The organism is Paenibacillus castaneae, from assembly GCF_002884445.1.
Classification (GTDB): Bacteria; Bacillota; Bacilli; order Paenibacillales; family Paenibacillaceae; genus Pristimantibacillus; species Pristimantibacillus castaneae.
The window spans coordinates 4,017,823-4,133,165 of sequence record NZ_KZ614144.1 but is presented as its reverse complement, the minus strand read 5'-3'; the positions used below and the strand labels follow the sequence as shown (position 1 = coordinate 4,133,165).

Sequence of the window (115,343 nt, the reverse complement as noted above, 5' to 3'; positions counted from 1 at the left end):
TCGCCCGCATGCAGTTTGAGAAGGATATGTCGGCGTTTAGCGGCGGACAGAAGAAGAAGGTTCTGATCGCGAGAAGCCTATGCGAGGAGGCTCATCTGCATATTTGGGACGAACCGCTCAACTTTGTCGACGTGATTTCCCGGATGCAGATTGAAGAGCTGCTGCTTGAGTACGCGCCGACCATTGTGTTCGTGGAGCATGATCGGGGATTTCACGACCGTGTCGCCACGAAAACGATTGAACTCGGTGGGGTTTAGATTTAAGCAAAGTGACTTGGAGTTAAACATGATTTCAACGGCAGAAAGCTTTACAAACAACTTTTTATGAAAAGGGGGAGGTTGAACTCCCTCGATATGAATCAGTTTACTCACTCAGACTCATGCAGGAATAAAGGTGAGAAATGCATAATCTAATTTGTTCCATATTATGCACGTCTCCAAGTCACCCTTAGCGATTTTCACTACCATGTCTCAACGGGTCTATGCCCTTTCATTCCTTCGTCACATCTAATTAAGGGGTGGTTAATAACGAACCAAATAGGCATCGAGCGATATTCAACCGCTATGTCGGCATACAGCTAATGAGGCAAACCGTCTGCGCGCTCAAGCATATTGGAGTGCATAAGACAGCGAAGATGCCGCATGCAGCCCGGAAAGAGTTTCCAATACGAATACATCTTGCATTGCATTCGGGATCAGCGGTCGCGCCTTTGCCTCTCTGCGGAGTTAGCTTTTTTAATACACGCTCAAGTTTAGTAAATAGTCGTTTAAGGGCAAGTTGGAGCGATTTATCGATGCTGATCTTTAATGTTGTGCCGTCTTTGAATCTTATTTTTTTTGTACGCGTGCAAGAGCATCCACATTGACAGCCGCTTTCAAGTCTAACTGGAACGATTGCTTTCTTATTAATGAATCCTCTAGCAGTGATATTGCTGTTCTTATCTTGGAGAATGATGTTGGCACTGGAGACGCCGTTCACTTGTTTGCCAAAGGAAGCAGTGAGTCTGCTGCTTGTGCGATTCAGAGATTGTATTTTTAATGTTACTAAGTTACATGCATTCTGCGTGATGTTTAGGAAGATGTCGGAGACACCTCTACTGGCGTTTAAAATCAATTCGATGTTCGCGCTTAAGATGCCTTCTTGCTTGGATTTTATGCTTGCTGTTGCAAAAAGGGTGGTCGTTCCGTTGACTGTGCGTAGCAGTCCGGGCATAACTATCACTCCCTCAATTCGATTGGTGTGTACTCTCACAACATATATGGAACCAAAAGAATTTGTGTGGATGAATAACTAGAAAGCCCGAGCCACTAATAGCAATAGTATCAGACGTCCCAATAAGTAAAATAGCAATTCTAGTGAAATTTATCGCAAATTGTGAAGTGATTGTATATGGAACTAAAAGGTTGAATTCTTATTCTAGCTGTATATGTGGATATATAGTATACAGATAAGGAAGATGCCTTAGAATACTTCAATAATCTAATTGGTAGAACGAAAAACCATACTCCTAAGCTTAAAGTCCAGGGTATGGTTTTTTTGTGCCTTTATACTTAACGAGGATAAATAAAAAAGTACAGATGATAACAAAAGAGTGAAGACAAAAAACAATAATTTACGATCAAGAGATGATATATTTACCTCTGTAAGCACTTACAATCCTAGTGAAGAGGGGGGCCTAGTTCCACCCTGTAGTGTGGCTGTCAAATGGATTACAGTAGACTACACAAGTAGTCACAAGGAGGTAAAGAAAAAAGATGCTAAAAAGAGGGAAAAGGATTTTATCTGTTTCATTATGTTTTGCTTTATGTGTTTCAACACTATTAGTAGGACCGGCTCCTCAAAGAAGTTATGCAGCTGAGTCTGAACCGCAGGCATTGCCGATTTATATGGATTCTGAGCACTATTCCTTTGAGGAAAGAGCCGCAGACATGATTTCAAAGATGTCTATTACACAGAAGGCATCTCAAATGAACGGAAGCGCATCGCCTTCAATCACCCTTTCCGATGGTAAAGTCATTCCTTCATATGGCTGGTGGAATGAGGCATTGCATGGTGTATCGCGATACCAGCTTAATGCATCTGGTAACGCGACAACGATCAATAATGCTACCTCATATCCAATTGGGCTTTCCATGGGAAGTTCATGGGATCCAGCGCTTATGCACAAAGTAGCAACGAGCATTAGTGATGAAGCTCGTGAAACAGCTCCTGATAGTGATCGAATGTTAACCTTTTACTCACCAACTATCAATCTAGCTCGTGACACGCGTTGGGGACGTACGGATGAAACATTCTCGGAAGATCCCTTGTTAACAGCTGAAATTGCTGGGCAGTTTGTAAATGGTCTGGAAGGTAAGAGGATGGACGGTAGCCTAATTGATCCCAAAGGTTACTTAAAGTCTGTAAGTACCATAAAGCATTATACGGCGAATAACTCTGAAGTAAACCGTCTGAATGGTAGCTCTGATATAACAGGTCGTGAGCTCAGAGAATTCTTTACGAAACCTTATAGAGAGATTATTAAGAATGCGGATGTTTCCTCTATTATGAGCTCTTATAATAGTGTTAATGGTACACCGGTTACATTAGACCGAACTATAATGGAAACATTGCTTCGTCAAACTTTTGGATTCTCCGGTTTTGTAACAACGGACTGCGATAGTATAGCTATGGCTGTGTCGCCATCCAGACAGAACTATATGTATCCCGGAACGTCCAGGGCAATGACTTCGCAAGAAGGATACGCATGGGCTGCAATGTTTGGTGTGGATCTAGTATGTAATGCAGGCTATAGCGGCTCTAGCTACGGCGCTCAGCTTCCTGGTGCAGCAGCAGCTAAACTCCCTACTCCTTCAGGAATATTCACAGAGAATGCAATAGATGTAGATTTACTTAATCTGTACACTGCTCGAATGAAACTGGGCGAGTTTGATGATACAGTTAGAAACGCTGCAGGCGTCATTCAATCATCGACAAATAAAGTTTCTTGGTATGATGATGCAATTGCTAGAAGAAAAAATTTAGGAAGTGGAAGTTTATGGACGTATAATTCAGGTACCGGCGGCGACGGTAAGAACATGACTCAAGAAAGATCAGATGTTGCTCGTGAAGCAGCAGCAGGATCCTTGATCTTGTTAAGAAACAATGCAGTCGCATCAAACGGAAACAAAGCAGTGCTTCCAATCAATGTACCTTCAACTGGTGAGTTTAAAGTTGTCGTATATGGTCTCAATGCTAACTTCAATACAACGAATAACAGCTTTTTCTTAGGTGGTTATTCTTCTGGTTCAGGCGCTAGCGGTATCGCCAAAATGGTAAACCCTTATAACGGTATCAAAGCGGAAATTCAAAAGATCAATCCCAATGCTGTGGTAGACTGGAAAAAAGGCTTCACCAATACTGGCACAACCTATGCAGGTATGACGACACTAGATAATGCGGCGATTGATCTTGCTTCAGGTTATGATTTAGCTATTGTTGCTCTAGGCACAGAACAAGCAACTGCTGCTGAGGATAGTGATAGAGGCAGTAATACAAACCCGAATAACACATTACCAGGAGCGCAACTGGCGCTGGCGAATGCTGTTGCTGCGAAAAATCCGAAAACGGTTACAGTTATTGAAAGTACTAGCCCAGACGACCTATCAACTTTATCTGCAGATGTTCCTGCATTGCTATGGAGTGGATACAACGGTCAAGTTAAGGGCTTGGGACTAGCAGATGTTTTGTTAGGTAAATATAACCCGAGTGGACGTACATCAACCCTATGGTTTAAGAATGACCAATTCCCTAGCATAAGAAGCTATAGAATTACACCTGGCCCTGACACCTATAAAACAGGCAATAATGCAAGCGCAACCACAACTGTTACTACCCCTGGTCGCACATATATGTATTATGATGGATCAAAGGGAGCTCCTCTCTACAGCTTTGGATATGGATTGAGTTATTCAAATTTCACATACTCCAATATGAAAGTGACAGGTTTAGGCGCAGGAGATACTATTGATGCTAACGGTACGATCAATGTTTCTATGAATGTCACGAATACTAGCGATAGAGACGGAAATGATATTGTAGAGCTTTATGCTTCAACACCAGACTCTACCCAAACAGGTGTTAATCAACGTCCTATTAAACGCCTTATTGGATTCCAGAAAGTAATGGTAAATGCAGGACAAACAGTTCCAGTTACCCTAACCGTTAAAGTGCCAGACTTGCATTTTTACGATGAAGCAGCAGGCAAATGGGTTGTGGATACAGGAAGATACAATTTGCAGTTCAGCACATCAAGTGCAGATGCAGATATTAAACTTAACAAAGATATTTTTGTTACAGGCTCATTAGCTCCTAAGTTAAGCGTTGTAACAGCAAAACCTCGTCAGGACAGTGATGTGGCATTAGATATCCCAACTCGGGTATTCTTTGACAAAGGAAAGACTGTACTTCCACAAGTCACGGTTGCAATGAATGATGATACGCTATATGGATATATTGCAAAGGGTTCCAGCAAAACTATGCCAGCTGGAATGACCGTAACATATAGCAGCAATAGGCCGAGTGTGGTCTCAGTAGCTGGCGATCAAATCACTACTGTTAAATCTGGCGTCGCAACGATTACTGCAACCGTTAGTTATGCAGGAGAACAGCGTTCAACTGACTTTATAGTCTATGTTAATCCTTCTGTTAGCCTTAATGACCTCAAGGTTGGAGGGATTACAGTTAGCGGTTTTGATCCTTCCGTATATCAGTATAATGTAGCAGTTCCTTACGATCAGGGTGCAGTTCCAGTTGTAGCGGCTACTTCTTCTAGCGCCGATAGCCGTGTAACAATCGTGCAAGCTAGTGGTATTCCTGGAACAGCAACGATTACGGTAACCGATTCAACATTCAATAGGGTATATACTGTTAACTTTGGTCGGCCACCGGTAAGTGCTGAATTTAAAGGAGCAACATCTTTAGATAGTCACTACTCCATACTGCGACAAGATTCTGATTATTCTTTTGGCACGAATGATGGGGTGACTATTAGTACAAAACAAGCAGCAGTAAATGCAGTTCAGAACTTAGTTATGCAGCCAGCGATGGGTGATTTCGTATCCCAAACTGCTATGAATTTTGCAGCTACGCCTACAGCTAACAATCAGCAAGGCGGGTTGATCTATTATCAAGATGACTCCAATTACGTAAAGCTTGTTTATGAACGTCCTACGGGAACCACGAACCGAATCGCATTGTATAGTGTCGTCAATGGGACAGCGACCGTAGTTACGGGCAACACCAATTCAGCAGGTAACACAAAAATGTATTTACGTCTGATTAAGAACAATAAGGCGATTTCAGCGCAATGGTCCGCTGACGGTGTCACTTGGACTAACTATTCTGGAACAGCTACAGTGAATTTCACATCACCGCAATTAGGTCTTATAGCAACAAATGGTACTGTAAGCGCGGCTGCACTCAATGTATCGTTTGAATACTTGAGAGTTGGAAGCGTTGATGCATTAAATCCTGCAGCGGATAAGATCCAAAAGGGTGGAGTAGATATTCCAGGGTTTGATCCACGTATTACAACCTATGATGTAGTTGTACCAAGGGATGCATTGCCTGGAGATTACGATTACTCCGTAGAGTGTGGAGCAGGTTTAACGTGTGTCGTGAATCAAGCAACAACCATTCCAGGCAATACTACTGCTGTTGTAACTGGTCCTTTCGGTTCAACAACATATACCTTTAAGCTTAATTATCAGGCTGAAAGCTTCAACTTTGTTAATACAACATCTGAGAATTTGTCGAACTTCTGGACAATTCTTAATCCAGATGCTGCTAATTACTCACTAGTACAAGGTAAGGGACTACGTCTTCCTACATTAGCGGGGGATGTCTATCAAACAAATACCGCATGGAATAACGTATTTACAGCCCCTGCTGGTGGTGATTGGGATATTGTTACTAAGGTCCACTATCCTGTAGCTCCATCTGCAACCTATCAACAATTTATGTTCTTAGCTTGGCAGGATGAGGACAACTATATTAAAATCGACGCCGAGAGAGGTTCAAGTGGCATTGTTGTCCAAACTGGACGTGAGGTCAATAAGGTATTCACTTCATCTGCAACAAGTTCTGTTAATGCCAATGCAGATGGTACTTTAACCGTTTATCTAAGAATGGTTAAATCCGGAAATGATTATCAGGGCTCATATTCGTTGGATGGTATTACTTATAAGAACGTAGGTACAGCAATTAATTTAAGTCTTAACAATATCAAAATGGGACTATTCGCTACGAAAAACTCAACTACTGGCGGAGTAATAGACACCTATGCAGAATATGTTCAGGTACTGAATACAAATGATGCATTACCGGTCACTCCAACTCAAATGAAGATTAATGCTGCAACCAAAGTTTCTGAATATGTTGGAACACTATTACCCGGGACTGTACAATTTAATGAAGGATCAAACACTGTACAACTCGCTAATAGCATAACTCCAACGTATACTATCAGTTACGCTTCAAATGATGACAGTATCCTCTCTGCAACAGGTCTTATTACTCAACCTGTCTATACGAGGGAAATCACTTATACGTATACGATTTCTGATGGAACTAACAATGTAGTAAGTACGCCAATTCACTTAAGCATACCTGGATCGGAAGGATCAGCACCTCAAGTTGATGCAAAGGCCAGCATTAGCGGCCCTTCATCACCAGTGGTCGTGGGTCAGGCGGTTAACCTTCCAGTTGGCGTTACTGGATTGACTCATAATTTTAATATGCTAAGTGTGGAGTTAAAGTACGATCCGGCTATGATTGAGTTTGCTACTTCACTGAATAATGGTGTCAACGTCCTGGATGCAGGTTCAGTTACTTCTTCACGGACTGGACTCCAAGTTATTGAGACAGCTGTGAAACCGGAAACTGGAGAAATCCTGATTCTTATGGGAATCACCGGAACATTCTTAACAGGTGACGGCGAACTGTTTGTTCTTCACGGCAAAGCTAAGGCGGATGCCGCTGCAGGAACTACAAATGTTGCTATAACCAAGCAGGAAATGGTCGGTGACGACAGCCATTATTCATTGCTCGACACATCTCTGGCTACGGTAGGCATACAAGTTGTGCAGGCAGATAAGACGACATTGATTGCTTCAATTGCAGCCGCTCATGCACTTCTTAATGCAGCAGTTGAAGGAAATCTAGAGGGTCAATATCCTGTCGGTTCCAAAGCAATCTTACAAGCTGCAATTGATAGTGCATCAGTAGTGGTGCAAAATGGAGCAGCAACACCAACTGAAGTTGCTAATGCAATTGTTGCATTGGATAATGCAGTTACAAGCTTCAGTGGTTCGATTATCCATATCAATAAGGCAGCATTGAACACAGCAATTACAGATGCTCAGCAAGCATTGAGCTCTGCAGTAGAAGGATCAGCGCCGGGTCAATATCCAGCAGGTACGAAGGCTGCACTTCAAGCTGCGATTGAGGCTGCAATTATTGTTCGTGATCGTACAACGGCAACGCAATCTGATGTGGACTTAGCAGTATCGACATTAACGACAGCAGTGAGCACATTCATAGCTAGCGTGAATCCAACGACTACACCTTCGGTTGAATTGGGAGCATTAAATCAAGCGATTGCTACTGCTCAAGCTAAGGTTTCAAAAGCAACAGCGGGCAACAAAATCGGTCAATATCCAGCAACTGCAATCGCGAGCCTTCAAGCAGCCATTGTAGCAGCGAACGACGTTAAGAAAAACAGTGGAGCCTCACAATCGATGGTTGATGCAGCGGTAGTAACATTGAATGATGCTACATCAACATTCGCTTCGAAGCTTGTGACTCTTGTACCTGGAGAGACATCCATTACGATCCAGGATCTGTCGATTATTGCTAAATATTACGGTGTTAAGAAAGATCAACCTGGTTGGGATAAGGTAGAGAAAGCTGATTTGTTCGATAATCATGAGATTACAATTCTCGAATTAGCAGCAGTAGCACGTATGATTGTAGGGAATTGGTTACAGCAATAAACAATTGATGAAAGTGGAATGAAGAGGGGAGGCGCTTCGGCGCCTTTCTCCTCAGATAATGAAGGGATGAATCGTATGATGAAACGTAAGCTGCTAATGCTATTGTCGATCGTCATCCTGGTAATTGGAGTGTCACAGGGGACTGTTATGGCTAAAGAGGAAAATGCCACATTCGAATTAAAGCTTAGTCATTCGGATAAGGATGTTAAGCTGTCTATTATGGGTCACGGGCTTAAGGATATGTACGCTTATGATTTTGAGTTGTCATATGATGAGAATATACTTTCATTTAATAAGGTGGAAACTTCGATTAAAGGTTTTTCGGTAAACCCTATCCTTAGCGCAAATACGATCCGGATTGCTCATACGAAGATAGGAGAGGTCAGTGGTGAGAAGGGGGACGTGGAGCTGTCCGCGATAACCTTTAAACGTATCGGATCTGGGACAACTCCTATTAAGCTTAGCAATATTAAGCTCGTTGATTCTAAGCTGGACATGGTCACATTAGAGCCTAAAGTAACGGCAATGGTCAATGATAATCTCAATTTGTTGACTTTCAAAGATGTTAAGGGACATTGGGCAGAAGCTTCGATCTATGAAGCTGTAAGGCTGGGCTTCGTGACCGGCTATGCAGATGCAACCTTCAAGCCGAATCTTGAAATTACAAGGGCAGAATTTGCAGCGATGATCGTTCGAGCTTTGCAGATTAAGACAAGTGATGGTAAAGGTCTGACATTTAAAGACAGTAAAGAGATTCCTGTATGGGCTAGAACTTATGTACAAACAGCGGTTGAAGCAAAGCTGATTACCGGCTACACGGATAATACATTCGGTGCGAACAAATTAATTACTCGCTCAGAAATGTCAGCAATAATTGTACGTGCACTTGCTAAAGAAACAAGCTCCAATATTAAATTACAGTTCTCTGATGTTGATAAGATACCAGCATGGGCCATCCCATCTGTGAAGACAGCAGTGGAGTTAGGCATTATGAAAGGAAATACACAGAATCAATTTGCTCCAAATGCACCAGCAACCCGTGCAGAGGCAGTTACGGTTATTCTTAGAATGCTTAAAGTGTAAAATAAAGAACACATTTCTGCAGAGGCAATTAGTCTGTAGAATGTGTTCTTTTCTTCAATTACCAATGCCTTGCACCGAAAGTATTATAAAGCAACAACAACTCTTCATATGGTAGCACCGCTATTGTTACCAATGAATTACTAATGATTTTTTAATAGGGTCTAATATAGAATAGGGCTTGATTATAAAACTTACATCAAGAGGGGATCGTACATTAATCATGCTAAAGAGTGAGAAGTCGTTTGTATCGACTTTGTTATTATGCCTATTTCTAGGTGAATTCGGTGTACATCGTTTCTACGTTGGCAAGATTGGGACAGGTATTCTTCAGCTGATTACGTTGGGCGGCTTAGGTGTCTGGGCGCTTATCGATTTGGTGGTCATTATCGTAAGCAAGTTTAAAGATAAGCAAGGGTTGCCAATTAAGCCATAGTAAGCGTGATTCAGAATTCAGAAGTCCACGGTAAACAACCGTGGTCCTTTTTTTGTTTAAAAACGGTTTTCCATCGAGCTAATATTAAACGTAATTATTCTTTTTCCTGTTTTGGGAAAAAAGGCAGCACTGACCCGTAAGAACGGAGGTCGGTGCTGCCTTTTTTTTCTAGATTGTTACGCTGAATCCCGCGGAATCAAAGCAGCGGTAAGCTGAATCTTTTCACTTGGTGATCCATGGCGTTCGATACGGCGTTGAAGCGATTCGATAGCGCGGTGTCCTAACTCCTCCTTACAAAGGTTGACTGTTGTCAACCGCGGAGATGCTAATGCGGCCGCTTCCACGTTATCGATGCCCGCTATGCGGCACTGATCTGGAATAGACCATCCCATCTGTTGCAGCTTTCGCATCCAATGGATCGCAATGTCGTCATTGGCGCCGATCCAAGCATCCGGCAGATCCTCCGGGGAAAGACGGGAAAGTCGCTCCACAGCGGCATCTTGCCATCCGCCTTCTTCATAAGGGAGCTCCCACTCGAACAGCTTCGTTCCCTTGGAACCATAACGTTCTATAGCAAGCCGAACACCGATACGTCGTTCGGCAAAGCTGGCGGATCGGCCATTATCACCAAGAAATACGATGGTCCTGCATTGCCGGTTCAGAATATGGCGTGTGATGGTGATTCCCGCTTCGATATTGGCGTGATTCACTGAATCGCAACCGAGCATCGGCTCGTTGTGATCGACAAGCACTAGCGGCTTGCCCGTACGAGCCATCCGCTGCAGTGCATCATAAGGATATGAACCCATTACAATCAGGCCAAGACAATTGCTCCAATCCAAATGCGGCGCTATTGCTTCCTGTGGAGATTGTGCGGTGTCAGTAGAAGATGAGAAAGTTTGGGATACAATGACGTGATGCCATCCCCTTTCATTGCATCCTGAGATCAAGCCGGCCAAAACCCGCTGCCAGTAGTAAGGGTCGCCGCGATTGGATTGATTGATAAAGATCAGTACAAAGGAAGAAGCAGAGCCGGCGGCAGTTGGGGCTGTATCATACTCCTGTCGCGGAAGCTCATAACCGAGCTTTCGAGCGAGTTCTAAGACTCGTTCACGCGTCGTTTGGCTTACGCCGGATTTCCCGCTGAGTGCTCGAGAAACGGCGTACTTTGATAAACCGAGTTGATCGGCAATCATTTGAATCGAAATTTTCCGGGGCATATAGATCTCCTTGACGATAAGTATGAAAGGATTTAGACTGAAGATGACATAACGTTATCATACTATATCATAACGAAAATAACAATCGTGAATATCCGAAGGCATCTATGAAAAATGATGGCCTGTCTAAGCAAACCATGTAAGGAGAATAGGCGAAATGAACGATGAGTAGGAGGAGCTATGTCATATGGAACAATTTAAACTGCCGAAGGTAAGCATCCCTCGAATGGAGCTTCCGGAAGTGATAAAGCAAGTGCTAGGCGAGGCGGAGGAAAAGCTAGCTCACCGTCCCAAGCTGTTACGCCAGTTTCAGAACTGTTTTCCGAATACGCTCGAAACGACAACGAAGCTGATGGACGATGGCACGACCTTCGTCATTACGGGGGATATTCCCGCAATGTGGCTTCGCGATTCGGTCGAGCAAATCATTCATTACGTACCGTTCGCGAAGGATGATGCGGGGCTGCAGCGAATTATTTCGGGGTTGATCAAGCGGCACTCCATGTATATCAGTCTCGATCCTTATGCGAACGCCTTTAACGAGACGGCCAACGACTGGCATTGGGACGCAAATGATGAAACCGAGATGACCCCTTGGGTTTGGGAACGTAAGTTTGAGTTGGATTCGCTTTGCTTCACTATTCGTCTGGCCTATACATATTGGAAAGAAACCGGCCTAACCGATATATTCGATGAGCAGTTCAAACAGATGCTGCGCGCCATTGTCGGAGTATGGAAAACGGAACAGCGCCATTTCGAGAAATCGAAATACCGATTTATGCGATACAACTGCCCGGCTATAGATACGCTGCGCAATGATGGATTCGGTATGCCCGTCAATTACACGGGAATGGTATGGTCGGGCTTCCGTCCGAGCGACGATGCTTGCGACCTGCATTTCAATATTCCAGCCAACATGTTTGCCGCTGTGTCACTCTCCCAAATGCAGGAAATGGCGAAATGGATGTACCGCGATGAAGCATTTGTTCAGGAAATGAAGCTTCTGGAGGAAGACATTCGCCACGGCATCCAGCTTTATGGGGTGTACAACCATCCAACCTTCGGGAAAATTTATGCTTATGAGACGGACGGCTTCGGTAACCACTGTCTCATGGATGACGCGGGTACACCAAGTTTACTATCGATCCCGTATATCGGTTACACGGACGTCAATGATCAAATCTACCAAAACACGCGCCGTTTTATTTTAAGCAAAGAGAATCCGTTCTATTTTGAAGGGAAAGCTGCGAAAGGGATCGGCAGCCCTCATACCCCGCCGGGATTCATCTGGCATATGGCGTTATCCATGCAAGGCATAACTGCCGTGACAGATGAGGAAATGCGGGAGATGATCGATGTATTGGAAGCGACCGATGCCGATACCGGTTTTATGCATGAGGGCTTCCATGCCGATGATCCGAAACGGTTTACGCGTCCTTGGTTTGCATGGTCGAACAGTCTCTTTGCGCAGCTTATTTACCACGCAATGGTGAAGGGGATTTTGTAACTATCAAATTTGAAATGGGTGGGGTGGAAGCAATGAAAGTTGGTCTTAGCACTTATAGTTTGTTAAACGCTTTGAAGTCCGGGGAAATGACAGTCCTGGATGTTATCCAATGGATCGCTGACAACGGCGGTGAGCATATGGAGATGGTTCCTTACGGTTATACGGTCGAAGACAATCATGACTTGGCGGATGCAATCCGCGAAGAAGCTAGATTGGCAGGTATTGAATTGTCCAACTACTCCATGCCTGCTAACTTCGTACAGGAAACTGAGGAAGCCTTCGAAGAAGAAATGGCCCGCGTCAAGAGACATGTCGATATCGTGCACCGGATGGGCGTAAAGCATATGCGCCATGACGTAACGGCCTTTACTCTGCCGAAGGAACAGATGACCATCGCGTGGTTTGAGGAAAGCTTGCCGCTGATCGTCAAAGGCAGTCAGATCATTGCCGATTACGCCGCGCAGTTCGGAATTACGACCACGATCGAGAACCACGGCTTCAGCGTTCAGGCGAGCGACCGCGTCCAACGAGTTCTTCAGGCGGTAGACCGCCCGAACTTCAAGACGACGCTAGATATCGGCAACTTCATGTGTGTAGATGAAAACCCGATTATCGGAGTAATGAAAAACTTGCCATATGCGTCACTCGTCCACTTCAAGGATTTCTATTTCCGCCCGTACGATGAAGATCCCGGCGATGGGGTATGGTTCACCACAACGCATGGAAATTTCCTGCGCGGAGCGATTATTGGGCATGGGGACATTCCGATCAGAAAAATCGTGAAGTTGGTTAAGCAATCCGGATACGACGGCAATATTACTGTCGAGTTCGAAGGCATGGAGGAATGCAGAGCCGCTTCCAGAATAGCCATGGACAATTTACGCCGATTCTGGCAGGAGGCTTAAAGGAAAATTTCTGCTTGCTTGTTTATTACAAACGATCACCTGAAAGTGAGGCTGTTTACATTGGGTAGGAGACTAAATATTAACGATAATTGGCGTTTTCAAAGAGAGTTGAACAGCACACTTGCAGGAGCGCAGCAGCCCGGTTTTGATGACTCAACATGGCGGCAGATAAATCTGCCGCACGACTGGAGCATCGAATTGGATTTCAACCCGGAATCCCCATCTACTCATGAAGGAGGCTATTTGGACGGCGGTGTTGGATGGTACCGTAAGGCGTTTACCTTACCTTCAACGTTGGAGAATAAGCGAATTTCAATAGACTTTGATGGTGTGTATATGAACAGTACTACCTATTTGAATGGTCAGGCGCTCGGTACATATCCTTACGGCTATAATGCTTTTACTTATGACATTACCGGCAAGGTTTACACGGATGGCAGAGAAAACGTGCTCGCGGTCAAGGTGAACAACACCCAACCGAGCAGCCGTTGGTACTCTGGCAGCGGTATATACAGAAACGTATATCTCACTGTAAAGAATGCCATTCATGTAGAGAGATACGGTACTTTTGTGACATCACCTACTTTGGAAACCGATATTAAGGCTAATAGAGCGGGCGTAAACATGAAGACGAAGGTTAAAAATGTATCAGGCGAGCCGTCGAAAATTACGGTTAAGTCGCTGATTTATGATGCTGATGGGGCTGTCGTTGGGTCCGCAGTATCGGAAGAACAAACCATAGTAACGGGCAAGTCTGCCATTTTTGAGGATCATACCGTTATTTCAAATCCAAAGCTGTGGAGTACTGACATCGCTTATAGATATAAGCTAGTGACAGAGGTAATGGCAGGCGGCCAGTTGATGGATACCTATGAAACAGCCTTTGGCCTTCGATATTTTGGATTTGATCCCAATGATGGATTTTCGTTGAATGGGCGATCTATGAAGCTTCATGGGGTTTGCATGCATCATGATCTAGGGGCATTGGGAGCAGCTACGAACGCTAGTGCCGTTGAACGGCAAATGAGAATCATGAAAGCTATGGGTGTAAACGCAGTTCGGGTAACGCATAATCCCGCATCCCCGGAGCTGATCGAGGCCTGCAATAGCTTGGGATTGCTCGTTGTGGAGGAGGCATTTGACACTTGGAATCAGTCCAAAAAGACTTATGACTTTGGCTCATTCTTTTCCACATGGGCGGAACATGATATTAAGGAAATGGTAAACAAACATAAAAACGAGCCCTCGATCATCATGTGGTCGATTGGAAATGAAATTTATGATACAACTAGCCCCAGCGGAGTCGAAACGGTCCGTCATTTAGTGAAATGGGTAAAAGAAATCGACACAACGAGACCGACCACCATTGGAGAGGATAAAACAAGAGGTGATAAGGTGAATGTCACGTCTCTTGATGAAAATATTGAAGCAATATTCAATGAAGTAGATGTAGTAGGTCTTAACTATTCCGAAAATAATTATTCCGGATACCATCAACGAAATCCTAACTGGAAATTATACGGTTCTGAAACCTCATCGGCGACGCGTTCCAGGGGTGTATATACCCATCCCTATGACTATAATCAGAGTACGATTTATGCTGATCATCAGCAATCCTCGTATGATAATGACTATGTAAGCTGGGGAAGAACGGCTGAGGATGCATGGAAATGGGATAGGGATTCAAAACATATCGCAGGACAGTTTATATGGACAGGGTTTGATTATATAGGCGAGCCTACGCCTTACTATCATTCATTCCCATCGAAGAGCTCCTATTTCGGTGCAGTAGATACTGCTGGATTTCCAAAGGATATATTTTATTATTATCAAAGCCAATGGAGTAAGAAACCGATGGTACACATCCTTCCCCACTGGAATTGGAAGGCTGGAGACTCCATCCGGGTGTTGGTATACACGAATGCTCAGAAGGTAGAGCTGCTGCTGAATGGCAAGTCTTTGGGAGAGCAAAGATTTGATACCAAAACAACCTCGTGGGGTGCTTCTTATAAAGAAACCGCGGATGGCAAGACCTATCTCGAATGGTCGATTCTCTTTATGGAGGGCACATTAGAGGCAGTGGCAAGGGACGAGAATGACCATATTATCTGTAGGGATAAGGTGGAGACCGCAGGAGCCCCGGCAGCTGTAAGACTTACTGCCGACAGGAAGGTGATTGCGTCAGACGGAAGAGACTTATCCTTTATTACGGCGGACATCGTAGACAGTGCCGGTAGAATCGTGCCTACAGCCAACAATCTTATTCATTTCTGCGCTGAGGGTAACGGCGAGCTGGTAGGTGTTGATAATGGCAACGCCGCAAGTATCGAGAGATACAAGGACAACAAGCGTATGGCTTTCAACGGTAAAGCGTTAGCTATTATACAATCCAACAAACAATCGGGCGAGATCATCGTAAACGCAACCTCTACAGAACTTATTAGCGATTCCATTAACCTAGCAACACGGCCATCTACTGAGCGTAGACTGGTATCAGCCAACCTCGTCGTTAATTACACGAATCTTGTAGAGGGCGACATTATAGATCTTGAACTCACCGGAACGCTCGAAACTGGTGAATGTATTGAGTTGTCTAGTTTTGAGCCTTCGTACACGATGGATGGCAGCATCATAACGATTAAAAATAAAAAGTTGTATGCTATTAACGAAGGGCAGGTAAAGGTAACAGCGACAGTGATGTACGAGGGTGTTACTGTAACATCATCAGTGCTTAGTCTAAATATTCTAAAGAATACAGTAGAGAGGCATATTGTGAGCATTGACCCGATAATCCTGATCGTGTATAAAGGCGCAGAACCAAAACTTCCAGCAACTGTAACAGCAAATTATAACATCGGAATCCCTGTTGACCGTTCTGTAACTTGGGAGAAGGTTGATCCTGCCCTTTGGAATCAACTTGGCGAGTTCATCGTGATGGGTGCTGTCAAGGAGACAACGGTTGAAGCTATGGCAAGGGTGTTCGTCAAAGGCGCAGTAGCCGTTGAAAATATTAATATGGCTGTATTGAAAAATCGATTGCCTAAATTACCACAAACTTTAACGGTATATTACAATGACGGAACAGAGGAAGATAAGTCAGTCAGCTGGGGAAATATTTCCGCTGAAAGTGTGAGCAGAGTAACCGAATTTGACGTGAAAGGACTGCTTGCGGGAATTGAACTCAATGCAAAGGCGAGCATCAGGGTGACCGATGAAATAGGCCTGATGCACAACATAAGCAGGGCCAAGAACGGCTATGATTATCCTAAAGCAGAAGCATCCTATACAAGCAGAAAACCAGGCTCCAAAGACTCCATCACGGCCATTAATGACGATGTAATATCTTATGGGGACGATCCGCATAACCGTTGGACAAATTGGCAAAGCGAACCCCGCTCTGGCGATTGGGTTTCCATCACTTTTGGTGATTTTGAGCCTAAGGAATATGACGTAGACAACTTGGAGGTTCATTGGTTTGAGGACAACGAGTCATCTTCTCCTGCTTCTTTTAAAATACAATATATGTATAACGATGCTTGGGTTGATGTGGCCAACATGCAAAGTCTTTCCGAATTCCCTATATTGCATCAAGCCAATTACTATTCGTTTGACCGGGTAAAAACTTCGGCATTGAGGATAGATATGCTCGCCAAACCAGGTAAGAGCTTAGCCATTACCGAGATCAAAATATATGACAAGCAGCCCAAGGCTAGCAGCGAACCGAAGGTTAGGGATATTCTATTAGACGGCGAAAGCATAATTAACGACTTTGTTCATACAGGCAGCAGCTATGAATGCAGCGTAACTATTAGCAGTGCTTCTACTATCCCGCAAATTACCGGAATCAGTGAGGACAATACGAGTATTACGGTGATCCGGGCGGTCACACCATCCAAAGCAACGTTGATCGCCAAATCGGAAGACGGTAAGAAGACAACCGTATACAATGTTACATTTGATCTGAATCCTAACGGCAAGATGTAGTGACGTAGGTCTGCTAGAATGAAATGAAAGCTCATATCCGCCGCGGATATGAGCTGATGCTGCCAAAATGACGATACGTAGAATAAATAAATAAATAAATAAAGCCGGAATTAGAGTGAACAACGATGGCAATCATGCAGTAATCATGCAGTATGATGCGAATTCAGGCTGCGGTGCAGCTATACAACTGCTCGTTGAATAGATGGAGTTATTGGATAAATCGGGTAACTTTTCGCAAAAAATGTATTGACACCTCGTTTGAAAGCGGTTAAATTTGGATGAATAGGGAATTTGTTTTTCTATTAGTTAACTGGTAGGACCATACTATCAAAGTTGCAATATCCTAGTTTGGAATAATAGTAAGTTGTTTAGTTGTTCTCATAGTGGTAGGACCATACTATGATTCTTGTTTTTGAGTATATGTGATTGCCCTTATTTCAAAATGAAAAGTACAACTTATGAAAAGAGATGAGTATGAGATGACTTATGATTTGGACAAGTTTAAAGGTGTATTTGTAGCCATGTATTCAGCATACGACGATTCAGGAGAAGTTGATCAGGACAAAGTAAAAAACCTAGCGCGATATTATGTCGAATCTGGTATTAAGGGTTTATATGTGGGTGGAAGTTCTGGAGAGGGAATTCTTCAAACGGTTGAAGAAAGGAAAAAGGTATTAGAAGCAGTGATGGAAGAGGTTGGCCAAGAACTGACGATTATTGTACATGTTGGTGCTAATTCTACAAGAGAAAGTGTGGAATTAGCCATCCATGCAGAAAAGTGTGGCGCTGATGCCATTTCAGCAGTTCCTGCCATTTACTATCGGTTATCTGAGAAAGCTGTTGAAAATCATTGGCAACAGATGATAAATAGTTCGTCTTTACCGTTTATTATCTATAACATTCCGCAAACAACAGGGTTTAATCTAACGCAAACTTTATTCAAAAAAATGGCCGCCCAAGAAAAAGTGATTGGAATAAAAATGTCCGGTGAAAGTGTATTTGAACTCCAACAATTTAAAGCAAATGCTGGAAAACAATTTTTAGTCTATAACGGGCCGGACGAGCAATACCTAGGTGGAAGAATTATGGGGGCAGATGGAGGAATTGGTGGTACATATGGTGTTATGCCGGAATTATTCTGCCAGTTGGAAGCGTTTTATCAGCAAGGCGCAATTAAAGAAGCTCAGCAGCTGCAAGATAAAATAAATGCTATTATTACGAAACTATTAAGTTTTCCGTCCTTGTATGGTGCATGTAAAGCTATTTTAAGCATGAGGGGTATTGAAACAGGAGCACCACGATTGCCGCTATTGCCAGTCGGAGAAGAGCATATCGTAGATTTGAGAAATCTTAACGAAGAAATTGAGAGTTCAATAAAGAGTTACGCTTAATGATATTGAATCTCCAACTTCATAAGTGATAAGGAAGTGAAAAAAATGGTAACAGAAGCTATGACAGTAAAAGAGACCACAATAGAAATAAAAGCTCCTAAGAAGCCAATCTGGCAACAAATGAAAAAAATGAAATTACTTTATGTAATGCTCTTGCTTCCTGCGGTTATGTTATTTATTTTTAACTACCTCCCCATGTATGGAGTTCTAATAGCGTTCAAAAATTTTTCGCCCGGCCTCGGTATTTGGGGCAGTCCATGGAATAATTTTGAACACTTTACTAGGCTGTTCGAGGATTTCATGTTTATCAGGGCGTTAAAGAATACGTTAATTATTAGTCTATTAAAAATAGTGATTGCATTTCCTGCACCGATTATTTTTGCATTATTGCTAAATGAAATCCGAAATCAAAAATTTTTGAAAGTCACACAATCAATCTCATACTTACCTCACTTCATGTCATGGATTATTCTATCAGCTATGATTATAGAAGTATTTTCACCGCAAAGAGGTATTGTAAACTTCATTATCACTGCTTTTCACGGAAATCCGATAAACTTTTTATCCAGTAAAGTCTTTTTTATACCTGTGCTGATCATAACGGATATATGGAAGGAAATAGGATACGGAGCTATTATTTACTTGGCATCGATTGCTTCCGTTGACCCTTCTCAATATGAAGCAGCAGAAATGGACGGCGCAGGCAGATTTAAAAAGATGATTCATATTACACTACCATCTATTATGCCGATGGTGATCATCTTGTTCATTCTTCGATTAGGTGGAGTCTTGAATGCAGGTTTTGACCAAATCTTGAACTTGTATAATCCGCTCGTCTATGAAGTAGCAGATATTATTGATACTTATGTGTATCGCAGTGGTTTGGAACAATTCCAATTTGACTACGCCACCGCAGTTGGTTTATTTAAAAACATCATTGGAATTATCTTCATATTGGGTGCCAATGCCATCATCCGCAGAAAAAGTGAGCATGGGATCTGGTAGAAAGGGGGAAAAGTATGGTTGGAAGAAAAAGGTTTTCGTTCGTTGAGTGCTTTTTAATGATCGGGTTTATCATTTTCTCGATTCTTGTTCTGTATCCCTTCTGGCAAACGCTTGTTTTATCCTTTTCAGATCCAAACCAAGCTTCTAGCCTAGGACCGAATCTTTGGCCTGAAAAATGGATACCGGATGCCTATCAATTTGTGTTCGGTTATGGGGATATTATGAAAGCGTATGCAAATACGATTGCCCGTACTTTATCAGGAACATTTTTAATTATTGTGTTTACCATGTTGGCAGCATATCCCCTTTCAAAAAAGGATTTGCCATACCGCAATACAATTACAATCTTTTTCTTGATTGCAATGTTTTTCTCCGGTGGAATTATTCCAGATTACTTATTAGTTAAAAATTTGGGGTTATTGGATACAAGATGGGCTTTGATTTTACCAACAGCAGTCAATGTTTTCTATATCATTATTATGAGAAACTACTTCATGACCATTGATAAAGGTATCGAAGAATCCGCATTCATGGATGGAGCAAACTATTTTACGATTCTAATAAAAATCATCTTGCCTTTATCAAAGCCGGTTATCGCAACCATTGCTTTATGGGCAGCAGTGTTCCACTGGAATGAATGGTTCCATGCATTGGTTTATATTCAAGATGACTCAAAAACAGTTCTGCAAATGATAGTAAGAGATATGCTAACTGCTATGGATTTGTCTCAATCTGCCAACGCAGCTGCGATTGGAGGTGGGGGAGGCTCAAGTGAGAATCTGATGTTAAGTAATGTGCGTGCTGCAACTGTTATGATTTCGATTGGACCGATTGTTTTGGTATATCCATTTGTACAAAAATATTTTATCAAAGGTATTATGATTGGATCACTTAAAGGATAATCGAGGAGGAGAAATATGAAAAAAGTGAAACGCTATTTTCTAGGGGCATTCATGTCAGCAGCATTAGTTATAGCTGGATGCAGCTCAAATGCCGGCAATAAGACTGAGGGACCAGTGGATATCTCGAAACTGTCAGAAGTCGGGGATTTCTCGGAAAACCTTACGTTGAACCTCTCTGGATCCATAACCAAAGGTAAGGCTGAAGATGGAAGTTATGTTCAAAAGCGTTTGGAAGAGCAATTCAACGTAAAAATAGTGAACACAAAAGTGGATACTTGGAATAAAGACCAAGTTAACTTAATGGTAGCCTCTGGTGACTTGCCTGATACATTTGCTTTCACAGCAGGTGGGCAAACACCACAGCAATTACATGAGTCTGGCTTAACTAGAACAATTCCGAAAGAAATGCTTGAAAAGTATGCACCGCGTTATATGAAAATGTTATCAGAGAATCCTCCGGGTCCAATTATGAACCTGAAAAAAGGAACAGATGATCAGTATTTGCAATTATTAGGACAATATGCGCATGTTGATGGGCTGCCTTGGGGTCCAACGCTCCGTCTTGATTGGTTAGAGAATTTGGGGATGAAGCCATCAGGAGAAATGAAACAAGTAGGACCAAGCGGCGGCCGTGAAAAGATTTACTTTACTGAAGCAGCTTATACATTGGAAGAATTGGAAGAAATATTGAAGGCGTTTACTTTCGGCGATCCAGATGGCAATGGTAAAGATGATACGTACGGCATTTTACCAGCTAATAATAATCTGAACTGGGCAGCTTCTCTAATGGGTGCTTTCGGATTAGCCAAGGGCTATAACTTGCTCGAAAATGATAAATTAGTTACTACAGAAATCTCACAAAAATATAAAGAGTTTTTGAAATTAATGGCAAAGTGGTATGACATGGGCCTTATTGACCCTGAGTTTACAACATTGGATGAGAAAATGGGCTGGGAAAAATATAAACAGGGGAAAATCGGATATTATATAGCACAGCCTGCTTATATCGCTATGGATGACTGGGCTAAAGGGAGAGCCCCGCAAAACATTGTGGAAAATCCTAATTCTAAAGCAAAGGTTCTAGCAACTGCTCCGGAAATAGGGAAAGATGGCCAACAAGGGGTAGGAGCTTACCTGCCTGTTACGAATTTGGCTGATGCTTTCTATATCTCGAAAAATGTAACAGATAAACAATTGGCTAGGATTTTGCAAATTTTTGATTATATTAACTTTGATGATGAAGCAAGATGGACATTATATGGAGAAGTTGGCGTACATTCCGATTGGGAAGGCGAGCCTGAAAATTCTGCACTTAAAGTGCGTCCGGAATTTGCCGAACAAGAAGGAAATTCAGGATTCTGGGCATACAACTTCCGTACTTATAGTAAAGAAAGAGTCAAATGGTTTACTTCTGCATATACACTGAAATTAAAAGATGAATTTTATGCTCGTAATGATATTAAAGAAAAAATGTTAATTCGTCCGTTTAAATGGGATATTTTAAATGAAACAAATCTAATAGAGGTTTCAAAACGTTATAGTGGGCAACTGAATACGATTGTGGATGAGTTTAGAATGAAAGCAATTGTTGGAGAAATAGATATTGATAAAGAATGGGATAAATATGTTGAAAACTGGATGAAGAATGGTGGTAAAGAGACACTTGAAGAGTTAGAAAAAGCACCTGAAGTGACTGGTCTATTAAATAATAAATAATGCAAGGAAGGCTGCTCTGAAGTGCATATTACTTTAGGGCAATCCTTTCAATAACAACCCCAAAAAAGGAGGAATTAAAAATAAAATCGATTACTTTGAATTCACAAACATTACTAGGAGCCATTTCTCTCGAAAAAAACGATGAATATATTAAACCTTGGAGAATCTTTTATGAAGACAGAGATTTTTTTACTCCGGATATTCTGAACGGCCACGCAGAAATTCCAGCAGGGGTTAGAATTGTATTTGAAACTACTTCACCAACAATAACGGTGGAATTCGCTCCATCTCAAGCTGAATTAGAGTTTGATATTGAAATAGACCAGCATTTACTTAAAACCGTAATTGTTCATCCAGGCGATTCATCGTTCACGATGAATAACCTCTCAGAAAAGAACAAAAAAATTGAAATTTATTTATCTCAACAAGAACGGGTCTCCTTAAAAAATGTATATATTGACGACCATGCAGACTGGGGCATTCATACATCAACGAGAAAAAAATGGCTTACATACGGAAGCTCCATTACGCAATGCCATGCAGCTGAAAGCCCTTCGCAAACATGGCCGGCCATTACTGCTAAAGAATTGGATTTAGATTTAATTTGCCTTGGCTTCAGTGGACAATGCCAATTTGAGCCGATGATCGCACGGACAATTAGGGATACACCTGTAGACTTCATTTCATTAAGTGCAGGAATAAATACTTACGGTTGGAATTGCTATAACCATCGAACATTCCAAGCTATCATTATTGGATTTATTAAAATTATTCGCGAAAAACAGCCAACCGTTCCAATTGTATTGTGTTCATCAATTTATGGGACCTTTAGAGAGGAAACACCTAATCTTGTTGGATTTACTCTTATCGAAATGAGAAAACAAGTGAAAGAAGTTGTCGATATATTCAATAAAAGTGGTGATAATCAAATTTTCTATGTGGATGGATTAGAAATACTGAGTGCAGAACATGAACACTTACTCCCAGATGGGCTGCATCCTGATGCTGAAGGATACAAACTGATGGGGAGAAATTTTGCGGATGCATTTAAACCTTATAAAGGAGTTAATTAAACATGCCGAATATTGAAACGCAAGCCGTTTTTTATCCGAATTTAGCGGGTTCAAGAGCCTATCGAATTCCATCGATGATTACAACAAGCAAAGGAACAGTGATAGCAGGGATTGATGCAAGGATTGTAGACCAGACGGACAATCCTAACCAGATCGATGCTACAATCAGGCGAAGCGAAGATCATGGAAAAACGTGGGGACCCGTTCAAAAGCTTGTTGCTTTTGCCGGGGAAGGCTTAGATGGTGCAGCAGCTATTGATACATCGCTTTTGGAAGACGAAGAAACAGGTACTATTTTTATGCTTTATATGCATACACCTGGCGGAATTGGTCTTTGGGCAAGTGAGTCTGGTATTGGTTTTGATTCAGATGGCCGCAGGAAGTTATTTGATCAAGAAGGTAATATGTATTTACTTTCCGAAGATGGAGAAGTTTCTGATTCTGAAGGTAATGGGACTCATTATACCGTTGATAAGAATGGGTATGTATTCAAAGGCGAAGAAGCCAAAGGAAACATTTATTATAAAAAAGGCAGCGATCCAAATGAGAGTCTGCTAGAAGCCAGAACGTCATTTTTGCAAATCATTCAAAGTGAAGATGATGGACTTACCTGGTCCAAGCCAAGAGAATTAAACCTTATGGTTAAAGAGGAATGGATGCGCTTTATTGGATCCGGACCCGGCTGCGGAATTCAATTAAAGCATAGTGAAAAAGCAGGTCGCTTACTATTTCCGCTTTATTTTTCGAATGAAGCAGGCCATTTATCCTGTGCTTGCATGTATAGTGACGATCACGGAGCTACTTGGCAGCGTGGAGAATCTCCGAACGACGGAAGAGAATTGGACGGTGAAGTTCTGTCTGCGAAGACCATCTCTGAAGGCAAGCAGTATTTGACAGAATCACAGGTCATTGAATTGCCGACAGGTGAATTGAAATATTATTTGAGAAATCACTATGGACTTCAAAGAACAGCTGTTACAACGAGCACAGATGGCGGGGAAACATGGGGTGAAGTTACGTTTGATATGGCACTAGTGGATCCAATTTGCCAATCAAGTGTCGTACTTTATCCTGATCAAGGAGATGGGAAGGTACGAGTCTTATTCTCAAATCCGGATGATGAGAAAACAAGGATAAAGGGAACTGTGCGCCTCAGTGAGGATGGCGGAAATACTTGGCCATACAGCAAAGTGATTGAAGACGGATATTATGGTTATTCCTGCTTAACCGTTCTTAAAAATGGTGACATTGGTGTTCTTTATGAACGGGTATATGATTACTCTGATTGGAATAATATGGATATTCAATTCGGAGCGTTTACATTAGATTGGTTGAAATCATGAGGGAGCAGAATATGACAGACACCGACATCATCGATTCGCTAAAGGGAAAACTTATCGTTTCATGTCAAGCGTTAGAAGATGAGCCGCTTTATGATCCTTATATCATGGCGAAAATGGCTTTTGCTGCGAAGGAGGGAGGGGCTTCTGCAATTAGAGCGAACTCGGTACAGCAAATACAAGCGATCAAGAAGGAAGTCGATCTTCCGATTATAGGAATTATCAAAAGAGACTTTCCCGACTCCGATGTTTACATTACGCCAACCCTCGAGGAGATCACTGCGCTGTCTGAATCCGGAGTTGATATCATCGCCATGGATTTTACGAACAGGATCAGGCCATACGGAGTAGAGCTTCCGAATTTTATACAAGATATTAAAAAACATTATCCCAAACAATTAATTATGGCGGATATATCAACCTTTGAAGAGGGAGTCATGGCTGAAAAACTAGGTGCAGATCTTGTATCGACTACACTATCCGGCTATACGCCTTATAGCCAGCAAAGCGATGACACTGATTTGGAACTTATTCGAAATTTGAAAGAGGTCTTAACGATTCCGATTGTTGCAGAAGGCAGAATCTATAATCCAGAAACAGCAGCACAGGCTATACAACTCGGGGCGCATGCCGTAGTCGTAGGTGGAGCCATTACAAGACCGCGTGAAATAACAAAAAGATTTGTTGCAGCTCTAGTTAATTCACGGTGACAACAAATCATTTAATAGAGGTTATACATTCTTAAGGGAGAATGCTATGCGAGTGTTGGGGATTGATATTGGTGGTACGAATATAAAATCAGGAATTGTTGTAGACGGTGTTGTCAGAGACTTCCATGAAATGCCTACGGAAGCCTTCCAAGGCGGACAGATGGTTATGAATAAAATTTTGCGCCTAATTACAGAGTATAACAATTTTAATAGAATTGGTATCAGCAGCGCCGGGCAAATTGACCCTGCAACAGGGCAGGTTATCCATGCAACCGATAATATCCCGGGTTGGACGGGGATGAGGATAAAACAAATTGTCGAGGAACAATTTTCTGTGCCGACTTGTGTTGAGAATGATGTGAATGCAGCGGCAATTGCGGAAGCCTATTATGGGGCCGGTAAGGGCAAAGGCAGCATGGTATGTTTGACTTTCGGTACAGGAATTGGCGGGGCAATCGTTGAACAGGGAAAACTCTATCATGGCAGTGCCTTCTCTGCAGGGGAATTCGGCCATATCACAATTCATGGCAGTCATAGAGATTGTACCTGCGGAAATAAAGGATGCTATGAGGTTTATGCTTCTACAAAGGCATTAATCAATCTGGCAGAAGAAAAATTAGGAATTTCCGAAGGGTTAAATGGCAGAATGCTCATGGCGATTGCTCAGGAAAACAAGAGTGTTTATACAGACGTTATTAATCCTTGGCTTGAGGAAGTTATTCTAGGACTTAGAACCTTGATCCATATGTTTAATCCAAGTCTGATTGTACTTGGAGGGGGCATTATGGAGCAATCTTATATGTTGGCGTACATTCGGGAACATATTCAGAGACAAATTATGCCGAATTTTAGAAACGTAGTGTTCTTGCCTGCCAAGCTGGGCAACCATGCCGGGATAATTGGCGCAGCGCATTTAGCTATGAAGATGGAGTGAGTTCACATTCAGCGAGGGGGTTCTAGCTTATGATCATAGGAGATTTAAAGCGTGACGCACAAGATGGACATGCACTGCATGTTGTGTTAAAGGAAGCCATACAATATTTGCAGGTGACCGATTTTTCAGAATTGGAGAATGGTATCCATCCGTTGAACGGTGATCTGATGTATGCCAATGTGATGGAATATACAACAAGATCTGAATCCGACGTTCCTTTTGAGAAGCATGATGCGTATATTGACGTGCAGTATATCATTACGGGAAGGGAAACAATCGGATGGGTAAGTTATGACACGCATATGTTGGCGGATGAGGACCAATTGAAAGAAAAGGATTATGCGCTTTTTCATCAAATGCAAGCATCCATGTATGTCCCATTAGGTGATGGGCGCTATGTAATCATGTTTCCTGATGATATGCATCAGCCTTCCGTTTTTGAAAAAGCAGGTCTTCCGGTTCGAAAGGTTGTAATAAAAATTCACACAGATTTGTTAAAGTGAAATCTTCAACTGATTAGAACTCTCAATGGCGCTCAAGCGGGAAGTAGTTCTCTTGCTTGAGATATTCTCTAATGAGGGTTCTTTTTTACTATATATTAACTCCTAATTTGGGGCTTGACTTTTACCATCAACGTTTATGCAATGCAAGTGTTATGATATTATGGCTTAAAGGAACGATGGCCTTACCACTTTCATGTATTGCATAAATAGGTAGGAGGATATGTAGTGATTAGTAAAAAACAAACATTGTCCAGCATTGTTAACGAACGCATCAAAAATTATATTGTGGAAAACGATTTGCGCTCTGGGGATCGTTTGCCATCCGAAAAAGAAATGATGGATAAGTTAAATGTGAGCAGAACAATCGTTAGAGAAGGACTTAAAACCTTACAATCAAATGGAATCATTGATATTAGACCAGGTAGTGGAATTTTTGTTAAAGAAGTTTCAATTAGTGATATCTTTGAACAAGTTTCATTTGGCATGAAAGTGGACAAGGTGAAATTCAAAGAAATCATAGACACTCGAATTATTATCGAACAGGGTGCAATTGAACTGGCGATTGAGCATTATGACGTTAGTAAGATTGACAAACTTATCTATTGGAATAATGAGATCAACGAAAAGATTGAACACGGTATAAAAGCAAAGCATGAAGATATGCAATTTCATTCCGCCTTATTTTTCGCGACTGGGAACGAAACTTATTTTCAGTTTTCAAAAATAATAAATGCATACTTTGACATGAATGATTTTGAAAGAATAAATGAACTTTCTGATTTTAAAACTGCCTATGAAGAACATCAAAATATCATCCATTATATTCTCAATAAAGATATACATTCAGCGAAAAATGAAATGAAAAAACACTTAAGCCCTCTTTACCATTTCATCGATAGGTAAACTAAAGCTGCTCGAAGACTTAATAAATAAAATACTATCATCATTTAAAAGTCGGTGAATATTATGAAACCCATAGAAGAAAAAGAAAGATATACACTTAGCAAAATAGTGAGTGATCACTTAAGGCAATATATTATTGATAAAAAACTTAAAACCGGCGAAAAGCTTCCAGCTGAACGAGAACTAGCTAAAATGATGGAAGTTAGCAGAGTCATGATCAGAGAAGCACTGAGATCGTTAGAATCAACTGGCATCATTGTTATTCGTCATGGTGAAGGGGCCTTTGTCAATACAAATGATTCTAGTGTAATTCTAAATCATTTACTATACTTCTGGAAATTGAATAATGAGAAAATTAATGAATTATTCGAACTTAGACTACTGCTGGAGACGGCGGCTGTTGAGCAAATCATATTATCTGGAAAAGTCGACCATCTAAAAGAGTTAGAAAATATTATTGACAGAATGAAAGAAACAAGTGATTCAAAGAAGTTTCAAGAGTATGATATTGAATTCCATAGCTGTCTAATTAAAGCCACTGAAAATGACCTATTTGCGCAATTAACAGACATAATTGTGGAGTATTTTTCCAGCATTTCTCATTCTCAAATGGATCAGACAGAAAGAGACAAAACAGTAAACGAACATCAGTTAATTGTTGAGGCAGTGAAACAAAAAAATAATAAACTTGCGCTCCAAATTTTAAAAGAACATTTAGAATACTCGAAAAAGTAAATCTTGGAAAAATGACTTTTAGGGAGATATTGTCATGAATGATTTGATTAAATACGCTGCGCAAGTGAAACCTTCTGAAAGACAACTGGCCTTACAGGAAATGGAGTTTTATGCGTTTATTCATTTCACAGTAAATACATACACGGATGCAGAATGGGGCTTAGGAAACGAAGATCCTTCCATTTTCAACCCGGTGGAATTTGATGCAGATCAGTGGGTGGAAGCATGTCTTTCGGCTGGAATGAAGGGACTAATCTTAACTTGTAAGCATCATGATGGTTTTTGTCTATGGCCAAGCCAGTATACGGAGCATTCCGTGAAGAACAGCCCTTGGAAAAATGGAACAGGCGATATCGTAAAGGAAGTTGCGGAAGCCTGTCGCAGGGGCGGCATTAAACTAGGAATCTACTTGTCTCCGTGGGACAGGCATGAACAAACCTATGGTGACTCGCCACGTTATAACGAGTACTTTCTCAATCAATTAAGAGAGCTGCTTACAGGTTACGGCGATATTTTCTGCGTCTGGTTTGACGGTGCCTGCGGTGAGGGGCCGAACGGGAAACGCCAACAATATGATTGGGAGGCTTATTATGCCCTTATTCGTGAGCTGCAGCCGAATGCGGTCATATCGGTTTGCGGTCCCGATATTCGTTGGTGCGGGAACGAAGCGGGTCATTGCCGATCTTCAGAATGGAGTGTCGTTCCGGCTTCTCTTAAAGAGAATGAAAGAATTCAAGAAAAATCACAGCAAGCGGATGATCGGGAATTCGCGATCAGATACGATTCCAAAGATGATGATCTTGGCAGCAGAGAAGTGATTCAGCATGAGAGCGAATTGGTCTGGTATCCTGCTGAAGTTAATACATCAATTCGTCCAGGTTGGTTTTATCATGCTTCAGAAGATGATAAAGTCCGATCTCTTGATGAGCTGTTGAACATCTATTACAATTCGGTCGGCGGAAATGCGACATTTCTGCTGAATCTCCCTCCAGATACTCGGGGACTTATTCACCAAAACGATATGGAGCGTTTAAAGGAGCTTGGGGATGTAATCCGCTATACGTTCAGAACCAACCTGGCGTCCAATGCTGCCGCCAAAGCATCCGAGACGATGAACGGTTGCGATGCGACCAATATGCTGGATGGTAACCGCGATACATTCTGGGCTCCTGAAGAAGGCACAGAGCTAGTATCAGTAGAGGTTGATTTGCAGAATGAACTCATGTTTGACCACGTTGTGCTTCAAGAACACCGATACGGACAACGAATTGAACGATTCGAGCTGGAATATAAAGACGGTGATGAGTGGATTCCGTTATATAAAGGCACGGTTGTCGGCTACAAGCGCATATGCCGGTTTGATGCCGTTGTTTCGCGATTCATACGGATGAAGATCACCGAATCTAGATGGTATCCGAAGGTTTCGACTTTTGAAGTTTATATGAGTAAAAGCTAATATTGAATGCGTTTTCGTGTTGGATCGACTATCGCGGAAATTTCGAAGGAGAATTGCATTGGATATTTTACTTGTCGAAGATGATGAAGCTATTCGTGATGTGTTGAAATCATACTTACTCAATGAAGGCTGGAACGTAAGAGAAGCGGATAATGGCGGGCAAGCGCTGCAATTGGTTGAGAACTTTAAAATCGACCTTGTTGTGCTGGATTTAATGATTGGTGGGATTCAAGGGGAGGAGGTATGCCGAAAGGTCAGGAAGTTCTCCAAAGTGCCAATCATTATGATTACATCCAAAGTGAAAGAAATCGATACGATAAACGGCTTGAATCTGGGCGCTGACGACTATATTACGAAGCCTTTCCGAACAAAAGAAGTTATCGCTCGTATTTACGCTTTAAAAAGGCGAATGGATATGTTCTCAAGCGATAATATGAATTCGGTTACCATGAAACGCTTCAATCGCGGGCGTTTTATCATCGACTACACAACAAACGATGTTTTTATAGATGGGAAAAGAGTTGATTTGACTCACACTGAATTTAAGCTGCTAACTGTTTTGACGAAAGCCCCGGGGAAATTATTCAACAGGCATGATTTAACGTACGAGGTCCACGGTTACCGCAATTTAGACGTAGGACGGACGATGGACATGCACATTAGAAATATAAGGAGTAAAATCGAGGCTGATCCCAAAGAACCGGTATATATCGTAACGAAGATCGGTTCTGGGTATAAATTTGATTTTCAATCCGAAGCGGTGCATGCATGAAACATTTCTTGACCGGAACAAGGTTTGTTCTATTTCTCATATTTATTTGTTTATCTGCTATTTTGTTATCGGCTATGTATTATGGGGACTTAGGTTTAAAGGAACGGTCACTGCTTGAGTACCGGAAGCAGTATTACGATGACCAAAGCCGAAAGCTTGCTTATGCCTTGCAGACCCATATTCAGACCGAGTCACTATCGGATTATGATATTCAATTGTTGAATGATTTTTCGGCGGTTTATTCGTTCGCCATTCGTTATTATGCGCCTGACGGCAATACTCTTTTGTTCGAATCGATGAATAAACATCCCGAGGTTGTAGAACGGTATGAATTTGAAGTTCCCATCATGGTGAAAGGGGATCTAGTTGGATACGTAAGGTCTTATTTTGATTTGAGCAAGAAAAGCCCCTCTTACTATCCGGGCTCTGAGATGGAATCATCTCAGGGCAGTTCGATCATTTTTGCATGGCTGTTGATCTTTTCCGTCCTCTTAAGCTTTTTTATGGCCAAGAGACTATCCCGATCGGTCATTGCGAGCAGCAAAGTTGCCGACCTTATCACAAACGGTATTAGGGGAACGGAAATTCCAGTTACAGGGACAAGTGAAATGAAGCAGCTCGCCAATACGATAAACACCTTGGTTGCTGATTTCAAACGTCATGAAGATTGGCAGAAGCAGATGATGCAGGATTTGGCGCATGAGATTAGAACGCCGCTAACCTCCTTGCATTCTCGCATTGAAGCGATTATCGATGGTATACATCCGGCGACGGAGGAAAATTGGTACAAGATCCATACTGAAATCGACAGGCTGTGCAGACTTTTGGACGATTTGGAAAAACTGTCGGAAGCAGAAAGCGCGCGCTTTCAACTGAATATTCAGCGGGTGGATATGACAGAGCTTCTAAGAGACGTTTACGAAGGTTTTTTGTATATGGGCAAAGGGAAAGGAATTCGTCTAAACTTTCAAAAACCGTATTTGCCTTGTTATGCTGAAGTTGATCCGGATCGTATCATTCAAATATTATCAAACCTGTTGTCCAACGCAATTAAATATACGCCGTCTGGCGGGACAGTAGAAATCGGTTTAAATCTCACAGGAAACGAAATTGTTATTTACTGTAAAGATAATGGGATCGGCATTTCAGAGCAAGATCTCTCGTCGATATTCAACCGGTTTTACCGGGTAGATAAATCCCGGACAAGGAAGAACGGGAGCGGCGGAATAGGTGTCGGCTTAAGCATCGCTAAAGTATTGGTAGACGCACATGGGGGGAACCTCGCCGTAGAGAGTACATTGGGCGAAGGCTCGAGATTCTATTTCAACATATTTTCAGGAGGCGACTGATGGTACTGCAACAGGCATTTAACCGGCTTCATCGCAACATATGGATTGTTTTTTGCCCGATTATACTGGATGCGATCTCATTATTAACCGGATGGTACTTTATCGGCTTCAGCGGCGAATCCCGATTATCGTGGCGAGTCATTCTGGAGATGGGGATGCCGTCCTTGAGCCACTTGCTCAATACACCGCTAATGGCAAATCAGATCGAGTTTTTGAACAATCCCGGAAATTCCTCATTTGCATGGATCGCTGTCGCTTTGATTCTGCTTGCGTCTGCTTACGTACAGGGAGGATTTATCTCTCTGCTTAAGGGCGCGGCTGACGGTGAAAAAACTTCGTTCGTTCAGTTTATCCGTGACGGACGCAAATACTGGGTGCGTTTTATTGGGCTTTATGTGATGGTAATGCTAGCGAAGGTTGCGGTTACGTCTATATTGGTTATGCTGTTCGGAGTTGCCGGCGTACTCGCTTCTCTCATGGTTTTTGTTGCGCTCAGGATTCTGTTCATCTACTTGGAATTTACGATAGTTGTCGATTCGAAGAGCATGGATTATTCACTTCGCCAGAGCCGACATTATTTGAAAATGTCCATACCAAGGACATTTACGATGATTTTGTTTATGTTTCTATTCTCTGGCGCTCTTAGCGTGCTCATCCATTGGATCTGGCTGCCGATCGCGGTCATAACGGGTATCGCTGTATATGCGTACCTAATGACGGCGATTCAGCTAGCTTTTATGATCATTCTAAGTCGAGCGAAGGAGATGGATGAACCGGCTGCGTTCATAGCGGCATAAATTTTTATATATTTCTAAGAAAACCACCTCTCACCAGGCCGATTCGGTTCGGGTGAGAGGTGGTTTTTTGTCGGTTATTATTTTACCGAAAAAAACCTTTACACTACATTGACACCATAGTTGTTAATATAAAAACATTGAAAGCGTTTTATTAAAAGAGTTGCAGACAACCTTATCCTATGTTGTATCCAAGTGCTCAAGGAGGCGTTACCATTTGGCCAAGATACTTTTTAACCACGTATACAAGCGATACGGTAAGTTCGAAGAATTAGCCGTCAACGATTTCAATCTGGAGGTGGAGGATCAAGAGTTTCTCGTGTTCGTAGGCTCCTCCGGATGCGGAAAATCGACGACGCTTCGCATGCTCGCCGGGCTCGAGGATATTTCCGAGGGGGAAATTTATATCGGAGATACACTGGTGAACGATGTTCCACCCAAAGACCGAGACATTTCAATGGTATTCCAAAACTATGCGCTTTATCCGAATATGACCGTGTTTGAAAATATCGCTTTCGGATTGCGCCTGCGCAAAATGCCAAAGCACGAAATTGAGCTTTCGGTGAAACGGGCGGCGCGCGTACTGGAAATTGAGAACTACCTTCACCGCAAGCCGAGAGAACTGTCTGGGGGCCAGCGCCAGCGCGTAGCACTCGGGAGAGCCATCGTGCGGACACCGCAGGCGTTTCTCATGGATGAGCCGTTGTCGAACCTGGATGCGAAGCTTCGCGTCCAAATGAGGACGGAGATAATCAGCCTTCACAAAAAAATTGGATCTACGATTATCTATGTCACGCATGATCAGGTGGAGGCTATGACGATGGGAAGCCGGATTGTCGTTATGGAGAAAGGCGTCATTCAACAGCTGGATACGCCAGAGAACGTCTATAACAAACCGGCTAATCTATTTGTCGCGAATTTTATCGGCAATCCCCCGATGAATTTCATGGAAGGCCGTCTACAGGAAACAGATGGCGTTCTTGAATTCCAAACGAGACGCTTCGCACTCCGAATTCAGGAGAAGGAAGCGCATCAGTTAAGAAACCATCATCAGTTGGTAGGTCGAACGGTTATTATGGGCATTCGTCCTGAGCACATAAGCTTCGAGGAAATCGCGCTTCAGGCTTCTGAACATTCGGTCGTTAGCGGCGTGCTGCATATGAACGAATTTATCGGTTCCGATCGTTATTATCACATGGAAATCGGTACTCCAAAAATGGTTGTTGCACGTGCGCATCCGCGCTATCACTTCGATGAGGGAACACAGGCATCATTCGCCATCGATATGAGTAAAGCATTGTTTTTCCATAAAGATACGGAAAAGCTGATAAACGATTAAAGCCTGTGCTCCACAAAACTTAGCGTATGCTTTCGAAGTGAGTTTTGTTGCGAAGAAACATCGGGGAAGCTCTGCTCCACAAAACTTTTAGGAGGTTAATTGATGACAAAGGGAGGTAAAAAGCCTTTTGGTTTTCGGCTGTTAATCATTTGTCTTTCGATTGTGTTGATCGGCACCCTGAATGTTACGGGGAAGACGGACAGCAAGCGAGCCGTTTATGCCGAATCGGAGCGGTCACCAGGTAAGTCTGACGAGATAGGTGAAAGCGCTTCATCAGGTCAGATAGAGCCTTATTATGAGGAAGTGCGGAAGAAATGGGAAGCAGACAAGATTCCTTCAGGCGGAAAGCAATATATCATCGAAGCAGCGGGCTATGTAAGAAAGTCCGACGATGCAGCTGTCATAACTGATATGTACCAAGGGCAAAAAGATGTGCTCCTATGGTCCTCTCCTAAGGGCTGGGTAGAATATGAAGTTGAAGTCGAACAGGAAGGCTTGTATGAGATCGTCGCCGATTACGCCCCGCTATCAGATGACAATCGCAAAAACCGGCGTCCATCGATATTGTCAGCAAAAGTAAATGATGTGTATCCGTTTCGGGAAGCGCGTTCCATGTCATTTGAAAGGGAATTTAAAAATCAGCCTCAGAGGTTCGATACCGACGGCAATGAGCTGCAATCGTCGATCGAAGAAATCGAAGGGTGGAAATCGAAGCCGTTCCGCGACTCCAATGGAGCTTATGCGCTTCCTCTGCTCTGGCATTTGCAGAAAGGCCGGAATGTGATACGCATTGAGATTTCGCAGGAGCCGTTTGCGGTCAAATCGTTTACGATAAAGCCGCCAACTGTCATACCCGCATATGAGGAAGTGAGGAAGACATACCCTGCCATATCTTCAATAGGCAAAGAAAGCATCGTAATCGAAGCGGAACAATTCAGCAAAAAAAATTCCACTTCTATTCAGGCGCAATATGACCGGGATGCGCTTACCACACCGAAATCATTGAAATACAGGTCTTACAACACATTAGGTGCATGGGGTTGGTACAAGGGCGGACACGCGGTAACCTGGGAATTCGAAGTGCCTGAAGATGGGTTGTATAAGATCGGCATGCGTATGAATCAAAATTTGCGGAAAAACTTGTCCGTATCGCGGTCGATTTACATCGATGGGAAAATTCCGTTCAAAGAGCTGCAATCCTATTCTCTTCCTTACACCTCCACTTGGAAAGGATACACGATCCAAGACGATCAGAATCAACCGATGGAATTTTATTTGTCGAAAGGGACTCACACGATCATGATGGAAGCCGGATATGAGCCTTACATGCCGGTTATTACGAAGGTCGAGCAGATGGTCGCTACGCTGAAAGAAGTGTTGGAACAAATCAAATCCGCTACGGGAAATCGTCAGGACGACCAGTTTCGCGTATGGGACGTCGAGAAGGAAATTCCAGGCGTCACGGACCGATTGAAGCAATTGCAAGAGCAGCTTATCGAACAGGTTGGGCAGCTGCGAGCGATTAATAAAGATATTGACAGCGTTGCCCAAACGTATCGCTCAAGTGCGAAAGATATCGAAGAACTGCTTAAAAAGCCTGAAAAGATCCCTACCAGCCATCTGACTTTGGGGGCAGTACTAGAGCAACTGCAGGAGCAATATCGACAGCTTATGGATGCTCCGTTGCAGGTAGATAAGTTTTACATAACGCCTGTGCAGTCTTCTTTTCCTAAAATGGAAGCAAATTTTTTCGAAAAAGTAACCGGGATGTTCGCGGCGCTTAGATACTCGTTCGAGGACCGGAACCAGCTCGGCAAGCAAAATGGAGATGTATTGAACGTCTGGATGATGATGGGAAGAGACTACGTCGATGAGCTGCAGATGCTTGCCGATGAGAAGTTCACCCCTGAATACGGCGTACAGGTGAAGGTGAACCTGGTACAGTCGCCCGACCTATTGATCCTTGCGAAAGCTTCGGGTATTCTGCCGGATATTGCACTGGGGGTTCCAGGAAATATGCCGTTCGATATGGCGCTAAGAGGAGCGGCTCTTGATATTACAAAATTGCCTGGTGGCAATGAGCTCATTTCCAAGTATCATCCAGGCGCGATGCTTCCGTTCTATTACAATGGCGGGTATTATGGCATTCCTGAAACAACGAGCTTCAAAGTGTTGTTTTACCGGAAAGATATTTTAAAAAAGCTCGATTTGGAAGTACCGGATACATGGGACGATGTATATAAGATGATTCCGACGCTTCTGCAGAAGCAGTACAATTTCTACGTTCCTCCGGATGACTTTTCGTATATGTTTTTCCAGAATGGCGCCGATATCTATACGCCGGATGGGATGTCTACCGCACTGAACAAGCCAGAAGCTTTCGACGCATTCAAGAAATGGACGGATTTATTTAATATTTATGGACTTGAGCGGCAGGTGCAGAGCTTCTACAACCAGTTTAGATCAGGAACGATGCCGATCGGCATCGCTGATTTCAATATGTATATGCAGCTGATGGTTGCTGCGCCGGATATTTTGAACGAATGGACAATTGCCCCGATTCCTGGTACACGGCAGCCGGATGGATCGATTATAAGGTGGGCTTCCGGAAGCAATCCGACAAGCGCGATGTTATTTAATGACACACCTGAGCAGAAGCGCGACCTTTCATGGCAATTTTTGCAATGGTATCTCTCAGATGAAACGCAAACGGATTATGGCTTAAACATGGAACAGTTCCGCGGCGAAGCTTTCCGCTGGAATACAGCGAACGTACAAGCTTTTGCTAACATGCCTTGGAAGAAGGAAGACTTGAAAGTCATCCTTGAGCAGTGGAAATGGTTGAAGGATGTACCGAACGTGCCAGGGGGGTATATGTCGACCCGAGAGCTGGCTAATGCGTGGAACCGGGCGGTTGTTCTGGACAGCCAAGCATTGGAGACGCCGCGAATTGCTTTGGAGAAAGGGATCAAAGCAATTACAGGGGAGCTTGTCAGAAAACAGCAGGAGTTTTATTTCAGAGACAAAAACGGAAAAGTGATAAAAACGCTTGATATTCCACAGATTCAGGAACCATGGAAAGGAGCGGATATCGATGTCGAATAAGGTGCAAATCCGTTCCCGGCAATACGCTGACTCTTCTGTCAGAACCGGAAATAATGTGACGCACAAATTAATGGGCTTGGCCGCGGAGATATGGAAATACCGTTTGTCTTATTTGTTTATCGCTCCGTTCTATGCCATGTTTCTATTATTTATTCTTGTCCCGATTGTTGCCGGTGTGCTGCTAGGCTTCACTTACTTTAATGCCATTCAATTTCCTACCTGGGTCGGGTGGATGAATTATCAAAACTTATTTTCACAAGACATTATATTTCTGCAGCATGTCGTGCCGAACTCCTTTAAGTTCGCTTTGTTTGTAGGTCCGCTCGGCTATGTGTGCGCATTTTTCCTTGCGTGGCTAATTGCTCAGCTTCCTAATGTATTGCGTACAGGCTATGCGCTCGCTATATACGCGCCTTCCTTAACAGCCGGTATAGCAATGACAGTCGTTTGGCAAGTGATGTTTACCGGAGACCGGACCGGTTACTTGAACAGCTTCCTGTTGAAATGGGGATTGATTGAGAAACCGATGCTCTTCGTTCAGAACAAAGATTATTTAATGGATGTCATGATCGTTGTCTCGATATGGGCGAGTATGGGGATCGGGTTCCTTGCCATCCTGGCCGGCATTTTGAATGTCGACAAAACGATGTATGAAGCAGGGCGAATCGACGGGATATCGAGCAGGCTTCAGGAAATTTGGTACATTACGGTTCCATTGATGAAACCTCAGATGATGTTTGCCGCTATTATGTCGATTGTATATACGCTGAAATCCGGCGCGATTGGCACGCAGCTGTCGGGCAGTAATCCGACTCCTAATTATGCCGGACAGCTCATGATAAACCATATTGATGATTATGGCTTTATTCGCTACGAGCTTGGCTACGCCAGCGCCATTTCGGTTGTTCTTCTGCTCGTATGTTATTTATTAAGCCGGGTATTTGGCTATTTGTTCAGTCCCAAGGAGGGGGAATAATGCGGGAAGTCAACAATAAAATGCTGCGGCGGCTTTATTGGAAGCGGAGAGAAATCGCGCTTGCCATTAAACGATTCGACCGTTCGCAGCAGCTCATCGTTTTGTTCCTGACCTTGCTTTCTGTTTTTATGCTGCTGCCGATCGTGTATATCTTAAATCACGCCTTTAAGCCGCTGCATGAATTGTTTCAGTTTCCACCTACATTTATCGTTCGGAATCCGACGTTTCAGAACTTTATTGAACTGCTTTCCCTTACGCAGAACACGTTTGTGCCTGCATCACGGTATTTGCTCAACAGCATCATCGTTACCTTTCTTGCTACAGCAGGGATGGTCACTACAGGCGCCTTGTGTGCATATGCCCTATCGAAGCACAAGTTTCCAGGAGCCAAAATCGTGTTTGGCTCGATCATTGCTTCACTTTTGTTTGCGCCGGAGACAATTGCGATTCCCCGGTACGTTATCGTTCAAGGCCTTGGCATTATGAATAGTTATTTTGGACATGTATTACCGATGATTGCTATGCCTGTCGGCGTCTTTCTAATTAAACAGTTTATCGATCAGCTCCCGAATGAAATGATCGAGGCGGCCAAAATTGACGGTTCGACCGAATTCGGCATTTTCATACGGATTGTCGTCCCGATGGTGACGCCAGCGATTGCAACGATTACGATTCTTGCGTTTCAGAACGCCTGGGGCAATGCGGAGACGTCTACGTTATTTATGCAAGACGATTCGATGAAGACGCTCCCATTCTATATGGCTACACTAACGTCCAATCTAGCAAACTCGGTAGCCAGACAAGGTGCGGCAGCGGCGGGGGCATTAATCATGTTTTTGCCGTCATTGATCATATTCTTGCTGTCACAGCGCAAAGTAATCACCACGATGGCGCATTCGGGAATCAAGTAAGGCATTGTATTTACGCGTGATAACGGAGGTTAGACGATGATAAAAAATCAAAGCAAATGGATGATCTGTCTTTGGCTCGTTTGCTTGATTTCACTTACGGCATATCCGATGATTGCCAGCGCTGATGTGCCCTATACGACCTTCACCAAGGACAGCTATAACCGGATTATTCGAACACAACCGGCTTATGCTCCAACCGGGGTCGCAGCGAGTGATATTTATATCGACAATGGAGAAGGGGAGAAAGTTTTTTCTCCGCTAAAAAGTCCGCATGATTTGTTTATCGACCACAACGATCATATTTATATTGCGGACACGGGTAACAACCGGATCGTTCATTTGAATGCAGAAAGCGAATTCGTTCGTGAAATCAAGCTTCCTGAAAGTCCCTTTAATAATCCGCAGGGCGTTTTTGTCACAGATAATGGCGATATTTATGTTGCCGATACAGGGAATAAACGTGTCGTTAAGCTGGATACAACCGGGAAACTCCAGCAGGAGTTCAAGCGTCCGGATGCCAAGCTAGCGGATGTGTCGTTAGTTTATGAACCGACGAACATCGTTGTCGACCGCAGAGGGTTCTTGTACGTTGTTTCAACAGGCAGCTACCAAGGGATAGTCGAGCTGGAGCCTTCAGGCGACTTTTACGGATTTTACGGAACGAACGCAACCGAAGTAACCCTGATGGATAGAATTCGTCGGCAGTTTTACACCAAAGAACAGCTCAGCAGACAGGTGAGACTTCTGCCTACAACCATCCGCAATATCGATATCGATGACCAAGGTTTCGTATACACCGTATCCGGGTCTTCCAAAGAACAAGTGAAGAAGCTGAATATTCGCGGCGAGAACGTTTGGAAAGATAAATCATTCAGTGTCGGTTTTTATTCCGGGGACGATGATAAATCGAAAGAACAGCAGCTTTCAGATTTATCGGTCGATAGAGACGGGAACATCACACTCATTGATAAAAATCGCAATTACGTTTCCCAGTATGATGCGAGCGGCAATTTACAATTTTTTTGGACGGCTCCCCCTTCATCGGGTACAGCGACCTTGGGAATTAATCGAAGCCCGGTTGCGATTGCCACGAATTCCAAAAAGGAATTGTTTATTCTCGACGATTCGTTAAATTTGGTTCAAGTTTTAAAGCCGACCGAATTCGGATCGGCGATACACCAAGCTTATTCACTTACGCAACAAGGCAAATATCAAGAAAGCGAGCAGTATTGGAACAAAGTAGTCAAGCTGAACGCGTTCTTCTCTCCCGCTTACAACGGCATGGCGCAAGCGGCTTATAACCGGGAGGATTATGAACGCGCAAGAGAGCTTTATAAGCTTTCCGGCAATGCACAAGGGTATTCTGATTCATTCTGGCAGCTGCGTTTGCAGTGGTTCCAACAAAATTTTTCTCATTTTGCCAATTTAGCGGTCGGCTTACTTATTGCGTATCTAATCGTTTCGATCATAAAGAGCAGATACAAACTAAAGCTTATTCCAAAATTAAAATGGAAATGGCTGCAACAGTCATTAATCACGCAGCTCAAACATTCATTTACGATTTTGAAGCACCCGATTGATGGTTTTAGCGATCTTCGCTTCTTGAACAAGGGCGGTTACTTGAGCGCATTTATTCTGCTTGCCGGCACCGTGCTAATGCTGCTTCTTAAAACTTACTATACCGGATTCTCCTTCAATCCTGTGCCGGTTGCCGATATGAGCGGAAGTTATATCATCATCGGATTTTTGGTTACATGGCTGTCATGGGTCGTATGCAATTACTTAATCGGCTCTATATACCAAGGGGAGGCGCGGTTTAAAGATGTCATTGTTGGGGGCGCATATGCGCTGTTCCCGGTTATTTTATTGGGTATTCCGCTCGCATTGATTTCCAACGTCCTATCGCTTAACGAAGCATCGATTTATCATGCAGTCGAGTTGGTCATGTTAATCTGGTGCGGACTAATGTTCTTCTGGAAAATTCAATCTTTGCAAAATTATAGCGTCGGTGAAACGATCGTAAATATACTACTGACCTTATTTGCGATGATTATCATGTGGGTACTGATCTTCTTGGTGTTCGGATTAGTTTCACAGTTTGTAAATTTCATTCGTACGATTATTCAGGAGGTGTCCATGTGATGCGTGCATTTGGCTCAAGACGGATGCTTAAGATTGCAGCAGCATCGTTAGTTGCTATCTTAATGCTCACCAGTCTCGTTTTCGCGGAACCTCTTGCGAATAAATCAACCGAGGATTCGAAGAACACGGAACAAATCGCGGAAGGCGTGGCAACCGCCAAGATCGCAAGTCCTTTTCTTAATGATGGCAAATTCAAACCGGTTGTGGAAAGCAAGTACTTGTCGTTACAAGTGAACGCGGATACCGGCCATTTTATCGTGACGGATAAACGAAACGGGAATGTATGGAAATCATTCCCTGATGAGGATGGATACATCGATGCAGAAAACCAAGGGGCATGGAAATCCAACCTCGAGTCTCCGTTCATGTTCAATTATGTTGAATTTAATGTCCGAAGAGATTTAACGAAGGAGTCCAATTTCAAGGATCAAGGAGGCGTCGTCACCGGCTTTGAGGTGATGGACAACGGGTACAGGCTGACCTATGAGTTGCCCAATTTAGGCTTTTTCATCCCTGTGGAAGTGCGTCTTTACGATGATTATGTGGAAACCAAAATTTTGAAGGACGGCCTTATCGACGAAAAGGTGTTCCCGAAGGAAGAAGAAAAATCAGAGGAGGAAGGGAAGGCAGAGAAAAAGCCGGCACCACCGAAGGATAATAAGGCAAGACTCGTATCCGTACGTTTGTTTCCATTCTTAGGGGCGCAAACGTCGGACCGGGAGGACGGGTATTTATTGATCCCAGACGGGCCAGGCACGCTTATTGATTTCAAGAAGCACCGCGGGGGCGACAACAATAATTTTTACAGCGAAAGTGTATATGGCAACGATTGGGCCTTCAGCGTCAATAACTCAATCTCGAATCGCAATCCGGTAAAAATGCCTGTTTTCGGTATTAAATCCGGCGAGCAGGCCATCCTTGGCGTTATTCAAGAAGGCGCAGAATATGCAAGCATTCTCGCGGCTCCTTCCGGAACGTTCAGCCAATACAACTGGACAACTGCGGAACAAAACTTCAGATTCAAATATTACGTTTATACGAATACGAAGAAAACAACAGGGTACGTTTCCTATACCAAGGATCTGACAGCAACGGATCGTTCCATTCGTTATTATTTGATCGATAAGAAGAATTCCGATTATGCCCAAATGGCCGCGCGATACAGACAGTACCTGATTGAGGATGCCGGTGTGCAGCCTCTTAAAGCCGAAGGAGATAAGGTTCCGCTGCAGCTTAACTTGTTTGGCGCCGATACGGAAAAAGGGTTTTTGTGGGACTCTTATTTGCCGCTAACCACAACGAGTCAAGCACGGGAGATCGTCCAGGAGATCAGCAGCCTCGGCGTCGATAAGATGTCAATTACATATTGGGGATGGCAGAGAAAAGGAAATAGCCAGTATGGCGGCAGCTTTCCTCTAGCGAGTAAATTCGGCGGAAATGACGGAATGAAGCAATTTGTCGACTTTGCTCATTCGAAGGGATATCCGGTTTATCTGGATGGTTCGTCTTATACGTACAACAATACGGGAAAAGACGGATTCAGAAGGAGCAGGGATGGACTTCGTGATATCGGCTCTGCCATTATCGATTTTACGAGTTGGGGCAGCAATGATAAAACGACCTTTGCCAGTCCCGGTTTTATGGAAAAGGTCATCAGCAAAGACTTGAATAAAGCCAAGGCGCTAAATGTCGACGGCTTCATTTTTGGACAAGGCATAGGAGCTTTTTTGAATTCAGACTTTAACGACAATTACTCGGCATCAAGGAGCCAGGCTGAGCAAATCCAGGAGCAGATATTCCAGAAGACGAAAGATACGCTTGGAAGCGTGCAAGTAGCGAGCGGCAATTTCTATACGCTTCCGTATGTCAATCATATCCATGGTTTGTATGATGATTATTCCTACGACATGTTCGTGGATCGCATAATTCCGTTCGCCCAAATCGCCTTGCACGGAATCGTCACTTACTCGGCTGATTTCGCGAACGTAAGCGGTGATTATCAACAAAACTTTTTGCGGGGGATTGAATATGGCGCTGTGCCATCCTTCGTTGTGACGTATGCGAAATCACAAGAGCTGCTGAAATCCAAATCGCTGAGAAATCTTTATAGTACCTATTATAAAGACTGGCTGCAGGAAATGGTTTCGCAATACCAGCGTTATAACGAAGCGCTCGGGGACGTGCAGGATCAATTTATTACGGATCATCGCATGTTGGCTGAAGGTGTCTATGAAACGACGTATGCTGCTGGCAAACGAGTAATTGTCAACTATAATTCGTTTCCTTATGTGAACGACGGCATTGCAGTGAAGGCCACAGATTTCACTGTAATTAAAGATTAGCATTTGATTCATTGAAGGGAGGGATGCCTGCCTTGCAGCGGAGAGAATGATTGAAGTTGTTGCTTCACCGTATCATAGTAATCGTTGTTGCAAAAACAATTTCTAAGGGGAGTGTACAAAAGTGAAAACAAAAAAAGCATTATCGTTCTTGCTGGTCTCTATCATGATCCTGCTAGCTGCTTGCGGCCAAACGAACCAAGGCGCATCCGGAAATGATTCATCGTCGCAATCACCGTCAGAGTCATCGAAGCCATCTCCTGCAATAGAAACGGTCGAATGGGATGAGAATGGACCGGAAACGACCGTAAAGGTCATGTATCCGTGGGGAGAAGACAACTTTAAAACGTTTGTACTGGATCGTTATGAAGGCGCCTATCCGAAAAACATTACATTAGAGTGCGTATGTATCGCGGCAGAGTTGAAGCCTATGCAGGAAATGAACGCAAAAGGAATTGTTCCCGATATTATTTTTGCAGGATTTGGAATCGATCCATTGGTTGAGTTGGAAATGTACGAGCCTCTGGACGAGTATGTTCAAAAATACGGTGTTAACGTAGACCAGTTCAATAAGGCAGTCATCGCCACTTATCGCGGTATGGACCCTGATAAAAAGCAAGGATTGATCGGCTTGCCGACATTTGTTGATACAGTAGGATTGATCTATAACAAAGAAGTTTTCGACAAATTCGGAGTCCCTTATCCTACCGGACAGTTGACATGGGATGAAGTGGCGGATTTAGCTGTAAAGATGACCGCGAAAAGGGATGGAATACAGTATCGCGGATTGGAGCTTGGAGCCGGTTTTACGGGAGGCGAAGCGCTCAAGCCTTTACAGGAATTTGAGATTAACTGGACAGATCCTGAAACTGGAGAAGTATTGATCGACAAATTGCCGGAAGTGAAAAAATATTTTGAACAGATGAAAAAGTTTTATAGCATGCCCGACTTGTATAACAAAGATCCTGAAGCTAGAGGAAGATACCAGTTTGCGGAATTGACTGTAGCCATGACGGTAAGCTATCCTGCTTTTATTCGCTGGGGAATGGGTGGAGATCCCGATAAGCTTAAAAATATTGACGCCGTACCTGTACCCGTATGGGAAGCTGGAGGAACTGGGCCTAACGTTTACTCACATCCATACATGCTGAATAAGTACAGTGAAAACAAAGACGCCGGCTTCCAGGTAATGCTGGGCTTCGCCAAAGCGGAGAACGAAGATCCCGTAACATCGCCGAGATACGAATTTGCGACCAACCCGGTGTATGAAGGCAAAAATATGAAAGCGTTTTGGGATTATAATCCTGCAGTTCCACCAGTGATTAGTAAATATGATAAACTCGTGGACATTGAAGGAAGCCTTAAAGACTTCGCTGAATCCGATATGAACATCGATGAACATCTAAGGAAGCTCAAAGAGGAATCGGAAGTGAAAATCAAGGAAGCGAAATCGTTAGAAAATTAGTAGCAAATTTGTTCACCGCGGATATCAGAAATGAAACTTCTGGTATCCGTCATATTCACGCAAACGCATTGTGCTGAGGTGATCAGGATAAAGCAGTTTATTTTAATCAAAGGGGGTAAGTAAGGTGGCGAAAAAACGGGTACTTACCACCAGAACGGTTCGAAATTTGGAAGGCTCATTGTTTATGGCCCCATGGCTGCTCGGATTTATTATGTTTTTGGGGTTCCCGCTTGTGTTCTCGGTGTACATGAGCTTCAATACCTTGAAAATACTTCCGAACAAAATGAAATATAACTTTGTCGGACTTAAATATTATCATGAAATTTTATTCGGGAGCTCCGCCTTGTACGATGAGCTGATTCCGTATTTCCAGGAAGTTATTTTTATGGTTCCGGTTATCGTCATCTTTGCATTGCTTATTGCGATATTTCTGAATCAGAAGCTTCCCGGACGGCTGGTGTTTCGCGCGCTTTTTTTCCTTCCCGTTATATTTTCGACCGGCGCCGTGCTTCAGGGATTTATGAGCCAGGGAGAAGGAGGACTTGGATTTATACAGGGCGATGCAATTAACGGCTTTATGGATACGTACCTTGCGGACAGCTCTTGGGGAAAACCTGTGAAGGCCGTTCTAGAAAATTTCGTAATGGTTTTATGGTATTCCGGAGTGCAAATCCTCATTTTCTTGGCGGGACGCCAGACGATACCTGTTTCCGCGTACGAATCCGCCAGAATAGATGGAGCCTCGCCATGGGAAGTGTTTTGGAAAATAACATTGCCTGCCATGTCGCCGTTTATTTTGCTCAATTTAATCTATACCGTGGTTGATATGTTTACGTTCCCGTCCAATCCGGTAATCAACTTAATAAATTCTGACAATTACGGATACAGTAGTGCGCTGGCGTGGATTTATTTCATAATTATTCTTGTTTTCCTTGGAATCATCATGTTAATTTACAGCAGGGTTAACAGAGGATCCTCGAGAAGAAGGTAAAAGGAGGGGAACGTTATGATTCCGAGAATCATTACGATGAAAAACAAGTTTTTTATCAGGCATGGCTTGCGGTCAGTGCGTTATTCGCTATTAGGCAGGGAGCTGGACAGAGGTCTCGTATTTAAATTGCTTCTATATACGATCTTTATTTCCACCTCCTATATTTACTTGAATCCAGTCTTAAAGATGCTTGTGAGAATGGTTATGAATGATAAGGATCTTATCGATCCTACCGTTACTTGGGTACCGTCCTCCCTTTATCTCGGTCATATCTCTGCGGCGTGGGACGTTTTGAGATATCCTTCGTCGTTAACAATCAGCATCATTGTAGCTTTGACCGCATCGGTATTCCATTGCATAGCGTGCGGCTTCGCCGGGTATGCATTCGCTCGGCTTGATTTCCCGTTCAAAAAAGTTATTTTCTTTCTGCTGCTGCTTTCGTTTATTATTCCGCCGCAAGTCATTATTTTGCCGACAATATTGATGTACAAGAAACTAGGCATAATGACTCACCTGATCACGTTGATTCTGCCCTCTATTTTCGGCTTCGGAGTGAAAGGGGCTCTGTTTGTATTCATCTATAGGCAATTTTTCATGACGCAGCCGAAGGAGCTGGAGGAAGCGGCCAAGATTGATGGCGCTACTGCCATTAAGTTTTATCTGAAAGTGATGTTTCCGTTAGCGAAACCTGCTATTCTTGTCGTATTTTTATTCTCCTTTGTATGGACGTGGAATGATACATACTTCCCAAGAATGTTCTTGACAGGAGCGAAAGACGTGCCATTGTCTATGGAGATGCTGCGCATGGGGTCGAGAATCGACGCATTTATTAAGGACGGGGGCATGGCTGAGTACATGGCCGAACCGATTAGAATGGCGGCCAGTTTTCTAACGGTATTGCCACCTCTTCTTATCTACCTGTTCGCACAGCGTTATTTCGTGGAAAGTGTGGAAAGAACGGGCTTGGTGGAATAGAAATTCATGTAATGAGAACGATTTCTACATAAAATATATTATTGGGGGTTTCAAAAAAATGAAGTTGAAAAAACGTATCGTATTTTTAATTCTCTCTGTTTTGTTAGTGTTAACAGCACTAACGGGATGCACGACGAAAAATGCAGAAGAGTCTCAGACTACAGCTCAAACTTCAGATCAGTCTTCAAATCAGTCATCAGATCAGCCTTCAGTTCCGCCTGCTCCTCTTTATGATGAAAACAAGCAGTATACCGTAAAAATTCTTTATCCTTGGGGACAAGACAACTTTGACAAAATATTCAGCGAGGAATTTAAGTCAAAAATTCCGAACATTACGATCGAGTTAGTTGAAGGCGCCGCACAATTGACGCCGCTTCAAGAATTGAACGCAAATGGAATTGTTCCAGATCTCATCTGGTCAAGCTTCGGGCTTGAGCCTTTGCAGGAATTGGAGATGATCGAGCCGCTAGACGACCTAGTGCAAGCGTATAGCTTTGATCTAACAAAGCTTGATCCTTCTGCTGTTTCCTATTCCCGCAATTTAGACAGCGAAGGACGTTTACTCGGTTTGCCGATCGGCGGAACAACATTGACGCTATGGTATAACAAAGAAGTGTTCGACAAATTCGGACAACCGTATCCTACAGATCATATGACTTGGGATGATATCTACACGATAGCTGCAAAGATGACAAGAGAACACGATGGCGTAATGTACCGTGGTCTTGAGCTGGGGAACGGCTTCACTGCCAAAGAAGCATTGATTCCATTGTGGCAAAAAGGCGTAAGCTTATCAAACGCTGAAACTGGTGAGGTATTGGTTGAAACAGAACCTGCCGTTAGAGAAACTTTTGAATTGTTGAAGAAGTTCTTCAGCATTCCTAATCTGTACAACACAGATCCGGAAGCAAGAAACAGAATGCAATTCTATGAAAACACAGTAGCGATGACTGTTTCCTATCCAGGCATGATGAACTGGATGAGCGGCGGAAACGCTGATGTGATTAAAGATATTGAAGCTGCACCGATTCCTGTATGGAGCGGCGAAGACCGCGCGGCGTTCGTAGCGCCTCACCATTGGGTAATCAACAGTTTCAGCAAAGAGAAAGACGCAGCTTTCCGGGTACTCCAAGAATATTACTCTGACTGGTATCTAAAAGCATTTGCACGGTCAGGCGGTACTCCTGCTTCCATGGATCCCGACGTATTAGCCGAGTTCGGTAAAGAAACACCTATGTTGCAAGGTAAAAATATTCCTGTTTTCTTTAAGTATCCAAAAGCAGACCCGCCACAACAAATTAGCAAATGGGATATTTACGTGAACGCAGTATTAGAGGGTAGCATTGCCAAATTTGCTGAGTCGGAAATGAACATTCCAGAATTTTTAAGAACGGTAAAAGAAGAAGCCGAAATTAAAATTAAAGAAGCAAAAGCCATGAAATAGGAGTAACAAAAAAGTCTGTCCTCAAGGTGATATGCTCCTTGGTGGAATAGTACAGTTTAGACGGACGGTAACGCGAAAGAGCGCACATTTTCTCAAGTTGTGTTCTACTTTCGTGTTACCGTTATTTTTATACTTAACTGTTAATATCGGGAGTAGAAAACACATGAACAACAAGGGGATGAATTGTAATGGGAGATAGGGTTAAGACCGGAATTATTGGATTGGGAGGACGCGGCGCAGGTCTTTTGGAACAAGTCATTCTCAAGATGCCTGATGTTGAGGTTGTTGCAGTATGTGATTTATATATGGACAGAGGGGAACAGGTGGCAGATCGAATTGAAAAGGTTCAAGGATATCGACCGTTCGTTACAACACAGTATCCCGAGGTTTTAGCCATTGCAGAAATTGAGGCTATCTTGATTAGCGCATCTTGGGCTGTCCATACGGATATTGCCGTTGCTTCTATGGAGGCTGGGAAATATGTCGCTAGTGAGGTAGGCGGAGCCTATTCCATTCAAGAATGTTGGAGATTGGTAGAAGCCTATGAAAGAACCAAAGTACCGTGTATGATTATGGAAAATTGCTGTTATGGCAGAGAAGAACTAATGGTGCTTAATATGGTAAGGCAAGGTGTATTCGGTGAGATTGTACATTGTGCTGGCGGTTATCATCATGATTTGAGAGACGAGATTACTTATGGCAATGAAAATAGACACTATCGATTAAACAATTATATTCATCGGAATTGCGAGAATTATCCAACCCATGAGATCGGGCCAATTGCAAAAATTTTGGGTATCAATCGCGGCAATCGAATGGTATCTCTTGTATCCATGGCCTCCAATTCAAAAGGATTGCAGGAATATATTAAGAGAGAAAAAGGCCAGAACTGTGAACTGGCTAAAACGGATTTTATGCAAGGTGATATCGTGACGACGATTATCAAATGCGCCCACGGAGAAACAATCACCATTACGCTAGATACGACATTGCCAATGTACTACTCCAGAGGGTTTACTGTAAGAGGGACAAAGGGGATGTACATGGAGGAGAACCATTCTATTTATATAGATGGAATGCATGATAAACATCACTTTGACTGGAAAGATCAATGGGGGAACGCAGAGGGTTTTAGAGAAAAATATGATCATCCGCTCTGGAAAAAGTATATCGAAGACGGGGTTAAGGGTGGCCATGGCGGCATGGATTGGCTCGTATTTGCGGATTTCTTCGATAGTGTAAGAAAGGGTACACAAACGCCGCTTGATGTCTATGATATGGCTTCCTGGATGTGTATTTCTACATTATCTGAGGATTCGATCGCTATGGGCGGCCATCCAGTCGCAATACCTGATTTTACAAATGGAAAATGGATGAATCGTTAAGAGGAGGTTCCTCTTAAACATCGGTAATCACATCTTACGGATCAGGCTGATTTAGGATAAATGATATGCCGGATGGCACTACTGGGAAATGACGAAAATAAGGAAAATATAGCCTTTAATATTGGGGGTGGATGAATGTTGTCAGGTCAATCTAATGGTATAGGAACCGAACAAATAACCGTTTTGCGAGTAACAGACTTTGGAGCAAGACCGGATACCGGCGAGGATGCAACAATGGCCATACAATCCGCAATCGATGCTGCTTCAGCTGTGGAGGGTCCAGTGATCATTGATTTTCCGCAAGGACGATATGATTTGTACCCGGATAAAGCTGTGAAAGAGAAATATTATATTTCTAATACAGCTAGTGAAGAGGAGAATCCTGATCCGACCAAGACGATAGGCCTCTTGCTTAAGGGAGCGACTCGCTTTAGCTTGGAAGGCAATGGATCACTGCTCCTCTTTCACGGGAAAATGACGCCGCTAGTTCTGGATGGCTGCATGGATGCGGAAATACGGAATTTGAATATCGATTTTGCCCGTCCTACGATTTCTGAAATGCGAATCACAGATATTGGCGAACGTCATTGGGGCGTGACGGTTCATCCGGATTCGCATTATCTGCTGCAGGATGGAAAATTGATTTGGGTCGGTGAAGGGTGGACCTACACGGATGGACCTGCACAAGAATATGATCCATGCAGCAATAGGACTTGGCGGGTGCCAAATCCAATGACATTAGCTAGTCATGTAGAAGAAGTAGAGAAGGGAAAGCTTCGGCTGTTATTCGCTTCTGCTCCACGTACAGAAATAGATCATGTCTTTCAAATGCGTGACGGTATTCGGGATCAGGTCGGCTCCTTGATCATCGGCTGCCGGAATATCGTATGGCGCAATATCGGAATGAGATTTATGCATGGTCTTGGAATCGTTGGTCAACTCAATGAGAACCTAACATTCGAGCGATTGCAGCTAGCACCTCATTCTTCCAGTGGAAGAACAGCAGCGGCATTTGCTGATTTTATGCATTTCTCCGCTAATAGGGGCAAGATAGTTGTAAATAACAGCGTTTTTGAGGGAGCTCATGATGATGCGATCAACGTTCATGGAACGCATTTGCGAATCGTGGGTAATGATGCCAACCGATCTATTCGTGTTCGTTTCATGCACGCTCAAAGCTACGGATTCAATGCGTTCCAACAGGGAGATGTTGTTGATTTTATCTCAGCCAGCAAGTTAACTCCTTATGCAACACGTACTATAATTGCCGTGTCTTCGATCTCCTTGCGGGAAGTAGAATTGACTTTGGATGAGCCTATACCGCAGAACATGGAAGAGGGGGACGTGATCGAGAATGCAACCTGGACTCCTGAGGTGTATATCCGTGGTAATCACTTCAGGAGAATACCAACTCGCGGGGTTCTGGTCACGACACGCCGTAAAGTGGTCATTGAAGACAACATTTTCGAAGGACTACATATGAGTGCTATCCTGATCGCTGACGATGCTGGAAGCTGGTATGAGTCGGGTATGGTACGAGACGTTAAAGTGCGAGGCAATCGGATTATCGCCTGCGGGGAGGGCAATGAACCCGTATTTTTCATTCATCCGGAGAATAAAGACCTATCCGTGGACAACCCAGTCCATTGCAATATTATAATAGAAAGAAATGATATTATAATGGTGGGATCGCGGCTTTTGGATGCCAAGAGTACGAGAAATCTGATATTCTCGAACAATTGGATAACGCTTAGCAACCGTTCGGAAGAAAAACCTGCGATGAATAGTGAAGCGCTTATCCGATTGTTGGCATGCAGTGAAGTAAAGATAAAGAAAAATATTATTGATGGCGGGACACTTGAAACCGTGACAGCCGTATCTATGGCGCAGGAAGACGTAACGATCGACGCCGGGCAGCCCTTATTGTTATGCTTCATTAAATAAAAAGAATAATATAATTGAGCCTGCAGTTGGATTTATTACAGTTGAAATGAACCGGGATCAAAGATGTAAATTACTATTCGTAAAAGGGAGCTAAACCGTGATGACTATGAATGCTATGATTCTTGAGACTCGTATCGTAAGCTCATTATCTAAGATTTTTCCTGATGAACCATTAACAGAGGCCCGGCATACAAGCGGCACAGCGCTGATGAATGAGAGGTATTCGTTCCAGATCGCTTATCGCTGCTCGCAGTTGGAGAAGGGAATCGCCCTGCAGGTCGAGTCGTCACTCAGCTTGTCCGTAAGGACGGTCGGACTCGTTCCTTCTGAGCTACCTGCTTACCATGACCATGATGAGCATGTGCTTCGCACCGTTCCGGGCTTGTATCCAGATCCGTTATTTCCATTCGATGAGGCGGAAGGCTTGACAGCATGGCCTGGTCAGTGGCGATCCATTTGGATTACGATAACTCCGGATGAGAATGTCGAGGCCGGTCTTCATCGGATTGCAATCACCTTCAAGAGCAGTAAAGGTGAGATGCTTTCAAAAGAAGTGTTTGAGCTGGAAATTATTTCTGTATCGCTTCCGGAGCAGAAGCTGCTGCATACCGAATGGTTTCATACCGATTGCTTGGCTGTGCATTATGGTGTAGAGGTGTTCAGTGAGCGGCATTGGGAGATCGTAGATTCTTATGTCGGCTATGCGGCAAGCTTTGGTATAAATATGCTTCTGACGCCGTTGTTCACACCGCCGCTTGATACGGAGATAGGCGGGGAGCGTCCTACTGTACAATTGGTGGATGTCTGCGTAACCGACAAGGACAGGTATGCATTCGGATTTGATAAATTGAAGCGATGGGTGGATATGTGCAGGAAAAACGGCATCCAATATATGGAGTTCTCCCATCTCTTCACGCAATGGGGGGCTAAGCATGCGCCGAAGATTATAGCCGATGTCGAAGGTGAGTACCGTCAAATCTTCGGATGGGATACCGATGCTTCGGGTAAGGAATATGAGCGTTTTCTTCATCAGTTTTTGCCGGAGCTGACAGCCTGGATTAAGGAGCATGGTCTGGAGAAGCAATGTTATTTCCATATTTCCGACGAGCCGAGTCTTGATAGCTTGAATTCCTACGAAAGCGCTAACAAGATGGTGAAGGATTTGCTTGCTGAATTCCCTATTATCGACGCATTGTCCAACTATGAATTTTACGAGAAGGGGCTGGTCCAAAATCCGATACCGGCTAATAATCATATCGAGCCCTTTCTCCAGAATGGCGTAGATGGGCTTTGGACTTACTACTGCTGTGCGCAGCATAATCAGGTGGCAAACCGCTTCTTTAATATGCCATCCGCAAGAAATCGTATCATTGGCTGGCAGTTATATAAATATCGCATCGCAGGTTTCCTTCACTGGGGCTTTAACTTCTGGTATTCGCAGTATTCGCGAAAGCAGATTGATCCCTACCGTATCACCGACGCAGGCAGCGCATTCCCTTCCGGCGATGCTTTTCTTGTGTATCCTGGAGAGGACGGACCGATTGGTTCGATCAGGCTGGAGGTTTTCTATGAATCGCTGCAGGATTTGCGGTCGCTGGAGCTGCTTGAGAGCCTGTGCGGCAGAGAGCAGGCGGTAGCGCTTTTGGATGATGATCTTAGCGAGCCGATGACCTTCAGCACATATCCTCGTGAAGCGTCCTGGCTGCTCAAGAGGAGAGAAAGAATTAATCGTATCGTTCAGGAAGCTAAGAGGAGCTAACGAAATGAAGCCTAACCTGCTATTTATTACGGTCGATCAAATGCGTTATGACTGCTTAAGCAAGCTTAACCATCCCGTGGTAGAGACGCCGAATTTAGATGCATTAGCTGAGAAAGGAGTTATGTTCACAAATGCATACTCAGCCACGCCGACATGTATTCCTGCAAGGGCAGCAATCATGACGGGGATGAGTCAGCGAGGTCACGGACGAGTCGGATATGAGGATCGTATTCCATGGAATTATGAGCACACACTGGCGGGCACGGCTCATCGTGGAGCTGACCGACCGCGAAGAGGGGTACGTCGATGAAGGCAGGCTGGTTACGGGGATCACGCCTCGAAGCTGTTTATCTCATATTTTGTAGTAGCATCTGCAGCTAACGATTCATTCAGCAGTAATCGAATTAATAAATTAATATTCGCGACTGTTTTTTCAAGATTCGAATTCGGTCTGAGCGCCGCGATGTCTTGGATATATTTCTTCGTAGCGGCATTCATTGACATTTTACCGAATTATGGTACCAAACGCGATCCCGGCAGTCATTACTGTATTGCTGTTTTCCTTCGTCTGGCAGTGGAATGACAGCTATTACGTTTCCTTGTTCTTAAGCAAAGTAAAAGTGCTGTCTACCAGTTTGATGGATATGGGGGTGTCGCTAGGCGAGCCGGATCCGGTATTCCAGTCCATGCTTCTCAATACCGGTGTTTTGCTTACGACGGGTCCGCTTATCATCATGTATTTGTTCGTACAACGGTACTTTGTTGAAAGCGTTGAGCGAACCGGTCTGGTCGGATAAATATAAATATTTAAATAAGGTAGGTGTAGTTGAACATGCAAAATTGGTTTGAGGAAGCAAAGCTAGGTATTTTTATTCATTATGGTATTTATGCGGTAAACGGGATTGCTGAATCATGGTCTTTTTATAATGGAAGGGTTTCGTATGAAGATTATATGAAACAATTGGAGGGTTTCACAGCATCGAAGTTTAATGCAGATAAATGGGCCGATTTGATTGAAAAATCTGGTGCGAAGTATGCTGTTCTTACGACGAAGCATCATGATGGAGTAGCGTTATGGGACACCCAATATAGTGATTTAAACGTTGTGAAAAAGACGCCCGCAAAAGGGGATCTCATTAAAGAATACGCTGATGCTGTCACGAAAAGAGGAATTCGCCTCGGCATGTATTATTCTTTGATCGACTGGTCCCATCCCGATTATCCAAGCGTATATGGCGGCGGTCAGGTACCCGAGGATCTAAGCACAGTTAATAAATTTTGCAGCCCAACTGACGGCGTTCAGGATGAAGAAAAATGGCAGCGATTTTTACAATTTAACAATAATCAGTTGAAAGAAATTTTGACGAATTACGGTAAAGTTGATCTTTTGTGGTTCGATGGAGATTGGGAAAGAAGTGCTGAGCAGTGGAATTTGCCCGAGTTCAAGCAGTACCTACAATCGTTTAACCCAGATATTTTGATCAACTCGCGCCTATCGGGACATGGCGATTACAAAACTCCTGAGCAAGGTATCCCGATTACGCGTCCGGAGGGGCCATGGGAATTCTGCACTACGATCAATAGTTCTTGGGGTTATGTACCTACGGATAATCATTACAAATCGTTGAATCAAATCATTAGAATGTTCTGTGATTGCATCACCTTGGGCGGCAACATGCTGCTGGATATCGGGCCGATGGAAGATGGTACTGTAGATAAGAGACAAGAAGATATTTTGTTAGGCCTGGGTGAATGGATTAAAACACACGAGGAAGCTGTATTTGGCACGGGTGAAGGGATTTTGCCGCGTTATTTCCTTGGTGGTAGTACAGTCTCTAAAGATAAAAAAACATTGTACCTCTTTGTATACGATGATCCTAAAGAAAATGTTTGCTTGAAGGGACTATCAAACACGATTAAGAAAATAAGCGTTCTCCACTCTGGCAAGGAGCTGACACATGAAATTCATGGAGGTGTGCCATGGTTCAATATTCCAGGCACAACTTGGATTCATATGACGCCTGAAGATGCCCATAAGCAAGTAACTGTACTTAAACTTGAGTTCGATAATGAACTAGATATGTATGGTGGTTCCGGCGCTGTTGTAACACATAACTAGAGGAGGAGATAAGTTGAGTCATAGCGGGATAAAGGAGCCGAATATTGAATATGCTCCTAAACATTATATATGCAGACGAGCGGTTGGTCCTCTCGTTCTAGACGGCCGCGTGGATAAGCCGTTCTGGGCAGAGGCGATTTGGACGGAAAATTTCGTTGATATCGAAGGGGATCTTCGTCCGCTGCCCGCTAAGCAGACCCGGGTCAAGATGCTATGGGATGATGAGTATTTCTATTTCGCAGCGGAGCTGATGGAAGATCACATCTGGGCTACATTAACAGAACGGGAGTCAGTCATTTTCTATGATAACGATTTTGAAATATTCATTGATCCTGATGGGGATACACACCAATATTATGAATTTGAGATCAATGCGTTGAATACGGTATGGGATCTAATGCTAGTTAAACCGTATCGGGATGGCGGGCCTCCGGTAAACGGCTGGGATATTAACGGGCTTCGGACAGCGGTACACATTGACGGGGAGCTTAATCGACCAGGGGCTGATAATCGAAAATGGAGCATTGAGGTAGCTATGCCTTGGGCAAGCTTGCGCGAATGTGCGCCTAATGGCCGTCCACCGGTGAAAGGTGAATTCTGGCGTGTTAATTTCTCCCGCGTTGAATGGCGAACAGAGGTCAAGGATGGCGAGTACCGTAAGGTGCTGAATCCGGATACGGGCAATCCTTATCCGGAAGATAACTGGGTATGGTCCCCGATGGGCATAGTCAACATGCATTATCCGGAGCTATGGGGTTATGTCGTGTTCGCCGATGAGGAAGGTCCCGAATCGTTCCAGCTCCCGTCTGATGAACGTATTAAGTGGGAGCTGCGCAGGCTGTATTACCGGGAGCGCAATTACTTTGCAACTTACGGTGAATTTTCCAAGGATGTGAAGCTGTTGATGGGTGACGATCTTTGGAGTATTACACCAGCGATTGAGACCACAAGCAGACTTTTTCAAATTTCTGCTCCATCATCAGACGGCTGTTCAGCCTTCTACATCAGGGAAGACGGAAAGCTATGGAAGGAGTAATGATTAATGACTATTAAGGCCTCTGTATTCTCATTAGATAAAGGAACGTTGGAGCAGATCGAGCAGAAATTTCTTAAGAAAAAGCAGCTCGCCCATGCAAGAGAGCGTGAGCTGTTCGATGTGTTCCAGAAGGAACTAACAGAAGAAGAAACTTGGGCACTTAAATACTTATTTGCGTATATGCCAATGAATGATTTGGCCGATTACTCTGGTTCATTATTTCTAAGTCATGTGCGTCGAACGCTGGAAATCCGCAAGCAGGTGCCTTGGGGAGAAGTTGTTCCCGATCACCTGTTTCTGCATTTTGTGCTGCCATACCGGGTAAATACAGAAAATATTGAGGATTCACGCGGTATTTTGTATGACGAACTAGCTGAAAGAACTTCTTCATTAACTATGGCAGAAGCTATTTTGGAAACAAACTATTGGTGTCATGAGAAGGCAACTTATATCAGCAGCGATTTGCGGACGGTATCCCCGTTGACGATGATTCGCAATGCACAAGGCCGCTGCGGTGAAGAGTCGACGCTTGCGGTTGCAGCACTGCGCAGCATCGGTATTCCTGCTCGCCAGATCTATACACCGCGCTGGGCACATTCTGACGATAACCATGCTTGGGTGGAGGCTTGGGCTGATGGACAGTGGTATTATATAGGCGCGTGTGAACCGGAACCCCGCCTCAATCAGGGCTGGTTCAGTCCGCCTTCGCGGCGGGCAATGCTCATCAATACGCGGATTTTCTCGAACTATGCAGGGCCTGAAGATATCACGCTGGCCGATGAGTGGTTCACTGAAATTAATTTATTAGAAAATTATGCTCCTGCGCGGACGATCACTGTTTTTGTGAAGGATGAGCGGGGCTACCCAGTCAGCGAAGCTGATGTACATTTTCAATTGTATAATATGGGAGAGCTCTATCCGATTGCTGCTCTGCATACGGACATAAACGGAGCAGCGTCATTCAAGACAGGGTTCGGTGATCTGGTCATCCGTGCGGTGAAGTCCGGTATATGGGGAGAAGAAAAAATTACAGTTGCGGATAGCGAACGCATCGAGATCATTCTCGACCAGATGCACCAACCTAAAGGATCGGCAGACTTTGACATGGTTCCGCCGCCGGAGCGGGAAGGCGAGGCCGTTACTCCGCTCACTGAAGAGAAAATACAGCGGTTTAACTGCCGCGTCGAAGAAGGAACAAAGACCCGGACGAATTATGAAGATACTTTCTTAAATGAAGCGCAAGCAACTGAACTAGCTCAAGCTGTTGGACTGCCTCCGGAGCGGGTATGGGATGTGCTGCGCAAAGCACGCGGAAACAGTCGCGAGATTGCTGCATTTCTGCGGGAACGCTCCATTGAATATAACGATATGCCGCTGCGGCTGCTGGAAAGCCTGAATGAGAAGGATTTGACCGATACATTCTGTCCTGTTCTTGATGATCATCTGAGCGGTTCTCTTGCACAGCGAGGTGAACTCTCGGAAGATATATTCATTCCTTATGTTCTCTGTCCGCGTGTGTTATACGAAATGATCGTGCCATATAAGCATTTCTTCCAAAAAGCATTCACTGAAGTGGAATCTGATTCCTTCAGAGCAAATCCTTCCGAGCTTGTCCGTAAACTGGATGAGGAGTGGGATGTTATAGATAATATTCCTAACTTGATTGGCAAGGGTACGCCAGTTGGCACCTTCCAGATCAAGAAGGGAGATCAAGCTTCCATAGATATTTTGTTCGTATCCATTTGTCGCAGCTTAGGCATTCCGGCGCGTCTGCATCCTAGTCGGCATAAGCCGCAATATATGGCGGCCGGCAGTTGGACTGATGCCTTATTCACTCAGGAATCCTTGCTGCAGGCAGAAAAGAAGGATAGCGGAACGCTGCAATTGATCAAGGACAGCAAATCTGACATAGATGCTCCGGCAGCCGCCTATTGGAAAAATTTCACGTTCGCGCGGCTAGAGCACGGATTCTATAAAACGTTGTTCTACCCTTATGGTAAATCAGATGTATATGATGCTCCATTCGAATTAGAAGAGGGATCATATCGAATAACTTCAGGCATTCGTTTGAAGGACGGCACAGTCCGGGTACGCTTTAATTATTTCGAAGTGCGCGCGGGGGAACAAACGGACGTTCAGCTGTCCTTCCGCGAGGCGGCGCTTGACATTCCAGTTCTAGGTAAGATTGATCGGAACAATACTTTCTCCCTTTTTAACGGAACAGATAAGACTCTCGGCGAACTAATTGGTACGAAAGGAGCGATAGTCGCTTGGATTGAGCCGGAACGGGAGCCTACTAAGCATTTCATCCGTGAGATGTCCGAGCTTGCCGAGCAGGTTAATGAAATGGGTTCCCCTATTCTTCTTATTGTCGGTGATAGCCAATGGACAGCGTCATTCGATCCATCCGATTATCCGAAGTTGCCGTCGAGCACTATTTTTGTTAGAGATAATGCATATGAATCATTACCAGACTTTATATCACAGTCTCCGGCCAATGAGGCGGGCTTCCCGCATCTATTCGTACTAGATGATAGTGATCTAATCCGTTACACGGCATCGGGGTACAAAATAGGATCCGGTAAAGATGCATTGCAGGTTTTAATCGGAGTAAGACAACAATAGTCAGAGAAATGGAAGTGAACCTAATTGATGAATCAGAAATACATTGTGGCAGGTTACGTCGTAGATTCCAATCTACCTGGGATGACACAGGAAGATCTGAATAAATTGACTCATCTAAATGTGGCATTCGGACATGTTCTAAACGATAAGATCCGTATAGACCATTTGAAAAATAGTGGTACTTTGCATGAGATTAAACGCGATCATCCTGAACTAAATCTACTGTTGTCTGTTGGTGGATGGAGCGCGGGAGGGTTCTCTGAAGCTGCTGCAACTGAACAGGGAAGAACAAGAATGGCCGAATCAGCAGTCCGTATATTGACAGACCATCCTTTTGACGGGATTGATCTGGATTGGGAATATCCTTGTTATGGAGAAGCCGGCATCCATTCGAGTCCTGATGATAAGACGAATTTTACGTTGCTTCTTAAGAAGATGCGGGAAGCATTAGATCATAAAGGAGCACATGACGGCCGACATTATTTGCTTACTATAGCTGCTGGAGCAGACCAGTATTACGTAGACGGAACTGAAATGCATCACGTTCATAAATATCTCGATTTTGTTCAATTGATGACTTACGATATGCGCGGAGGATTTCAAGTCTTGACGGGCCACCATACGAGTCTGTATACCCCGAGCGGGGATTTATTCCGTATTAGCACAGATGCCTCTGTCAACATTTTTATTCGTGCAGGCGTTCCAAAAGAGAAAATCGTGATTGGGGCAGCGTTCTACTCTCGCATCTGGCATCAAGTTCCAGATCGAAATAATGGGCTTCTGCAAATGGCCGGCAGTACAGGTGGCTATGGACCGGACTTCACAGTTCTTTCAGCAGAGTACATCGATAAAAATGGGTATATTCGCTATTGGGATGATGAAGCTTGTGCACCGTTCCTATTCAACGGCAGCAGCCTCATTTCCTATGATGATGAAGAATCGCTACAGCACAAATCCGATTATGTAAAGCATAATAATTTGGCTGGTATTATGTTCTGGGAGTACGGCTGCGACAAGACACATCGCTTGCTGAATGCCATCCATAAGGAATTAAAGTCGTAAGCAGAATTACGATAAGAAGGTAAAAAATGAAATGGATACACCCATTATTTAGCGATGAGGTGTATCCGTTTTGTTTTTGTAAACAGATCTTGAAGGATCATTTTCATGGCTTTTGGGAACTTCATGCGAACCTATTTCCCGAAGAACTGCAATCATCAAGTACGAGCCTTTTAATCATGATAAGTCCACGATAAATCTAGAGTCTTGATCAGTTTTTTTCACATAATTCAAATCATATTTTTTACAAATAGTAATTGGAATTAACTCTACGCACATTATCGTGATAAGCCGCTTTTCTATTGAGTCAATCAACCGATAATGCTGGGTTGCCTGCAACGTACACGGAAGATGAGAAAAACATATGGGCTTCGAGTGGATAGTAAGGCCGATATAGGTGCGAGTACGATTATGGTGATGCCTGTCCCATTGTTAAAGACGCTATTGCATCCGATGATGATTAATGCTTATACTTTGTTCATAATATGGGCATTCTTCATGAAACTTAGAATAGGGTCACAATAGCCCATCAATAAAGGAGCACAATCATGAAAGCATTGTTGGTAGGGTTCGGAAGTTTTGGGGATGGGTGGTATAGAAGGCTTAGAGATCGCGGACTATTGGCCGCAGTCGTTGAAAAAAATCCAGCGATGAAAAATAAAATGGGCGACGATCTGTTCCCATTCTATGAATCTCTTGAAGAGGCATTCGAGCAAGTAGAGTTTGATTTTATCGTTAATGTCACGCCTCCATCCGTGCATACAGGGGTGAATATGGCTGCTTTTGACCGCCGCATTCCCGTGCTGTGTGAGAAGCCGATCGCTAATGAGTACGAAGAAGCGATTCAAGTCGTAAGACGCGCCGAGCGTGAGAATATTCCATTTATGATTGCCGAAAATTATCGATTTGCGCCAAATGTGCGAAAGATGAAGGAATTGATCGAAGCTGGAACGATAGGAGAGCTGTCAGTCATAGACATAGGCTTCTTTCGTTATCATCACGTGAAGAGAAACTATCCGGTCAATCTATTAAGAGACATCGGGATCCACCATATGGATATGATTCGGTATTTGACAAGCAAGGAAGGATTGAGGATACAAGCTCGTCTGTACAACCCGCCTGGAGGCTGGGATGAGGAAGGAGCTATATTGAACGCTAGCATGTTTTTGGAGATGGAGGGTGGCATTGTAGTGAATTATTCGGCCTCCATTACATCCCGAGGCCCCTCTACGCCTTGGTCTGCCAACTGGCGGATCGAGGGGACGAAAGGCGCGATAGAGTTAATTGATCAGAACATCTACGTTACAGTTGGACTTGATAGAGTGTTGGTTGACGTGCCAGCGGATGTGATCGAACTGGACTGTTTGCAGGAGTTTATTAATTCTTTGAATGAAAGAAGAGATGGGGAAACGAGCGGGAAGGATTATTTGTTAACCCAGACTCTCGTACATTATGCTGAGCTATCGAATCAAGCGTGCCGGATGTTGGATATAGCGAAAGGTTGAAAGTGAAGGCATTAGATCCTGGGATAAAATACCGGAATTTTGTCGTAGGCTACAGCAGCATGGCCAAGATAGCTGCAACGAATGCGAATCTAGTATTCGACGTAGCGATGAGGTCAGGGGTTCGATCCCCCTAGCAAACAAACAAACAATCGATCCGATGAGGGTCGGTTGTTTGTTTGTTTGTTTGTTTGTAAAGCCCAAGTGGGGCAGAGGCTAGGGAGTAGTCTACGCGGATGCTTTTATTGATTCCAACTTTGTTGACTAATTAGGAACGCGACGACCGTGAGTACATCATCCGCATCAACGTCCCCCTGTTTTTAGCCAGGTTTCAAATCTTGTCGTACCGCGAATGCTGGGACGCTCCATAGTCAACGCTCCGGCACGCAGTGCCCGGCCGAGTTTGCCGGGAAGAGGAACTGGGAAAAGGAGCGCGCGTCGGCCGTTTAACGAGCGCCATGTGCGGGTTAGTTCGCGGGCGTCTATAATCTCTGGCCCGGTTATACTAATGCGACCATCGCGTGGCCCGGATTCGACAATGTCGACAATTGTCCGGGCGACCTCATCAACTGCGACGGTTTGCAGCGGCATCCGAGGGATCGGCAATATCCTCCAACGCGCGGCCTGTGCAAGTAAGGCAGCGAAAAACTCATGGAACTGGGTTGCTTGCACGATACTCCAAGGCACCGATCCCTCTTCGATTACACGTTCTTGCTCTGCCTTAAAACGGTAATAGCCTATCGGCACCCGCTCACAGCCCACAATCGACACGCAGATATGATGGCCGACTCCCGCAGTCTTTTCAGCCGCAAGTAGTCGACGTGAACCATTAACCAAGATATCCGCTGCTTTCGATGTTGCATTATTGCTCGCATCAACAACGGTATCGCAGCCCCCCAAAGCAGAGACTAGCCCTTCGCCTGTCGTAAGGTCGATTTGGTACTCTGGCGCGCTACGGCTGAGTACCCGAACTTCATGTCCACGCGATCGTAACTCATCGACAACCCGCCGTCCCAACATTCCTGTACCTCCAACGACAGCAATTCTCATAAGATTCCTCCTAACATAACGATCAAACGATCCTCTTACACTTTAAAGACGAAGTAGCCGTTCGATATGTGACATGGACAAACCAACGATTTACATATTTGATTCAGCTTTGTTTTGGGCGATCGAACTCCGGCTTGCATCACACGTTGAAAATACGCTATAGTGGAAAAGTTTTGTCAAGTTTGCAATCCGGCATTCATAACCTACTGGCCTGTATATTTAAGCGCTTAAATAATGTGAAAATATCACTTATACGTTGTTTTAACAGATTGAACCAGAATAGTGTACTCAATCAGTGATTTCGATAATTTGAAGTGAGGTGGCATTGATATGTTTAGTAAATGGGATTATAGATGAATGAGGTAGTTTTAACCGGAAGTTAATTGACATAATTAAACAGGTGTGATAGTTTATAAAATGTAAGCGCTTAAACTTTTGGGGTGATTATGATTTTGAAGGAGGTCGATAGTATAGGATTTTCAGTGCAATTTTCCGACATTATTTGCGATTTTATGCAACATCTTAATGTAAAAAGATAACCGCTTAAACTTAACTCTTTATTTGTTTAGAACTCCATTACAAAAAGATGAGCGCCAAATGTCTCAGTCAATTGAACTATAGGCACCTTTGATTTAATTATCGAAAGGAGAGTTGTAACAATATGAACAATTCTAGGCTTATCGGAAGAAAATCAAAGCGCATGTTTGTTTCAGTCATCGTGTTGGTTTTTCTAATAACAAGTATTTTGCAGACAAATATATTTGCAAGAAGTCTGCCTGAGGCAGTAGCTAGTTCAGATTTTATTTCTACCGCGACTGAGAATAGCACAAATGGGGAAACCGACCTTGTTTCGGAAGAAGGCTCGCCTGAACAAGAAAAAGCGGCAGGTGATATTTTGCAGGGTGATTCGATAGAGGGCGATGAGTCAAACGAGGTTGAACCATTTGCTCTATTAGCACTTACTCCCGACCAAAAGGCCGTAGAGATGATTGGCGCCTTAAACGTGACGACATTAGCCGACCGTGAAGCGGTTGTTTTGGCTAGACGGTCTTATGCTAAGTTGAATAGCACGCAAAAAGGACTTGTGTCAAATCTGCTGCTGTTGGAACAAGCTGAAGCTAAGATATTGAATCTCTGGATTGAAAGCGCTGACATTATTTCGCCAGTAGACGAAGGACTTTTAGGCGTACTTGAAGAGGAATACGACAATTTAACATCTTACCAGAAAACGTTTATTACCCATGCCAACAAGCTTGGCGATCTTGGAAAAAAGCTTGACGAACTAGTAGTGATAAAAGAAGCGAACTATATAAAGGCAAAAGAAGTACAGGCAATAATCGATAATATGCAGGTGCTGAGTTCTTCTGATGCTTCTGCAGCCACAACGGCTAGAGCAGCGTACAACGCTTTGACTTCCGACCAGCAGGCTGTAGTGACCAATTACGATCTATTAAAGGAAGCAGAGAATAAAATTGCCGTTTGGGAAGGCAAGCCGCTGCCTCACAAAGCACCGGACAATATCGCCTACGCCGGTACCCGTTCTTCCGATTACGGCGTCAGCGGACAATGGTTAGGAACAGCTGATTGGCAGCATATTACCGACCAGATGGACGGATACTTCCCGGGGGCGCAGCCGACATATGTGTGGATTGTCGGCAGATTGGACAGCGGCGTGGGGATTGGAGGTACCAGGCTGGAGTTTGAAAAGCCTAACGACGATGTGGATTATGCGGCGCTTAATATCAGTTTCGGTCCGCCCACCAAAGCAGGACATTTATCCCACGAGGACTACTTGAACTACTTTGACGAGCATGGCATCAAAGTGTTTCTGCAAGTAGAACCGGGCTTCGCGGACATGAAAACACTAATGGATCTGATTTTTGACAAGTACGGCCATCATTCGAGCGTCATTGGCTGGGGCGTCGATGTCGAATGGTATTACGGGATTTCCGAAGATGCCGGACTGCCGGTCACTGATGCATTGGCGAAGGATTGGGATGAGCATCTGAAATCCATCAATCCGACCTATCGCATGTTTTTGAAGCACTACAGCATGCGCTGGCTGCCGCCGACCTACCGCAGCGACATCTTGTTCTGCAACGACAGTCAAAGCATTGGCAGCATCGACGGGGAAGTGACGGGAATGTATGACGACACGATGGGCTTTATTCCCGAATTCAAAGCATTTGCCGACTTCTTCTATCCTAACGATGTGCTATATCAAATCGGATACCGTCCGGATGCGATGTGGTATTATACGCTGGATGAACCGGTCATCAAAACGCTCAGTGAACGTTTGGCGGAAGTAACCCGGCAGAAGATTGGCATTGCATGGGTAGACTTCACGATCAAAGATCCTCTGACTTTCCCGGCGTTGTTCAAGACGGATGCAGAACGGGTAAGCGCGGTTAACACGCTGGTAGGATACCTAAGAAACAACGGCAACAACATGGTGGGTAAGCGTTTTGGCGCGGATGCCGCCACCTTGACGGATGCCATGTTTGTAGCGAAATTGCGTGAAGTGGTGAATTCCCTAACCGATGCCCAGAGAAGCGCATTGAATACATCGTATCTTACCAATCTAATAAACCTTGAACCGAAGGCGATTGACATTCGCATTGCCAATCTAGATGTCGCCAAGCTGAAAATCAAGGACAAGAAGAAAGTGGCCGACATACGGGCAGCATACATAGCGCTCACCGACGTTCAAAAAGCGCAAGTGACTAAGCTTGACAGCCTTGTATCCGCAGAGAACGTTTTTGCAGCCACCTCTGACAAAGTCGTAGAGATGATTGGCGCTTTAAATGTGACGACATTAGCCGACCGTGAAGCGGTTGTTTTGGCTAGGCGGTCTTACGCTAAGCTGAATAGTACGCAAAAAGGGCTTGTGTCAAACCTGCTGCTGTTGGAACAAGCTGAAGCTAAGATATTGAATCTCTGGATTGAAAGCGCTGATATCATATCGCCAGTAGACGAAGGACTTTTAGGCGTACTTGAAGAGGAATACGACAATTTAACATCTTACCAGAAAACGTTTATTACCCATGCCAACAAGCTTGGCGATCTTGGAAAAAAGCTTGACGAACTAGTAGTGATAAAAGAAGCGAACTATATAAAGGCAAAAGAAGTACAGGCAATAATCGATAATATGCAGGTGCTGAGTTCTTCTGATGCTTCTGCAGCCACAACGGCTAGAGCAGCGTACAACGCTTTGACTTCCGACCAGCAGGCTGTAGTGACCAATTACGATCTATTAAAGGAAGCAGAGAATAAAATTGCCGTTTGGGAAGGCAAGCCGCTGCCTCACAAAGCACCGGACAATATCGCCTACGCCGGTACCCGTTCTTCCGATTACGGCGTCAGCGGACAATGGTTAGGAACAGCTGATTGGCAGCATATTACCGACCAGATGGACGGATACTTCCCGGGGGCGCAGCCGACATATGTGTGGATTGTCGGCAGATTGGACAGCGGCGTGGGGATTGGAGGTACCAGGCTGGAGTTTGAAAAGCCTAACGACGATGTGGATTATGCGGCGCTTAATATCAGTTTCGGTCCGCCCACCAAAGCAGGACATTTATCCCACGAGGACTACTTGAACTACTTTGACGAGCATGGCATCAAAGTGTTTCTGCAAGTAGAACCGGGCTTCGCGGACATGAAAACACTAATGGATCTGATTTTTGACAAGTACGGCCATCATTCGAGCGTCATTGGCTGGGGCGTCGATGTCGAATGGTATTACGGGATTTCCGAAGATGCCGGACTGCCGGTCACTGATGCATTGGCGAAGGATTGGGATGAGCATCTGAAATCCATCAATCCGACCTATCGCATGTTTTTGAAGCACTACAGCATGCGCTGGCTGCCGCCGACCTACCGCAGCGACATCTTGTTCTGCAACGACAGTCAAAGCATTGGCAGCATCGACGGGGAAGTGACGGGAATGTATGACGACACGATGGGCTTTATTCCCGAATTCAAAGCATTTGCCGACTTCTTCTATCCTAACGATGTGCTATATCAAATCGGATACCGTCCGGATGCGATGTGGTATTATACGCTGGATGAACCGGTCATCAAAACGCTCAGTGAACGTTTGGCGGAAGTAACCCGGCAGAAGATTGGCATTGCATGGGTAGACTTCACGATCAAAGATCCTCTGACTTTCCCGGCGTTGTTCAAGACGGATGCAGAACGGGTAAGCGCGGTTAACACGCTGGTAGGATACCTAAGAAACAACGGCAACAACATGGTGGGTAAGCGTTTTGGCGCGGATGCCGCCACCTTGACGGATGCCATGTTCGTAGCGAAATTGCGTGAAGTGGTGAATTCCCTAACCGATGCCCAGAGAAGCGCATTGAATACATCGTATCTTACCAATCTAATAAACCTTGAACCGAAGGCGATTGACATTCGCATTGCCAATCTAGATGTCGCCAAGCTGAAAATCAAGGACAAGAAGAAAGTGGCCGACATACGGGCAGCATACATAGCGCTCACCGACGTTCAAAAAGCGCAAGTGACTAAGCTTGACAGCCTTGTAGCCGCTGAAAATATACTGAAATCAATTGAAGATGGAGATAATCCGCCTACCAACGTACCAATAGGCAATGGTACGGACGCACCGACAGCCGGAGGTAATGTAGAAAAACAATTGAATGCCGACGGCTTTGTAACTATCAAGGCGTCGGAGCTCACAAGCGCCGATTCATTGACAATAAACAGAGGTGGCTTGAGAGTAGCTTTTGATAAGTCGGCATTGGCATCGTTCGGAACAGTGAAAGACATTGTCGTATCCGTGACAATTGCTGATACCTCCGGGCTTTCCGATGAGGATAAGGCTAGAATTGGCGACCGACCAGTCTATGAGTTTAGTGTCAAATCTGGCGATAATGCGGTAACGAGTTTTGGAAACGGAGTTGTTACAATCTCTGTACCATATACACTTAAAGCTGAAGAAGACTTAAATGCGATCGTAATCTACTATATCAATTCGAATGCCAAACTGGAAGTCATCAAAGATTGCATATATGATCCGATTACTGGAACGGTCACCTTTAAGACCAACCATTTCTCACGATATTCGGTTGGTTATAATAAGATCAATTTCTCAGACGTATCGGGTTGGTATCAAGACTATGTAACTTTCCTTTCAGCGAGAGAAGTAATAAAGGGCCAAGGTGAAAAACAGTTTGCGCCGAATGCCAACATTACGAGAGCTGAATTCGTACAAATTCTTGCTAACATGGCAGGCGCGGATTTAGCGAACTACAAAATTGCGCCATTTGCAGATGTGAAATCCGGAGACTGGTATCTCGGAGCGGTTTCATGGGCATATGATAACGGCATAGCAACAGGCGCTAATGGCAAGTTCAACCCGAATGCCAATATAACACGTCAGGATATGGCTGTATTGATCGGAAGATATGTTGATATGCTCACAAAATCCACATTGCCTAATAAGAATGAGGCAACGGTATTTGCAGACGAAGGGAATATTGACGGTTACGCGAAAGCTGCAGTATTGGCTATGCAGCGTTCAGGTATTATCGAAGGACGTGGAAACAACATTTTTGATCCAAAAGCAAAGGCGACACGTGCCGAAGCTGCGAAAATGATAACCACCCTTATTAAAATTATGGTCAAGTAAAATTGTAATAATTGGTAACCTGGGCAGGGCAACGGTTTAAGTCTTTGCTCCGCTCAGGTTACACATTTCTCATTTGTTTAGCGCAGCAGATTTGCCGGCTCTATCTCCTTATCCCCGCGTAAGCATCGAGTTTCCTTAGAAACGCGGCTCTCCGCCGTTCGTGGAGCAGAATTCGCGTGAAATCCCGTTCTATTCTATGCTTCCCTTTCGCTGTACGATAGTCATAATGATCAATGAGCCTGCATATTCCCCGAGGGAATCGAAGGAGCACCTTCATCATTTCGTAGTCCTCTCGCTTCAGCTTGCTGATGGTCTGATAGCCGTCCAAAAATGATCGAGCGACGGAGAAGTTCCAGTTGAGGCATTGACAGAAGTTATAGATAGCGCGATAAAGATCATACGCGCGTAAATCCAGGCCCAGCGTCTCAAAATCGATTATACTGTTGACTATTCTCGTTCTGATCACATTGGTCGGTCCGAAGTCTCCGTGGCATAAAGTTGGCCTTGTTTTTCGACATAATGAACGGTAACGGCTCGCTCGTAATGCCTGTATAGAGTTTCCCGCCATATTCAATAGTTCTCTGCCATGCGTTTGCAACATGTGGTCAAGCGGGCTATTAAATCCGTTTCTTCTTGCCTTCCGGATGAGGACGAGCAGCTTTCTATGATCAGTGCGTAGTAAACTGGGCCATGATCCCAGCATGTTTCGCTTACCGACAGCCGGAACGTTAATCTGTGCGCCAGCTTTATGAAACTTAGCAAGCAGAATGCCGCATTCTCTCATTTGCCTCTTCGAGGCTGATGAGGGCCAGGCACCTTTTATCCATGGGATAAGAATAAAAGGTGAGCTTGCTTGTTGTAATTTGGCAAACAAACGTTTGTTCGGATGTGCACGAAGGTTGCGCCATCCGAGCTGAATGGACCCTTTGCGCCGCATCCTCTGAAGCGTCTTGTCAATCCATCCAAGCTGGACGGGAGGATTCGGCATTCTCTTTAAACAATAATCGACCCCGCCCGCAGTCGTTATTCGATAAACGCCATTTTTAACAATCACCACTCGTTTCGCCAGGACGCCGAATTTTCGTGAAAGCTGTTTGACATCTCGATTAACGCGCATGATTGATCCGACCTCTCTTAACGGTGGTACTGCTGCCCTGGAGTTGCAGGAATAGCTTCTTGTAGCGGTTGGCAGCCTGCGGCCATTGATATTTAGACGCCAGCCGTCGACCAGCGGCAACCCGCTTGTCAGTAAGAGGTTTGTTGCTCCACATCGCTTTAATGGATGCCGCAATTGCTGTACTGTCCGCTCTGGGTATCGTTTGGGCTACGCTGCTGTTCACAAATTCGGCAAGTCCTCCAGCCCTGGTCGAAACCAACGGAATTCCGCTGGCTAGCGCCTCGAGAGCAACCAATCCGAATGATTCCTGAGAACTGGGCATCACCACTGCACCATAAGTAGCATATATTTTCTGTACCTTGCTTTGACTTTGAAACCCGAGCCAACGCACTTCGGACGATATGCCGAGCTTTCTGGCAAGAGCCTTCAGATGATTTACATAACTCCTCGAACCGGTTCCGACAAGATCCAACCGAACTTTATTGCCGCTTTGTTTCAATTTTGAAATAGCATTCAGTAGTGGCTCTATTCCTTTCAATGGAACGAGCCTGCCTACGTATAGAAGGTGTCGCCGTGAGGCGCGTGCCCCTGATTTGCGCAAGACTATGCCATGGCTGACGATAGTGGTTTTTCCTTTGACGAAGGGATATAGTTTCTTCAGCTTTACGAGCTCCGACCGGCTTGGGACGGTGATCTTATTCGTCTTCTTAAGCAGCAAAGCCTGTTGGTTAGTCCTCAACCGTTTCCTCTTGCTTGCAGTGCTTTTTTCTAAATTAACCAGAGAATGACTCGTATAAATAATAGGAATGCGGAGTTTTGATTGGTAATAGGTGGCAACGTTCACGAATTGAAGGCTGTGTATGTGGATCCCGTCCGGTTTTGGGTATCCTTGTTGCACAATCCATCGTTCTATAGCGGCGGGATTAAACTGCCTTGTCTTCACTGAGTAATAGGGTGCTCTCGCCGGGAAGTATACGATAGAAAGTCGTTTGCGTTTCGTAATACGGATGGGGGGATGGCTTCCTTGGCTCAGGACGGTGACATTAATATTGCTATTTACATACGCCTTTGTCAAATTGGTAACCGCTGTCCCTAATCCTCCAATAATATACGGTTCATATTCATTCGTGAGAATCCACAATCGTCGAGGCTGTCTCAAACTGTTTCCTCCTTTATTAAATAGAGTCTTCTCTATTTTTTTGCTTATTGCAGTTATCTTTATATCAATACATAGAATATGAATCTTGGAGACTACTGCTTGTGTAGGAGGCTAGAGCGAGAAAAATAACAGTGGTTTAATCAGAGAATTGCATAAATATCCGGTGAGCTCTAGCAGCTATTCGTGATTTGATTGCTTGTATTTCCAAGGAGGGCAATAGATGAATGATGAAAACAGGTTAATAATTGAATTTTTCGTAGATTTACCATTTGTGTAGAGAGATTAATAGTTGATTTTTTTGGTGTGAAAAAACAATCTCGAAGATGGGATTATAAAAGTAGATTTGTACGAGTGAAATAGTTAGCATTTTTTGATTCAATTTAAGAGATGGAGGTGGGTGATTATTTTGGCTAGAGTGGGTTTCCCCAATGAACAGGGCGGTTTTTTAGGCAATATATATGAGTTAATCTTTTATAGCGAACCATACCGTCCATGAATCCTGTTCAATGATTGGAGATTTATGACCGTTGAGTTTTCCTCGTATAAAAGTTATCAATTCTCGCAGTTCCACATCCGTCAACTCATGAAGAATGGAACGTCCAGTTCTTAGCAGCAAGTCTTTATTTAATTGTTCAAAATCATTATAAACACGTCTTGTTTCCCAAAGTGAAACAGATTTAGCTAAGCGGAATCCATTTGATTCCAACGCCTGTTGTACTTGATCTGAATCGTACCTACGAGAAATCTCTTTATCCATTAATTGAGGAAATTTTTCGAAAAAATAACCTCTAATATGATTTTCATCCCCAGGCAGTAAACAGTCTTTGGGAGTTCTATCCTGTACGATGAAAACACCGCCATCTTTAATGATGCGATATGCCTCCTTGAAACATGCATCTAAGTCGTCTAGATGGTGGATCAATGCTCTTTCTAATACGATGTCAAGCTCATTTGCAGGTAGGTTTGATTGGTAAGCGTCTCCCTGCAGAAATGCAGCGTTTTGAATGTTTTTGCAGTTATTAGCCGCCCCTTGTAACATCTCATCCGAGAAATCTACACCAATTACATGAGATGCCCCCATCTTAATCAGAGCATTTGTGTAAATGCCCCCTCCACAACCTATATCTGCAATCCGCTTATTCGATACATCTACTGTATCTTTTATTAAATTTATCCAAGATTCATTAGCGTTTCTTGTTGCATACGTCTGCCTGTTTTGTGCATCATGAAAGTTTATTGGCATTTTAGAATCACCATCCACCTAAAAAGTTTCAACCAATGAAACATGGTTTCATTATTTATAATACCATAATATGACATCTGTTTCTATATGTAGGATGCTCATAGGGCTATGTGGATGGAGTTCTCACTTTTCACCAGCATTTAAATAGCTTATAATTATCATAGAATAGTAATTATTTTAAGCTATAATTGTAATAGACTATGATAGGATTATAATTGAGACAGAGAAGGTGTGTGATTTGTCGCGCCTTGGCTTGGTGTGTCGCCTAAGCAGGAGCGTCTATCATTTCTGCAAATTTCAGGGTATAAGGATGGTAAACATGAGCAATCGAGAAACTAAAACAGATGTTATCTTAATTGGTGCCGGGGTCATGAGTGCGACTTTGGGAACACTTCTGAAAGAATTGGTACCGGAATGGGAAATCAAGGTGTACGAGAAGCTCGCAAGCGCAGGCGAGGAAAGCTCTAACGAATGGAATAATGCGGGAACAGGGCATGCGGCACTATGCGAGCTTAACTACACTGTCGAGAAACCGGACGGATCTATAGATATTAGCAAAGCTATTAAAATTAATGAACAGTTTCAGCTTTCCATGCAGTTCTGGTCTTATCTTGTAAACAGCAAGCTGATAAATAATCCGCAGGACTTCATCATGCCATTGCCTCATATGAGTATGGTGCAAGAGGAAGAAAATATAAAGTTTTTGAAAAAACGTTTTGAAGCGTTGACCAAAAATCCTCTGTTTCAAGGGATGGAATTTTCTGATGACCCTGCAAAACTGAAGGAATGGATCCCGCTTATTATGCAAGACCGTCCATCGAATGAAGCTATCGCAGCAACCAAAATCGATTCCGGAACGGATGTCAATTTTGGTACTCTAACTCGCGTGTTGTTTGACCATTTAAAAACTAAAAAAGTAGAAATCAATTACAAACATAGTGTTGATAATATTAAACGTACTAGCGATGGCTCATGGGAACTAAAAGTGCGTAATGTGGATAACGGAAACGTTGAACGCCAAACCGCAAAATTCGTCTTTATCGGAGGCGGGGGCGGCAGCCTGCATTTACTTCAAAAATCCGGTATTCCTGAAGGGAAACATATTGGCGGGTTCCCGGTAAGCGGGATTTTCATGGTATGTAATAATCCGGAGGTTGTAGAGCAGCATCATGCAAAAGTATACGGAAAAGCGAAAGTTGGTGCTCCACCAATGTCTGTTCCGCATCTTGATACACGATATATCAACAACAAAAAATCGTTGCTATTTGGACCATTTGCCGGCTTCTCACCGAAGTTCTTAAAAACAGGTTCCATGTTCGATCTAATCACTTCCGTAAAACCGAATAATGTGTTAACTATGTTGGCGGCAGGCGCAAAAGAGATCTCTTTGACAAAATACCTGATCCAGCAAGTTATGTTATCGAAAGCACAACGCATGGAAGAGTTGCGTGAGTTTATCCCGAACGCCAAAATTGAGGATTGGGATTTGGTAGCAGCTGGCCAACGTGTACAAGTTATTAAAGATACTGTCGAGGGCGGCAAAGGAACGCTTCAATTTGGTACGGAAGTGGTTAGTGCCGCGGATGGCTCGATCGCAGCCTTACTTGGTGCTTCTCCGGGTGCTTCAACTGCCGTTCACGTTATGCTTGAGGTACTTAACAAGTGCTTCCCTCAACACATAAAAGAGTGGGAACCGAAAATTAAAGAAATGATTCCTTCTTATGGTGTGTCACTAATGGAGAACCCAGAGCTTCTGCAACAAATTCATGCTTCAACAGCGGAGACGCTTGGCCTACACCAAAAAAAGCCGGTTTTTAGCTAAAAGTGAATAATACAATATCATTGATAATAAAACATCGAACCTTTGATCTGTTTTTGGATTGAAGGTTCTTTTTTTAATATTCCCATTTAGAGTTGAAATGACATGGATGAAAACAAAAAAATAAGGAGAACTTATGATGATTAGCATAAAAAGAACTTCTTCAGAAAACCTGGATTTTTGCAGTTTAATTGAATTGCTGGATAAAGATTTGCAGCTTAGATATCCTGGAACTCAACAAAATTTTGATGCTTTTAACGTAATCAAACAAGATGCCAAAGTAATTGTTGCTTATGACGATGATATTGCAGTTGGTTGTGGTTGTTTTAGAGCTACTGAAAATGAAAATATAGTCGAAATTAAAAGAATGTTTGTAAAAGCAGAAAAAAGAGGAAAAGGTATCGCTAAGTCAATACTTACGGAGCTAGAAGCATGGGCATTAGAAGAAGGAATGATAAGTGCGATATTGGAAACAGGAATAAATAGTCCAGAAGCAGTATCGCTATATAAGAAATTAGGATTTGAACAAATTGAAAATTATGAACCATACATAAATAGTGACGATAGTATTTGTATGAGAAAAGATTTTTCAAGGAAAATTTCATGAATGGATGGTATTCGGATTAATCCAAATGGTGAAAAGAACCTATTTTTCAAGAATGTATATAATGGGTTAAATGACCGTGGGGAGTGACATGAATGAACAATACTGAACAAATTGAATTAGCTAAAAACACCTTGATCGGCAGATTATTTACATTAGGTGGATCAGCTCTTTTCTTTATTGGTACTTTGATTGTAACAATCATTGCATATCAAGAGTATTTAGATACACTTGTTCCTCAAAAATCAATAGAAACCCCAAATCACTTTTAGATTAACAGGACACTATAGTTCAATGTACATCAAAAAGGGCTGCTGAATCAGATCTGATTAGTGGCCTTTTTACGATTAATGGGTAGAATGAATAAATACATAGGAAGGGTGAGTGTTAAATGAGCAGAAAAATGGGATACATAACGATTTTAGTAAAGGAATATGAAGAGGCCATTACATTTTATAAGGAAAAACTAGGGTTTGAGTTAATAACGGACAATTCTTTTGGAGGTGGAATAAGATGGGTGACCGTTGCACCTTCCAGTAATAATGAAACGGCTATTGTTTTGGTCAGAGCTGATACAGACGAGAAGCTGGAGAGACTGGGAAGTCAGGCTGCCAATCATGTATTTCTTGTCATCCACACAGACGATTGCCGTCGTGATTACGAGCAAATGAAATCACGAGGCGTTCATTTCTTAGGTGAACCCAAAGATGTTCCATGGGGAGTTGAAGTCGTCTTCGAAGACTTGTATGGCAATCGTTTTGATCTGGTCCAGCATAATGGATTATAGGTACCTGCTCAGCCGATCTAAGAGCGTGACCGCAGATGCCAGAATAGCAGGGCTTTTAAGCCGTTTGCATAACGATTGACTTCATCGACGGCTCCATCGGAGAAAATATCATGTTCAGCTCCAGCATATGACAGATGATGCATGACTTATTTTCCAATCAATCGACATTTTACACCTCTTGTCCAAGTACGAACCTGCAATTATAATAAGATTGAATGCACACTTGAGAGGAGGAGAATAGGGTCTACGAAGAAGATGCTGGTGCTGTCGTTTGTAATCAGGTTGACGCTAAGCAATAAATGAAAGCGCTTGCATTGAAAGAGAAGAAACCTTACTCCATTGAAGTTCAATTAATTTTAACAAAACAGGAGGTATATGATGAACAAGAAGTTTAGATTCAAAGGAATTGTTTCGCTTCTTATGTCTGTTGTCCTGGTAATCGGAATGTTCTTTACAGTAGCGTGGGACCTCGCAGTTCCTTCGTTGGCTGATACCTACGAGGACAGCTTCCTACTTGGCAATATTACCTCACCCAACCAGCTTGATGCCCAAACCACCGAGATGTTTAAGCACTACTATAACGTTGTGACTGCAGAAAACCATATGAAACCGAATACGATCAGCAATGCGAAAGGCGTTTACAACTTTACGAACGCTGACTCTATCATAGCTTGGGCTGAACAGAACGGCATCAAGGTTCATGGCCACACATTAGTATGGCACTCTCAATCTCCGAATTGGCTGTACAGGAACACGAATGGCACACCGCTTACACGAAGTGAAGCCCGCCAGAATATGCAGGACTATATCACCACAGTCGCTGGACACTTCTCAGGAAAGGTCATTTCTTGGGACGTTGTTAACGAAGCCTTTGACGGCGGCTCTCTCCCGTTCGCGGACTGGAAAAATGTCACCCGAAAGAACTCTCCTTGGTATATCGCATATGCTAACGGCGCTGATACAGCCAGTGGCGAGAGCGGAGCCGACTATATTTACGATGCATTTGTCTTTGCTCGTCTGGCTGATCCGAACGCTATTCTTGAGTACAACGACTATAACGAAACAGACGCCTGGAAGCGCGAAGCGATGGCTCAAATGGCTGAGGGTCTTAACGCAAAGTGGCTAACCGACCCACGCAACACCAACCCTAGCCGCAAGCTTATTGAAGGCTTGGGCATGCAATCTCACCATTTCACAGAGCATCCGAATGTGTCCCAGATTGAAGCTTCGATCCAACGCTTCATCCAGGCTGGAGTGAAAATTAGCGTGTCTGAGCTTGATGTCCCCTACGGCAGTTACAATGGACCGACTGCCCCAACGCTTACTTATAAGCAACAAGTAGAACAGGCTATATACTACGCACGCCTGTTTGAATACTTTAAAGCCTATGATGCCCACATTGATCGCGTAACCTTTTGGGGCAAATCTGATTCTCAGAGCTGGCGTGGTACTTATAGCCCTTTACTGTTCGACGGCAATATGGCTCCGAAAGAAGCGTTCTATGCTGTTCTCAATCCGAGCGGCTATCTCATGCAACAAGGGCTTACGCCTCGTTCGCTGAATGATCTGACTATTTCGACTAGATCGAACACTATCGTTGCTGGTCTTCCGGCTAACATCACCGTTAACGCTGCCGCTGCTGATCTTGGCAACTACAATGTTGTTGCTTATCTTGCCAAGAACGGGATTAAATCTAGCGATGAGTTCCAGGTTGTCAATGGCACCGCACAGATCACTATTCCGCGCGCACCTGCAGCCGGGCAGTATAGCGTTATGGTAGATGCTTACAACGGATCCACTTTGTTTGCGTCCAAGGCTGTTCCGCTATCGTCTATCGATAATAGCTTCAACGTTATTGTAAACGAGAGAGTTCTTAATTACACGCTTGACGATAACTTCAACGCAGTATTTACGCCTACCGTAGAACAGATCATTTCAATGCTCAATAGCCGTTCGGAGAAAATCACGATTGATTTAAGTGGTGACAATAAAGTTACCGGCATCGAGTTTATAGTACCTACGGAGCCTTTCAAAAATGTTGACAAAATTATCGCGTTTAAGACAACAAGCGGAAGTTGTGAGGTAAAGACGAAAACCATCTGGAACAACTCAGGTAAAAAAAGAGCAATCATCATCAAAGCTGGTGTCGCAACCTTGAAAAATATTTAATCACAGAATTGGTGATAAACGGAGAAAGGAGCCTCGGTAATGGGGCTCCTTTACTTTTTAGTATACTAATGTTGACGAACGAAGACGAACAAGGTTTTGATCTTAGCGAAAGCTTATGGTGACAAAGCAAACCTGCAAAGTATTCAAGATGCGGGGCATGTGGAGTGTATCGAAGATATCGCGGAAGTTATTCAAATGGGTACGCCCGCGTACCGCAGAGAAAATCTGAACTTCTTGCAACCGACCGTTAAGCTGTGAAACGCGCTTTTACGTATTGTAATTGAGGGTGGACATCGCAATTAGGGTTTGCTATTATTTATTCAATAACATTTTAGAACACGGTTTTATAATATAAAACCGTAACTAGGAGGGGAGCGAGGGAGGGAATATGCCAATCATTCAAGCATTGGATAGAGCATTGAAAATTATCGACTTATTTGATGAGCATCATATGGAGTACAAACTGTCTGAAATAAGCTCAGAAATGGATTTGCACAAGAGTACAGTTCATTCCTTATTGAAAACGCTTCAAGTTCATGATTACATCGCACAGGATGAGCAGACTGGGAAATACCGCCTCGGGATGAGGTTTATAGAGAAGGGGCAATTGCTTCTCAATCATTTTGATATTCGGGAAATCGCTAGACCGCATCTCAGGGCTTTGTCTGCTGCCACCGGCCAAACGACACATTTGGTCATTATGGATGATGGAAAAGAAGGTATATACATTGATAAAGTAGAGGGGCATAAGGCTGCAATTCGGTATTCACGTATCGGTCGCAGAATACCCTTGCATAGCAGCGCCGTGGGTAAGGTATTGGCGGCTTTCCGGTCTATCAACGAACAGGTGCAGATTGCGGAAGGGCATACGTTTGTTAAGCATACGGACAAGACGATCGACAACCCCGAAGCTTTTTTGAAAGAGTTGGAGCAAGTAAGGAAGCAAGGTTATGCTATTGATAATGAGGAGAATGAGCCGGGGGTCCGGTGCGCCGCTGCTCCGATATTCAATCATAATGGACAAGTAATAGCGGCGTTGAGCATATCCACCATGGTAGCACACGTTGATGATCAAGAAATGGCACAATTAATTGCCCTAATTCGGCAGGAAACGAGTGAAATTTCTCAGCAACTAGGTTATCAGTTCTAAGTATAGGTTCTGAGCAATACTTTTAAGTTAATGATAGTACGAAACGTGATGAAAGTGAGTCGATTTACGTTGTAATTTGAGAACGCTGTTTTATATTATAAAACAAGGAGAGGCTAAAATGAGAATTATTCGATATCGTGATGGCGTAGAGCAATGTTTGGCTGCTGTAACTGACGAGGATAAAGTATACAGATTGGCGGATTCGGACTTTATATCATTCCTTGAACGAATCGAGAAGGCAGGAAAAACACCACTTGAAGACGTGAACGATCTGATCCGTTCAACTCAGCCGCTGGACAGGGAGTTTGATAGTCTTGAATTACTTATGCCTGTAGCTGCCCCTGAAGTATGGGCGGCCGGTGTAACCTATGCGCGCAGCAAGGAAGCTAGAAATTATGAGGCGACTGGCGGCAAGCTGAATGCATCCACCTACTATGACAAGGTGTATGATGCGGAAAGACCAGAATTGTTCATGAAATCTACAGCAGCTCGAACGGTTGGCCATTTGGATAATGTTTGCTTGAGAAGCGACTCGAATTGGCAGGTTCCGGAACCAGAGCTTGGTTTGGTTTTGAATAAGCGAGGCGATATTGTAGGATACATTATTGGCAACGATATGAGCTGCCGCGATATTGAAGGAGAGAATCCGTTATATCTTCCGCAAGCCAAGGTTTGGAAACAATCATGCTCAATTGGACCTGTCATCAGATTAGCCGAAACGATTCAAGATCCCTATCAGTTGCAGATCACTTTGCGGATATATAGGGATGGAAAAAAAGTAGTCGATGAATCAGCAAGCACAGGACAGCTTAAGCGCAAGCTGGAGGAACTCGTTTCCTTTCTGCACAGGGATAATATTGTGTACGATGGTACGGTTCTACTCACGGGAACATGTATCGTTCCTCCGAATAAGTTCACACTTGCACCTGAAGATATCATTGAAATTGAAATCACCAGCCTTGGAACACTAGTGAATACTGCTGTTATGGCCTAATAGACATTTTAAAAAGAGAGGAAGATTAAAATGGTAAATATAAATCACCCAATATATTACAACTACATTAATGGCGAATGGAGAAGCTCCGAGAGCGGCAGAACGCAGAAAAGTATAAGTCCAGCAAATAAAAATGAAGTCGTAGGTATGATCCCAGATTCGTCTAAACAGGATTTAGAGGATGCCGTTGCAGCTGCAAAGGCGGCCAAGCTCGCTTGGCGTAAGCTAACTGGATTACAGCGGGGCAATTTGCTGTTCAAAGCAGCTGATATTATGGAAAGTAGAATGAATGAAATCGGTGAAGCGATGACGAGGGAAATGGGTAAGACATTACCCGAGGCGAAGGGCGAGACGGCACGTGGAGTGGCCATTCTGCGTTATTATGCAGGAGAAGGCATGCGTAAAATTGGTGATGTTATACCTTCTTCCGATGCAGATGCATTCTTGTATACTACAAGGTCGCCGCTCGGAACGGTAGGGGTGATCTCCCCTTGGAATTTCCCAGTTGCTATTCCTATTTGGAAAATCGCACCTGCTTTAATATATGGGAACTCGGTCGTATGGAAGCCAGCAGCGGAAACAGCGGTTACAGCAGCGAAAGTTATGCAATGCTTCCATGATGCAGGCTTACCAGCCGGTGTTCTGAATATGATCGTAGGCAGTGGCAGCGTCATTGGTCAAGGTATTGCGGAACATGCTGATATTAACGGAATCACCTTCACGGGCTCCAACGCGGTAGGGCAAGCCGTAGGGCAAGCGGCGTTGGCACGAGGAGCTAAGTATCAGCTGGAGATGGGCGGGAAAAATCCGATCCTAATTGCCGCAGATGCAGACATTGATCTTGCGGTTGAAGCGACAATTAGCGGGGGTCTTCGTTCTACTGGTCAGAAGTGCACTGCGACAAGCCGAGTTATCGTAGTGAGGGATGTTTATGAGGAGTTCAAGTCGAAGCTGCTCCAGAAGGTGACTGAATTGAAGGTTGGAGATGGAATGGATGGACAGACATGGTTAGGTCCATGTGCGAATGAAAAACAAATGGAAACCGTTCTATCCTACATTAGTAAGGGTGTAGAAGAAGGGGCAGTATTGCTGTATGGCGGCACAAGACCAACTGAGGGTGCATTATCCGATGGCTTCTATGTCACGCCAGCGATTTTTGATAAAGTGACTTCAAAAATGTCGATTGCTCAAGAAGAAATATTCGGGCCTGTGCTTACACTAATCGAAGTGAATGATATTCAAGAAGCGATAGAGATTGCGAACGATACGGACTATGGTCTTAGCGCATCAATTTATACCCGTAATATCGGAAACGCTTTGCAGTTCGTTCAAGATATGGAAGCAGGTCTCGTCCGTATTAATGCAGAAACAGCCGGTGTTGAGCTTCAAGCACCGTTCGGCGGTATGAAACAGTCCAGTTCGCATTCAAGGGAGCAAGGCCAAGCCGCTATTGAATTCTATACTTCAATCAAAACCGTATTCATTAAGCCATAACGACAACACAAGGGATGGATGGTGTGAGTATGAATGAAGGCTTTGAAACGATAATGGGCAAGGATATCGATTCTTATTTTGACATCTATACGCATGCTCCGGGACCAAGCGGCTCATTGCCGCTTACCCCGGATATGCTTCGTAATTCACCAAGCGGTGATTTATTCGGATTAACACAGAACGTTGGCATGGGATGGGATCCGAAGAAGCTTTTAGGAAAGCAAATACTTATTCTTGGAACCCAAGGCGGCATTCGAGATGAGGACGGCCGCCCGATCGCTCTTGGCTATCATACGGGGCATTGGGAAGTTGGAATCATGATGAAAGCCGCAGCGGAGGAAATCGCAGGTCTTGGTGGCGTGCCGTTCGCGGGTTTCGTTAGTGATCCTTGTGATGGCCGTTCGCAAGGGACGACGGGGATGTTCGATTCACTGCCGTTCCGAAATGATGCGGCTATGGTATTAAGACGTCTTATTCGTTCCTTGCCGCAACGCTCGGCCGTATTGGGGGTAGGCACTTGTGACAAAGGATTGCCATCCATGATGTTGGCCCTGGCAGGGATGGGCAAACTTCCCGGCGTAATTGTTCCAGGCGGCGTTACTCTTCCACCGACCCAAGGCGAGGATGCAGGCAAGATCCAAACGATTGGCGCTAGATATACGAATGGTGAACTCTCGCTTGAGGAAGCGGCTGATCTCGGTTGCCGCGCGTGCGCGACACCTGGTGGAGGCTGTCAGTTCTTAGGTACAGCGGGAACGGCACAGGTTATAGCGGAGGCTCTTGGTATGACCGTTCCTCATGCAGCACTGGCACCGTCAGGACAGCCGGTGTGGGAGGAAATGGCACGGCAATCTGCGAGAGCTGCTCTCAAAATGGCGGAGAGCGGACTGACGACAGGCCAGATTGTAACGGATCATGCCATTCGTAATGCGATGGCCGTTCATGCAGCCTTCGGCGGATCTACAAATTTGCTGCTCCATATTCCTGCAATCGCACATGCGGCGGGGCTCTCCCTGCCAACGGTCGCTGATTGGGCAGAAGTCAACCGTAGTGTTCCGCGATTAGTTAGCGTTCTCCCTAATGGACCAGAACATCACCCGACAGTAAGAGCTTTCCTTGCAGGTGGTGTGCCTGAGGTTATGCTGCATATGCGCAAACTTGGTGTGCTCAATGAGAAGTCGCTTACGGTAACAGGTAATACGATCGGGGAGACGCTGGATTGGTGGGAATCGTCAGAACGCCGCCACCGCATGCGCCGACATTTGCTGGAGAACGAGGGGATTGATCCTGACCGCGTCATCTTCAGCCCGGAACGCGCCAAACAAGCGGGGCTGACCTCGACTGTGACCTTCCCGACTGGAAACATTTGCCCCGAGGGCTCTGTTATTAAATCGACTGCAATTGATCCTTCTATGGTTGACAGTGATGGGGTCTATCGCCACGTCGGCAGGGCGAAAGTGTTCACGACGGAACGTGCGGCAATCCATGCGATTAAAAACAAAGGCATCGTTGCCGGGGATATTATGGTACTCATTGGACGCGGCCCATCGGGTACGGGGATGGAAGAGACTTATCAGCTGACTTCAGCGCTCAAGCATCTGCCTTTCGGCAAGGAAGTATCACTGCTTACAGATGCACGCTTCTCGGGCGTGTCAACTGGTGCTTGTATAGGTCATATTGGACCCGAGGCCCTTGCCGGCGGACCTGTTGGCCAGCTTCGCAATGGCGATTGGATTGACATCCGTATCGACCTCCATCAATTAGAAGGTCATGTCGAAATGGTAGGCAGCGGTGAGGTGCCGGAGAATCCGGAGGTGGGAACGAATGTATTGGCTTCTAGAAAACCACATCCCGATCTCGCGAAAGACCCTGATCTTCCTGACGACACGAGGTTATGGGCTGCACTGCAAGCAGCGAGCGGCGGCACATGGCGAGGATGTGTCTATGACGTAGATAGAATCGTCAAACTGCTGGAAGCGGGTATGAACACGGCAGAAGGCCAGGAAATAATGAACAGTTAAACAAGATTTAAAGGAGAGTGGGGAACATGATTAACAATCCCATACTGCGAGGATTTCATCCTGATCCATCTATCTTGCGTGTAGGAGAAGACTATTATATTGCAACTTCGACATTTGAATGGTTCCCGGGAGTTCGTGTTCACCATTCCAAGGATTTGGTGAATTGGCGTCCGCTCACTTCGATATTGACACGTACTTCACAGTTGAATATGGAAGGCAACATCAATTCCGGTGGTGCATGGGCGCCATGCTTAAGCCATCATGACGGCGTTTTCTATCTTATTTATACAGATGTAAAAAGTCGCATGGGAGCCTTCAAGGATACTCATAATTATATGGTGACGGCGGACGATATAATGGGGCCTTGGTCTGAGCCTATTTATTTGAACAGCAGCGGTTTCGATCCTTCCTTATTTCATGATGAGGATGGTCGTCAATGGTTAGTGAATATGATCTGGGATCATAGGAAAGGGACAAACTCTTTCGCTGGCACTATTCTTCAGGAATACTCGAAGGAAAAGAAGAAACTTATTGGTCCTAAGAAAAATATTTTTCTAGGCACACATCTGAGACTAACCGAAGGGCCGCATCTATATAAACGAAATGGATATTATTACTTGCTGACAGCTGAAGGTGGAACGCAATATGAACACGCTGTCACGATGGCGCGTTCTCGGCATATCGATGGTCCTTATGAAGTCGATCCCGCGAATCCAATCTTGACATCTGCGGGCAAGCAGGAATTGGAATTACAGAAGGCGGGACATGCTTCACTAGTGGAAACGCAGAACGGCGAGTGGTATATGGTTCACCTCGTCGGTCGTCCTGTAATAGATAAGCGATGTATGCTCGGTAGAGAAACCGCCATTCAGCGCTGTCATTGGACGGATGATGATTGGATAGCTGTTGATGGAGGAGCAAATTCGCCACAATATGTGGTGCAAGCACCTCAATTGCCATCACATCCATTCCCAACTGAACCGAGCCTCGACCACTTTGATAGAGCACAGCTTGGGCTGCAATGGAACACCCTTCGCATCCCTGCAAGTCCGGATTGGCTATCCTTAACGGAAAGGCCAGGATTCTTACGGCTTTATGGTCAGGAGTCCATGAGTTCAACACATCGCCAAAGTCTTGTCGCGCGTAGACAGCAATCGATGTATTGTGAAGCAGAAACAACCATTGAATACCGTCCAGAGAATTATCAGCAAATGGCGGGATTGATTCTGTTCTACGATACCCGAGATTATGTCTATTTGCGCCTGACGCATCACGATGAATTAGGTACATGTATTGGTATTGTACAATCGAAGAATGGAATTTATAATGAAATATTGGATCAGGATATTCCAATTATGGATGGAACATACCATTTGAAGGTGAGTATTCAGCGTGAAATGGCCAGCTTCATGTATGCGGGCCAGACAGGGGAATGGAACGTGATCGGCCCACAGCTTGATGTAAGCCATTTATCTGATGAATATGCTGATTATATTCGTTTTACAGGCAATTTTATCGGTGTTTGCGTCCAAGACTTAAGCGGGGAACGCAAGCATGCTGATTTCGATTATTTCCGATATGATGAGTATGATGTTGTGCAAACGGATCATTAAATAAAGATTACAGCACACATTACGTCTTAAACGAAGGCCTTCCCATATCTTTCGGTGTTGGTGGCGTACTCAACACTTGGAGATTTGGGGAGGTACTTCTTTTTCTAGGCTTAGAAATTATATTTCCTGTATCGCTTCGGTGTAATGAAATTAATTCACTAACAAAACAATTGGCTTGAAAGAGGGACAGAATGATGAACAATGCTGTCAGATTCTTGATTAGTTCCTTAACGGGAAAAACCATCATTCGAACGATCATGTTCTCATATTTAATTGTAAACATCCTACTTTTATTGTTGCTTGGACTGTTATCCGTTCGGGATTCAACTAAAAGCGTTACCAAGGAAGTCACTCAATCCAGCTACAAAGTAATGGAGCAAGCAGCGCGCGGTCTCAGCTTCAATCTCGAAGAGGCGACTCGTCCGCTCGTTCTTCTAACAGGCCATTACTCGGTTGGCAGCTTGATGAATCCAGGCAGGGAAATGGATATCGAAGGGCGCATCCAGCATGAGAGGAATATCGCGGACGTAGCATTTGGCGTATCTTCCCTGCAATCCATGGTAAGTGATGTTTTGATATTGGGCAAAAATGGCTATGTAAACAACCTGGATGGCAGAAAATCACTTCGGTGGGATTATCCTTTCACCGAACAGACTTGGTTTAGTCAGGCGATTTCGGATACTCCAAACAAAGGATTCATTACGCTTGGACTCCATAAGCAGGACTACTACTTAGAAAATAATATTTCAAAATATAATATGCCGACGTTATCGATCGCTCTTCCGGTTAAAGATTACACCCTTAGAACGATAGGGGCTGTCATCGCTAATCTGGATTTAGCCAAAATCAACGGGATGTTTGAATTTAGCTCCTATCAAAACAATGAAAGCATCTTTATGATCGATAATGAGCAGACCATCATTGCCCACAAAGATAGTAACGCAATCGGGACAAAACTTGACTTCGAAGGTATCAAGCTTATTTATGCCAGCGATTCAGGAAGTTTCGTTACCGAGCTTGGCGGGCATGAGACACTTGTTATCTTCCACCCTACTGCCGTTCAGGGTTGGAGAATGATCTCGACGATTCCGATGTCCGTTATCAGAGGACAATCAGACTCACTGAAGTCAAATTTGATCGGTTTCATTTATCTTTGTTTGCTGCTCAACCTCCTCATATCCATCTTGAACACCGCACGAATATCCCGCCCATTTGGACGACTGCTCTCAACATTGGACAAAATTGGCGAAGACAGTATTTATATCATTAGGAATAAATATAAGTATCGCGAACTGGATTTGATAAGCGACAAATTTAGGGAACTGGTCATCCGGATCGAAACGTTGGTCAAACAAAATTATCAATCGGACATTGCACTGAAAGAAGTAGAGCTCAAAACGCTGCAGTCCCAGATCAATCCGCACTTTCTATTCAACACGCTGCAACTGCTGCAAACCGAAATTGTATGTGGAAGCACGGAGGATTCCAACCATTTGGTGTTGTCATTGAGCAGTCTGCTAAGGTATTCCATGAAGCAATCGGAAGAGATGGTGGAACTGGAACAAGAAATTCAGAACGTCAGGGATTATCTCTATATTGTGAATAAAAAATATGACGATCGAATTGACATCGAGTTTCTTATTCCGGACGAGTCTATTCTAAAAAACAGAACGATAAAGTTGATCCTGCAGCCACTCGTAGAAAACGTAGTTATTCACGGATTTGGCGAGAATCCGCAGTCAGCAAAAATGACGATTAGGGTTATGACAGTCAAAAAAGGAATTATGATCGTCATCCAAGACAATGGTAAAGGGATATCGAGAAGCCGAAGCCGTCACTTGGCTAGGCAATTGAACCAACAAGACTTTAAGCCGGACAGGATAGGTCTATTCAACGTCAATCAGCGTATCCGATTGAAATTCGGAACTGATTATGGACTTAAGATTAGAAGCAGGCAAGGGATATTTACAACGGTTTATATCGTTTTGCCCAGAACGTGACATCTTCGGGGAGGTAGCGAGCGTGAAATTGCTTATTGTGGACGATCAATTATCTTTACATAGATATTTAGATAAAGTGATGGATTGGAAGGAGCTAGGGTTTACGAAGGTGCAGCATGCATATGACGGAGCAGAAGCGGCCAACATGGTAGAATCCTTCCGCCCCGATCTGATGATCATGGATATTCATATGCCATTGGTCGACGGGATCGAGTCGCTGAAGCGGATTCAACATTTGGACAAAATACCACGTACAATTATTTTAAGTGCGTTTGATCAATTCGAATATGCCAGGGATGCGCTTCGACTTCAGGTTTCCCAGTACCTGTTAAAGCCAGTCGACGCCGAATTGCTTAGGGATGCTTTGCGCGAGCTGATTCAACAGTCCGTATCGGATGCTCAGAAATCGATTCGCAGTGAACTGGATCGGACGATATACTCTGGACAGATCGAAGCAGCTTCGTTGATGAGCTTCCGAGACTGCCTGGAATTTATTTCCATTAAACGTTTTGCTATTTTGACATTCGAGGATAGTCTGCCATCGGAGAATGATTATTCCTGCTTGCTGCAAGAACAAGCGGTCATCAAAATCCACTGTGTTATGTGTTATAAAAACCGCAAGGAGCAAGTGGTGCTAGTTGGCGGGGGGGATGATCTGTCTAGCGGTCAATTGAGGGAATTAAGTGAATCTGTGATGGAAAAAGTGGCGGAGTCAACACCGTCTCACACATTGTCTGTCGGAATCAGCTCAATTGCCCAAGATGCCGCATTTCTGCCACAGCTAATTTCCGAGAGCACGCTAGCGGTAAGAGCGCCTGCTTCGGAAACCGGATCCAAGCTTCAGGATGCTGTGCGGCGGATTAAACCGTTTGTAGAAGGCCGATATCAAGAGGATTTATCTTTGCAATCAGTGGCAGATCGCTTCGATATAGACAAGTATCAATTAAGTCGTGCGTTCAAACAGGAATTCGGTGTGAATTATTGGACTTATGTGATCCAGGTGCGGATGATTAAAGCCGCAGAACTACTCGTTGGAACGAATTGGAGGAATAATCACATCGCGGAGCATATCGGTTTTTTGGACGAGAGCCACTTTAGCCGCGCTTTCAAAAAGTATTTCGGCGTTACGCCTAAAGAGTACCGGGCATCGTCTATTCGTCCCAACTAATCGAATAAGCCGCTTGTGCAACATTTGACAACAAATGATGCAACATTATGAATTCAGATTCAAGCGAGTCCATATTATACTCTACATGTAAGTGCTTACAACTAGTACTTATTACAAAAAAAGATTACATGGGGGTTAGTCAAACATGAAGAAAACGTCTCTGCTGTTATTAATCACTATCCTTTGTTTGTCAGTCGTGCTCGCTGCATGCGGCAAAAACAGCAATACGGGAAATACAGGCAATACCGGCAATACCGGCAATACCGGCAATACCGGTAATGAAGGTACGACCAACAATGCTACAAAGGGTAAAAATACACCTAAACCAGTCAAGCTAAGCATTCTTGCATGGAACAATGAAAAAGAGATGAAACCTGTTATTGACGGCTTCAAAGAAAAATATCCGCATATTTCATTCGATTTTCAATTTGCTCCACCTGTAAAAGATTACATTGCTAAACTTCAGACGATGCTGTTGTCTAATACGGCACCTGATATTTTCATCATCGCCGCAGAAAACCGTAATGAGATTATCGATGGCGGTTACGCACTCGATTTGACTGACGAACCATTCATGTCCGTTATGTTGGACAGTAACAAACCGATGCTTAGTAAAGCTGGAAGAACGTATGCCTTCACGCAAAGCGGATGGGCAGGCGGCTTGTTTTATAACAAACAATTGTTTCAAAAAGCTGGCATCACTCAATTGCCAGAAACATGGGATGAGTTCATTCAGGACTGCTTGAAGCTTAAAGAAGTGGGCATCATTCCACTCTATGACAGAATGCATGATATTACGATTATTCATTCCGCCATGTTCGGCAGCAATGTACTTTCTAAAGACCCAACGTTCGACGAGAAGCTGTTTAAGGGCGAGGCAACATTTGCTGAAGGATGGACTGAAGTGTTAACGATGTGGAAGGAAGGACTTATCGATAATAAAATTTTGACGCCAGACATGATTGGACTGACAGGTGACCAAGTGATGAACGAGTTCTCCCTTGGCAACGTGGCAATGTTCCCTGGCGGCCCTTGGAACATCGCTACAATTGAGAAAACGAATCCCGACATTGAGTTCGAAATTATGGCGATTCCAGGAAAAGAACCAGGCAACAAATATTATAACGGTGCTCCTGGTGTAGGTTTCGCTGTCAACAGTAAAACGAAAAACAAGGAAGAAGCTTTGCTGTTCCTCGAGTATATGACAACGCAAGAAGGGTTGAAGCAATTCGAGGAAGGCACAGGCGGCATCATTACAGCTCACGGCTATGAAAGCAAAGTACACCCAGCGTATGCACCAGCATATAACGACGGGCTGATGGCAGGAAAGATTTACTTGCCAATGGTATCGTGGGACAGGCATCAAGAAGCGCTGCGCAATCAATTCCTTGTATCGATCCAAGATATAGCAGTAAACAAAATAACACCGGAGCAAGCAACGGCTTCACTAGATAAGAAACTGAAAGAAATGGAAAATAAATAATCGGAATTAGGTTAAGCAGAGGGATAGTGAAACCTACTACCCTCTCTTCAACTCTTTACGCCTTGATCCTCTATTAATTGTATGCTTCCGATGCAGTTTTATCGACTGCCGACATAATCTATCAAAGTCTCAAAGGAGGCAAATTATGGTCAAATTTGTTCGTCAACTACAGTTTCAATTGTTTTTGCTTCCGATTCTAGCTATATACTCATTGTTTACGATCTATCCGCTGATCAAATCGTTTTTCTTGAGTTTTACTAATTTTGACGGATATACGGAGGCATATGATTTTATTGGCTTGAAAAACTATGTGCGGATATTTAGTGATGATGCGATTACATCCGCCATTTCCTATACGTTATTTTTTACTTTTGGCAAGGCTTTACTTGTTACGTTGTTAGCTATCCCGCTCGCTATGATATTGGATCAAAAGTTTTTAACAAGAAACATTCATCGCGCCATCTTTTTCTTCCCGTCAATCCCAAGCGGTTTGCTGCTTGCCTATATTTGGGGATTTATTCTTGCACCGATTGGGTCGGGCGTACTGAACACTGTCCTTAGAGAGTTGTTTAATATCGGTCCGCAGCCATGGCTGTCCGCTCCGTTACTGGCGAAACTGTCAACGATCGTCGTGGCAACATGGGCGATAACAGGGTGGCACGCAGTGTTGTATTTGGCATTTCTGCAATCCATTCCGAAAGATTATTATGAAGCTGCCTCAATAGATGGGGCGAACCGTTTACAGCAAATTCGGTTTATAACTTTTCCGCTTCTCGCACCTGCGATGACGGTCAGCGTCATGCTGCTGCTTACCGGCGGGCTCAAAGTATTCGAGATTCCATTCGCACTGACGAAGGGCGGGCCTGGATATGAAACTTACTCGATAACCCAGGTAATCGTATTAAGGGGAATATCTGAAACACAGTACGGCCTAGCATCGGCAATGTCGATCGTCTTTTTCCTAATCGTGTTAGCGATTGCTATCTTCCAAGTTACAGTAATGCAACGAAGGGAGCAGGGCATACAATGACGAAGACCTTTAAAAAACGGTTATGGATTCTAGACATACTCATGCTCCCTGCCGGATTGATTGCGTTCTTCCCGTTTTATTTGATCATTGTCAACACGTTCAAAACGATGCAAGATGCCGCAAGGAGCCCGATGGCTCTCCCTTCGAAATGGATCTTTAAAAACTATGTCCAGGTTTTCGAGGAAACATCGATCTTGCGCAGCTTTTTGAACAGTTTGACAATCACCGCCTGTTCTGTCGTATTGATTGTTTTAATTGGTGCGATGGCGGCATACCCGGTTGTGTTCAATGCGAATCGATTAACACGGTTTGCTATGCTCTATTTACTTGCCGGATTTATGATTCCTTTCCAAGCGACTCTCATTCCCTTATTCCAACTGATGAGTGATTTGCACCTGATCGACAAAATATACGGTTTGATCATTCTGTATATGAGCGGCTCTGTTTTCGTCTTCTTCCTAATGACGGGCTATATGAAGTCGATACCGCGGGAGCTGCCCGAAGCGGCCGTCATCGATGGCTGTAGTGTAGGGGGCATCTTCTGGCGAATCATCTTTCCGCTGCTTAAGCCCATTACGATAACGAGTATCATCTTTCAGACGATGTGGATATGGAACGACTTTTTGGCACCTATGCTGTTTTTGAACTCATCCTCCAAATCGACACTCGTTCTGCAAATCTATAAAGCCAAAGGCGAATTTACCGTTGATTGGCCGATGTTCATGACACTTACGGTCATCACCTTGGTGCCGATATTCATCTTCTTTATTATTATGCAAAAGCATATCGTCAAGGGTATCGCCGCCGGCGCTGTCAAAGGCTGATATGTTGCCGAAATCAATAGATTAGTTTGGAACGCCTGATTCTATTATCGGGCGTTTTTTTTACGTGCCTTACATTCGCACAATCTAAGGGGTTCAAAGCCACTCGCTAACTTTACCCTTTAAAGTGCCGTAGTCGAAGAAGTTGTCCTAGCTTTATAAGGAAGAAGGACGCAGGATGGAGAAGAACATGCAGATAACTGAGGGAAGTCTAGTAGTTTCCTTAGTGCAAACGCAGACAAGGTAGGGGGAGGTATAACCTTAAGGGAAAGCCAAATCGATGGGCTGCGAAATGGTAGATCGCTCCGTAGTAGTGAGTAAGTCCGAACGAATGAAAGCTGCTCTTTCGTGCTACAACAAATTGCCATTGGATTTAAATATACTTCGAACAAGAGGATATAATATAATAAGGTCTGGTTGTAACAAGCTGCTTTTTAAAATAACAAAAGAGAAGGTAAAGTAAATGCTAAAAAAACTTTCAAATAGAGTACACTATATGCCCCATTATTCGGAGACTGATCGTCCAACACTCGGTTTAATTTGTGGAGACGAGTTTAGCGTGATCGTTGATTCAGGCAATTCACCTGCTCATGCAAGGGACTTCCTCAATTTCGTTGGACAAATGGATATTGCACCGGTGAAGTTTGTTGTTCTTACACACTGGCATTGGGATCATATTTTCGGTATGAACACGATGAAGTTATTGTCAATTAGCCATGACCTAACGAAAGAAAAGATACAATATTTGAAAACTCTAGCATGGGATGACGCTTCATTAAATGCCCGGGTAGAGACCGGCGAAGAAATTGAGTTTTGTAGAGATATGATCAAACGTGAAATGCCGACAAGGGATCATTTGGAGTTGAAGGCACCTGATATTTCTTTTAATAGCAAAATAGAGATGGATTTGGGTGGGGTGTCCTGTATCGTTGAGCATGTTGGAGGAGTTCACGCACAGGATTCGTCCATTGTATATATTCCTGATGAAAAGGTAATTTTTCTAGGCGATTGTATTTATCAGGACTTTTATAGCGGGGAATGGAGTTATGACCTAAACGTACTCACCATCTTATTAGATAAAATAAAAAAGTACGATGTGGATTACTATGTGACAGGGCATCAGGATCCAAAAACGCATGCAGAAATGTGGAGCTTTTTGGATGAACTAACTCATATCGGGGAAATCGTGGATAAAGAAGCTGACCTGAATAAAGCTGTTTCCAAATTTAATGAGGTAAAGAAGACAATGCCTAATGAAGAGCAATTGGAGTATATCCAAAACTTTGTAGCTGGAAATCAGAAGCGATTGTTACGGAATGAAGCTTAGGGAGTTAAAGAAAGATAGGCTTGTCATATGGCCATTCGAACAGCACATACGTCAACCTCGAATCTAGTTAATCGAACTTCGAGGGTTGCATTGGGCTTGTGTAATTCGAAAAGCCGTGAGTGATCAACACAGGCAGTCTAGCATTAGTTGGTAAAACAATGGACTATGCTATTGCTGCATAATTTAATCCAACAGTATTTTCAACTATGGCATCATTATGCATTGACATATCTAGATTTAACGATATAATAATTGTCATGAACCCAATACTCATCTTTAAGGCGCTGGCGAATGAAACACGCTTGAATATTCTCGATTGGTTAAAGGAACCTGAGAAACACTTTCCCACGCAAGAAGGCGGTGAAAGTAAAAAAATCGGGGTTTGTGTCAGCCACATTCAGGAAAAGGCAGGTTTATCTCAATCGACCGTTTCTCAGTATCTTTTACTGCTTCAGAGGGCCGGTTTGTTACAAGCGAACCGCTATGGTCAATGGACGTATTACAAAAGAAACGAAGAGGCTATTCAAGAATTGGCTGTTTATATGAAAAATGGTTTATAGGACCGGATACAGGCATACATGGCTGATACCCTGCATTGGATATCTTCCATGTATCTAATTCCCTAATATATCGAGAAAAATAGATATATAGATATACAAATGAGTTATCCGAATATGGGGCATAATTTGTAAAACAACACCAACCAAATTTAAAGGAGAAATCAACTTGACAACAGCTGCTCACCTAAATAAATTTCCCCGTCTTTTGTCTGATATACAGATTGGTAAACTGAAACTAAAGAATCGTATTGGTGTAGCGCCAATGACCAGAATTAGCGCATCTGAAGACGGCCAAGCAACCAAAATCATGATGAATTATTATGAAAGCTTTGTACAGGGCGGTTTTGGATTCTTGATCACGGAAGGCGCCTATCCCGATGAAATGTATAGCCAAGGGTATCTGAACCAATCAGGAATTGCAAATGAGAAGCATATCGATGCATGGAGAAAAGTAACCGGGGCGGTTCATCAAGCCGGATCAAAGATCATTGTCCAATTGATGCATGCAGGTGCGCAGTCACAAGGAAATCGTTATAAGAGCGAGATCATCGCGCCCTCTGACATACCAGCAAAAGGTGAACAGCTTCCGTTCTATGTCGGGGAGGGCCCTTACAAGAAACCAAAACAAATGACAAAAGAAGACATTCAAGAGGTTGTTCATGGTTTTGCGGAAGCGGCCAAGAGGGCAAAAGAAGCAGGGTTCGATGGCGTGGAAATCCATGGTGCCAACGGCTATTTACTTGATGAGTTTCTGACGGATTATATGAATGAAAGAACAGATGAATATGGAGGTTCAACAGAGAACCGGATTCGTATTCTGATTGAGGTCGCTAACGCAGTGCGTGAAGCGGTTGGGGCTGATTTTGTCGTAGGAATCCGTATCTCCCAAGGGAAAGTCAGTGACTACCATCATAAATGGGCTGGGGCTGAAAAGGATGCCGAAATCATTTTTTCAAGTTTCAGCAGGGCGGGCCTGGATTATATCCATGTAACCGAATATGATGCGACTCGGGCGGCATTTGAAGGAACTGAACTTACGCTTGCCGCATTGGCTAAGAAATTCGGTACTGTACCAGTGATGGCGAATGGCAATCTCGAAGATCCTGATAAAGCGGAACAGTTATTGATGCGTGGTGATGCTGATCTTATTACCTTGGGTAAAGGAGCGCTTGCCAACCATGACTGGCCTCAGCGCATCCTGACAGAGCAGCCTCTGCGGGAGTTTAATCCAGAAATTTTAGGACCAAAAGCCAATATAAAAGAACAGGAATTGATAATTACAAATGATTAAGGTGGGGTAAGCAGTTGGAGCATGACGGATACCGAAAAATGTATCAGAAAAATAAGTTGACGCTTGGGTTTGTGTTACCAACCGAAAAGATGACAAAGACGCCGCACATGGAAAATCAGCTGCATCTGGCTCGCAAAATCGAAGATTACGGATTTGCTGCACTTTGGCTGCGGGATGTAACCATGCAGAATCTTCACATAGACGATAATGGCCAAATGTATGATTTATGGATTTATTTAACTTATCTCGCCGCGCATACAAAAGAAATCATGTTAGGGACTGCGGGTGTCGTCCTTCCGTTGCGTCACCCAGTCCGAGTAGCAAAGGAAGCCGCATCCATACACCGCTTGTTTCCGAACCGATTAATTATGGGTGTAGCTTCGGGGGATCGCGAAATGGATTTTACGGCTTTGGGAGTCCAAAAAGAGGAAAGAGGTGAGCTCTTCCGGGAGAGCTATGAATTTATTGACGGGCTACTGCGGAATGAGAATGCATCGATTGAATCGAACCTAGGCGTTTTTGACGGCAGTGAAATGCAGTTGATTCCCCGTCCCGTAACAGCAATTCCGACGATGGTGACGGGATTCAGCCAACAAACCATGAATTGGATTGCTGAACATGGCGATGGTTGGATACAGTACCCCAGAAATGTTGATAAACAGGAAATGCTTATCCGGGATTATCGCACATTGATGGAGATGAAAGCGCCCGGCGTGTTTAAACCATTCTCTCAAACTTTATTTATTGATTTATCGGAAAATCCTGATGATTCACCGGAGGAAATTCCATTAGGCTATCGTCTCGGACGCCATCATTTGGTGGAGTTGCTTCATAGATTTCAGCGAATAGGCGTCAACCATCTCGCTTTTGTCCTGTATTTTTCCTGGCGTCCTCCGGAGGAGGTCATCCAGGAGTTGGGTGAAGAGGTATTGCCTTATTTCCCTACCCATCAGATGACCATTACAACATGAATATCACACAATAATGAATAAAGGAAGTATGCCATCATGTCAGACATTGCGAATACGCCATTATCCGTGCTCGATCCCTCACCTATCATTGAAGGTGGTTCGGCTGAACAGTCACTTGCCAATACCCTTGTTTTGGCAAAGAAAGCCGAACAATGGGGCTACAAACGTTTTTGGCTTGCGGAGCATCACAATTGGATCGGAATGGCCAGTTCCGCATCCCCGATCGTGATTGGCAGGGTGGCCTCCGTGACACAGAACCTCCGCATCGGTTCAGGGGCCATGCTGCTTTCCCATTACTCACCGTTCACGGTGGCGGAGCAATTTGGCACTTTGGAGGCTTTCTTTCCGGGGCGGATTGATCTTGGGTTGGGACGGGCGCCTGGCACAGATCGGTACACAGCAAATCTAATCCGTCAACGGACTGCCGGAGAACCTGAATTTGATGAGCGGCTGCAGGAACTGATAGCTTATCTGCATGGTTCCGGAACGGCAACCGGGAATGGTGCCCATCGCTTCCGCGCCATTCCCGGTGAACAATCGAAGGTACCGATATGGCTGTTAGGCTCGGCCTTGTACAGCGCCGAATTGGCCGGAAAGCTGGGCTTGCCCTATTCGTTTGCAGGCCACTTCGCTCCAGGCAATATGATGGATGCGTTGGCCGTTTACAGGGAGAACTTCCTACCGTCCCCGATGCTGGATAAACCCTATGTGCTTTTATCCGTACAAGCTGTTGCCGCCGATTCTGATAAAGAAGCACAAAGACTTGCCACTTCTATGTACCAAAAGTTTTTGCTGCTAACACGCGGACAAACCGCTCTGCTTCAGCCTCCGGTTGACGACATGGATTCCGTCTGGAGCAACGAGGAACGAAAAGCGGTTGAAGAACAACTGTTTACTTCCCTCATTGGTGATCCATCCGCTATTAAACAGCAATTGCGTGAGTTGATTGAAAGGACCGGGGCGGATGAAATCATGGCGCACACCGAAATATTCGATCATGAGGCCCGTTTGCGTTCTTATGAAATTTTGGCGAATGCGGCAAAATAACAAAAATGAAATGAGGAAGACGATATGTCTGCAAATAAAACAAACAAACGACTGAGCGATATACCATTCTCCGTGCTAGATCTATCTCCTATCGTCGACGGCGGCAGTCCTGCCGAGTCGTTTCGCAACACACTGGTCCTTGCCCAGCATGCAGAGAAGTGGGGTTATAACCGGTACTGGCTCGCGGAACACCATAATATGCCTTTTATCGCCAGCTCCGCCACTTCCGTTGTGATCTCCCATGTCGCGGCTGGCACATCCACAATCCGGGTGGGCTCAGGTGGTATCATGCTTCCCAATCATTCGCCGCTAGTGATCGCGGAGCAGTTCGGGACGCTTGAATCCCTGTTCCCGGGACGCATCGATCTCGGTCTTGGACGGGCACCCGGCACAGATCAGCGTACCGCTCGCGCGCTGCGTCGCGACGGCAGGAATGACGGCCAGGATTTCGCTGAGCAATTGGACGAGCTGCGGGCCTATTTCGATCCCTCGTTAGCATCAGGCACTATGCATGTCAAGGCGATCCCCGGGGAGGGACTAACTATTCCCATCTGGCTGCTCGGCTCCAGCGGGTACAGCGCACAGCTGGCCGGGCAGCTCGGTCTGCCGTTTGCTTACGCTAGTCACTTCTCGCCCGGCAACACCGTGCCGGCGTTGGAATTATATCGGCGTTCTTTCAAGCCTTCGAAAGTACTGGAGAAGCCATACGCTATGGTCGGTGTCAACGTTATTGCCGCCGATACAGATGAGGAAGCGAACCGCCTGGGAACAACGCTGCAGCAGCAATTCCTAAACCTGATCCGGGGCAAGGAAGTGCAGCTGCAACCGCCTGTGGACAGCATGGACAGCTTATGGAGTGAGTACGAGAAACAAGCGTTGGAGCAGCAGCTTGGCTCGTCCATCTTCGGTAGTCCTGGAACGGTGAAAGAAAAGCTGCAATCTTTCTTGAACGATACCCAAGCTGACGAAATAATGGTCATCGCCCAGGTGTTTGACCACGAGGCACGCCTGCGTTCCTATGAAATCGTCGCAGATATCATCAAACCGTAACCCACTAGTAAGCATTATACCTGAACCATGCTTGTCGGTAGCATAAAAAATGAAAATATTTAGGCAGCGTTAACCTACCTGAATAACACAAAAGGAGAAATACAAACATGAATTCTAAATCTAAAGTTGCTTTTAAACCATTTACTTTCCGTTCTGGCATCGAAATAAAGAACCGAATTGTGATGGCACCCATGACCAATACTGCTTCCCATGATAATGGTGAGGTTTCAGATGAAGAAGTTGCCTATTATCATAAGCGTGCCGGTGGTGTGGGCATGGTGATTACCGCATGCACTTACGTAACCAGAAACGGAAAAGGGTTCCCTGGCGAATTTGGAGCAGATTCTGATTTTTTAATTCCTAGTCTAAAACGGGTAGCAACAACTATCCAAGAAAAAGGATCCAAGGCCATCTTGCAAATTTTTCATGGCGGTAGAATGTGTCCGCCGGAGCTATTGCCCGATCTTCAGCCCATTGCCCCAAGTGCTGTAGCAGCGGAACGCGAGGATGCTATAAAACCGCGTGAAATGACGGCTGAAGAGATAACTGATATGGTTAAGGCCTTTGGAGAAGCAACTCGAAGAGCCATCGAAGCAGGATACGATGGAGTGGAAATTCATGGTGCTAATACGTATTTAATTCAGCAATTCTTTTCTCCGCACTCAAATCGAAGAACGGATCAATGGGGAGGTACGCTCGAAAAGCGTATGGCTTTCCCGCTAGCTGTTGTAGAAGCAGTTAAGAAAGCTGTTAAGGAACATGCAAAAAAACCTTTCATCATCGGCTATCGTCTATCTCCAGAAGAAAGGGAGAATCCGGGTATCACCATGGATGATACGTTGCATTTAGTGGACAGATTGGCTGATCAGCAATTGGATTACCTCCACATTTCGGTGGGAGCATTTTGGAACGGCTCGATCCGTGATGCAAATGATCAAACATCGCGTGGTGTAATGATTCATGATCGAGTTGGTGATCGAATTCCAGTAATGGGTGTTGGGATGCTGCGCACACCCGATGAAGTGATGAAAGCATTGGAAACAGGGATACCTTTAATCGCTTTAGGGCGGGAATTGATTATGGAACCTCATTGGGTACAGAAGGTAGAAGCTGGTGAAGAAGAAAAAATTCGTACCACTTTATCAAAAGAAGATCAAAAAGAGCTGGTGATTTCAGATCAGATGTGGGAGTACTATACAAGCATACCAGGTTGGTTCCCCATCGTTTAAGCAGAGTTAGAGCAATAAGTTAAAAAAATAAAAGGCAGTTCAGCAAGTTACTAACTTGGTTGAATTGCCTTTTAAATAAGTCCAAATATGCATCATAACGCAAGCATGTAAGATGCTGAGATATGATTATGATGAAGAGGAGTATTGCTTGATGACAAAGAGTAGAATGAATCCTAAGGTTGATGGATTTTTAAGCAAGGCTAAAAAGTGGAAGGACGAATATGAGAAGTTGAGAAATATCGTTCTTGACTGTGAGCTAACCGAAGAATATAAGTGGATGCATCCTTGTTACACGTTTCAGAATAAAAACATAGTTTTAATACATGGATTTAAAGAATACTGTGCGCTTCTGTTTCACAAAGGTGCCTTGTTAAAAGATGCTAATGGTATCCTAATCCAACAAACGGAGAATGTGCAGGCGGCGCGCCAGATTCGGTTCACCAATGTTCAAGAAATAGTTGAAATGGAAACCATATTGAAAGCCTATATTTATGAAGCCATTGAAGTTGAAAAAGCCGGTTTGGAAGTGAATTTTAAGAAAAACTCAGAATACATAATTCCTGAAGAATTACAGAATAAATTCGATGAAATCCATGCCTTGAAAACTGCTTTTGAAGCACTGACGCCCGGACGGCAAAGAGCATACATTTACTATTTTTCTGAACCCAAACAATCCAAAACGAGAGAATCAAGGATTGAAAAATATATGCAGCATATTCTGAGTGGGAAGGGATTAAATGATTAAGCCGAGGATATTTCGCTCGGTCTTTTTTATACGTCAGACGTTAGGAATAGGCTGATATAGCGATTTTGGTATTTTCCCTTCAGGTCGTTTCAACATATGTGGAGGAACAGGGATACATCACTCGCCATTAAACTAAGAGGCAAATTAAGAGTGAAGTTACTTACACTATTAGTGAAGGCAGCTTCTCTAGCAAACGTTTGAACTGGGCATAATTAGACGATAGTGAAGAAATGTTCACTAATGGTGAACCTAAGTTCAGCAAAAGTGAGGTTAGCTTCACACATTAGCCAAACGTACTAATGATGAGGAAAATTAGTGAGGTTTGCTTCACTCATAGTGAAGTTCAATTCGCTAATCCAGTACGGCCACTACCTTCCAGCACGAAATCAACAGTACACCGCTTAAACATAAGTTTGATCGAGTACAAGAGGAGGTGAAGTGGAGGATTCGCCTCGCTTAATTAGTCCTTTACATACAGTTATTTGGAAAATATTATTAAATGGAGAGACATATAAGGATTAATATTGAAATGATTGGCAGATACAGTATAGAGAAGCGTCGAAATCGTATTCTGTAAGTAAGTAATACGACAAACTAAGGTCTATGAAAGGATGAAAACATGGAAGGAAACAAAACCACTTTTGAATCCATTGATGACTATATTTCAAATTTTCCACAAGAGGTGCAGGAAATACTTGAATCGCTAAGAAAGGTTATCAAGGAGTCTGCACCAGCTGCAAAGGAAAAAATAAGCTATCAAATGCCTGCTTTTGATCTGCATGGAAATTTGGTGTATTTCGCTGCTTATAAAAAACACATCGGATTCTATCCGACTGCAAGTGGAATACGTGCGTTTAAGCATGAATTGTCACAATATAAAGGGGCAAAAGGGTCAGTCCAATTTCCTATAGAAAAGCCAATGCCTTATGAATTAATAAGCAAGATTGTTAAATTTAGAATGGCTGAAAATATAGAAAAAGCAGGAAACAAAATGAAAAAGAAGAATTAAATAGTAGTTAAATGAAATGGAGGTAATCAGATGGGGAATGTAAAGTTAACAGGTCCAACCATGGTATTACTGGTCAGTCATTTAGAGGCATCCGTCGAGTTTTATAAAAAGCTTGGATTTGAGTATGAACTTATTGGAGGACCGGATGTACAGCATGTTCATATGACTAGAGATTCTGTTACGTTTATTTTGCATCAAGCAAAGCATTCAGCGGACGTTAGGCCATTCTCCTCTGTGGAGGGCGGATTATACTTTGACGCCTTTTGTTATACGGATGTAAGAGAATTACTTGAAGAGATTACAGCCATTGGGGTAGAGATTGTAAATGGTCCTCATTTGAATGATTTTTTTAGTGAATTTACAATTCAAGATGTAGACGGATACCGCATTGCATTTGGTGGATAAAGTCTATTTACTTGAAAATATGATAAAGTGGATGTTTCTTAGACTTTGAAATGAAACGTATCCAACGGACCAAAGAGGAGATATTACAGATGGCAATCATCGACCAATTAGCTACATCACTTAACCGCAAAGACGAGGCTCCCAATCAGGAGCTAGCCAAAAATATTGCTGACCAAGCCGATAAAAACGCAGTGAAAGAGCTTGTTGACCTCTTAAACCACAAGGACAAAAATATTCAAAGCGATGGCATTAAGGTTCTCTATGAAATCGGGGAGCTCGAACCGTCTTTAATTGCGGATTACAGCAAAGAATTGATAGCTCTTCTAGACAGCAAAAACAATCGTCTAGTGTGGGGAGCTATGACGGCGCTGGACACAATAACACTTATAACTCCGAGCGCCATTTATTCGGAAATTGCAAAAATTATCGATATAGCCAACATGGGCTCTGTTATTACGAGAGATCATGGAGTAGGTATACTGATTAAACTTGCTTCTACCGAGCAATATGCTGAACATGCATTTTCCTTGCTTGTTGAGCAGCTTAAGAACTGCCCGACAAACCAGCTTCCGATGTATGCAGAGAATGCGGTTCCTATTATTAATGATAAGAATAAAACGATGTTCATAGACGTACTTGCATCACGACTTAGCGAAATTGAAAAAGACTCGAAACGCAAGAGAGTGGAGAAAGTTATGAAGAAGCTTAATGCTTGAAGGGGATCGGAGATGGATTGAAAGAGGGGACGAGCCCCTCTTTTTTATTTTGCCCGTGCAGCAGTTAGATTCCTGCAAGAAGTTAATTTCCTGTAATTATTTTTCGGAGGACTGATGTAATCAGCTTATGATCTTGATCGCCGGGCAGTCCGGATACAGCGATTGTTCCAATTACGCCGAAACCGCGGGCATATATGGGGAAAGCACCGTTATAGGGAGCATAGAGCGATGGTAATAATGAATAACGCTCGGCTAGCGTTGTGTTCGCAGCTCGTAATTCCACTTCCATACGATAGGAGCTGATTCCGAATCGATTAACAACGCGAGCTTTCCGCATGACCCAGTCATCATTGTCCGCCGAAGTACCCGGGCACGCATAATGAAATAGCTGTTGTTCTCCACGTCTAATATCGATAGTAACGGATTTGCCTTCTAATTTAGCTTGATCAATTAATCCAAGTCCAACCTGCAGTGCTGTTTCGTTCGTAAACGAATCGAATTGAAGCTCCACTTCCTCTCCAGCTAATTCAGCAAGGAGTTGTTCGTGATCCATGATTTCGTGCTCCTTTATAAGGATATATTTAGCTCTGAAGCGGTCTTGCGTATGTAATCACTAGCTTGCTTATACTGATCATTAGTCGATAGATGCTCGATAATTAACGTAGTATCAGGATGCAGCTTGTTCAGTTCGGTAAGGAATATACGGTAATCGAGATTGCCTTGACCGGGGATAACCTCATCCAAATGAACTGTTAATTTGCCTCCTAACAAAATATCCTTGGCGTGACAATTCCGAATATTAGGCCCAAGCTTGGCGAAAAAGTCCTTGATTATCTCACCATTTCGGTAATACGCACGTGGACTGCTTATAATGTTCACGGGATCGAAATGAACACCAAAGCCTTTTCGGTCTATAGCTTTAATCAATGAAAGATAGGTGTCGGCTGAATCTGGGAATACCCACGGCATCATCTCCAATGCGAATACGGTGCGTTCTGGTTTAACGGCATCAATAATTTCACGCGTCGTCTCCACGATTAGCTCGAAAGTCTCATCGCTGAAATTGTCTGGATCGGGACCGTCCCATTGTTCGCCACGAGAACCGGCTATATTCACACAGCATTGCGCAGCCATTCTTTCCGCCAGTTCCAGACGTTTAATGCAATATGCAATGGCATCGCGCCTTGATTCCTCGTTTCGGCTGATGGGGTTGCTCCATGCACCGACTTCAGAAATGAGAATATCGTTCTGTGCTGCTGCGAGTAGATAATCGTCGAGCTCGCCAATATCATCATCTCCGTTTATCGGGCATGTCATTGCGCGAAAGCCTGCTTGCTTAAGTGCATGTGACCAGCTTTCCGGATTTTTGTTTTCAAGAAAAACTTGCCCTCCAAGTCTCATCTTCATCCCGTCCTTTGTCCCCATAATCTAGCACTAGAATAAATAGTATTGATGAGCAAAGTATACCATAAACACGCGTTTATACAAGAGCTATGATTGTGGTTTTTCTTTGTTGCATACGACGATAACCGTTGAAAAATCAGGAATGATTAGGGGACAAATGGGGCATTTTAGAACGGATATCTGAAAATTTATACATGCTTTTGAAACCAGCTATCCTGCGAAAAACTGTAAGGAGGAATATAACATTGACTTTGCTTACAAATAAAAAGGATAAGATGCAGCCGCCCATGCCAGCAGCACTTTCGCCCACACTCGGGCAGTATTTATTCGATTGTCTGAAAGCGGAGGGCATTACAGAAATTTTCGGCGTACCCGGCGATTACAATTTCAGCCTTCTGGATACGTTGGAGCAATATGAAGGAATCCGTTTCATCAATGGACGCAACGAGCTGGGAGCGGGGTATGCTTCAGACGGCTATGGACGGCTACGAGGCTTGTCGGCGCTTATTACAACCTTTGGCGTTGGAGAGATGAGTGCCTGCAATACTATAGCGGGAGCGAACAGCGAATATGTGCCGCTTGTGCATATCGTAGGAGCTCCGAAATCGATGGATCAGCAGGAGCATAAGCTGATGCATCATACGCTGCTGAACGGAGATTTCGACATATTCCGGCAAGTGTACACACACCTGTGCGCCTATACGGCGATTTTGACACCGGAGAACGCAGAACAGGAAATCCCGTTAGCAATAAGCATAGCCAAGTGATCGCGCAAGCCAGTCTATATGATGGTAGCGATTGATCTGGTCACAAAGCCCATCATTCAGCGAGTTGTCCCGGAAGAGAAGCAGAGCACGACAAGCAAGCCTGCCCTTGAGGCAGCCATTAAGCATATTCACGGACTGATGAACGGAACAAACAATGTGGTGCTTCTTTCGGACATGCTGACGCTTCGCTATGGGTTAAAAGATGCTGTTCAACAGTTGGCGCTGCGCTTAAACCTACCATCCGTTTCGCTCCTGCTTGGCAAGAGCAGCTTTGACGAACGGCATCCGAATTATATTGGCGTATACGGCGGAGCTTTCGGCAGCGATCAGGTAAGGAATATGGTTGAAAGCGCAGACTGTGTGATTGCGGTCGGAATGATCTGGACCGACATCAATTCAGCGAATAATACAGCGAGGCTTGACCGTCTTCGCCTGATCGACATCCAGCCAGAGTTTGTACGTGTAGGAGAATCTATGTACGAACAGGTAATGGCGGTGGATCTCATCGCAGCCTTGAACGCGAGCGGTTGGACTCGAAGCGGGGCTTTACCTCAGATTTCCTTCCCTTATGATGAAATATCCGGTGAGCCGGATCAGGCGATTCGAGCGGCATCCTATTATCCGCGCTTACAACGTATGATGAAGGACAAGGATATTGTTGTGGTTGAGACTGGAACCTTTGCGTACGGCATGTCACAGGTGCGGCTTCCAGCGGGTGCCGATTATATTTGTCAGCAGGGTTGGCAGAGCATTGGCTATGCAACGCCCGCTGCGTTAGGGGCATGTATCGCAGCACCAAACAGGCGTGTTCTGCTATTTACGGGAGACGGTTCCCTGCAGCTAACGGTTCAAGAAATCAGCACGATGCTGAACAACGGCTGCCGGCCGATTCTGTTTATCCTAAACAACGGCGGCTACACGATCGAAAAATATTTGAACGTCAAGACGTCCAATCAGCGGTACAATCAGATTCCCGAATGGCATTATACGAAGCTAGCCGAAGCTTTTGGCGGAAAGGCGTTCACGGCTCAGGTGCGCACCAATCGGGAACTGGATGAGGCGATTGCTGCAGCAGAACAAGCGCAAATGAGCCAACTGTGCATCATTGAGTTGATCGTCACCGACCCGCTGGATGCACCGGACTATTTGATCCGGCTCCGCAATCATTTGGAGGAGCAGGAACGACTGAAAAAGTAGCTTTTAGAGTTACGTTGAACTAAAGGGAAGTTAAAAATAAAGGGATTCACATATTAGTCATGCATAATATGTGGATCCCTTTATTTTCTTTGAACAGCCTTATTCTGGTGTGATGATTTTTTAGGAATGGAGTTGATCATTTTTTATTTCCGTGAAGGTATTTGTCATTATTTAGAGAAGTTTAGTGTTGGATACCAGATTTGTGCTGTAACGGTCCGGATGCTTACGAATTCATAAAAAAATTAAAAAATGGGGCTTTCGTCCTCATGAAGGGGCAGCAAGCATGTCTTATGAATGGTCAAAAACAAAAGTGATGTTAATCGGATTTTCTTGCCTAGTGACATGTCTGCTATTCACTTCATGCTCAGCACAAAATAATAATATGGCTTTAGCGTGGATTAATCAGCAGGGATCAACCATCGATGAGTCAATTGCTCCTGTCGCTGAAACTTCTCAATCGACATTACTATCAGAATTACCTGATAGAGGAATATACTTGCATAGTAGAGAACCTGACGGGGTGGTCTTGTTAATCGGTGAATGTGAGTATAAGTATGACTGGATCTACATGACACCGAGAGGCATTCCTCCTCAAATGACAGTAAGCGATTTTAATACTGATGGTAAAGAAGAGCTTGCTATTATATTAAATACGGGTTCAGGAACCGGTATTTCCATATCGGAATTGCATATTATTGAAATACCCGAGGAGCAGAAGCTTCCTGTACAGTCGTCGGATGCTCCTAATCCAGATAAATTAGAAGACCATCTATTTAGTTCAATCAGTTATATTGCTCAGCTGCAAAAGGCAGTCGGATTCAAAACGATGAATCATACAGGTGAGCTGAGAGGCGAGCTTACCGTTGGCAGCGAGGTGTACCAGGTAAATCTAAAAGATCTCCAATCAGAGGATTATGGGAAAATCAACGATGAACTCGTTTGGGGGAATATAGTTGATTTTAGCTCGAATCAAAACCAATTGACGGTGGAATTTAAGGTGGGAATTACTTGTGAAAACTTTATTTCCCCCATTTATATTGGAGCAATGCATGCAGATGTGAATTACGCTCAGGGTGAATTTATATTGAATAACTTCCGCTTTGAGGAGTACGAGGAGAAATAGCAACCCCATATAAGCTTAGAATATATTCAAAAAGTAGAAGTCCATTTTCTAGGAGGTATATGATGAACGAATGTCCAAAATGTCACGGCAGTGATTTTTCAAAAGGAGTCCAAAATGGATATGCCAGTATAAGACCAGAGAAAACAGGTTTGTTTAACAGTGGTTCTGAATTGGTACATGTATTTTGTTCGGACTGTGGCTTTATTATTGAAAGTTATGTGAGAAGGCCAGAGAAATTTAAGCCTAAAAAATGAAAACATCATTTATTAAGCTTCTCTATTGTTTCATTGAAGTATGTCAATGTATTTGCACATTGTGGGGTATTGGCATAGTAATTTAAATGATCAAGACCGATCCATATATGAAATGTGTTTTCAAAAGTGTGGAATTCACTTTTATTAAGCTCGGTTGAATAATGCTCCATAAATGTATTTCTGTACATTTCATATTCATAAGCATTGTAGTGAAATTTCATCCAGTAGGTCATTCTTGCTACATCTGCTATCCAACTATAGGACATGGCGTCATCCCAATCTATTAATGTAAGATCCCCATGTTCATCTATAATTACATTTTTTGTTGATAAATCACCATGACACAACACAGAGGGAAGGCTTTCGCAAAGACGAAGTTTCTCGATAACCGTTTTTTTTATTTCCAGTAAGCTTTGCTCATCAAATAACTTCTTGTTTATCAAGTTATTCGCTCTATCGTCATATTCATCATTCACAAAATCGATAAAAGATTTGTACCCCGCTATACCAGTGCCAATATAGCCGTAGTTTTCGATACGTATTCGGTGTATTTTGGAAATCAACTGAGCGAACTTTTTGTAAAATGCCTTCCCTGATTTCGGATTAAAAACAATATGATCCGCGTTTTCTCCCAGCAAGTATTCCTCAATCAGAAACCCGGTTTGGAGATTGGAATCGTTTCTGTCGAATGCAATCATTTTGGCACAGCCAATATTATTTTCAATTAATGTATGATTAACAAATAGGAGCTTCCCATCTTCGGGCCAATCTCTCTGTTTATATATTTTAAAAATATAGAGTTTATTTGTTACTAAAACTTTATAGACTGAATTATTAGGGACGTTTTCAATTTTTTGAATATAATCAACTTTCTCATGTAATAATTCCTCAACCTTTTTTCTTATGTGAATGAGTAATTGTTCCATATTCAACACCTATATATTATATTTAGTGAACACCCACTATTTTACTATTATTACCACTTAAATTATCGCAACGCTTTGCTTGTGTCAATATACATTACTATTATAAGTATTCTCTACCGTCTACCTGGGATAGCTGCAACGAAAAAGGCGACCCGTTAAGGATCGCCCGAATATTTCCTGCCCATTATTATTTAATTTTACAAATCTCTTTATCCAACAGCATTTTAATAAATAAACCGCCTTGCACCGTTCTGTTTTGGAAGCCAATCATTTTCGCATTGCTTGTCGTATACCAGTCGGTCATCGGAACACGGCTCTCTGATTTATCATACGCATGCCACAGGCGATCAACAATGGACGTGAAATCTTCTTTGCTGTCGCAAAGAGTGGCGCTCCATACCAGCCAGTCGGATTTCGTGTAGGTGTCGCGGTTATCCAGCATAAGACCAAACTCGCCCGAATGCTTTTCGATATATGCTTTCGTTTCCGCTTTAAATGTATTTTCCGGGAACAATTGAAGACCGAATATTTGATCCCAGACAGCATTGTATTTCATACTGAAGGAATCAGGGCGATCAAATGCTAATCGATAGGTTCCGTCTTCATTTGCCGCCATAATCAGCCACTTTTCAATCATGGAATGTGCGATATTCATTAATTCCTCTGCCTTTTTCTCTTCCCCTGCCATACGGTTTAGAACGGCAAAGCTTGCGATACCCATAATTGCCTTGATGGATAAGTTGCAGTTGTGAGCAAGGTGTCCCGCAAAATCATCCGTACATAGCTGGTTATCAGGATCAACGCCATTTTTAATTAAATAATTGCACCATTTCTCAAGATGGGACCAATTTTCTTTAGCGAACGATACATCGTTTTCTGCAACCGCAACTGCCGCCGTACAGACAAGCATATTTCCACATTCCTCAACCGGCATTTGCCAAGTAGGGCATGTTCCGTGACTATAAACTTGACCATTTACGAGAGGATACGTACCAGCATCGTGAGGTGCAAAGTCGTAATACCAAATGTCTGTTGAAGCGTATTTAAAAATAGGTCTGAGCATTCCTTTAACCAGCTCAGGGTTATAGATCAAAAATTGAGGTATGGATGGATAGGTAACGTCTACAGTAGCTGCACAGCCGTTACTGAAATTTTCTTTGGAAATAAATAGTACGTCTCCGTTCGTATCCGCACAAACTTTATGGCCTGCTATTGCCTGCCTATAGGCGAGAGATACCAGTTCTGCGTATTTTTCATTGCCGGATTCCGCAGCTTCTGCAAATAATTTGGATGAAAATTGTTCGCACTTTTCAAATAGGCTGTTATATTCTGATAAAGCTTGCTTAATGGCATCTTCAATTATTTCACCGTCTTTTTTCCAATAGGCATCAAGCGGAACATTGAAATATTCGATCGCTTTTATATCATCATAAGCAACAGTGAATAGAGCACTTGTATTATTGTCTGTATTTATAGGTACGGACAGCTCAATATTGTGGCTTACTGTACCGTAGTCATGCGTATTTGTCTTATTTGTGACGGTTGAATTGCTGTTATTAGATGCCAGGTACAGGTAACCCCAGTTAATTCTAAGGTCATCCCCGGATTTATTTAATATATTTTGAAATTCGCTACCAATCTTGCCACAGGTAAAACCCGGTTCGCTAATATCTGTATATTGGATTGGAAATTCGTATTTAAAATTTTGGCATAATTCATCATCTACATTTATTTTGATTGCAACATCGTGTTTTTGGCCATTGTTAGAGGAGGCTTCTACTTGGATATAAGACACCGGTCTAGACAACAGCTTTAAATCATCCATTAGAAGAGGAGTGGTGAACGTAACATCCAAATTGATTTCTTCACATGTAAAATGATACTTGGTTGAAAGTGCATTAATATCTACACGTGTTTGTTCCATTTTTAAGCTGTTATCTTTAACGCCCATGAAACAATATTGCTTCCCGTCAACATCAGCAGTACCAATCATTCGATGAGGATGACCTGTCCAATGCTTAGTATCTGATTCGTTAAGCTTATTCCCCATAGACCAGACAGAAAAATAGGGGTCAACCGTTATTAGAGGGACTGCTGGAGCACGCATAATCATCATAATTCCTCCTAGGTATATTGAATATTGTGGAAACCATTTGTATGTTGTAATATGTAATTTATCATACTATTTAGGGCATTCAAATAGAAAATATCACAATAGATGTGAGGATTATCACTATGCATGAAACAATTTATAACTTTTGGCACCTTTGTGATCCTAAGCTTCCGCTTAATATAGAAAGGGCGGGAATATCTTACTGCGACAAAAATTATATAATTGAACGCAATGGCGAAAATATATATTCCTTCGAATATATTATTGAGGGAAGCGGTGTATTGGAGATTGAATCCAAAACCTTTTATCCCAAAAAAAATGACGTATATATTTTAACTAAAAATAGCCGCCACAAGTATTATTCCAGCGAAGAGAACCCATGGATTAAGATATGGGTAGTTTTTAAGGGTGAATTCGCAGAATCTCTGTTTAATCAATACTTGCCTGCTGACACCTACGTTGTGAAAGATTGCAACATTCTTTCCTATATGAATGAAATTGTAAATATTGCCTCTCTTAATCAAAAAAACTATTCTGATTTAACGGATGAGATTTCAGTTATTTTACTGCGAATAGTGCTGCACTTAAAAAATCATCTCGAAAACAAAGTACTTTCTGTTCCTGAACAAATTAAGCTTTGTTTAGATTTGAATATTGAAAATGCAATGGACATTAACGATGTTTCAATGGAGCTCGGGTATTCCAAAAATTATATTATTAAACTATTTAGAGAATGTTATGGAATAACACCTTATACGTATTTTCGGAAACGCAAGATTGAGCTTGCGCAGCATTATCTACGGAACTCTCATTTAAATATAAATGAAATTTCAACAAAGCTGAATTTCGCAGACCAGCATTATTTTTCTTCATGCTTCAAAGCAATAGCTGGTATTTCACCTTCTGAATTTAGAAGAAATAATAAAGCCGTTCTACGTAATGAAAAGTAAGGGTTTGACAGATGATAGGACAAGCCTTACGATGGCATAGGTTCAGGTTGCCCTAGAAGTAGTTTTTACTTACTTTTGGGACAACCCCTTTTTATATATATGCATAATAGGATTCGAGCAGATGAGAATCATTAGGTTTGAAGGAGGAAATAATGGAAACGATGTACCGGAATCAAGTACTCATTGTAGAAGATGATGATCATATAAGACGTTTTGTAGCGATTAATTTGGATAGAAGTGGTTTTGCTGTGACAGAGGCTGCTTTTGGGGCGGAGGCGATTGAAAGTTTCACCACAAGCAGGCCTGATGTTGTCATATTGGACATCATGCTGCCGGATATGAACGGGTTCGATATATGTGTGAAGCTGAGAGAGATAGATCCCGATATCGTCATTATTTTTCTGACTGCAAGGGGGCAGGATTTGGACAAAATCAGAGGCCTTGAGCTTGGCGCTGACGATTATATCGTAAAGCCGTTTAACCCTTTGGAGCTTGTTGCCCGAATCAAAACGGTGCTGCGACGTACACAAAGTGCTGCTATACCGCAAAGAAAAGTGCTGCAATCAGGCGAGATCAGAATCGATCTGGATTCTAATAAGGTTTTTAAGCATGACTGCTTGCTCGAAATGACGCCGAAGGAGTATCTCATGATCAAGGTGTTTGTAGAAAATCCTGATAAAGCGTTATCCCGAAATGAGCTGCTGAACCTGGTTTGGGGTGAGGATTTTGTTGGGGATACGAAGACGGTTGATGTTCATGTGCGGAAATTGCGCGAGAAAATAGAAGACGATTGCTCAAAACCACAATTGATCGAAACCGTTTGGGGTGTAGGATACCGCTGGAGGAGGGATGAATAGTGGGAATCCAAAAGAGGCTAGTTGGCAGTTATTTTGTAGTCAGCCTGATTACGGTAATGATTTTGGAAATTATTCTTATCACCTTTGTTCACTATTATTTTAATAACAATGTTGAACGGATATTAACGAATCAAGCGGAGCTATCCGCTTCTTTTTTTCACCAATATTTTGATGCTGAGGACCTTGAGCAGCAATCAGAGCGATTATTGAAAGGTTTCTCCGAAAATTCTAACGCGCAGGTTCAAATCATTCAAGCGAATGGAACGCTTCTACAAAGTACAACGGGAGAACGGATCGGTGAGATTCTGAATGACTTCGAGGATGTGCAGGAAGCAAGCCTTGGCAAGGTTGGGATATGGCGAGGCTTCGATGATTCTACACATGAAGCTCTACTTGCTGTGTCCTATCCCTTAAAGTCACAAGAGACTACAGTAGGCGTTGTCAGGTTCGTTACTTCTCTCACCGAAACGATCAAAACAATCAACTATATTTCCGCTATTTTTATTAGTATCGGTTTATTTGTGCTCGCCATCGTTGCGGTTCTCGGTGTCCTTGTATCAAGGACGATCACCGGCTCAATTAAGGAGCTGAAAATTGCGGCCGAGAAGATGGCAGAAGGAGACTTTGCTGTAACTATAAAAAAACGATACCGGGATGAGCTGGGTACGCTGGCAGACACCTTAAATATGATGGCGTCGAAAATAAGGCGGAACGAAAAACTCAAAAACGATTTTATTTCATCCATTTCCCATGAGCTTCGTACTCCGCTTACTTCTATTAAAGGCTGGGCCGTTACCTTGAAATCGGACGGAGGGAACGGCAAATTGCTGCTTGAAGACGGACTTGACATCATCGAGACGGAAAGCGACAGATTAACCTGCCTTGTGGATGAATTGCTTGATTTATCGAAATTAGACAACGGACGAATGGAGCTGTACTGCACGCCGCTTCATCTAAACGAATTACTGGAGCATATCAGAAAACAATTAGCTCCAAGGGCTGCCCGGCAGCGTGTGAGTTTAGATGTGCATGTAGATCGACATATGCCTGTCATTCATGCTGATGAAAATCGGTTGAAGCAGGTGCTGATTAATTTACTAGATAACTCGCTTAAATTTACAAGCTCAGGTGGAATAATCAATGTTAATGCTCAAGTGGATAAGGCTCTGAGGCAGGTCATCATTTCTGTAGAGGATACGGGATCGGGAATCGCGGAGCAGGAGCTTAACAATGTATTTCAGATGTTTTACAAAGGAAACAACAATCAAGCGGGCAGCGGTTTAGGCTTATCCATATCCAGACAAATCATTAATCTTCATCATGGGGAAATGAAGCTGTACAGTCAATTTGGTAAAGGAACCAAAATCGAAATTTATCTTCCGGTGTGAGGGAAACGCAATTTTAACCTTTTCATAACCTTTTCGTATACTAAACCATTTACAATAAGGAGCAGATCCATGAAGTTAAAGGAGAAGGGGAAGCGCGTGCTTAGGAAGCTGATATGGGCTCCGATCATTTTAACAATTTTATTATGGACTGGCGGTTGCGGATTGCCCCCGACCCCCATCGAATTAATTAAACCTCCACTTGTTCAAGAGAATACCGATAATAGCCATAACATTACCTTGTTTGCATCCTTGCTTCCCGCTGGAGCCAGAATATTGATTCCTGAACAAAGCAAAGCGAACAATGGTGTTTCATACGGAGATATAGATGGAGACGGCGTCGATGAGGCTGTCATTGTATATGAAGAGGGCAGCTTTAATGATCGAACATTAAAAGCGGCGCTGCTTAAAAAGCATAATGATGGGTGGCATATTGTTTGGGACACTGAGGGCTTTGGTTACGGTATCGATTATAGGGAGTTTTCAGATGTTAATGGAGATGGATTCCCTGAAATCCTCTTAGGCTGGTCATTTGGCGCGGGAGGTAATGGATTGGATATTTATGGGTGGCAAGATAATGCGGTTAAACTATTAAGCAAAAAGGGTTATGACAGTGAATCGGATTTGAGTGGACAATGGACCAAGGCCATTCAGTGACGCTGCTTCAAGGAGGTATTTCACGATTTGAATGGCATTCGTAGAGGGCGCGCTGATTTTATTCTTCTTTTTATTACATTACTGCTTGTTGGACTAGGTCTCGTCATGATATTCAGCTCCAGCTCAGCGATGGCTATTGTGAAGTATGGAAGCCCTTGGTATTTTGTTTACAAACAAAGCGTATTTGCTTTGGTTGGTTTATTTTTGATGGTCTTTTTTATGATTGTTCCTTACTCCTTTTGGCTGAAGACCTCGCCATTGATCATGTTTTTTTCAATATCGCTGCTTCTGCTTTCGTTATTATTAGGGATTCATGTTAATGGAGCGAAACGATGGATGGTATTAGGCGGCTTAACCTTTCAACCGTCTGAATTAGCGAAATTATCCGTTATTTTATATTTATCCGCATTAATCAGCAAAAAAGGGGAACGAATGCGCCTTTTTAAGCAGGGTCTGCTTCCTATTTTAATTGTGCTGAGTGTTATTTTTTCGCTTATTATGATGCAGCCCGATTTCGGCTCTGTTCTGATTATATTTTTTATTGCAGTTACGCTCATTATCATCGGTGGAGCTGCCGGGCATCAGTTATTGCTGTTATCGTTAGGCGTAATACCGATATTTATTTATCTTGCGGTTAGTGAAAGCTATCGTCTTAAGAGACTCATTGCTTTTTTGAATCCTCTCGATTATCAATCTGAATCGGGCTATCAATTGATTCAATCCTTCTATGCCTTAGGCCACGGCGGACTGACTGGCACAGGCATAGGGAGAAGTATTCAGAAGCTATTTTATTTGCCGGAAGCGCATACCGATTTTATTTTTGCTGTTATTGGTGAGGAATGGGGTTTTGTTGGGTCTACGCTGTTGATTCTTATCTACATTTTTTATTTGTGGAGAGGATGCTTGGCGGCACTTAGATGCCCAGATACGCATGGTACGCTGCTAGGAATGGGCATAGTAACCATGATTTCAGTCCAAGCTATGCTTAATGTCGGTGCAGTTACCGGGAGCTTGCCTATTACGGGCGTTACTCTTCCTTTTGTCAGCTACGGGGGAACTTCTTTAATCCTTTGTATGGCTAGCACCGGTATATTATTAAGTATTTCCCGGAATCAACAGCGAAAGCGTGAGCAATAATACAGGGGAATGGTTGAAACGGGGGAAAAAATATGTTAACAGATTTCGACTATCGGATTTTTCAGTATATTAACCAGCTGGAAGGGAAAGGTAGTTTTTTGAATGAATTTATGCGTTTTTTTGCAGAGTATGCGGTTTACTTATTTATTATAGGTTTAGTGTTATATTGGTTTATTGGACGACAGAGAGATCGCCGGATGGTCATCGAAGTCGTATTTTCCGGCTTGCTAGCTTTGAGTATTAGTAAATTGATTAGTCATTTCTATTACCGGGCACGTCCATTCGTCGATCATGATGTATTTCAAGCGATAGCTCATCATGCCAATGCTTCTTTCCCAAGTGACCATGCAACGGGGACATTTGTTATTGCGACCGTCATCTGGATGCATCGCAAGCGTCACGGATGGTTGTGGCTTAGTTTAGCGGCTGTTGTATCGTTCTCAAGAGTATGGGTAGGCGTTCATTATCCATTAGATATTGTAGGAGGCATGATTAATGGTATTCTATCTGCAGTCCTCATTCATGCCGTTTTTTCCAAGTTTAACCGGGCGAATCAAATCGTAATTAAGGGGTAGCCTGCATGATCCATATCGAAGAAATGCAGCAAATACTGAGCGAATTAGACCATAAATCCATAGTGGCATATATAGAATCGGTTAAGCCGATTGATTTGGCACAAGTTCTAGAAAAGCTCGACATAACGGAACAGCTCCAATTGATGGGCATGCTGCCGCCAATGACGTCCGCTGAGATTCTAGAATATTTGGAGCCTGTGCACCAATATCGAATTCTTACCCATTTGGAAGAATCGATGACATCTCAGGTGTTGAATATGATGTCAAGCGATGTGGTTGTTGACATGATGCTGGCGATACATCGTTATCAGGCTGATAAGATGCTGGATTTATTGCCGGACCATTACCGACAACAAGTTCAGATATTAATGACCTTCCCGGAATATACAGCGGGAAGTCTTGCAACAGT

Annotated in this window: 88 protein-coding genes and 2 pseudogenes (2 of these 90 only partly in view); 80 read left to right on the top strand and 10 right to left on the bottom strand. The window is 43.7% G+C overall.

The window, feature by feature from the left end; all coding sequences use genetic code 11:
* From abc-f to CEF13_RS18730, 5 genes are all read left to right on the top strand, one after another.
* Positions 1 to 257, top strand: the end of a protein-coding gene (gene abc-f, locus CEF13_RS18750) for a ribosomal protection-like ABC-F family protein (RefSeq protein ID WP_102712887.1). The gene continues 1,231 nt to the left of window position 1, outside the view; 257 of the gene's 1,488 nt are visible here — the last part of the coding sequence; its start codon lies beyond the left edge, outside the window; it ends in the stop codon at positions 255 to 257.
* Positions 258 to 861: 604 nt separating this feature from the next.
* Positions 862 to 1,038, top strand: a complete 177-nt coding sequence (locus CEF13_RS28875) for a hypothetical protein (protein WP_166742691.1) — start codon at positions 862 to 864, stop codon at positions 1,036 to 1,038.
* Positions 1,039 to 1,754: 716 nt separating this feature from the next.
* Complete coding sequence (locus tag CEF13_RS18740) at positions 1,755 to 8,033, top strand: glycoside hydrolase family 3 C-terminal domain-containing protein (protein WP_102712883.1); 6,279 nt, start codon at positions 1,755 to 1,757, stop codon at positions 8,031 to 8,033.
* 75 nt (positions 8,034 to 8,108) lie between these two features.
* Positions 8,109 to 9,116, top strand: a complete 1,008-nt coding sequence (locus CEF13_RS18735; RefSeq protein WP_166742693.1) for an S-layer homology domain-containing protein — start codon at positions 8,109 to 8,111, stop codon at positions 9,114 to 9,116.
* Between the two features lie 220 nt (positions 9,117 to 9,336).
* Positions 9,337 to 9,549, top strand: coding sequence for a TM2 domain-containing protein (locus tag CEF13_RS18730; protein WP_102712879.1), 213 nt, complete (start codon positions 9,337 to 9,339; stop codon positions 9,547 to 9,549).
* A gap of 176 nt (positions 9,550 to 9,725) precedes the next feature.
* Here the strand turns inward: CEF13_RS18730 and CEF13_RS18725 are convergent, their stop codons facing one another.
* Positions 9,726 to 10,769 (bottom strand): LacI family DNA-binding transcriptional regulator, encoded by a 1,044-nt coding sequence (locus tag CEF13_RS18725; protein WP_102712877.1) that lies wholly within the window; start codon positions 10,767 to 10,769, stop codon positions 9,726 to 9,728.
* A gap of 187 nt (positions 10,770 to 10,956) precedes the next feature.
* Between CEF13_RS18725 and CEF13_RS18720 the strand changes: the two genes are divergently transcribed.
* The 32 genes and pseudogenes from CEF13_RS18720 to CEF13_RS18565 all read left to right on the top strand — a co-directional run.
* Complete coding sequence (locus tag CEF13_RS18720; RefSeq protein ID WP_102712875.1) at positions 10,957 to 12,276, top strand: glycoside hydrolase family 125 protein; 1,320 nt, start codon at positions 10,957 to 10,959, stop codon at positions 12,274 to 12,276.
* Between the two features lie 32 nt (positions 12,277 to 12,308).
* Positions 12,309 to 13,181, top strand: a complete 873-nt coding sequence (locus tag CEF13_RS18715; RefSeq protein WP_102712873.1) for a sugar phosphate isomerase/epimerase family protein — start codon at positions 12,309 to 12,311, stop codon at positions 13,179 to 13,181.
* Between the two features lie 60 nt (positions 13,182 to 13,241).
* A complete protein-coding gene (locus CEF13_RS18710) occupies positions 13,242 to 17,165 on the top strand; it encodes a glycoside hydrolase family 2 TIM barrel-domain containing protein (RefSeq protein ID WP_146022735.1) in 3,924 nt (1,307 codons plus the stop codon).
* 458 nt (positions 17,166 to 17,623) lie between these two features.
* On the top strand, positions 17,624 to 18,556 hold the full coding sequence (locus tag CEF13_RS18705) for a dihydrodipicolinate synthase family protein (RefSeq protein ID WP_243864296.1): 933 nt from the start codon (positions 17,624 to 17,626) through the stop codon (positions 18,554 to 18,556).
* A 45-nt stretch (positions 18,557 to 18,601) separates the two neighbouring features.
* Positions 18,602 to 19,561, top strand: a complete 960-nt coding sequence (locus CEF13_RS18700; RefSeq protein WP_102712867.1) for an ABC transporter permease — start codon at positions 18,602 to 18,604, stop codon at positions 19,559 to 19,561.
* Positions 19,562 to 19,575: 14 nt separating this feature from the next.
* The gene (locus CEF13_RS18695) at positions 19,576 to 20,463 is read left to right on the top strand and encodes a carbohydrate ABC transporter permease (RefSeq protein WP_102712865.1); all 888 of its coding nucleotides are present in this window, start codon (positions 19,576 to 19,578) and stop codon (positions 20,461 to 20,463) included.
* A 15-nt stretch (positions 20,464 to 20,478) separates the two neighbouring features.
* Complete coding sequence (locus tag CEF13_RS18690; RefSeq protein WP_102712863.1) at positions 20,479 to 22,179, top strand: type 2 periplasmic-binding domain-containing protein; 1,701 nt, start codon at positions 20,479 to 20,481, stop codon at positions 22,177 to 22,179.
* 95 nt (positions 22,180 to 22,274) lie between these two features.
* Positions 22,275 to 23,252: an SGNH/GDSL hydrolase family protein gene (locus tag CEF13_RS18685; protein ID WP_208414304.1), complete on the top strand. Its 978-nt coding sequence runs from the start codon at positions 22,275 to 22,277 to the stop codon at positions 23,250 to 23,252.
* A 2-nt stretch (positions 23,253 to 23,254) separates the two neighbouring features.
* On the top strand, positions 23,255 to 24,595 hold the full coding sequence (locus tag CEF13_RS18680) for a sialidase family protein (protein ID WP_102712859.1): 1,341 nt from the start codon (positions 23,255 to 23,257) through the stop codon (positions 24,593 to 24,595).
* A gap of 11 nt (positions 24,596 to 24,606) precedes the next feature.
* Complete coding sequence (locus CEF13_RS18675) at positions 24,607 to 25,302, top strand: N-acetylmannosamine-6-phosphate 2-epimerase (protein WP_102712857.1); 696 nt, start codon at positions 24,607 to 24,609, stop codon at positions 25,300 to 25,302.
* A gap of 52 nt (positions 25,303 to 25,354) precedes the next feature.
* Positions 25,355 to 26,236, top strand: a complete 882-nt coding sequence (locus CEF13_RS18670) for an ROK family protein (protein WP_208414305.1) — start codon at positions 25,355 to 25,357, stop codon at positions 26,234 to 26,236.
* A 29-nt stretch (positions 26,237 to 26,265) separates the two neighbouring features.
* Positions 26,266 to 26,739 carry a NanQ anomerase/TabA/YiaL family protein gene (locus CEF13_RS18665; protein WP_102712853.1) on the top strand — a complete coding sequence of 158 codons (474 nt, stop codon included), beginning with the start codon at positions 26,266 to 26,268 and terminating at the stop codon, positions 26,737 to 26,739.
* A 225-nt stretch (positions 26,740 to 26,964) separates the two neighbouring features.
* Complete coding sequence (locus CEF13_RS18660) at positions 26,965 to 27,642, top strand: FadR/GntR family transcriptional regulator (RefSeq protein ID WP_102712851.1); 678 nt, start codon at positions 26,965 to 26,967, stop codon at positions 27,640 to 27,642.
* 63 nt (positions 27,643 to 27,705) lie between these two features.
* Positions 27,706 to 28,377: a FadR/GntR family transcriptional regulator gene (locus tag CEF13_RS18655; protein WP_102712849.1), complete on the top strand. Its 672-nt coding sequence runs from the start codon at positions 27,706 to 27,708 to the stop codon at positions 28,375 to 28,377.
* A gap of 34 nt (positions 28,378 to 28,411) precedes the next feature.
* Positions 28,412 to 29,833 carry an alpha-L-fucosidase gene (locus CEF13_RS18650; RefSeq protein ID WP_102712847.1) on the top strand — a complete coding sequence of 474 codons (1,422 nt, stop codon included), beginning with the start codon at positions 28,412 to 28,414 and terminating at the stop codon, positions 29,831 to 29,833.
* Positions 29,834 to 29,891: 58 nt separating this feature from the next.
* Positions 29,892 to 30,605 (top strand): response regulator transcription factor, encoded by a 714-nt coding sequence (locus CEF13_RS18645; RefSeq protein ID WP_102712845.1) that lies wholly within the window; start codon positions 29,892 to 29,894, stop codon positions 30,603 to 30,605.
* Positions 30,602 to 31,954, top strand: coding sequence for a sensor histidine kinase (locus CEF13_RS18640; protein WP_102712843.1), 1,353 nt, complete (start codon positions 30,602 to 30,604; stop codon positions 31,952 to 31,954). Before CEF13_RS18645 ends, CEF13_RS18640 begins: the two co-directional genes overlap by 4 nt.
* Positions 31,954 to 32,751, top strand: a complete 798-nt coding sequence (locus CEF13_RS18635; protein WP_102712841.1) for a hypothetical protein — start codon at positions 31,954 to 31,956, stop codon at positions 32,749 to 32,751. Before CEF13_RS18640 ends, CEF13_RS18635 begins: the two co-directional genes overlap by 1 nt.
* 214 nt (positions 32,752 to 32,965) lie before the next feature.
* The gene (locus tag CEF13_RS18630) at positions 32,966 to 34,087 is read left to right on the top strand and encodes an ABC transporter ATP-binding protein (protein ID WP_102712839.1); all 1,122 of its coding nucleotides are present in this window, start codon (positions 32,966 to 32,968) and stop codon (positions 34,085 to 34,087) included.
* Positions 34,088 to 34,189: 102 nt separating this feature from the next.
* On the top strand, positions 34,190 to 37,192 hold the full coding sequence (locus tag CEF13_RS18625) for an extracellular solute-binding protein (protein ID WP_102712837.1): 3,003 nt from the start codon (positions 34,190 to 34,192) through the stop codon (positions 37,190 to 37,192).
* Positions 37,193 to 37,262: 70 nt separating this feature from the next.
* Complete coding sequence (locus CEF13_RS18620; protein WP_243864323.1) at positions 37,263 to 38,168, top strand: carbohydrate ABC transporter permease; 906 nt, start codon at positions 37,263 to 37,265, stop codon at positions 38,166 to 38,168.
* Positions 38,168 to 39,079 (top strand): carbohydrate ABC transporter permease, encoded by a 912-nt coding sequence (locus tag CEF13_RS18615; RefSeq protein ID WP_102712833.1) that lies wholly within the window; start codon positions 38,168 to 38,170, stop codon positions 39,077 to 39,079. The genes CEF13_RS18620 and CEF13_RS18615 overlap by 1 nt, the downstream gene beginning before the upstream one ends.
* Positions 39,080 to 39,115: 36 nt before the next feature.
* The gene (locus tag CEF13_RS18610) at positions 39,116 to 41,221 is read left to right on the top strand and encodes a YIP1 family protein (protein WP_102712831.1); all 2,106 of its coding nucleotides are present in this window, start codon (positions 39,116 to 39,118) and stop codon (positions 41,219 to 41,221) included.
* On the top strand, positions 41,221 to 43,563 hold the full coding sequence (locus CEF13_RS18605) for a DUF5696 domain-containing protein (protein WP_102712829.1): 2,343 nt from the start codon (positions 41,221 to 41,223) through the stop codon (positions 43,561 to 43,563). The genes CEF13_RS18610 and CEF13_RS18605 overlap by 1 nt, the downstream gene beginning before the upstream one ends.
* A gap of 121 nt (positions 43,564 to 43,684) precedes the next feature.
* Positions 43,685 to 45,025 carry an ABC transporter substrate-binding protein gene (locus CEF13_RS18600; RefSeq protein ID WP_102712827.1) on the top strand — a complete coding sequence of 447 codons (1,341 nt, stop codon included), beginning with the start codon at positions 43,685 to 43,687 and terminating at the stop codon, positions 45,023 to 45,025.
* A 124-nt stretch (positions 45,026 to 45,149) separates the two neighbouring features.
* Positions 45,150 to 46,016, top strand: a complete 867-nt coding sequence (locus CEF13_RS18595) for a carbohydrate ABC transporter permease (protein ID WP_244917094.1) — start codon at positions 45,150 to 45,152, stop codon at positions 46,014 to 46,016.
* Between the two features lie 15 nt (positions 46,017 to 46,031).
* Positions 46,032 to 46,991, top strand: coding sequence for a carbohydrate ABC transporter permease (locus CEF13_RS18590; RefSeq protein WP_102712825.1), 960 nt, complete (start codon positions 46,032 to 46,034; stop codon positions 46,989 to 46,991).
* A gap of 58 nt (positions 46,992 to 47,049) precedes the next feature.
* Positions 47,050 to 48,435, top strand: a complete 1,386-nt coding sequence (locus tag CEF13_RS18585; protein WP_102712823.1) for an ABC transporter substrate-binding protein — start codon at positions 47,050 to 47,052, stop codon at positions 48,433 to 48,435.
* Between the two features lie 188 nt (positions 48,436 to 48,623).
* Positions 48,624 to 49,820, top strand: a complete 1,197-nt coding sequence (locus CEF13_RS18580; protein WP_102712821.1) for a Gfo/Idh/MocA family protein — start codon at positions 48,624 to 48,626, stop codon at positions 49,818 to 49,820.
* Positions 49,821 to 49,955: 135 nt separating this feature from the next.
* Positions 49,956 to 51,764, top strand: a complete 1,809-nt coding sequence (locus CEF13_RS18575; protein WP_102712819.1) for an alpha-1,3-galactosidase-related protein — start codon at positions 49,956 to 49,958, stop codon at positions 51,762 to 51,764.
* A 100-nt stretch (positions 51,765 to 51,864) separates the two neighbouring features.
* The gene (locus CEF13_RS18570; protein WP_424991940.1) at positions 51,865 to 53,523 is read left to right on the top strand and encodes a DUF4091 domain-containing protein; all 1,659 of its coding nucleotides are present in this window, start codon (positions 51,865 to 51,867) and stop codon (positions 53,521 to 53,523) included.
* 4 nt (positions 53,524 to 53,527) lie between these two features.
* A pseudogene (locus CEF13_RS18565) lies at positions 53,528 to 53,785 on the top strand (sulfatase-like hydrolase/transferase); the annotation flags it as partial.
* Between the two features lie 68 nt (positions 53,786 to 53,853).
* Here the strand turns inward: CEF13_RS18565 and CEF13_RS28870 are convergent.
* A complete protein-coding gene (locus tag CEF13_RS28870; RefSeq protein ID WP_166742694.1) occupies positions 53,854 to 54,021 on the bottom strand; it encodes a hypothetical protein in 168 nt (55 codons plus the stop codon).
* Between CEF13_RS28870 and CEF13_RS18560 the strand changes: the two genes are divergently transcribed.
* The 6 genes from CEF13_RS18560 to CEF13_RS18535 all read left to right on the top strand — a co-directional run bounded on the left by CEF13_RS18560 (position 54,021) and on the right by CEF13_RS18535 (position 61,867).
* Complete coding sequence (locus CEF13_RS18560) at positions 54,021 to 54,320, top strand: ABC transporter permease family protein (RefSeq protein WP_208414307.1); 300 nt, start codon at positions 54,021 to 54,023, stop codon at positions 54,318 to 54,320. The two genes, CEF13_RS28870 and CEF13_RS18560, sit on opposite strands and share 1 nt — an antisense overlap.
* A gap of 35 nt (positions 54,321 to 54,355) precedes the next feature.
* Positions 54,356 to 55,642: an alpha-L-fucosidase gene (locus CEF13_RS18555; protein ID WP_102712815.1), complete on the top strand. Its 1,287-nt coding sequence runs from the start codon at positions 54,356 to 54,358 to the stop codon at positions 55,640 to 55,642.
* 13 nt (positions 55,643 to 55,655) lie between these two features.
* A complete protein-coding gene (locus CEF13_RS18550; RefSeq protein ID WP_102712813.1) occupies positions 55,656 to 56,678 on the top strand; it encodes a carbohydrate-binding family 9-like protein in 1,023 nt (340 codons plus the stop codon).
* A gap of 6 nt (positions 56,679 to 56,684) precedes the next feature.
* Positions 56,685 to 59,303 (top strand): transglutaminase domain-containing protein, encoded by a 2,619-nt coding sequence (locus CEF13_RS18545; RefSeq protein WP_102712811.1) that lies wholly within the window; start codon positions 56,685 to 56,687, stop codon positions 59,301 to 59,303.
* Positions 59,304 to 59,330: 27 nt separating this feature from the next.
* Positions 59,331 to 60,365: a glycoside hydrolase family 18 protein gene (locus tag CEF13_RS18540; RefSeq protein WP_102712809.1), complete on the top strand. Its 1,035-nt coding sequence runs from the start codon at positions 59,331 to 59,333 to the stop codon at positions 60,363 to 60,365.
* Positions 60,366 to 60,910: 545 nt separating this feature from the next.
* Complete coding sequence (locus CEF13_RS18535; protein WP_102712807.1) at positions 60,911 to 61,867, top strand: Gfo/Idh/MocA family protein; 957 nt, start codon at positions 60,911 to 60,913, stop codon at positions 61,865 to 61,867.
* Positions 61,868 to 62,167: 300 nt separating this feature from the next.
* Here CEF13_RS18535 and CEF13_RS18530 read toward each other — a convergent pair whose 3' ends face one another.
* Positions 62,168 to 62,914, bottom strand: a complete 747-nt coding sequence (locus CEF13_RS18530) for an SDR family oxidoreductase (RefSeq protein ID WP_102712805.1) — start codon at positions 62,912 to 62,914, stop codon at positions 62,168 to 62,170.
* A gap of 661 nt (positions 62,915 to 63,575) precedes the next feature.
* Between CEF13_RS18530 and CEF13_RS18525 the strand changes: the two genes are divergently transcribed.
* Positions 63,576 to 68,567: an S-layer homology domain-containing protein gene (locus CEF13_RS18525; protein WP_102712803.1), complete on the top strand. Its 4,992-nt coding sequence runs from the start codon at positions 63,576 to 63,578 to the stop codon at positions 68,565 to 68,567.
* 100 nt (positions 68,568 to 68,667) lie between these two features.
* Here the strand turns inward: CEF13_RS18525 and CEF13_RS18520 are convergent, their stop codons facing one another.
* The 3 genes from CEF13_RS18520 to CEF13_RS18510 form a co-directional block, all read right to left on the bottom strand.
* Positions 68,668 to 69,684, bottom strand: coding sequence for a phosphotransferase (locus tag CEF13_RS18520; RefSeq protein WP_102712801.1), 1,017 nt, complete (start codon positions 69,682 to 69,684; stop codon positions 68,668 to 68,670).
* Positions 69,674 to 70,843, bottom strand: a complete 1,170-nt coding sequence (locus CEF13_RS18515) for a glycosyltransferase family 4 protein (protein ID WP_102712799.1) — start codon at positions 70,841 to 70,843, stop codon at positions 69,674 to 69,676. Before CEF13_RS18515 ends, CEF13_RS18520 begins: the two co-directional genes overlap by 11 nt.
* 463 nt (positions 70,844 to 71,306) lie before the next feature.
* Complete coding sequence (locus tag CEF13_RS18510) at positions 71,307 to 72,086, bottom strand: class I SAM-dependent methyltransferase (RefSeq protein ID WP_102712797.1); 780 nt, start codon at positions 72,084 to 72,086, stop codon at positions 71,307 to 71,309.
* Positions 72,087 to 72,405: 319 nt separating this feature from the next.
* On the opposite strand from CEF13_RS18510, the gene CEF13_RS18505 reads away from it, so the two are divergent.
* The 27 genes from CEF13_RS18505 to CEF13_RS18385 all read left to right on the top strand — a co-directional run bounded on the left by CEF13_RS18505 (position 72,406) and on the right by CEF13_RS18385 (position 101,589).
* On the top strand, positions 72,406 to 73,908 hold the full coding sequence (locus CEF13_RS18505) for a malate:quinone oxidoreductase (RefSeq protein WP_102712795.1): 1,503 nt from the start codon (positions 72,406 to 72,408) through the stop codon (positions 73,906 to 73,908).
* Positions 73,909 to 74,044: 136 nt separating this feature from the next.
* Positions 74,045 to 74,512 (top strand): GNAT family N-acetyltransferase, encoded by a 468-nt coding sequence (locus CEF13_RS18500; RefSeq protein ID WP_166742697.1) that lies wholly within the window; start codon positions 74,045 to 74,047, stop codon positions 74,510 to 74,512.
* A 92-nt stretch (positions 74,513 to 74,604) separates the two neighbouring features.
* Positions 74,605 to 74,781, top strand: a complete 177-nt coding sequence (locus CEF13_RS28865) for a hypothetical protein (protein ID WP_166742698.1) — start codon at positions 74,605 to 74,607, stop codon at positions 74,779 to 74,781.
* 119 nt (positions 74,782 to 74,900) lie between these two features.
* Entirely contained in the window at positions 74,901 to 75,296 is a 396-nt protein-coding gene (locus CEF13_RS18495) for a VOC family protein (RefSeq protein WP_102712791.1), read from the top strand.
* A gap of 378 nt (positions 75,297 to 75,674) precedes the next feature.
* The gene (locus tag CEF13_RS18490; protein WP_166742699.1) at positions 75,675 to 77,465 is read left to right on the top strand and encodes an endo-1,4-beta-xylanase; all 1,791 of its coding nucleotides are present in this window, start codon (positions 75,675 to 75,677) and stop codon (positions 77,463 to 77,465) included.
* Between the two features lie 96 nt (positions 77,466 to 77,561).
* Complete coding sequence (locus tag CEF13_RS28860) at positions 77,562 to 77,723, top strand: hypothetical protein (protein WP_166742671.1); 162 nt, start codon at positions 77,562 to 77,564, stop codon at positions 77,721 to 77,723.
* Between the two features lie 130 nt (positions 77,724 to 77,853).
* Positions 77,854 to 78,615 (top strand): IclR family transcriptional regulator, encoded by a 762-nt coding sequence (locus CEF13_RS18485; protein WP_102712787.1) that lies wholly within the window; start codon positions 77,854 to 77,856, stop codon positions 78,613 to 78,615.
* A 118-nt stretch (positions 78,616 to 78,733) separates the two neighbouring features.
* The gene (locus CEF13_RS18480; protein ID WP_102712785.1) at positions 78,734 to 79,609 is read left to right on the top strand and encodes a fumarylacetoacetate hydrolase family protein; all 876 of its coding nucleotides are present in this window, start codon (positions 78,734 to 78,736) and stop codon (positions 79,607 to 79,609) included.
* 30 nt (positions 79,610 to 79,639) lie between these two features.
* Positions 79,640 to 81,103 carry an alpha-ketoglutaric semialdehyde dehydrogenase GucD gene (gene gucD / locus CEF13_RS18475; protein ID WP_102712783.1) on the top strand — a complete coding sequence of 488 codons (1,464 nt, stop codon included), beginning with the start codon at positions 79,640 to 79,642 and terminating at the stop codon, positions 81,101 to 81,103.
* A 29-nt stretch (positions 81,104 to 81,132) separates the two neighbouring features.
* Positions 81,133 to 83,124 carry a YjhG/YagF family D-xylonate dehydratase gene (locus tag CEF13_RS18470; RefSeq protein WP_102712781.1) on the top strand — a complete coding sequence of 664 codons (1,992 nt, stop codon included), beginning with the start codon at positions 81,133 to 81,135 and terminating at the stop codon, positions 83,122 to 83,124.
* A 26-nt stretch (positions 83,125 to 83,150) separates the two neighbouring features.
* Positions 83,151 to 84,737 carry a glycoside hydrolase family 43 protein gene (locus tag CEF13_RS18465; RefSeq protein WP_102712779.1) on the top strand — a complete coding sequence of 529 codons (1,587 nt, stop codon included), beginning with the start codon at positions 83,151 to 83,153 and terminating at the stop codon, positions 84,735 to 84,737.
* Positions 84,738 to 84,928: 191 nt separating this feature from the next.
* The gene (locus CEF13_RS18460; protein ID WP_102712777.1) at positions 84,929 to 86,737 is read left to right on the top strand and encodes a sensor histidine kinase; all 1,809 of its coding nucleotides are present in this window, start codon (positions 84,929 to 84,931) and stop codon (positions 86,735 to 86,737) included.
* A 22-nt stretch (positions 86,738 to 86,759) separates the two neighbouring features.
* Entirely contained in the window at positions 86,760 to 87,905 is a 1,146-nt protein-coding gene (locus CEF13_RS18455) for a response regulator transcription factor (RefSeq protein WP_102712775.1), read from the top strand.
* Positions 87,906 to 88,050: 145 nt separating this feature from the next.
* On the top strand, positions 88,051 to 89,388 hold the full coding sequence (locus CEF13_RS18450; protein ID WP_102712773.1) for an ABC transporter substrate-binding protein: 1,338 nt from the start codon (positions 88,051 to 88,053) through the stop codon (positions 89,386 to 89,388).
* 145 nt (positions 89,389 to 89,533) lie between these two features.
* On the top strand, positions 89,534 to 90,418 hold the full coding sequence (locus CEF13_RS18445; protein ID WP_102712771.1) for a carbohydrate ABC transporter permease: 885 nt from the start codon (positions 89,534 to 89,536) through the stop codon (positions 90,416 to 90,418).
* A complete protein-coding gene (locus CEF13_RS18440) occupies positions 90,415 to 91,242 on the top strand; it encodes a carbohydrate ABC transporter permease (RefSeq protein ID WP_102712769.1) in 828 nt (275 codons plus the stop codon). The genes CEF13_RS18445 and CEF13_RS18440 overlap by 4 nt, the downstream gene beginning before the upstream one ends.
* Before the next feature lie 460 nt (positions 91,243 to 91,702).
* The gene (locus CEF13_RS18435; RefSeq protein ID WP_102712767.1) at positions 91,703 to 92,566 is read left to right on the top strand and encodes an MBL fold metallo-hydrolase; all 864 of its coding nucleotides are present in this window, start codon (positions 91,703 to 91,705) and stop codon (positions 92,564 to 92,566) included.
* 257 nt (positions 92,567 to 92,823) lie between these two features.
* Complete coding sequence (locus tag CEF13_RS18430; RefSeq protein ID WP_091176709.1) at positions 92,824 to 93,126, top strand: ArsR/SmtB family transcription factor; 303 nt, start codon at positions 92,824 to 92,826, stop codon at positions 93,124 to 93,126.
* A 166-nt stretch (positions 93,127 to 93,292) separates the two neighbouring features.
* Positions 93,293 to 94,417 (top strand): NADH:flavin oxidoreductase, encoded by a 1,125-nt coding sequence (locus CEF13_RS18425; protein WP_279588821.1) that lies wholly within the window; start codon positions 93,293 to 93,295, stop codon positions 94,415 to 94,417.
* 38 nt (positions 94,418 to 94,455) lie between these two features.
* Positions 94,456 to 95,388 carry a TIGR03571 family LLM class oxidoreductase gene (locus tag CEF13_RS18420; RefSeq protein ID WP_102716439.1) on the top strand — a complete coding sequence of 311 codons (933 nt, stop codon included), beginning with the start codon at positions 94,456 to 94,458 and terminating at the stop codon, positions 95,386 to 95,388.
* A 36-nt stretch (positions 95,389 to 95,424) separates the two neighbouring features.
* A complete protein-coding gene (locus CEF13_RS18415) occupies positions 95,425 to 96,435 on the top strand; it encodes an LLM class flavin-dependent oxidoreductase (RefSeq protein WP_102712765.1) in 1,011 nt (336 codons plus the stop codon).
* 24 nt (positions 96,436 to 96,459) lie between these two features.
* Entirely contained in the window at positions 96,460 to 97,485 is a 1,026-nt protein-coding gene (locus CEF13_RS18410) for an LLM class flavin-dependent oxidoreductase (RefSeq protein ID WP_102712764.1), read from the top strand.
* A gap of 107 nt (positions 97,486 to 97,592) precedes the next feature.
* On the top strand, positions 97,593 to 98,714 hold the full coding sequence (locus CEF13_RS18405) for an NADH-dependent flavin oxidoreductase (RefSeq protein ID WP_102712762.1): 1,122 nt from the start codon (positions 97,593 to 97,595) through the stop codon (positions 98,712 to 98,714).
* Between the two features lie 151 nt (positions 98,715 to 98,865).
* Positions 98,866 to 99,459 (top strand): YdeI/OmpD-associated family protein, encoded by a 594-nt coding sequence (locus CEF13_RS18400; RefSeq protein ID WP_102712760.1) that lies wholly within the window; start codon positions 98,866 to 98,868, stop codon positions 99,457 to 99,459.
* Positions 99,460 to 100,078: 619 nt separating this feature from the next.
* Complete coding sequence (locus CEF13_RS18395) at positions 100,079 to 100,468, top strand: iron chaperone (protein WP_102712758.1); 390 nt, start codon at positions 100,079 to 100,081, stop codon at positions 100,466 to 100,468.
* Positions 100,469 to 100,498: 30 nt separating this feature from the next.
* Complete coding sequence (locus CEF13_RS18390; protein ID WP_102712756.1) at positions 100,499 to 100,873, top strand: VOC family protein; 375 nt, start codon at positions 100,499 to 100,501, stop codon at positions 100,871 to 100,873.
* 89 nt (positions 100,874 to 100,962) lie between these two features.
* Complete coding sequence (locus tag CEF13_RS18385) at positions 100,963 to 101,589, top strand: HEAT repeat domain-containing protein (protein WP_102712754.1); 627 nt, start codon at positions 100,963 to 100,965, stop codon at positions 101,587 to 101,589.
* A gap of 82 nt (positions 101,590 to 101,671) precedes the next feature.
* On the opposite strand, the gene CEF13_RS18380 is transcribed toward CEF13_RS18385, so the two are convergent.
* Positions 101,672 to 102,142, bottom strand: a complete 471-nt coding sequence (locus tag CEF13_RS18380; protein ID WP_102712752.1) for a heme-degrading domain-containing protein — start codon at positions 102,140 to 102,142, stop codon at positions 101,672 to 101,674.
* Between the two features lie 14 nt (positions 102,143 to 102,156).
* Positions 102,157 to 102,996, bottom strand: coding sequence for a sugar phosphate isomerase/epimerase family protein (locus CEF13_RS18375; RefSeq protein WP_243864298.1), 840 nt, complete (start codon positions 102,994 to 102,996; stop codon positions 102,157 to 102,159).
* Between the two features lie 272 nt (positions 102,997 to 103,268).
* Between CEF13_RS18375 and CEF13_RS18370 the strand changes: the two are divergent.
* A pseudogene (locus CEF13_RS18370) lies at positions 103,269 to 104,957 on the top strand (alpha-keto acid decarboxylase family protein).
* A gap of 496 nt (positions 104,958 to 105,453) precedes the next feature.
* Positions 105,454 to 106,080, top strand: coding sequence for a hypothetical protein (locus tag CEF13_RS18365; RefSeq protein WP_146022734.1), 627 nt, complete (start codon positions 105,454 to 105,456; stop codon positions 106,078 to 106,080).
* A 259-nt stretch (positions 106,081 to 106,339) separates the two neighbouring features.
* On the opposite strand, the gene CEF13_RS18355 is transcribed toward CEF13_RS18365, so the two are convergent.
* Both CEF13_RS18355 and CEF13_RS18350 read right to left on the bottom strand, forming a co-directional pair.
* Positions 106,340 to 107,260 (bottom strand): aminoglycoside phosphotransferase family protein, encoded by a 921-nt coding sequence (locus tag CEF13_RS18355; RefSeq protein WP_102712746.1) that lies wholly within the window; start codon positions 107,258 to 107,260, stop codon positions 106,340 to 106,342.
* 187 nt (positions 107,261 to 107,447) lie between these two features.
* Positions 107,448 to 109,373 carry a glutaminase domain-containing protein gene (locus CEF13_RS18350; RefSeq protein ID WP_166742700.1) on the bottom strand — a complete coding sequence of 642 codons (1,926 nt, stop codon included), beginning with the start codon at positions 109,371 to 109,373 and terminating at the stop codon, positions 107,448 to 107,450.
* Positions 109,374 to 109,495: 122 nt separating this feature from the next.
* On the opposite strand from CEF13_RS18350, the gene CEF13_RS18345 reads away from it, so the two are divergent.
* The 7 genes from CEF13_RS18345 to mgtE all read left to right on the top strand — a co-directional run.
* Positions 109,496 to 110,323 (top strand): AraC family transcriptional regulator, encoded by an 828-nt coding sequence (locus CEF13_RS18345; RefSeq protein WP_102712742.1) that lies wholly within the window; start codon positions 109,496 to 109,498, stop codon positions 110,321 to 110,323.
* Positions 110,324 to 110,475: 152 nt separating this feature from the next.
* A complete protein-coding gene (locus tag CEF13_RS18340; protein WP_102712740.1) occupies positions 110,476 to 111,180 on the top strand; it encodes a response regulator transcription factor in 705 nt (234 codons plus the stop codon).
* Positions 111,180 to 112,568: a sensor histidine kinase gene (locus tag CEF13_RS18335; RefSeq protein WP_102712738.1), complete on the top strand. Its 1,389-nt coding sequence runs from the start codon at positions 111,180 to 111,182 to the stop codon at positions 112,566 to 112,568. Before CEF13_RS18340 ends, CEF13_RS18335 begins: the two co-directional genes overlap by 1 nt.
* 69 nt (positions 112,569 to 112,637) lie before the next feature.
* Positions 112,638 to 113,222: an FG-GAP repeat protein gene (locus tag CEF13_RS18330; RefSeq protein ID WP_208414310.1), complete on the top strand. Its 585-nt coding sequence runs from the start codon at positions 112,638 to 112,640 to the stop codon at positions 113,220 to 113,222.
* A gap of 27 nt (positions 113,223 to 113,249) precedes the next feature.
* The gene (gene ftsW, locus CEF13_RS18325) at positions 113,250 to 114,359 is read left to right on the top strand and encodes a putative lipid II flippase FtsW (protein WP_102712736.1); all 1,110 of its coding nucleotides are present in this window, start codon (positions 113,250 to 113,252) and stop codon (positions 114,357 to 114,359) included.
* Positions 114,360 to 114,391: 32 nt separating this feature from the next.
* Positions 114,392 to 114,934, top strand: a complete 543-nt coding sequence (locus CEF13_RS18320) for an undecaprenyl-diphosphatase (protein WP_102712734.1) — start codon at positions 114,392 to 114,394, stop codon at positions 114,932 to 114,934.
* A 5-nt stretch (positions 114,935 to 114,939) separates the two neighbouring features.
* On the top strand, positions 114,940 to 115,343 hold the 5' portion of the coding sequence (mgtE, locus tag CEF13_RS18315; RefSeq protein ID WP_102712732.1) for a magnesium transporter. 934 nt of this gene lie beyond the right edge of the window; 404 of the gene's 1,338 nt are visible here — the first part of the coding sequence; it begins with the start codon at positions 114,940 to 114,942; its stop codon lies off the right edge, out of view.

What these genes read in the sequence shown, in the direction of transcription:
- CEF13_RS18725 (WP_102712877.1), bottom strand. Translation starts at nt 10,769, where the DNA reads ATGCCCCGGAAAATTTCGATTCAAATGATTGCCGATCAACTCGGTTTA.
- CEF13_RS18575 (WP_102712819.1), top strand. Translation starts at nt 49,956, where the DNA reads ATGTTGTCAGGTCAATCTAATGGTATAGGAACCGAACAAATAACCGTT.
- CEF13_RS18470 (WP_102712781.1), top strand. Translation starts at nt 81,133, where the DNA reads ATGAATGAAGGCTTTGAAACGATAATGGGCAAGGATATCGATTCTTAT.
- CEF13_RS18450 (WP_102712773.1), top strand. Translation starts at nt 88,051, where the DNA reads ATGAAGAAAACGTCTCTGCTGTTATTAATCACTATCCTTTGTTTGTCA.
- CEF13_RS18430 (WP_091176709.1), top strand. Translation starts at nt 92,824, where the DNA reads ATGAACCCAATACTCATCTTTAAGGCGCTGGCGAATGAAACACGCTTG.
- CEF13_RS18530 (WP_102712805.1), bottom strand. Translation starts at nt 62,914, where the DNA reads ATGAGAATTGCTGTCGTTGGAGGTACAGGAATGTTGGGACGGCGGGTT.
- CEF13_RS18480 (WP_102712785.1), top strand. Translation starts at nt 78,734, where the DNA reads ATGAGAATTATTCGATATCGTGATGGCGTAGAGCAATGTTTGGCTGCT.
- CEF13_RS18520 (WP_102712801.1), bottom strand. Translation starts at nt 69,684, where the DNA reads ATGCGCGTTAATCGAGATGTCAAACAGCTTTCACGAAAATTCGGCGTC.
- CEF13_RS28865 (WP_166742698.1), top strand. Translation starts at nt 74,605, where the DNA reads ATGAACAATACTGAACAAATTGAATTAGCTAAAAACACCTTGATCGGC.
- CEF13_RS18420 (WP_102716439.1), top strand. Translation starts at nt 94,456, where the DNA reads ATGTATCAGAAAAATAAGTTGACGCTTGGGTTTGTGTTACCAACCGAA.
- CEF13_RS18720 (WP_102712875.1), top strand. Translation starts at nt 10,957, where the DNA reads ATGGAACAATTTAAACTGCCGAAGGTAAGCATCCCTCGAATGGAGCTT.
- CEF13_RS18405 (WP_102712762.1), top strand. Translation starts at nt 97,593, where the DNA reads ATGAATTCTAAATCTAAAGTTGCTTTTAAACCATTTACTTTCCGTTCT.
- CEF13_RS18580 (WP_102712821.1), top strand. Translation starts at nt 48,624, where the DNA reads ATGGGAGATAGGGTTAAGACCGGAATTATTGGATTGGGAGGACGCGGC.
- CEF13_RS18385 (WP_102712754.1), top strand. Translation starts at nt 100,963, where the DNA reads ATGGCAATCATCGACCAATTAGCTACATCACTTAACCGCAAAGACGAG.
- CEF13_RS18615 (WP_102712833.1), top strand. Translation starts at nt 38,168, where the DNA reads ATGCGGGAAGTCAACAATAAAATGCTGCGGCGGCTTTATTGGAAGCGG.
- CEF13_RS18695 (WP_102712865.1), top strand. Translation starts at nt 19,576, where the DNA reads ATGGTTGGAAGAAAAAGGTTTTCGTTCGTTGAGTGCTTTTTAATGATC.
- CEF13_RS18590 (WP_102712825.1), top strand. Translation starts at nt 46,032, where the DNA reads ATGATTCCGAGAATCATTACGATGAAAAACAAGTTTTTTATCAGGCAT.
- CEF13_RS18730 (WP_102712879.1), top strand. Translation starts at nt 9,337, where the DNA reads ATGCTAAAGAGTGAGAAGTCGTTTGTATCGACTTTGTTATTATGCCTA.
- CEF13_RS18585 (WP_102712823.1), top strand. Translation starts at nt 47,050, where the DNA reads ATGAAGTTGAAAAAACGTATCGTATTTTTAATTCTCTCTGTTTTGTTA.
- CEF13_RS18460 (WP_102712777.1), top strand. Translation starts at nt 84,929, where the DNA reads ATGATGAACAATGCTGTCAGATTCTTGATTAGTTCCTTAACGGGAAAA.
- CEF13_RS18540 (WP_102712809.1), top strand. Translation starts at nt 59,331, where the DNA reads ATGAATCAGAAATACATTGTGGCAGGTTACGTCGTAGATTCCAATCTA.
- gucD (WP_102712783.1), top strand. Translation starts at nt 79,640, where the DNA reads ATGGTAAATATAAATCACCCAATATATTACAACTACATTAATGGCGAA.
- CEF13_RS18345 (WP_102712742.1), top strand. Translation starts at nt 109,496, where the DNA reads ATGCATGAAACAATTTATAACTTTTGGCACCTTTGTGATCCTAAGCTT.
- CEF13_RS18635 (WP_102712841.1), top strand. Translation starts at nt 31,954, where the DNA reads ATGGTACTGCAACAGGCATTTAACCGGCTTCATCGCAACATATGGATT.
- CEF13_RS18545 (WP_102712811.1), top strand. Translation starts at nt 56,685, where the DNA reads ATGACTATTAAGGCCTCTGTATTCTCATTAGATAAAGGAACGTTGGAG.
- CEF13_RS18340 (WP_102712740.1), top strand. Translation starts at nt 110,476, where the DNA reads ATGGAAACGATGTACCGGAATCAAGTACTCATTGTAGAAGATGATGAT.
- CEF13_RS18650 (WP_102712847.1), top strand. Translation starts at nt 28,412, where the DNA reads ATGAATGATTTGATTAAATACGCTGCGCAAGTGAAACCTTCTGAAAGA.
- CEF13_RS18620 (WP_243864323.1), top strand. Translation starts at nt 37,263, where the DNA reads ATGGGCTTGGCCGCGGAGATATGGAAATACCGTTTGTCTTATTTGTTT.
- CEF13_RS18690 (WP_102712863.1), top strand. Translation starts at nt 20,479, where the DNA reads ATGAAAAAAGTGAAACGCTATTTTCTAGGGGCATTCATGTCAGCAGCA.
- CEF13_RS18445 (WP_102712771.1), top strand. Translation starts at nt 89,534, where the DNA reads ATGGTCAAATTTGTTCGTCAACTACAGTTTCAATTGTTTTTGCTTCCG.
- CEF13_RS18505 (WP_102712795.1), top strand. Translation starts at nt 72,406, where the DNA reads ATGAGCAATCGAGAAACTAAAACAGATGTTATCTTAATTGGTGCCGGG.
- CEF13_RS18465 (WP_102712779.1), top strand. Translation starts at nt 83,151, where the DNA reads ATGATTAACAATCCCATACTGCGAGGATTTCATCCTGATCCATCTATC.
- CEF13_RS18665 (WP_102712853.1), top strand. Translation starts at nt 26,266, where the DNA reads ATGATCATAGGAGATTTAAAGCGTGACGCACAAGATGGACATGCACTG.
- CEF13_RS18740 (WP_102712883.1), top strand. Translation starts at nt 1,755, where the DNA reads ATGCTAAAAAGAGGGAAAAGGATTTTATCTGTTTCATTATGTTTTGCT.
- CEF13_RS18490 (WP_166742699.1), top strand. Translation starts at nt 75,675, where the DNA reads ATGAACAAGAAGTTTAGATTCAAAGGAATTGTTTCGCTTCTTATGTCT.
- CEF13_RS18355 (WP_102712746.1), bottom strand. Translation starts at nt 107,260, where the DNA reads ATGGAACAATTACTCATTCACATAAGAAAAAAGGTTGAGGAATTATTA.
- CEF13_RS18375 (WP_243864298.1), bottom strand. Translation starts at nt 102,996, where the DNA reads ATGAAGATGAGACTTGGAGGGCAAGTTTTTCTTGAAAACAAAAATCCG.
- CEF13_RS18485 (WP_102712787.1), top strand. Translation starts at nt 77,854, where the DNA reads ATGCCAATCATTCAAGCATTGGATAGAGCATTGAAAATTATCGACTTA.
- CEF13_RS18605 (WP_102712829.1), top strand. Translation starts at nt 41,221, where the DNA reads ATGCGTGCATTTGGCTCAAGACGGATGCTTAAGATTGCAGCAGCATCG.
- CEF13_RS18415 (WP_102712765.1), top strand. Translation starts at nt 95,425, where the DNA reads ATGTCAGACATTGCGAATACGCCATTATCCGTGCTCGATCCCTCACCT.
- CEF13_RS18655 (WP_102712849.1), top strand. Translation starts at nt 27,706, where the DNA reads ATGAAACCCATAGAAGAAAAAGAAAGATATACACTTAGCAAAATAGTG.
- CEF13_RS18705 (WP_243864296.1), top strand. Translation starts at nt 17,624, where the DNA reads ATGAAAAGAGATGAGTATGAGATGACTTATGATTTGGACAAGTTTAAA.
- CEF13_RS18680 (WP_102712859.1), top strand. Translation starts at nt 23,255, where the DNA reads ATGCCGAATATTGAAACGCAAGCCGTTTTTTATCCGAATTTAGCGGGT.
- CEF13_RS28870 (WP_166742694.1), bottom strand. Translation starts at nt 54,021, where the DNA reads ATGAATGCCGCTACGAAGAAATATATCCAAGACATCGCGGCGCTCAGA.
- CEF13_RS18380 (WP_102712752.1), bottom strand. Translation starts at nt 102,142, where the DNA reads ATGGATCACGAACAACTCCTTGCTGAATTAGCTGGAGAGGAAGTGGAG.
- CEF13_RS18390 (WP_102712756.1), top strand. Translation starts at nt 100,499, where the DNA reads ATGGGGAATGTAAAGTTAACAGGTCCAACCATGGTATTACTGGTCAGT.
- CEF13_RS18510 (WP_102712797.1), bottom strand. Translation starts at nt 72,086, where the DNA reads ATGCCAATAAACTTTCATGATGCACAAAACAGGCAGACGTATGCAACA.
- CEF13_RS18350 (WP_166742700.1), bottom strand. Translation starts at nt 109,373, where the DNA reads ATGATTATGCGTGCTCCAGCAGTCCCTCTAATAACGGTTGACCCCTAT.
- CEF13_RS18400 (WP_102712760.1), top strand. Translation starts at nt 98,866, where the DNA reads ATGACAAAGAGTAGAATGAATCCTAAGGTTGATGGATTTTTAAGCAAG.
- CEF13_RS18570 (WP_424991940.1), top strand. Translation starts at nt 51,865, where the DNA reads ATGACTATGAATGCTATGATTCTTGAGACTCGTATCGTAAGCTCATTA.
- CEF13_RS18395 (WP_102712758.1), top strand. Translation starts at nt 100,079, where the DNA reads ATGGAAGGAAACAAAACCACTTTTGAATCCATTGATGACTATATTTCA.
- CEF13_RS18555 (WP_102712815.1), top strand. Translation starts at nt 54,356, where the DNA reads ATGCAAAATTGGTTTGAGGAAGCAAAGCTAGGTATTTTTATTCATTAT.
- CEF13_RS18500 (WP_166742697.1), top strand. Translation starts at nt 74,045, where the DNA reads ATGATTAGCATAAAAAGAACTTCTTCAGAAAACCTGGATTTTTGCAGT.
- CEF13_RS18640 (WP_102712843.1), top strand. Translation starts at nt 30,602, where the DNA reads ATGAAACATTTCTTGACCGGAACAAGGTTTGTTCTATTTCTCATATTT.
- CEF13_RS18735 (WP_166742693.1), top strand. Translation starts at nt 8,109, where the DNA reads ATGATGAAACGTAAGCTGCTAATGCTATTGTCGATCGTCATCCTGGTA.
- CEF13_RS18675 (WP_102712857.1), top strand. Translation starts at nt 24,607, where the DNA reads ATGACAGACACCGACATCATCGATTCGCTAAAGGGAAAACTTATCGTT.
- CEF13_RS18495 (WP_102712791.1), top strand. Translation starts at nt 74,901, where the DNA reads ATGAGCAGAAAAATGGGATACATAACGATTTTAGTAAAGGAATATGAA.
- CEF13_RS18410 (WP_102712764.1), top strand. Translation starts at nt 96,460, where the DNA reads ATGTCTGCAAATAAAACAAACAAACGACTGAGCGATATACCATTCTCC.
- CEF13_RS18330 (WP_208414310.1), top strand. Translation starts at nt 112,638, where the DNA reads ATGAAGTTAAAGGAGAAGGGGAAGCGCGTGCTTAGGAAGCTGATATGG.
- CEF13_RS18440 (WP_102712769.1), top strand. Translation starts at nt 90,415, where the DNA reads ATGACGAAGACCTTTAAAAAACGGTTATGGATTCTAGACATACTCATG.
- CEF13_RS18610 (WP_102712831.1), top strand. Translation starts at nt 39,116, where the DNA reads ATGATAAAAAATCAAAGCAAATGGATGATCTGTCTTTGGCTCGTTTGC.
- CEF13_RS18715 (WP_102712873.1), top strand. Translation starts at nt 12,309, where the DNA reads ATGAAAGTTGGTCTTAGCACTTATAGTTTGTTAAACGCTTTGAAGTCC.
- CEF13_RS18535 (WP_102712807.1), top strand. Translation starts at nt 60,911, where the DNA reads ATGAAAGCATTGTTGGTAGGGTTCGGAAGTTTTGGGGATGGGTGGTAT.
- CEF13_RS18435 (WP_102712767.1), top strand. Translation starts at nt 91,703, where the DNA reads ATGCTAAAAAAACTTTCAAATAGAGTACACTATATGCCCCATTATTCG.
- CEF13_RS18700 (WP_102712867.1), top strand. Translation starts at nt 18,602, where the DNA reads ATGGTAACAGAAGCTATGACAGTAAAAGAGACCACAATAGAAATAAAA.
- CEF13_RS18525 (WP_102712803.1), top strand. Translation starts at nt 63,576, where the DNA reads ATGAACAATTCTAGGCTTATCGGAAGAAAATCAAAGCGCATGTTTGTT.
- CEF13_RS18320 (WP_102712734.1), top strand. Translation starts at nt 114,392, where the DNA reads ATGTTAACAGATTTCGACTATCGGATTTTTCAGTATATTAACCAGCTG.
- CEF13_RS18625 (WP_102712837.1), top strand. Translation starts at nt 34,190, where the DNA reads ATGACAAAGGGAGGTAAAAAGCCTTTTGGTTTTCGGCTGTTAATCATT.